The organism is Dyella mobilis (genome assembly GCF_016904945.1).
Lineage (GTDB): Bacteria > Pseudomonadota > Gammaproteobacteria > Xanthomonadales > Rhodanobacteraceae > Dyella_B > Dyella_B mobilis.
The window spans coordinates 115107-229127 of record NZ_JADIKF010000039.1; the positions used below are offsets into that span (position 1 = coordinate 115107).

Genomic DNA, 114021 nt, shown 5'->3' on the forward strand with positions numbered 1-114021 from the left:
CCCGCTGGCCGCCGTGAAAGTTGTTGCCGAGCATCCGCGTGAGGGCGGCATAAGGCGCACACGGTTCCGGTACTTCGGTGCGCTCCCCGCGCAGCGCCGCCTGTGAAAGCCGCCGCTGATGCACGCGATGCAGGGTGATGTAGCCCTGGAAATGGCTGCGCCCGAGGTAAAGGTAAGGGACGAGCGTGAGATAGGGCAGCAGCGCCAATCCGAACGCCCACGCAAACGCGCCTTGTGCCGTGCGCGCGTGCATCACGGCGTGCATCGCGGCCAGCATGCCCGCCAGGTGCAGCAGCATGACGAGCAAGGTGAGAGTCTGAGTGAGGCTCATGGAGCGTAGGCGATGGCGATTTGGGGCTTGAGTATCCGGAGCGGACGTGGAGACAGGTTAATCGAACCGCGTGCGGGATGAGGTCCCCCCGCAACGCTTTCTTCCTCGTCCTGGTTCTCTTTATGCCCCGGTGGCAGGTGCCGCTCAGCCGGCCAGCAATTGCTCGGCGAGTTGTCGCGCCTGCTGGCGGATTTCCGGCATGGCGGTGGACTCCCACAACGCACCACGCAACAGGCTGCCGATGGCGAACAGCCGTGGCCACGCTTTGCCGTCATGCAGCACGTGTCCCTTGGCGTTGGCATCGATCCCTAAGCCGAACGGGTCGGAGCGAACGTGGCTGTTGGTCATCATCTGTTGCAGCAGGGGATGCTGGGTGCGGCGCACGTCCGTTTCCAGGCCGACGCTTTGCACGACCAGGTCGGCATCGAGCGTCCGTTCGGCGGACTCTCCCTTGGGAAGAAAGGTCATGCTCAGGCCATGGCCGGTCAATGCCACGCCGTGTACGTGGCCGCGGATGCGTTTGAGTCGTCCATCCTTCTCCAGGCCGGCAACGAGCCTGGCCACTTGCGGGGGAAGGCGATGACGCGAGCGTTCCCACGCCCACCGTGCATGGCGCAGAAAGCGGGAGCGGTCCTGCTGCGGCAACAGCCCCCACAGCGATGCGGTGTGCGGCCGCAGGCTGTCGACCACGCGGCGCCAGTCGTCGGTATGTTCGACCGCCTCGCGCAACAAATGCACCCAGGTGCGGATGTCCGGTGCGTCGCGCATCGTTTCGATCAATTCGTCGCTGTCCTCATAGGGTAGCGATGCGCTGGTTTGATGCACTTCCGGCAATACGCCGTGGCGCGAGATGGCGGTGAACTGCGCGTTGGGCCACTTTGCGGCAAGCTCCACGATCACGTCGACGGCGGTGAGGCCCAGCCCGATCACCAGCACGTTGTGCGTCTGGTCGTCGGGCTTGGCATCGGCGAGCAATTGCCACGGCAGGGTTACATAGCGACCGCTGGCGAGCGCGTCGTCCTCGATGCCGGGCAAGGGGCGCGGTGTCAGCGCGCCCAACGCGAGCACGGCGGCATCCACGCGCGTGGTGGATTCGCCTTGCAGCAAGGTGACACCATCGTTTTCGGGCACGATGGCGTCGACGTCGTAGGGGACCACGCGCACGTCGTGCCCGTTGCTTTTGGCGCGGGCAAGCGCACTGGCGGTTTCGCCTTCCAGGTAGTCGCCATACCAGCAACGGGGCAGGAAATCGGTGCCTGCGACGCGCGCATCGCGTTTTTGTGCATATTCCAGGAAGCCGCCGGGGCGGCTGGCAAACATGCCCATCGAAGCTGCGCGCACGTTCAGCAGATGACGTTCCGAGCGAGTGCCGTACGCCACGCCGCGGCCGAGCGGGCCGCCGCCGGTGTACCAGTCCAAATGCAACGGCTGCGGCAGGGGGCGCTCCAACAACTCGCTGAGCAGCGTAGCCCCTGCGGCGCCGCCACCAACAATGGCGACCCGTCGAAACATGTCATTCCTTAATTGAAGGGTGAAGCAGATGTCAGACGCGCAACGGACCGGCGATCCGGGCGCGCTGCGGCTGGCTATGCCAGAGCGACCCAGACCGTGCTTGCTCATAGGTGGCGTAGTCGTCCAGATCGCCACCGTAGACGTGCAGGGTCAGCGCCGTTTCCTGTTTCGAAAGGTTGCGGCAGCGATGCATGTACGGCACATCCGCATCGAACCAGGTCGCGTCGCCGGGGCCGATCCAGTCGCGCCCCCGCAATTGCCACGCTTCGGCGGTGGATGCACGCGACCACGATTCCACTTCGAGTGCGCCGTACAAGCTCAATTCGATACCCCACAGGCCGGCATGATCGTGCGAGGGCGTGCTGTATCCCGGCGGCCATGCCATGACCAGTACACTGACACCCGGACGACCACGACGCCCCAGCAGCCATCGCTCGAAACCGCGACTGCGCCGACGCAACGAAGCCAGGCCATCGGCGAACACCTGCGCATCGCGATGCACGATGCTGCCGAGTTCGCGCGAAAGCGAAGCAAGGTCGGGATTTTTTTCTAGCGTGTGCGCCAGTGCGACATCGCGTAGTGCTTTGAGGCTGTGCCGGTAGCTGCGCATAAACTTGCGGGGGGTGAAGCGGAAACAGTCGGCAGTGGAGCATGCTGTCCGTTAAATGGTCGTAAGAGCCCGCCTGCGATCCGCGCGTGGCCTGCGTCCAGAGCCGTCGGTCCGGCCGACCATGACTTCCGCAGCATGGACGGCGGTTTGCATCGGCCTATGCTGGCGTCGTGCGTTAAACCTTTTCTGGTCGAGGCGCATCTGAATTTCCAGCTGACGTCGGAGAACGGACATGATCGAACTGATGCTGATTGTCATGGTTGTAGGGGCGCTGTGGGTCGCGGGGGCGCTGGTCGGCTTGGTCTTCAAGCTGATTTTTGGCGTGATCGGCGGCCTGTTCGGCGTGCTCGCCGGCGCTCTGGGCCTCTGCATCGCAGGCTTGGTGATGCTGCTGGTGTTGCCGTTGGTCGCCTTGTCGCTGTTGCCGGTATTCCTGCCAGCGTTGATGCTGTTCGGGTTGGTCTGGCTGGTCGTGCATCTGGTTCGCCGTCATCCGGCGGCACCGATCACGCACTGATGCCTTTCCTTGCCGCGGACGAGACCCGGTCCGGTCGTGACCGGGCCTCGGTGCCTGCGGTTACGGAGTCATAGCTGTTGCAATGCAAAATTGACCGGCACCCGTGCCCATGCCTTCACCGCGTGTCCGTCCATCTGTGCGGGCTGGAATGTCCAGCCTGCCATCACTTGTTCGCGGGCGCTTTTATCCAGCACGGGATAGCCGCTGCTGTGTTCGATTTTTACATCCAGCGGCTTGCCGTTTTCGTCCACCAGCACGAGCAATAGCACAGTGCCCTCCGCATGCTGCCGGATCGCCTGGGCGGGAAAACGCAACGGCGACGAGCGATAGGCAAGCGAGGCGACGCCCGGAGCCATGGTTACCGGGCCGGTGGTGGTGGGAGGGGCGATCACCGGCTTGCTGTTTTGCGAGGGTTCGGTCGTTGGTGCCGTGATGACCGGCGCGATCACCGGCTGTTGCACGTGCGTCACGGGCGGAGCCACCAGAGGTTTGACGGGCACCGGTTTAGGCAAGGCCTTGAGCACGATGTCCGGCGGTGGCGGGATCGGTTTGGGCGGCTCGATGAAGCGAACGGTTGCAACGCGCGCCGTCTCCACGGCTTGGACGATTTGCGGCGCCATCGGGCGCAAGGCAAACAGCAGTGCGGCAAGGTTGAAAGTGATGGCCGCACTCAGTGCGGTAATGCGCACCACATCCGGATGCGCACGACGAACGACAGCCAGGCTTGCGGACGGCATAAGCGACCTCCTGACGACGATGTGGTTTGTATGGCGTCCGCCGCGCCGTGTGGGGACACGGAGGGAATCGCGGCTGGCGCGCCTTCAGCCTATGCCTGCCGCCTGGGGATGTGCAATAGCCGTCTACGCCACGTGAAGCAGCCGTCCACGCCGGAACCTTTGAGTTAGCACTCCGGGGGCGTTTTTCGCCGGACAAAAAAAGAACCCCGCAAGGGGTGCGGGGCTGCAGGATTACGGATATCGGGGAGGCGATATCCGTGACAGGTATCCTCCCGCTTTCCGGCTTGACGCCGCGTGCAGCCTTCGTGAGGACGATCTTCACGCAGCAACACCGTTTCCTGCGACTCAAACGTTTCAATGAGTCCGATGGAGGCAGCGCCATAGGCAAACGAAGTGGAGCCGGCTATGGTGCGCGTTCGTCCGTTCAAGGACTGAACATCCAGAGGAGTGGCTCCATGTCGGCATCCGGCCACGCAGCACTACCGCGCTACGGCTTCGGCGATGAATTGGCCAGCAGCATCATCCACGGCATCGGCGTCGCGTTGAGCGTCGCGGGTTTGGCCGCGTTGGTGGTGCACACGGCGGGAGGCGGCTCCGCCAGCGACGTGCTGGCAAGCGCCGTCTACGGCCTGTCCTTGATCCTGCTGTACACGGCATCGACGCTGTATCACGCCGTCCGGGTCGAATCGGCCAGGCACTTGCTGCGCACGCTGGATCACATTGCGATCTTCCTGTTGATCGCCGGTACGTACACGCCCTTTACCTTGATCGCCTTGCGCGGCACCTGGGGTTGGACGCTGTTCGGCATCGTGTGGAGCCTGGCCTTGCTCGGCAGTGCTCTGGAACTGGGTGTGCTCAAGCGTTATCGCCGCTTCGCCGTGTTGCTCTACGTGGCGATGGGCTGGGTGGGTATCGTGGCCTTCCGGCCGTTGCTGGCGCATCTGCAAACCGGCGGCATGGTGTTGCTGCTGGCTGGCGGTGCGGCCTACACGCTCGGTGTGCCGTTCTATCTTTGGCGCAAGCTGCCTTACCACCATTCGGTGTGGCACTTCTTCGTGCTGGCCGGCAGCGTATTGCAGTTTCTGGCGGTGTTTTTCTACGTGGTGCCTTCCCGCTGATGCGGACGGAGCGTGCTCCGTCCGCCGTGGCAGATCAGTGCTTCTGCTGCGAAGGAACGAACTGCGTACGTACCGCTTCGGCCAGCTGTTCCGGCGGCAGCAGGCCCTGGTTGACGATGAAGTCGTTGAAAGCCTGGCGGTTGAAGTTCTTGCCCAGCGCAAGTTCGGTTTGCAGGCGCAGCTGCTGCAGGCGCATATAGCCGTAGAAATACGCCGTGGCCTGACCGGGGCTGTTGAAGGTGTAGCGATCGATTTCTTCGTTGGTCAACGCCTCGGAGAGCCCGACGTCGTAGCGCAATACGTCGTGCGCGCGCTGCTTGCTGATCAGGCCCAGATTGAGCATCGGATCAAGGAAGGCGCGTGCCGCGCGCATCAGGCGCGCCTGCAAAGAGGCAAACTGGCCGGCCGGCGGCTCATACGGCAGCATTTCCGATTCCGAATAAAGCGCCCAGCCTTCCACATTCACACTGTTGAAGGCGAAGATGCTGCGCGCCAGCGAGACGCCGCGCTCGACCATGGCGGAGAATTGCAGTTCGTGGCCGGGACGGCCTTCGTGCGCGGTAAGCGTCCAGGCGGCCGCCTTGAAGGTGAAATCGTCGTACGAATCGCTCGAGTCGCCGTTGCTGGTGGGGTTGCCCATGGTCAGCACGAAGGTGCCGCGCTCGCCGTGGTTGTTGATCAGCGGAGGCGGATCCATGTGCGGCGCCGGCGTGGCTGCCGTTTCCGCCTCGGACGCGACGCGCATCTGCATCTCGCGCTGGGGCAGGGTGATGATGTGTTCGCGGCGGATGATGTCTTCGATCTTGCCGATCACTTCGTGATACCACGGCTCCACTTCATTCTTGCCTAGCTGCTGCTTTTTCAGCGCTTTCAGCACGTCGCGGTAGTCGGTGGCCTGGATGCCTTCGTCCTTGGCCACGACAGGCGCGATCATCTGCATGGTCGAGCGCAGTTCCACGAACTCGAGCTGCGCTTCCTTGATCAGCTGTTCCGGCGGAATATCGACACCGGTCTGCTTGAGGTCGTAGGCGTAGAGCGGCTCCGGCAAGCGGAAGTCGTCGCGCTCGCGCGGCACGATGGTGCTGCGTACCCACGCGTCGTAATCCTTGAGCTGGGCATCCAGGGCATCCAGTGCTGCCTTGCCTTGATCGTCGTCCAGCTTGTACTTGGCGAACAATTGGCGGATGCCTTGCACGTAGCGCTGCGTGTTGGAAAGCTGCTGATCCACGTCGCCCTTGTAAGGGCCGAGCAGGTGCTTGTTCGACAGCTGTTCGGCGGTGAGTGCTTCGGCCAGCTTGGTGATCGGCGTGCAGCCGGGAGCCTTGCCTACGTAGCACTCCAGGCGCTTGACGGCGGAGGGGCGGCGCTTGGCATCCACGTCATCCTTCAACAGGGCGAATTCGCCGTTGAAGATCAACTGGCCGATGTCCTGGTAAGGCAGCAGGTATTTGTCGTTGAGATCGATGCCTTCGATCTGCAGGTCGGCGGCGTGGATCATGATCTGCAAATCCTGGCGGACGTTGACGTCCTTTTCCGTCGCCAGCATCTGTTCCAGCTTGGTTTTGGCTTCGACCGCAGCCGCGCGTTGGCGCGCGTCGGTATCGGGCTTGAGATCGGCCACCTTGTCGTCATAGCCGGGCAGCCCCAGCGCGGTTGCGCTCTCCGGACTGAAACGTGCCTGCATATCGAGCAGGACTTGCGCGTCGGCATTGCTGCGAGCAACCCATGCAGGCGGCTGGCTGGCGGTTTGGGCGTGGACGGATCCGGCGGCGGCGAGCGCGATCGCGGCGGCCAAGGCGAGGCGTTTGGTCATGAAGAGCTTCCCCAGGGTAAGTGGGGCGAGCTTAAGCGGGCGGGCGCGACCCCGTCACGTACCGAAGGTTACAGGTGCAGCAGCCAGACACCTGCCGCCAGGGCCACCATGATCAACGACAACACCAGCTTGACCAGTGCGCCGAACAACAGGCCGAGCCAGGTGCCGATGCCCACGTGGGCCGAGCGCAGCACGCTCTTGCTGGACAAAAGCTCGCCCAGCAGGGCACCGACAAAGGGGCCGAGGATCAGTCCGGGCAAGCCGAAGAACAGGCCGACGACGGTGCCGATCGATGCTCCCCAGATGGCCGTCGAACTGGCGCCGACGCGTTTGGCACCTATCGATGCCGCGATGAAATCCACCGCAATGCCGAATGCCGCCAGTACGCCTAGCACCACCACCCAGCCGACGCCAAGATGCTGGTAATTGTCCAGCTCGGCGGCCAGCCAGATACCGCCGAAGATCATCGGAATGCCCGGCAGGCTGGGCAGCACGGCACCGACCAGTCCGGCCACGATCAGCACGACGGCGAGTGCGTAGAGTGCGGTATCCAGCATGGCGCGAATGCATCCTCAGGCGGCATGGCCGCGAATCGGCCACAATAGTCCGTTGCCAATCGGCGGCCTGCAAGCTGCTTGCGTCCTTTTTATCGGTAGATCCGTGCCTAATAGCGATTCCATCCTGTTGAAGGCCGACGAACTCGGGCGTATCGAGATCGTCGAGCGCGACGGCGTGCGGGTGATCCGCCGCGATATCCGCGCAGCTCGCTGGTGGGCGCGTGCGTTTGCCCGACGTGCAGCGGCGCGCGAGGCACGAGCCCTGGCCAAGCTGGCCGGTATCGACGGGGTCCCGTCGTTGGTGGGTTGGGACGGTCGCGAGTTGCTGCGCGGCTACATAGCCGGTCTGCCGATGCAACAGGCGCAGCCGCGCGACCGTGCCTATTACCGTCAGGCGCTGCGTCTGCTTGCGCAACTGCATCGCCGCGGCATCGTGCACAACGACCTGGCCAAGGAGCCGAACTGGCTGGTGCGAGATGACGGGCGGCCGGCTTTGGTGGATTTCCAGATCGCCTGGACCCGCGGCCGGCGCGGTCGCCTGTTCCGCTTGCTGGCGCGCGAGGATCTGCGCCATCTGCTCAAGCACAAACGCACGTATTGCGACCATGCACTCAGCACGAGGCAACGGGCGATGCTTCAATCGCCAGCGCCGCATTCGCGATTGTGGCGTGCCACCGGCAAGCGCCTGTACAAGTTGATCGCGCGGCGCGTATTCGGCTATTGGGACAATGAAGGCAAGGGACGCGTGCGCGATTGACGCATGCGGCGACGTGACGAGGTGAGAGCCTGGAGGTCGTGATGCGAAGATGGATGGCCGTTCTGGGCATGGTATTGGCGCTGCCTGCGGCGGCGACGCCTTGTACAAGCATTGACCGTATCCTGACGCCGCAGCAAAAGCAGGCCTGGGCACCGGTTATCGCCCGCCAATTGCGGGTTGCACGGGTCGACGTGCTGCAGGTATTTCGGCTGGACCACTGGCGCATCGTCTATGTCGATACGCACCGCTCGGACAACGGCTTCCTGTTCTATCGCGAAGATCCGCTGGATAGCCGCTATATCGCGACGTGGGCCGGAGCAGCGCAGCCGGGTGAAGAGGCGTCCATCACGCAATGGACGCAAACGAACGCGCCAGGCATTCCCGAGGCGCTGGCGCAATGCTTCGGCTGGTACGTGACGCAGCATCGCGATAGCTAGCGCTAACAGGCCCTAGGCAATGCTGTGTTTGCGCGTTCACTTTTCGACGAAAGCGCGCTCGATCACGTAGTCGCCCGGTTCGCGCGTGCGCGGCGAAGCGTGGAAGCCGCGCGCATCGAGCAGGGCGCAGAGGTCGTCGAGCATGGCGGGGCTGCCGCACAGCATCAGGCGATCGGTTTCGGGGTTGAGCTGAGGCAGGCCGATGGCCTGGCTCATCGCACCGTCGACGATGTTGTCGGTGATGCGGCCGCGATTACGGAACGGCTCGCGCGTGACGGTGGGGTAGTAGATCAGCTTTTCGCGCACCAGCTCGCCCAAGTATTCGTGCTGCGGCAGTTCGTGCTGCAGGTAGTGCGAATAAGCCAGGTCGTTGATGTGGCGCACGCCGTGTGCCAGCACGATCTTGTCGTAGCGTTCGTAGCTTTCCGGATCGCGGATGATGCTCATGAACGGGGCCAGGCCGGTGCCGGTGCCCAGTAGATAAAGGTGTTTGCCGGGCTTGAGGTCGGCGAGCACCAGGGTGCCGGTGGGTTTGCGGCTGACGGTGAGCTGGTCGCCGGGCTTGAGGTGTTGCAGGCGCGAGGTAAGCGGGCCGTCGGGCACCTTGATGGAGAAGAACTCCAGGTGCTCCTCCCAGGCTGCGCTGGCGATGGAATACGCGCGCATCAACGGGCGGCCATCGACTTCCAGGCCGATCATCACGAACTGCCCGCTGTCGAAGCGAAAACCGGGATCGCGCGTGGTGCGAAAGCTGAAAAGGCTGTCGTTCCAGTGTTGTACGTCAATGACCTGTTCGGTCGCCAAAGCCACCATGATCGGAATCTTCTCGGGTTGTCGCGGTTGGGGAGGGCCTTCGCCGCATGGTGGACGAAGCTCGCGTGGGAGGCGGTATGCCGCTGGGCCTGGCGAGTGCCGCGGGCGGCGGCTGCCCGGTTATTTTACGTGATTCGTGGCGGGGCCGCTGGGGGTTCGGGCATGGCGTGTCGATGCGAGGCTGGTCGCGCGCAGCTTTGGGGGCACGGGATCGCCGATTCAAGCGGGAGCTGCGGTTTTTCATAGTGCCCTAAGTACCGGTATGACCCGATCGCTGAACAGGCCTATCATCCATTTTTACCGGTGGGTGCCCCCAACATCCGCCAGGAAAGCCACCACCCTTCCATTCCGTCAGGCACCCAGGTGCCCACCCGCGGAATCTTGCGTCTTCCCGCTCTGGAGTTTCCCATGTCTCGTGTTTCCGTTGCCGGTTCCCTGCATGCCACGCCCCACCTGCTTTCCCGTCTTGCGTTGGCGGTAGGGTTGGCACTTGTGGCCGGCACAGCCGGTGCGCAGCAAGTACGTGTAGACAGCGTGCCTGCGCCGCAGGATGTGCCTTATCCCGGGACGGTGACGCTGCACGTTGATGCCAACGACACGGCCCAGGGCATTTTCCGGGTGCATGAAACGATTCCGGTCAAGGCAGGTGCGTTGACGCTGCTGTATCCGCAGTGGATTCCCGGCGATCACTCGCCCACCGGCCCGATCAGCATGCTGGCCGGCCTGGACGTCAGCGCCAACGGCAAGTCGCTCAAATGGAAGCGCGACGAATACAACGTGTATGCCTTCCACGTGGATGTACCAGAAGGTGTTTCCAGCATCGAGGTGTCTTTCCAGTACCTGTCCGGTCGCACCGATAGCGAAGGCTTCGAGATGACTGATCGCATGATGGATATGGAATGGAGCAAAGTGTCGCTCTATCCGGCCGGCTATTTTTCGCGCGACATCACCTTTGCGCCGAGCGTGACGCTGCCCCAGGGATGGCAGTTGGGTACGGCGCTGGAAACGGCCTCGCAGTCGGGCGATACGACCACCTTCAAGCCGGTGACCTTCAACAACCTGGTCGACTCGCCGATCTACGCCGGCCGTTATTTCAAGCGCGTGGATCTCAATCCGGGCGGCGATGCGCCGGTGCATCTGGATGTCGTGGCCGACGAGCCGAAGTATCTGGAAATCACGCCCGAGCAGTTGAAGGCGCATCGCGCCTTGGTGACCCAGGCGGAAAAGCTGTTCGGCTCGCATCACTACGATCACTACGATTTCCTGTTCTCGCTTTCGGATCAGCTGAGCGGCAACGGCACCGAGCATCATCAGTCCAGCGAGAACGGCCTGGATGCCGACTATTTCACCGCCTGGGACGATGCGGCGCCGGGACGCGATCTGTTGCCGCATGAGTTCACGCATTCCTGGAACGGCAAGTTCCGTCGGCCTGCCGATTTGTGGACACCCAATTTCAACGTGCCGATGGGCGACTCCCTGCTATGGGTCTACGAAGGGCAAACCCAGTATTGGGGTTATGTGCTGTCTGCCCGCTCGGGTCTGTGGACGGCGGAGCAATTCCGCGATGCCCTGGCGATGGAGGCGGCCAACTACGACCGCAATCGCGTAGGTTTCCAGTGGCGCACGCTGGAAGACACCACCAACGATCCCACTGCCGCCCGCCGTTCCAGCCTGCCGTATCGCAGCTGGCAGATGAGCGAGGAGTACTACAGCGGCGGGCAGATGATGTGGCTCGAGGTGGATGCGAAGCTGCGCGAACTCACGCACGATCGTAAATCGCTGGACGATTTTGCACGTGCATTCTTCGGTGTCGACAACGGCAGCTACGTCACCAAGACCTACACCTTCGACGACGTCGTCGCAGCGCTGAACGGCGTGGCTCCGTACGATTGGGCGGCGTTCCTGCATGCTCACGTGGATGAACTCAATCCGCCGCTTGAAGACGGTATCGCGGGAACGGGCTGGAAGCTGGTCTATACCGACAAGGAGAGCCCGTACGAGAAGCAGTACAACGAACGTCCGCAATCGTCGCGCCATTTGTACAACTTCGCGTGGTCGATCGGCCTGACGATGACGGACAAGGGCGAAGTAAACGACGTACGCTGGAATGGACCGGCGTTCAAGGCGGGCGTGAGCACTGGCGCCACGCTGGTGGCGGTAAACGGCCAGAACTACTCCGCCGAGGTGCTGAAGAGTGCCATCGCTGCCGCGAAAACCAGCAAGGCGCCGATCCAGTTGTTGTTGAAATATCAGGGCGGCTTTCGCACCGTGCCGGTGGACTATCACGATGGCTTGCAGTACCCGCATCTGGTGCGCGTCCAAGGCGCGCCCGATTACTTGAGCGAGATCATTGCCCCGCGCAAATAAGTAGCTTCGGCACTCGATGCGGTACTTGCGTTCCGGCGCCCTTCTTCCTGTTTTTCGGGAATGGCGGCGCCGGTGCCAGATGTCGTTGCAGGCGGCAAAGGACTTGCGGGTGAAGTCGCATCACGGCACGCGTTATCGTGTCGTGAATTTGCCGATGCATCACAGATAAGGCTGATACAGGTTTGCCTGGCATGGGGGCCAGGCTGCGAAGGCTGAACCGACCCCGGTGCGCCGCTTACCACGTCCCAGTCGGCAGGGTGTATGGTCGATCGACCAACGACTCATCAGACGGGGTTTCAAGTGAACGATACGCCCAAGCCCATGACGGCTGCCCGCATTCATTCGATCTACGCTGGAGAGAGTGTTTCGACCGGCGTGGATCGGCCAAAGGGTTTTCAGTCCACCCAGCGTTTTTCGCGTGACCCTACCCATCCCGGCCACGCACCGGAGCATCCCAAGCCGGAAAAAAATTCAAAACATCGCTAGCGGAAAAATTTTTCGCGCGGCCGGAATGATGGCGAAAGCGAAGCTGGTTTTGGGTCTGACCGGAAAAATCTTGCAGGTCCACATCAGGAGTTCCTTCATCGTGTCGCATTATTCCGGCCCTCTGCTTACGCGCCCGATGGCCATCCGGTTGTTGCATGCCCGCGATGCCGGCGAGGCCGAGTGGACCGGTTCGCTGGATCTGTGTCGTTCGACCGGAACGGCGCTGCTGGAGACCGAAGGCTGGTGGTGGAAAGGGCTTCGCTATCCGTATCCGCACAAGCTGAAAGACCGCACGATCTACTATTGGGACGGCGAAGAATTCGCCCCGATATCGCGTTTTTCAGGATCGCTGATCAAACTGGTGCCGACCGAGTGGGGCGCGCCCACGTTTGAGATCGACGGCATCAAGATGCTGCCCACCTCGAAGGAGTCGCCGGTCGACGACGCGCAACGCAAAGTGGCCCTCGTCGAGCCCAAAGGCAAGGCCTTGCTCGATACCTGCGGCGGGTTGGGCTATTTCGCCGCCTGTTGTCTGGAGGCCGGGGCCGCGCGCATTCAGTCGTTCGAAAAGAATCTCGATGTCCTGTGGTTGCGCACGCTCAATCCGTGGTCGCCGGACCCGGGCGAGCCGGCCAGCAAGGGGCGCCTGCAACTCACCCACGATGACATATCCCAGGCCATTACCCACGTAGGCGATGCGTCAGTGGATGCCGTGCTGCATGATCCGCCGCGCTTCGGCATCGCCGGCGAACTCTATTCGCAGGTGTTCTACGGTCAGCTTGCGCGCGTGCTGCGGCGCGGTGGCCGCTTGTTCCACTACACGGGCAGCCCCAACAAACTCACCAGCGATCGCGACGTGCCGCGCGAGGTTGCCACGCGCCTCGAACGCGCCGGGTTCAAGACGGAGCTGGCGTTGGACGGCGTCCTGGCAAGCCGTCGATGAGTCAGCCTGTATCTTTCTGGCGGAGAAGCACCTCGGCGATCTGAATCGCGTTGAGAGCGGCGCCTTTGCGCAAGTTGTCTCCGCTGACGAACAGGGCCAATCCGTGCTCGACGGTCGGGTCCGGTCGAACCCGGCCGACGACGACCTCATCCCGGCCTGCCGCCATCAGCGGATGGGGTATTTCCGTGACGATCACGCCTGGCGCGCGGGAAAGCAGATCCAGTGCCGCCTGCGCCGGAATCGCCCGCTCGAATTCTGCGTTGATGGACAGCGAGTGCCCGGTGAATACGGGTACCCGCACGCACGTGCCGGACACTGGGAGTTGAGGAATATCCAGGATTTTCCGGCTTTCGTCGCGAAGCTTGAGTTCCTCGTCCGTGTAGCCATCCTGCGCGACGCGGTAGTTGAGCGGAACGACGTTGAAGGCAATGGGTACCGCCCATTTCTTCGGTGGCGGAAATGGCGCGCCATCGCCGTCGCGTACGAGCTTTGATGCGTCGGCGCCGATGCCGTGGATCTGTTCCTCCAGTTCCTGCACACCGGCGACGCCACCCCCCGATACGGCCTGGTAGGTACTGACGACCAGGCGCTTCAATCCAACCAATTCGTGTAGAGGCTTCAACACCGGCATGGCCGCCATCGTGGTGCAGTTGGGATTGGCGACGATGCCTTTGGGGATCGTTCGCAGCGCCTGCGGATTGACTTCCGCCACCACCAGCGGCACCTCGGGATCCATTCGCCACGCAGAGGAATTGTCGATGATGATGGCGCCTGCCGCCGCGACGACGGGGGCCAGAGTGCGGGAGCTATCGGCGCCCGCCGAGAAGAAGGCGATGTCGAGGCCGGAATAATCGGCGGTGGCCGCATCTTCGACAGAGATGCGGTGTTCCTTCCAAGTCAGTTGTCTACCGGCAGAGCGCGCGGAAGCAAACAGGCGCAGGGAGCGGACCGGAAAGTTGCGCTCGGCCAGGATGGATAGCATGAAGTCGCCCACCAATCCGGTGGCGCCGACGATGCCCACGTTCACGCCTTGCCGATACGTGCGCGGTTCTTGCGTCATCGTTCAAAGATTCCCGTTCCAATGAAATGCCCGACAGGAGCGATGCGCCGGCCGGCTAAAGGGTGATGCCAGGCTAAGTAACGCCGATGGCTTTTATCGGGAGCCGCGATGGCCGTCCGGCGTCAGCTTCCAACCTCCTACGCTACCCAATAGCGGTCTTCGATCCAAAGCAGGGTTGGTCATATCGACAGCACCAGCCATCCCCAGCGGAACGGGGAGAGCGGAGGCTACGGTACGCAGTATTCCTGGTACGCCTTTTCCATCTGCTGGTGCGTGAGGCCGCGTTTGATTAGCTCCTGATCGCTCATGCGGCGTTTGAAAATCGCATTCTTGCAATTGAGCAAGCGTACGGCGTCGCTCAGCCTGCTCTTGAGGCTGGGTGGCGGGGCGACCACGATGCCAGGGACGGTCGGTATGGCATTGGTGCCGGGCAACCTTGGCAATCCGGAAGATTGAGCATCGTCGAACGCACGGGTAAAGCGGGAGTTGCCATAGGGTGTGGCTTGAGATGGTGCGGACGGCAGCGCGACTTCGGGTTGCTCCGTCGCCGGCACGGCGGCGGTGGGCATGGCTGGCGCGCTGGGAGTTTCTCGGATTGCGCGCGCGTGCAACCAACGTGCAGATGAAACATGCATTCGAGGCGTTGATACCGGTGTGGGAACGATTACGTGCCTGGGTCGCGGCAACCATTCGACCCGCAGCTCGTGATCCATGGACGTGGTAGCGGCGCGACGGAAAAACCAGGGCACGGGCGGGCGCAACGCGATGAGCAGCAGCCCCAAATGCAACAACAGCACAAACGCCATGGCCAGGCTGCGCGCTGCAAATTCCATGCATTGATCGATACGCGGAAGCGGACCTGCGTTGACAGCTGGCACGTTAAGCATCCCCTGCTTTGGTTCCAGGGTCAGACTGTGGCTTGCGGGCAAGGTTCCCGTATCGCTTCGGCGTCGCCGGCTTTCAGCTGTCGATCGCCCTTGTGCAGGGATGCATCGACGGCAACCGGCGAGCGCTGACCCGGCCGGATAGAATATGCCCCATGCACAGACTTGCCCCTGCCGATTTTCGGCTTTCCGTCGCCCCCATGATGGACTGGACCGACCGCCACTGCCGCTACTTCCATCGGCTGCTGTCGCCGCATGCCCGGCTTTACACCGAGATGGTGACGAGTGCCGCCTTGGTGCGCGGCAAGCAACTGCGGTTGCTGGAGCACAGCCAGCAGGAACATCCCGTTGCCCTGCAATTGGGTGGCAGCGATCCGCTGGAGCTGGCGCAGGCGGCACGGCTGGGGGCGCAGGCGGGGTACGACGAGGTCAATCTCAACGTCGGGTGCCCGTCCGATCGCGTGCAGTCGGGGCGGTTCGGCGCCTGCCTGATGCGCGAGCCGGCCCTGGTGGCCGACTGCGTGAAGGCCATGCGCGATGCGGTTTCGGTGCCGGTGACGGTCAAATGCCGGATCGGGGTGGATGACCAGGACGAGTACGCCGATCTGCAGCATTTCACCGAAACCATGCTGGATGCCGGCGTCGAGATTCTGGTCGTGCACGCGCGCAAAGCCTGGCTGCAAGGTCTGTCGCCAAAAGAAAACCGCGAGATACCGCCGCTCGATTATGAGCGCGTGTATCGGTTGAAGCGGGAGTTTCCACAACTGCTGGTCATCATCAATGGCGGCATCACCACGGTGGAGGCCGTGCAGCAGCACCTGGCCCACCTGGACGGAGTGATGCTGGGGCGTGCCGCCTATCACGACCCTTACGTGCTGGCACGGGTGGAAGCTGCGCTTTACGGTTTGCCGCTGCCTCCGCGCGACGGCGTTTTGCAGCATATGCGGCCATATATCGAGGCGGAATTGGCGCGCGGAACGGCCTTGAAACACATTACGCGGCATCTGCTTGGCCTGTATCAGGGCGAGCCTGGCGCTCGCGGGTTCCGGCGGGTCTTGAGCGAGGGGGCTCACCAGGCCGGCGCAGATTGGTCACTGATTGAGCAAGCCACGTTGCCATCGCGGATTGCCGCCTGACCTGCAAGGCCTGCGCGCATCGTCCGTCCGGTCATTATTCAGCCCCAGTTCCGCAGTATGTCGCATCGGCCGGGAGCCCTTCCGGCCTTCATTTCACGGGACTATGGGTTCACATCACGGTCTAACATGGGTGTTGGCGGCCTTCGGGCTGCTGGTGACCGGCGTGGTCGCCGCCCAGTCGTCGCCCCAAAACGGCCTAAGCCTGGATCAGGCCGTGGTGCGGGTGCAACAACAGGTCGGTGGCAAAGTGTTGTCGGCCGAACCGCGCCAGATCGGGCGGCGTACCGAGTATCGGATCAAGGTGCTTACGCCGGAAGGGCACGTGCGTGTCATAAGCGTCCCCTCGGATGCCACCCGTGCGCCGGCTGCGGCACAATCCACCAAGAAGTCCCCTAATGGCGGAAGCAAGAAGGAGAAACATTGATGCGCATCCTCCTGGTTGAAGACGAAGCGCCGTTGCGCGAGACATTGGCCGCTCGCCTCAAGCGCGACGGGTTTGCCGTAGACACCGCACAGGATGGCGAAGAGGGCATCTACCTGGGTCGGGAAGTACCGTTCGATCTGGCCATTATCGACCTTGGCTTGCCCAAGATGTCGGGCATGGACCTGGTCAAGGCACTGCGTGAGGCCGGCCAGCGTTACCCCATCCTGATTCTCACCGCACGCGGCAGTTGGCAAGACAAGGTCGAGGGCCTCAAGCACGGCGCCGACGACTATCTGGTCAAGCCGTTCCACGTCGAGGAGTTGCTGGCGCGCATCAATGCGCTGGTGCGCCGCGCCAGCGGCTGGTCCAAGCCCGTGCTGGCCTGCGGGCCGATCAAGCTCGACACCACGGCGCAGACCGTAACGGTGGAAGGCAAGCCGGTGGACCTCACCAGCTACGAGTACAAGGTGCTCGAATACTTGATGCTGCATGCCGGCGAGCTGGTATCGAAAGCGGACCTCACCGAGCACATCTATCAACAGGACTTCGATCGCGATTCCAATGTGCTGGAGGTGTTCATCGGCCGCCTGCGCAGGAAGCTGGACCCGGAATCGACGATGAAACCGATCGAAACGGTGCGTGGACGCGGGTATCGCTTTGCCATCCCTCGCAGCGAAGACGAATGATGCAGCAACGCGCCGCCCGTTCTCGCTGGCGGCGCGTGCAGCGCTTACGACCGGCCTCGTGCTGGCTGCGTTCCTGGGCGCTATCGGGTGGACGCTGTCGCGTACTTATTCCGCCAGCGAATTGAACAAGCTGCAGGATCGCCTGCACGACAACGTCATTTCCTACATCACCGGTACCGACGTGCGCCGCGACGGCAAGCCGTTGATGCCGGACACACCGCCGGACCCGATGTTTTCGCGTCCAGGGTCCGGACTGTATGCGGTGGTGCTGGGCGACAATTTTCATTGGGAATCGCCTTCGGCGCTGCAGCGCGATTTCACCTTCCTGCACAAGCTGGAGCCGGGGCAATCGCAGTTCGTCGGTCCCGTCGATACGGAACTGGGGCGGCTTTATTACTACAGCTTTGGCGTTGCGCTGGATGTTCCCGCCTCCGGGCGCGATCAGCCGCCCATGGCGGTGCCTTTGACATTCACCGTGGCGCAAACCGAGGACGAACTGGAAGGCAATACGGCCGTCTATCGGCGCAGCCTGGTCGGCTGGCTGGCGACCCTGGGCGTGATGTTGATCGTGCTGCAGCTGATGTTGTTGTACTGGAGCCTTACGCCTTTGCGCAAAGTGGCCAGTGACATGAGCCGGGTGGAACGCGGCGATACCGATCACCTGGACAGCCAGTATCCGATCGAGCTGACCGGCCTGACCGAGCGCATCAATGCCTTCATCGACAGCGAGCGCGAGCAGCGTACGCGTTACCGCAACACGCTGGCCGATCTGGCACACAGCTTGAAAACGCCGCTGGCGGTGATCCGCTCGCAGTTGGAGGCGTCAGCCGACATCTCCACGACGGCTCGCCTGCCGGTGCTCGATCAGGTACGCCGCATGGACGAACTGGTGGCTTATCAGTTGGCGCGCGCTGCCACCAGCGGGGGGCAGACTTTCGCCAGTGCGGTGCCCATTGCAGGACGTGCCGAAGATCTGGTGCAGAGCCTGGAGAAGGTATACGCCGCGAAGAATGTACTGTGCGAATTCGATATCGAGGATGGCGCGGCGTTTTACGGCGAGCAGGGCGACTTGCTCGAACTGATGGGCAATCTGCTTGAAAACGCCTTCAAGTGGGCAGGGCACCACGTGCTGCTGGTGGTGAAAGTGCTGCCCCAAGGCGCACGCCAGCGTCCCGGGTTGTTGCTCAGCGTGGAAGACGACGGTCCCGGCATCGACGAAGACAAGGTAGAGAAAATCCTGCAGCGCGGCGTGCGTGGCGACGAGCGCGTCCAGGGCCACGGCATCGGTCTTTCCATCGTGCAGGATATCGTTCGCGCCTACCGGGGCGAATTGACGGTGGATCGCTCGGCGGAGTTTGGCGGTGCGCGCTTCAGTGTCACGTTGCCGCCGAACTGAAGCGGCTGGATGGGCGCTTTATTGGATCGAGCCCGGCAGCAACGACTGCCAGTTCAGGCCGGAATTGTGTGACGCGCTGCCGGATGGGGCGTCGTTGCCGCCGCCGCGAACCGGGTTCTCATCGGTCGAGCCGGTGCTGGAGGAGCGGCTGCTGCCGGACGAGCCCGTAGAATGACTTGTCCCGTGCGGAATATTGAAGGCGTCGCCGCTGCTCGAGGAGGTATCGTGGCTGGCGCTGTGGTCGGCGGAATGGTCCGTGCAGTTGTAGCTCGAACTGCCGTTGCCCATGCTGGTGCCAGCCGTCGTCCCGGCGGCCGTCGCGTTAGCGATGGCGCCTAAACCCAGCAAGCATCCGAGCAGCAGTGGTATGGCACGCATGGCGATCAGCCCCCGAGGCGTAAGCCTATCTTTTGGATAGTCCCAGAAACCTGCGGCGGGTGCCAGTGCCGCGCCCGGGAACGCTGCTGTGGGGCGTCCTGCCGGTACAATGGCCGGATGCGACGTTCTTCTTCCCCTGATTTCACCTGGCCGCGCCCGGTCTGCTGTCTCCTGGAAAGCTGAGACCATGCAGCCGCAACAAATCCTGGCCGCGCTGGCCGCGGGAGAGGCCCTTTCGGGCGCACGCCTGGCGACACAAGCGGGCCTGACCCGCGCTGCGATCTGGAAGCAGATCGAAACCCTGCGTCACCGTGGCGTACCGATCGAGTCCGCAGGCGCGGCCGGCTACCGCCTGCCGTGGCCGATCCAGATGCTGGATGAGCCTGGCATTCGCGCCGAACTGCCTCCTGCGATCGCCCGCAGGCTGGGGGCGTTGGAGGTTCACTGGGAGCTCGATTCCACCTCCAGCGAATTGCAGCGCCGTGGTGCCCATGCACCCGATTTCTCCATGGTGATGGCGGAAACGCAGACAGCTGGCCGTGGAAGGCGGGGACGCACGTGGTTGTCGCCGCCGGGGCTGAATCTCTACGTCTCCTGCCTGAAGCGATTCGAGGCGGGCTTCGCCTCGCTGTCGGGCCTGTCCCTGGCGACGGGAGTGATCGTGCTGCGCGCCCTGCACGCCCTGGGCCTGAGTGGCGCGCACCTGAAATGGCCCAATGACGTGCTCGCCGAGGGCGGCAAGCTGGCTGGAATCCTGGTCGAACTCAGCGGCGAATACCAGGGACCTTGCGCGGCCATAGTCGGCATTGGCCTCAACCTGCGGCTGACCCCGGCTTTGCGCGAGCAGGCCGGGCAGGCCACCTGCGATCTGGCGGCGCTGGCGCACGGCACGCCGCCCGATCGCAACCGCGTGGCAGCGGCCCTGATCGCAAGCCTCGTCGATGGCCTGGATCAGTTCGAGCGCGAAGGCTTTCCGGCTTTCGCCGATGAATACGCCGAACACGACGCGTTACGCGGCGTGGCCTTGCACATCAGCGGGGCCGCCGGCGAATTCGACGGCGTCGGGGCGGGCATCGATGCACGCGGCGCGTTGCAGATTCAGACCGCCGACGGCATGCGGCGGATCGATAGCGCCGACGTGACGGTGCGCCGCGCATGAAGCTCCTGCTGGATCTCGGCAATACTCGCCTGAAATGGGCCATGGCGGCATCGGACGGCTGGTCCGCGCGTGGAGCCGTGGCGTGGGGCGAAGATGTCGTCGCACAGCTCGCTCAGGCCTGGGAAACCCAGGGACGCCCGGACCGCGTACTCGGCGCATCGGTGGTCGACGCAGCGCGCGAGGCGCAATTGGAAGCCGTCGTCCAACGCATTTTTTCCAAGCCTGTCGCCTGGGTGCGTACGCCCGCCGAAGCCTGCGGCGTGCGCAACGCGTATGCCGAACCGCAGCGACTGGGTGTGGATCGCTTTCTTGCCATGGTGGCCGCCCGTGCCCACGGACATGCCCCCTGTGTGCTGGCGGGTATCGGTACCGCGCTTACGCTCGATGCGCTCACGGCGGAAGGGCAGCACCTGGGTGGTCTGATCGCACCCGGTCCGCTGCTCATGCAGCAATCCTTGCTCGGCGCCACAGTGCGCGTGCGCCCGGAGCACCCGGGCATGCTGCGCGAAGTGGCGGACAATACGGCCGACGCCGTGGTGTCGGGGTGCTGGCAGGCCGTGGCTGCGCTGATCGAGCGGTTTGCCGGCCACATCGCCCGCCAGGATCACGGTCGCGTGCAACGCTTGCTGCTCGACGGCGGCGATGCGGCAGCTTTGCTGCCTTTGCTGGAAGTACCGGCGGAAATCGCGGCGGATAGCGTACTGCGTGGTCTGCACGTGTGGGCCGGCGCACATCCGGTGGATGAGTGACTCTAAAATCGATCGACTTCAAGCGGTGGATGGCCAATGTTCTTGCGGCTGCTGTTCGTGTTGCTGATCGCCCTCAATATCGCCGTCGGAGCGTGGTTGCTGCTCGGCCAGAACGACACACACAAGCATTTCGCCACCGATCCCGGTGTGCCGAAACTGCGCATGTTGTCGGAGCTGCCACCGGCGACCAGCGTCGCACGCGCGGCGTCCGTTCCCGCGCCGCCGGAGCCAAGTACGTCTGCCGCGGCGCCCTCGTCCGCACCGGCAGCTTCAGTGCCCGGCAGCAAACCGGCGCCGAGCGAATCCAATGCGCTCAGCTATGCATGCATGGCCCTGGGGCCGTTCGCGACGCAAGAGGATTTGCGCATTGCCCGCAATGCGTTGACGCCCCAGGTGCAACGCATGCGTGCGCGGCAGGAGCAAATCACCCAGCCTAGAGGCTGGTGGATCCACCTCCCGCCGAGTGCGAGCCACGCGGCGGCGCTTGCCCAGGCGCGCCAACTCGGCGCGCACAATATCCAGGATTACTTCGTGGTCGGCTCCGGTGACAACCAGAACACCGTGTCGTTGGGCTTGTTCAAGGACCCGGCGAATGCGCGCAAACGCCGCGACGAAATCGTAGCAGCCGGCTTCCCGGCCCAGATGAGCGAGCGCACCGAAACCGTGCCGGAATACTGGCTGGACCTGGTCCCGGTGGACAGCGGCCACTTCGACTGGCGCAGCAAAATTCACGATCCGGCGATCGGTTCGCACAGCACGGGCTGTTTTTGAGCGAGTTCTTGCTAGAATCTGCGGTTCTGTGCCGGCATAGCTCAGTTGGTAGAGCAACCGCCTTGTAAGCGGTAGGTCGTCCGTTCAAGTCGGACTGTCGGCACCAAATATTCCCATCAGCCCGCAGCTTTGCGGGCTTTTTGTTGGGTCAGGACCGAGGTGCCGGTGGGGCGGCGACCAGCTAAACTTGCTGCTTCAAGTAGGAAAATCACGAGAAAAGCGGTATGAGCAAGCAGGTGATTGCACTGGTCGGCGTGCCGACCGATATCGGCGCCGGCCACCGCGGGGCCTCGATGGGTCCCGAGGCCCTGCGCGTAGCGCAGCTGGCCGAAAAGCTGCGGCGCCGTGGGTTGGAAGTGGTCGATCGCGGCAATCTGCATGGTCCTATGAATCCCTGGCAGCCGCCGGAAAACGGCTATCGCCACCTGCCTGAAGTGGTGGCCTGGAACACGGCGGTACACGGGGCGATCCACCACGAACTGCAAGCCGGCCGCCTGCCGATCATGCTCGGTGGCGATCATTGCCTGGCGATCGGTTCGATCAGCGCCGTGGCGCGGCATTGCCGCGAGCAGGGGCGCAACTTGCGCGTGTTGTGGCTGGACGCTCACGCCGATTTCAATACCTCGCAAGTCACGCCCTCGGGCAATATCCACGGCATGCCGGTGGCCTGCTTGTGCGGCAACGGGCCGCGCGAATTGGTGGAGATCGGCGAGAAGGTACCTGCTACGACGCCTGACGTGTTCCGCCAGATCGGCATTCGCTCCGTCGACGAGGGCGAAAAGCGCCTGGTGCGCGAAGCGAAGGTGGACATTTACGACATGCGCCACATCGACGAAGTGGGCATGAAGCGAACGATGGAGGAGGCGCTCGAAGGCCTCGATGCCAATACCCATCTGCACGTGAGCTTCGACGTCGATTTCCTCGATCCTTCGATCGCACCGGGAGTAGGCACCACCGTGCGCGGCGGCCCGGGTTATCGCGAGGCGCAGCTGTGCATGGAAATGATTGCCGACACCGGGTGCCTGGGCTCGTTGGACATCGTCGAACTGAACCCCGCTTACGACAAACGCAACCAGACAGCGAAACTGTCGGTCGAGCTGGTGGAGTCGCTGTTCGGCAAGTCCACGCTCATGCGCGGACCCGATTGATGCGACATCAGTTGGGTTCACGGTAGCACCGGGTTTACCCGTAAACTGCTCGAATCCGAGCCCGCGTTACCGGGTGCGGGCGTATCCACCTCTTCGGCAGGAGCCGGTTCCGCGCATGCAAACCCGTGTCCTTACAGGCATCACCACCACCGGCACGCCACATCTGGGTAATTACGTCGGTGCGATCCGGCCGGCCATTGCCGCCAGCCGCCGTGCGGACGTCGACGCTTTTTTCTTCATGGCCGATTACCACGCCTTGATCAAAAGCGACGATCCGGCGCGCATCGAGCGGTCGCGACTGGAGATCGCAGCGACGTGGCTGGCGGCCGGATTGGATCCGAACAAGGCCACGTTCTATCTGCAATCGGATATTCCAGAAATTCCTGAGCTGACCTGGTTCCTGACCTGCGTCACGGCGAAGGGGTTGCTCAATCGCGCGCATGCCTACAAGGCTGCGGTGGACAAGAACAACGAAGACGGTGAAGACGCAGATGCCGGCGTTACCGCCGGCCTGTACATGTATCCGGTGCTGATGGCCGCCGATATTCTTGCTTTCAACGCGCAGCAGGTGCCGGTGGGGCGCGATCAGATCCAGCACATCGAAATGGCGCGCGACATTGCGCAGCGCTTCAACCACATCTATGGCCGCGAATTTTTCGTCTTGCCGGAAGTGCTGATCGAAGAGCAGGTGGCCACCTTGCCCGGCCTGGATGGTCGCAAGATGTCCAAGAGCTACGACAACACCATCCCGCTGTTTGCCGGCAGTGCGAAGCAGCTGCGCGAAGCCATCATGCGCATCGTGACCGATTCGCGCATGCCGGGTGAGCCGAAAGATCCGGACAGCTCGTCGCTTTTCACGATTTTTCGCGCCTTCGCCAGCGAAGCGGAAAGCGCTGCATTCCGCCGCGCACTGGAAGAGGGCATCGGCTGGGGCGAGGCCAAGCAGGTGTTGTATGAGCGCATCGAGGCCGATGTCGCTCCCATGCGCGAACGCTATGAAAGCCTGATGGCGCGTCCGGCTGCGATAGAAGAGATTCTGCGCGAAGGAGCACGCAAGGCACGCGCCATTGCGGGGCCGAAGGTTGCCGAGTTGCGCGATGCCGTTGGCTTGCGGTCCATGTCAGCGGTGAATTTGCAGGCAGGCAAGGCGAAGATGCCGACGAGGGCCGGCAAGTCGCCGCGTTTCGCCAGTTTCCGCGACAACGACGGCAGCTTCCGCTTTCGTTTGTTCTCCTCCGATGGCGAAGAGCTGCTGCTGTCCAAATCCTTCAAGGATCCCAAGGCCGCCGGTCTCGCGCAGAAAAAGCTGAAAACAATGGGTGGCGAGGCCGCCACGCTGCACGTCTTGCCGCTCTCGCTGGTGTTGGAGCTGGATGGCGAGCCGGTTGCCAATACCCCCGATTACGTGGACGAACCGGCACGCGACGAGGCACTTCACTATTTGCGCGAAGCGCTCGACCTGCTTGCCGCACAGGAAAGCGAATAATCGCTACCCGCTCTGTGCCGGGCCGAACAAATCCGGCCCGGCTCCGCGTTGACCACTCGCTGGCCTGCGGTCGTTGTAATTAGCCGCCCGATGGCGGTGTTGGCGTAGGGGTTGCGCCGCCGCTGCTGCCCGTGTCCGTTGCCGAACCCACGGTCAGGCCGCTGCCGTCGACGCTTTTAACGCCTTTGATTTCTTTGGCTAGGTGTTCGGCACGCGTTTTTTCCTTGGCCGAAGTTGCCGTGCCTGTCAAGGTAACGACGCCATCGGACGTGCTGACGGTGATTTCCGATGCCTTCACGCCTTTGGCAGCTGCGAGTTTGGATTTCACTTTGGTAGTGATCCAGGCGTCATTCGCCTTGCCTGGTACCGTCTCGTTGCTCGTGCCCGACGGCGCGGAATTCATCGGCTGCTGTTCCGTCGTCGATGGCGGCTGCGTTTGCGCAGGCATGCCGCTCGCCGGCTGCTGTTGCTGCTGTTCGGGCATGCCGGAGGAAGGATTGGTTTGTGCCAACAGGGACAACGGCGCGGCGAAAGCTATCATCGTGCCGCCGACAATGATGGATTTGCGCAGAGTGGACACGTTACGCATGGTGATCTCCTTGGATGTATGAGCTGCGCGCGCCATCAATGCACGGCACGTGCAGGCGTATCACGATCGATCCGCTCGACCATGGCAACAACCGGCACGTGAAATGTTCTTTTGCGAAACGTTATGAAGGCTTGCTCGGGTTCACGGTTGTGTCCGCATTGCGAACACTTTGTTTCACAAATGTTGCCGCGGGCGCGGTGGGCCGGCGAGATCGAGAAATTTCGCCCGGCGTCACGAGGATGACATCGTGCTCTGCTTAATTAGCAGTCGCTGTCGCTCCATCCGCGGCGTGCCAACCCTCATCTCAGGAAGATCCACGGTCATGGACGACCTTTTTGGGGGGCTGCAAAGGCCGGGATGCGAAGATCCCGGCGGCATCCGCGCGTTGATTCAGAACACGTGCTTCAGCACGACGAACAGTGTGCCGGCCAGCACGATCGAAGCGGGAAGGGTCAGCACCCACGCCATCAGCAGGTTGCGCACGGTAGACCATTGCAGGCCCGAGCCGTTGGCAGCCATGGTACCGGCCACGCCTGAAGTCAGTACGTGCGTGGTACTGACGGGCAAGTGATACATGTCGGCCGCCTGGATAAGCCCCATCGCGATCAATTCGGCCGATGCGCCCTGCGCATAAGTGAGATGCTCCTTGCCGATCTTTTCACCTACCGTGACCACGATGCGTTTCCAGCCCACCATGGTGCCAAGGCCCAGCGCCAGGGCCACGGCCACTTTTACCCACAACGGAATGAACTGGGTGGCCTTTACGCCGAGCCCGCGCCAACTGGTGAGCACGCTGCGTTGGTCGGTGCTCAGGTCGGGCTCAGCGAGAATGAGCGGGATCGCGGCGTTGGCGAGATAGATATCGTTGCGCACGTTGCCCATTTGTTCCTGGGGGACCGCACGCAGCGAGGAGCGGTTGCCGACCTGCTGATCGATTTGCGCGATCAGTGCCGACAACGCAGGTACCGTATCGGTCTGCAGTTTGTGCTGTTGAACGGCCGTGGTGACGATGTCGCGGGCGTTACCGCTGAGCGTGACGCCGTGGTCCATGGTGGTCAGCACCTGCTGCACTTCTACCGACACTTGGTGAAAAGTCTTCACTTGTCCGCCGGAAACGGCGCCGTTCAAGGCGTAAGCGGTTGGAACGGTGCCGATCAGGATCAGCATGATCAGGCCCATGCCCTTTTGCCCGTCATTCGAGCCATGACTGAAACTCACGCCGGTGCAGGTGAGGATCAACAAGGCGCGGATCGGCCACGGCGGCGGCTTGTCGCCTTCGGGTGCGCGATACAGGGCGGGGATCTTCACTAGCGCCTTGGCCAGCACCATGAGCAGGCCGGCGAGAATGAAACCGGCGATCGGCGAGAACACCAGCCCTTTGAAAACGCCCATGGCGGCGCTCCAGTCCACGCCGCTGGTCCCGCTCTTTATCGCGGTCAATTGATTGGCCAGGCCCACGCCGATGATGGAGCCGATCAGTGTGTGGGACGAGGAATTGGGCAATCCGAAATACCAGGTGCCCAGGTTCCAAAGGATTGCCGCGAGCAGCAATGCGAACACCATGGCGAAACCCGCGCCGCTGCCGACTTGCAGAATCAATTCCACCGGCAACAGCGATACCACGGTGAATGCCACGGCACCGGTGGACGTCAGCACACCAAGAAAGTTGAAGCAGCCCGACCAGATCACCGCGAGATTCGCCGGCAAGGAATGCGTGTAGATCACCGTGGCTACCGCGTTGGCAGTGTCGTGAAAGCCGTTGACGAACTCGAAACCCAATGCGATCAGCAGGGCGACGCCAAGCAGGATGAAGGGTGTCGCCGAATGTGCGCGTACGATGGAAAGATCGTCCATCAGATGGACCGCGGCATATCCCACGCCGATGAACAGGATGATGCCGAAAACGATGCCAAAAATGTGCCCCGAGCCCTGGCCGGGCGATGCGGCTGATGCAACAGCGACTTCCGTCTGCATGGGATGCCCCTTAGTAGTCAGCCTGACCGAAGCTAAGCGTTGCCCAAGTCAAAGGCGTGACAAACCAACCGGCGATCGGCCGGAATAATGGGCAAGCGACGGTCGCCCATTCGGGTGCTGGAAACAAAAAAGCGATCGCCGATGCAGCGGCGATCGCTCAAGCGCATGGGTTAGAACGTCCGCTAAGTGCGACTAACCTGAGTGCTTCATCGTTATGGTTGGGTCGAGCCGCTGGTCGAGGACACCGGATGCTGTGCCTTGAACTGCTGCCACTGCGCCTTGCGAGCCTGGAAAGCGGCCTTCTGCGCGGTGTACTGGGTCTGCTGGGCGCTGGTCAGCACGGTGCTGTAGATCTGTGCGGTAACGGCCGCGCGGGCGGTGATGCGGGCGCTGGTGAGGTTCGCTTCGGCCTGGGCGAGGCTGGCGGCGGCGGCCTGGTAGCCGGAAGCATTCGGTGCCATGGCTTCAAATGCCTCGCGCTGCTGGCGGACTGCCTGGAACTGCGGCTTCAGCTGGGTGAAGCTTTGCTGCACGATCTGCTTGACGGAAGCCTTCTGGGTGTCGGTCAGGTTCAGGCCGTGCATCGCCATGAAGCCGCCGCCATGATGGCCGTGGAAGCCGCCAAAATCGCCGCCCTGTCCACCCGGGCCGGCGAGTGCCAGCGCGGAACAGCCCAGGGCCGCAGCCAGGATGATCGACAGAGTCATAGTCTTGCGCATATCAAGCTCCTGCTTGTTGGGGGGGTGTTGGTGATTATTTGAAAGCAGGGGCACGTTTAAGATCTTTGCGGCCGTGTAAAGAAGGGTAAAGTCAGCATGACGTAAGCGACGGGCAGCCAATCGCAGCGGGTAATGCGATAGTAGCGACGGGCTTTCCGACGATTCACCGCTGGCTATCCATGTCTCGAATACTGATTGGCGACGACGACCGCGAACTGTGCGCGCTGCTTTGCGAATACCTGCGCCGCGAGGGATTGCAGGTCGACGTGGTGCACGACGGCGAGGCCGTCCTGGTGCAACTGCGCGATCCGGCTACGCGTCCGGACCTGTTGATCCTGGATGTGATGCTGCCGGGCCGCAGCGGCCTCGATACCTTGCGCGAGTTGCGGGCCCAGCACCGCCTGCCGGTGATCATGCTGTCCGGGCGTGGCGAGCCGGTCGACCGCGTGGTCGGCCTGGAGCTCGGCGCGGACGACTACCTTTCCAAACCCTGCTTGCCGCGCGAATTGCTGGCGCGCGTGCGCGCCCAACTGCGCCGGCATACCGTGGAAAGTGTCGGCGTGCTCACGATGGGCGTGCTGCGGTTGCTGCCTGGCGAACGCCGTGCCTACGCGGGCGAGCAGGAGCTCAGTCTCACCGGTGCCGAATTTGCCCTGCTGCTGATGCTGGTGCAGCGCGCAGGCGAAGTGATCGACAAGACCTCGCTCACCCGTGTGGCGCTCGGGCGCGAGCTGGAGCGCTTCGATCGCAGCATTGACGTCCACGTCAGCCGGTTGCGCCACAAGTTGGCGGAGGCGTCGCCGCAGTCGCCGCGCATCGACTCCATTCGCGGGGCCGGCTACGTGCTTCTGCCTCCGGGCGGAGGCGCGGCATGAGCTCGTTCAAGAGTCCGTTTCGCAGTCCGCTGTTCTGGCGCCTGCTGATCTTCTTTTGCATTGCCAATCTGCTCGTGCTGGTACTGGGCAGTTGGTTGACCAGTCGCTTCATCGCTTTCTCCGCAGCGCAATCCATCGATTGGCCAACGCTGGCCCAGGCGGCCGAGGACGCCTACGATCACGGCGGTGTCGACGGTCTCGATGCGTGGGTGCAGCAGCGGCACGCGGAAGGCATCGAAGCGACGCTGTATGAAAATGGCGAACCGTTGCACGACATACGCATGCCACCTGCCATGCGCGATGAGTTGCCGACGTGGTTGGCTTCGGGCCACAACATTGAGTTGAATCCCTGGCCGGGCCTTTATATCGCAGTGGAACGCGTTGACGGCGATGATGGACACGCGCGGCAATTGGTCGCCATCAGCAGCTCGCGTGCACGCATACCCAGGCACGTGCGCGAAAAAATTTTGCTAGGCGTGCAGTTGGGGCTTTCACTGTTGTTGATTGGCGGTATCGGCTGGTGGGTGGCGCGCAGCGTATCCCGGCCGGTTGAAGCCATGCGCGACGCTACGCGAAAAATGGCTGCCGGAACCTTTGCCACGCGTGTCGACGAGCGTTGGAGCAGGGCGCGCGACGAACTCGGCCAACTGGCCAGGGACTTCAACGGCATGGCCGAGCGGATCGAAATCCTGGTGGCGCACGATCGAAGCGTCTTGCAAGACCTTTCGCACGAACTACGCTCGCCGCTTGCGCGTCTGCACCTGATTCTGGACCTGGCACAGCACAGCACCGATTCCAAGGAAGCGTCCGCCCACTTCCAGCATGCCGAGAGGGAAATTGCGCGCATGGACCGCATGACTGCGGAAATGCTCGCCCTGTCGCGCCTCGAAGGCGGCTTGCCCGGCATGGAGCGGGAGGCGGTGGATCTGGTCGAACTGATCAAGGAGCGTGTCGCTGCCGTACAAGTCGAGGCAGAAGCGCGATCCATTTCCATGAAAATTGTCGACGCGGGGCCGGTAATGGTGCGCGGCAGCGGCATTTTGCTGGAACGCGCCCTGGACAACGTGATCGCCAACGCCGTCAAGTTCAGTCCTGCCCAGGCCGTCGTCGAACTTTGGGTAGGCCATCACCTGGGATGGGCGGAAGTAAGGGTGCGCGACTATGGTCCGGGCGTGCCGACCGAAGAGCTGGACTTGCTGTTCCGGCCATTCTTCAGGGGGACGAATGCCGCTCACGCGGACGGTCATGGACTTGGCCTGGCCATCGTACAGCGCGTCATGCAGGTGCATGGTGGAGTCGTGCTCGCTGCGAACGGCAACGACAGCGGATTGGAAGTCACCATGCGACTTCCGGATGAGATAAGTCCTCGCGCAGGATGAGTGATATAGGACGCTGGTTGGCTTTCTCGCGTAAAGACAGGATCAATACGAAAGCGATTAAAGCCGTGTAGGGATTGCAGTACATCCAGCGCGGGCGTTTCCCCATACTCATATCAGGCTGTATCGATTCATTTGATTGCCACAAGAGCAGCAAAATCGAGACATCGATAGTTTGCTTGAGTGGCAGGAACGATGACTACATCCGAAAGCAAGACGCTCTACATCGGCGAAGGGTTCGAAGGCCCGGGCGTCAATCTCGCGCACATCAACGTGCTGGTCGGACCACGCAACGGGCCGGCCGGTCAGGCGTTCGCGACTGCGTTGGCCACGCCATCGGCGGGGCATGCTCCGTTCGTGGTCATTGCCAGGCCCGGCGTGCCCACCAAGCCGCTGACGCTGTATGTCAACAAGGCGCAGATCGCCGGCGATTTCCACGGCAACGCAACATGGGGAGCGTCGCAGGCGGGCATTGCCAAAGCCGTAGCCGAATCGCTGGAAGAAGGCGTGCTGCCGCCGGAGGCGGAAAACGACTGGGTGGTGGTGTCGGCCAACTGGGTCAATCCCGGCACCGACGATCTGGATGCGGTGTACGAAAACAACTATCGCGCGTGCAAGAACGCCATCCGCGCCGCGATGCTTGGCCTGCCGCATCGCCAAGAGGTATTTGCTGCTGCCAGCCAGGTCAGCAATCCCTTCTATACCCCGAAAGCCTGAGCAGCGAATCGTTGGAAAATACCAGGAGCCTTTCGTATGGAATACGTCCGTCTCGGCCAATCGGGCCTGAAAGTGTCGCGTTTGTGTCTGGGTACCATGAACATGGGTACGCCACGCTGGAAGCCATGGATTTTTGACGAGGCGCAAAGCGAACCCATCGTGCGTCACGCACTCGAGGCTGGCGTGAACTTCATCGATCTGGCGGACTTCTATTCCACCGGAGTAGGCGAAGAGGTCGTCGGCCGCATCGTCAATCGCCTCGTGCGGCGCGAAGAGATCGTCATCACCACCAAGGTCGGCTACGACATGGGTATGTATCCGAACGCGGGCGGTCATTCGCGCAAGCACATCATGGACGGTATCCACGGCTCGCTCAAACGTCTGGACATGGATTACGTCGACATCTACATGCTGCATTTCTTCGATACCAGTACGCCCGTCGAAGAAACCATGGGTGCGTTGAATGACATCGTACGTGCCGGCAAGGCGCGCTATGTCGGCGTTTCAACCATGTATACCTGGCAGCTGGCGAAGATCATGCAGGTTTGCGAGCGAAACGGCTGGCACAAGCCCATCAACATGCAGTTGCAGCTCAATCTTGCCTATCGCGAGGAAGAGCGCGAAATGGTCCCGTATTGTGCGGATCAGGGTGTTGGCGTATCGGTGTTCAGTCCGCTGGCTCGCGGATTGCTGACGAGCGATGGCAAATCCACGCGAAATCAAACCGATTTCTTCACCGCACAGATGTACGGCGACGAGGCGTCGCGGGCGATCGCTGCATCGGCAGCTCGCGTCGCGGCACGACGTGGCATATCCGCGGCGCAGGTGGCACAGGCCTGGGTGTTGTGTCGCCCGAACGTGGATTGCATGCTGGTGGGTGCCGATACTTCCGAGCAGTTCGATAGCGCGCTCGCCGCGCTTGATACGCGTCTGGACGAAGAAGAACTGCACGAACTGGACCGCAACTACACGCCCTGCGACCTGATCAACGACTACACCGCTGGGCGACGCATTCCGCGCGAGGCGCGCGCGGCAAGAGGAACGTATTTGGAAAAGGAAGGAAACGCGGCATGAGCAATCTCGTACGTGACGGGCACTACATCAATGGCCAGTGGGTTGTCGGCGAGAGCACCTATCCCGTCTTCAATCCCGCAACGGGCTCGCTTATTGTCAATGTCGCCAAGGGCGGCGCTGCTGAAACGGAGCGGGCCATCACGGCGGCGGCAGCTGCCTTTCCCGCCTGGCGCGCATTGACGGCCAAGGAGCGCAGCGTCAGGGTCCGTCGTTGGGGCAAACTGATGCTTGAGCATCGCGAAGCGCTCGCGGGATTGCTCACCATGGAACAAGGCAAGCCGTTGCCGGAAGCGCGTGGTGAGGTGGGTTACGCCGCCAGCTTCCTGGAGTGGTTCGCCGAAGAGGCCAAGCGCGCGTACGGCGATGTCATTCCGAGTCCGTTTCCGAATTCCAGGATCGTGGTAACGCGTGAACCGGTAGGTGTCGTGGCGGCGATTACGCCGTGGAATTTTCCACTGGCCATGATTACCCGCAAGGCCGCACCGGCATTGGCGGCCGGTTGCACCATGGTATTGAAACCCTCGGAGGAAACTCCTCTTTCGGCGCTGGCTTTGGCTGTGCTCGCCGAGGAGGCTGGCATTCCCGCAGGGGTGTTTAACATCGTTTCCGGCGACGCACTGGCCATCGGCAAGGTGCTGACAGAGTCGGATGTGGTGCGCAAGCTGTCCTTCACCGGCTCGACGCGGGTAGGCAAGTTGCTTGCCGCGCAATGCGCCGATACGCTGAAAAAGCTTTCGCTCGAATTGGGCGGCAATGCGCCCTTTATTGTCTTCGACGACGCCGACATCGAAGCGGCGGTGCGCGGCGCGATGGCATCGAAATTTCGCAATACGGGGCAGACTTGCGTTTGCGTCAATCGCTTCTACGTGCAGGACGGCATCTATGACGCATTTATCAAGGCGTTGGCGGATGCCGTTCGAAAATTGCGCGTGGGCGATGCCCTGGCCGGCGAGGTGGAGCAGGGACCGCTGATCAATCAGGCAGCCCTGCACAAAGTACAGACTCACGTTTCCGATGCCTTGGGCAAGGGAGCCAAAGTCGTGACCGGTGGCAAGCAGCACGTGCTTGGCGGCACTTTCTACGAACCCACCGTTCTGGCGGACACCACGCACGCCATGTTGTTGGCCCAGGAAGAGACCTTTGGTCCGGTTGCAGCGTGCTTCCGCTTCAAGACCGAGGCGGAAGCCATTACTGCTGCCAATGGCACGCCCTTCGGCCTGGCTGCTTACTTTTACACCCGCGACGTGGCGCGCACCTGGCGTGTTGCTGAGGCGCTGGAAAGCGGCATGGTCGGCATCAACGAGGGCATGTTGTCCACCGAGGTTGCGCCGTTTGGCGGCGTGAAGCAATCCGGTCTCGGGCGCGAAGGTTCCAGGTACGGCATCGATGAGTACCTGGAGTTGAAGTATTTGATGATGGGTGGCCTTGGCTAGCGAGCGGGCGAAGCCGTCGGGCTTCGCCAAGGCAACTGCATCACGTCAAACGAAAACGGCGCCCGCGTATCCCTCAAGGCGCGAATGATGCTCGCACGAGTGGCAAGGAGTCAGGATGGTCAGCGGCGATGGACAGTCGGTCCCGGTTCGAAACACAGGCGGCCAAGCAGAGCAACGCGCTCCGCGCAAATACACCTTTCTGGACGACGCGCCGCTTGGCCGCTTTCATTGCAAGATCGCCGGCCTGACCTTTGGCGCGCACTTTACCGAAGGTTATGCGCTCGGTACCGTCGGTTATGCCTTGCCATCGCTGAGCAAACAGATGGGATTGGATGCGGTCTGGAACGGCTTGCTCGGCAGTTCGGCATTGATCGGCATTTTCTTCGGCAGCCTGGTGTTTGGCTGGCTGTCGGATCGCATCGGCCGGCAAAAAATCTTCCTGCTGAGCTTTACGATCATCACCGTTGCTGCCTTCGCACAGTTCTACGCAAATTCGGCTTTGACACTTTGCCTGCTGCGGGTGTTGCTCGGCTTCGGCATGGGCGGCGATTTTGCGGTGGGACACGCCATTCTGGCGGAGTTCTCGCCACGCAAGCATCGGGGCATGCTGCTAGGTTCGTTCAGCGTCATTTGGACCATAGGCTATGTGGCAGCCAATGTCATTGGCATGCACTATGCCGAGGTGTTGCCTGATGCATGGCGATGGTTGCTGGCGTCGGCGGGTGTGCCTGCGCTGCTGGTATTGATTCTTCGCGTGGGAACCCCCGAGTCGCCGCGCTGGCTGCTTGGCATGGGCAGGCTTTCGGAAGCGCAGGCGATCGTGCGGCGATATTTCGGAGCCGGAGTGAGGCTGGATACCAGCAAGATGCCCGAGCGGCCGCACGTGGGGGGCTTCGCAAGGTTGTTTCATCGGGATCTGATCAGGCGCACGTTGTTCAACTGCATCTTCTTCGTTTGCCTGGTCATTCCTTATTTCGCGATCTATACCTTCCTGCCAAGCATTCTGAAATTGATCCATCTCAGTGAATCCGGCGGAGCGGATCTGCTTCTGAATGGATTCCTGATCGCGGGTGCCCTGCTGGGCATCTGGTTGACCCTGGTCTTGCCCAGACGTGTGTTTCTGATCAGCTCATTCTTCGTCACCTGGGTCTGCCTGGTGGTGCTGAGTTTGTTGCCGGAGTCGTCCACGACGGGAATGATCGTCGCCTTCGCACTTTTTACCTTGATCATGTCCGCGGTTTCCAACTTGGTCGGCGTATTTCCTCCCGAATGCTTTCCCACGGAAGTGCGGGCTTGCGGCGTCGGCTTGGCGGTTGCGTGCAGTCGCTTGGGTTCGGCCGTGGGTACCTTTCTTCTGCCGGTCGGCGTTGAGCAGTTCGGTTTTCCGGTAGCGATGATGGTTCTCGCGACCGTGCTGCTGGTGGGCATGCTGGTATCGGTGGCGTGGGCGCCCGAGACGCGTCACCTCCGCCTCAACGATGCCGCCAGGGTGTGAGGCGGAAGTTGGTTTGGTGGGTGTTTTGATCGCTTTCGCGTTCCAAGAAAAAAGCGCCCGGTCGGGCGCTTTTTTCTTTCCAGCTGTTGCCTGGCTCAGTTGGGTGCGGACAGGTCGTCCAGCAGGGCCTTCAGGAAGCGAGCCGCTTCGCCACCCGTTGCGGCGCGGTGATCGAAGGTGAGGCTGATCGGCATGCGGCGGTGCACTTCGATGCCACCCATCACCGCCACCACGTCGTGGCTGAGCTTGCCGGCACCGATGATCGCCACGCACGGCGGCACCACCACAGGCGTGGCGTAGCGACCGGCGAACATGCCGAAGTTCGACAGGCTGATGGTGTAGCCGGAAAGCTCCGACGACGGAATCGTGCGGTCTTCCACCTGCGCACGCAGGCGCTGGATACCGGCGCGGATGCCGGCGCCGTCGAGTACGTCCGCATTACGCAGCGCGGGCACGAACAGGCCATCCTCCGTATCGACCGCGATGCCGATGTCCACGTGCGGATGCAGGGTGCGGCTGAGGTTCTTGCCGTCGAACCAGGCGTTGAGCGCCGGCACTGCCTTGCAAGCGGCCACGATCGCGCGGATCAGGCGGGCGGTGATGTCCTGCTTGCCGATCCAGCCGTGCAGGTCGGCGTCGTCCACCAACGTGGTGGGCACCACATTGGCGTGTGCGTCGGCCATCACGCGTGCCATGTTGCGGCGAACGCCCTTGAGCTGTTCCGGCTGGCCGCTGGCTTTGACGCTCGGCGGCGCCGTACGCACCGGCTTGCCGGCCTGCGACATTGGAGTGCGTGCCGGTTCGGTCGGCGGCAGTTCGGGGGCGAGATGACGGCCGACGGACGACGGCACGGATGCGCGGGCCGGAGCCGAGCCAAGGGCTGCGGTGCCGTTGGCGGCAGCGTTCTTGACGTCCTGCAGGGTCACCACGCCATCGGCGCCGGTCGGCTTCACGCGGGCGATGTCCACCTTGAGCTTCTTGGCCAGCGCGCGCACAGCCGGCACGGCCTTCACGCCGCCGACGCTGGACGCCTGCTCGACGTGCACGTGGCTGCCGCTGATCATCGCACCGACCACCGTGCCTTCGTCTTCGCGGTCAGCGGTCTTGCTGTCACCGGCTTCGATCTCGCCGCCTTCATCGGAGGCGGTGACCTTCTTGGGCTCGGCGGCGGGTTTCTTCGGGCCATGATGGTGGCCGGTGGCTTCTGCCTCGGCACGCTGCTTGGCGTTCGGGTCCGGTTCGAATTCGGCCAGTGCTGCACCGGTTTCGATCACGTCGCCCGCGGCGCCGTGCAGCTTGGTGACCTTGCCGGTGTAGGGCGAGGGCACGTCCACGACGGCCTTGGCGGTTTCCATCGACACCAGCGGGGCGTCGAGCTTGATGGTGTCGCCTTCTTTCACGTGCCATTCGACGACAGTTGCGTCGGGCAGGCCTTCGCCGAGGTCCGGCAGGTAGAACGTCTTGATATCGGCCATGAGTCGGTTCCCGTAATCAGTCTTGATGTTCTTTATTTGCAGTCATCCCGGCAACGGCCGGGATGACGTGTCGTTATGCGTTCAGGAGTTGGCGAGCGTGCGCTTGGCGGCTTCGACTACCCGCTCCGTGCTGGGCAGATACTTCATTTCCAGACGGAACAGCGGGATGTGCGTGTCGTAGCCGGTGACGCGCTCGACCGGTGCGAGCAGCTCGTACAGGCATTCCTCGGCGACGCGCGCGGCGATCTCCGCACCGAAACCCGCAGTCTTGGGAGCTTCGTGCACGATCACGCAGCGGCCGGTCTTCTGCACCGATTCGGCGATGGTGTCGAAGTCCAGCGGAGTGAGCGTGGCAACGTCGATCACTTCGGCGCTGATACCCTCCTCGGCCAGCGCATCGGCGGCTTCCAGCGCTTCCTTCACCTGCGCGCCCCAGGTCACGATGGTGACGTCGGTGCCGTCGCGCAGCACGAAGCACACGTCGAGTGGCAGTGCCTCGCCGTCATCCGGCACTTCTTCCTTGTACTGGCGATAGATGCGCTTGGGCTCGAAGAACATTACCGGATCCGGATCGCGGATCGCAGCGAGCAGCAAGCCATAGGCTCGTGCCGGCGAAGACGGCATCACCACGCGCAGGCCCGGGATGTTGGTGAACAGGTGCTCGTTCGCTTCGGAGTGATGCTCCGGTGCACGGATACCGCCGCCCCACGGTGCGCGCCACACGGCCGGCACAGTGATGCGGCCGCGTGTGCGGTTGCGCAGGCGCGCGGCGTGGCAGGCGATCTGTTCCATCATCGGGTAGATGAAGCCTTCGAACTGCGCTTCGGCCACCGGCTTCATGCCTTGCGCAGCCATGCCGACGGTGACGCCGGCGATGGTGGTTTCGTCCAGCGGCGTGTCGAGCACGCGCAGTTCGCCGAACTTTTCCTGCAGGCCCTGGGTGGCGCGGAACACACCACCGTTCACGCCCACGTCTTCGCCCAGCACCACGACGCTTTCGTCGTGCGCCATTTCATAAGCAAGAGCCTGGGTGACGGCTTCGATAAGAGTGATCTGTGCCATGGCTTAGTGCGCCTTCTTGTCGAGCGAGAGCGCGAGATCGCGCTGTTTGGCGAGGTCCGCGGGAACTTCGGCGAAGGTGTAGTCGAACATCGCGGTGACGGGCTGGGTCTTGGTTTCGAGGTAAGCGTTGACCTCGTTATCCATCCACTCGTCGCACTCGTTCTTCCAGGCTTCTTCCTTCTGGTCGTCCCACACGCCCTTGGCGACCAGCCAGTTGCGCAGGCGCTTCATCGGCTCCTTGGCCCAGGCGTCCTTCACTTCCTGTTCGCCGCGGTAGCGGCGGGCGTCGTCGGCGGTGGTGTGGTCGCTCAGGCGATAGGTGACCAGTTCCAGCACGCTGCCGCCCTGGCCGTTGCGGGCGCGCTCGAGCGCGTCTTCCATCGCCTTGCGCACGGCGATGATGTCGTTGCCGTCGACCTGCATGCAGAACAGGCCGGCAGCGATACCCTTCTGGGCCAGCGTCGGCGCGCCGGACTGGATCTTGCGCGGCACCGAGATCGCCCACTGGTTGTTGACGATCACCGCAACCATCGGCAGGTTCTGGGCGCCTGCGATGTTGATGGCACCGTAGAAGTCGCCCTTGGACGAGCCGCCGTCGCCGATGGTGCACACGGCCACGCGCTTTTCATTGCGGATCTTGAACGCCAGCGCCGAACCCGCGGCATGCAGGCATTGCGTGGCGATCGGCACCGACCAGGCGAAGTCGTGGCGCGCGGGTTCTTTCTGGTAATCGTTGCCGCGCTCGTCGCCGCCCCAGTACATGTACACCTCGCGCGGCTGCACGCCGCGGTACAACTGTGCACCGTACTCACGGTAGCTCGGAGCCAGTACGTCTTCGGGCTTCATGGCGCTGCCGACGCCGACGTGGGCGGCTTCGTGGCCCAGGCAGCTTGCATAAGTGCCGAGCTTGCCGGTACGTTGCAGTGCTACCGACTTCGCGTCGAAGACGCGGGTCGACATCATCAGCTTGTACAGCTCGACCATTTGGTTGAGGTCTTTGGCGAACTCAGGCAGATCGTCACGGACCTGCTTGCCTTCGGCGTCGAGATATTGCAGATATTCGATTTCAAACTTGGCGGCGATGGACACGACTCGCTCCCGGGTGGGGTAAGGAAAAGATCTCTGCGGGGGAGGCGACGCCCATCCAGTGGGGCCGTACGCACAGGGAAAGTCCCGGACAAGACCACATTTTTTAGCAGGCAGCGATGTTGCGCTGCAAGGCACACCGCAGCATGCGATGCCGTACGTGGCCTCTTGCACGACCGGTTAACATGTGTCTTTTTGCGGGTTTGCGGGCGCCATGACGGATAACCAGAGGGACCTCGAGGCGGGCATCCAGCTCGACCTGAACGGCCGGATGACCTATGGCGGCTACCTGCGGCTGGACCAGCTCTTGACCGCCCAGCAACCCGTCAGCCAGCCCCCGCATCACGATGAAATGCTGTTTATCGTCCAGCATCAGGTGTCCGAGCTGTGGATGAAGCTGATTATTCACGAGCTCAAGCTGGCCATCGTGCATCTGCGCAACGACGACCTGAATGCCTGCCTGAAAGTTCTTGCGCGGGTGAAACACGTGCAGCGGCAGCTGTTCGAGCAATGGGCGGTGCTGGAAACGCTCACGCCGTCGGAATACCTGGAATTCCGCGATGCGCTCGGTTCCTCGTCCGGGTTCCAGTCGCTGCAATACCGCATGATCGAATTCATGCTCGGCAACAAGAACGCGCAGATGCTCAAGGTGTTCGACTGCGACCCGGCGGCGCAGGCGCTGTTGCGCGAAGTGCTGGATGCGCCGGGCCTGTACGACGAGTTCCTGCGCTATCTGGCGCGCCGCGGCCACGCGGTGCCGGCGGCGCGCGTGGAGCGCGATTGGAGCGAGCCGTATCAACGCCACGACGATTTGCTGCCGGTGTTCAAGCGCATATACGAAGAGCGGGGGAAGTTTTGGCCGGAATACCACATGTGCGAGCAGCTGGTGGACGTGGAGGAAAGTTTCCAGCTTTGGCGTTTCCGCCACATGAAAACCGTGGAACGGATCATCGGACATCGCCGCGGCACGGGCGGTTCCTCGGGCGTGGCCTTTCTGAAGAAGGCGTTGGAGCTGGAGTTTTTCCCGGAGCTGCTGGACGTACGCACCGTTTTGGGCAGCTGACGTTCGCAGCATCCCCGCTCCGGCGGAGGACCGTTGTTGCGATGCATTTGACGAAAACGTGTCGCGCCCGTTACATCTTTTGAATCCACAGCCCAGGGGTATCTCCGTGAGTCAGAGTTCCGAAGCCGGTACGGTCGCCGCAAACGACTTTCCGCAATTGTTCGGCCACCCGCGTCCGCTGTGGATGCTGTTCATGACCGAATTCTGGGAGCGTTTCGCGTTCTACAGCGTGAGCTGGGCGCTGGCCTTGTACATCGTGGCGCAGTTCTACCACGGCGATGCTTCGGGTCAGGGCTGGGCCAGCGGCATCTTCGGCTCGTACACCGCTCTGGTCTATGCCTCGGGCATTTTTGGAGGCTACGTCGCCGACAAGCTGATCGGCTATCAACGCTCGATCCTGCTCGGCGCGCTGGTCATGGCAGCCGGCCTGTTCGCCATCATGTTGCCGAGCAAAGAGGCCATGCTGCTGGGCCTGGCGATGGTGGTGGTCGGCAACGGCCTGTTCAAACCGAATATTTCGTCGATGGTCGGCAAGCTGTACGCGCCGGGTGACGAGCGCCGCGATGCAGGCTTCACGTTGTTCTACATGGGCATCAATGCCGGCGCCTTCATCGCGCCGCTGGTGACCGGCTGGCTGGCCAGCTATTTCACCGATACCCCGATGGAGCAGAACTATCGCATCGTGTTTGGGGCGGCCGGTGCCGGCATGCTGCTGAGCCTGCTGTGGTTCTGGTTCGGCCGGCGCAGCTTGCGCGACGTGGGGCGCCCGGCGCCGGAAGCATCAAGCCGCATGCGCGTGCTGTGGGTGGCCGCGGGCGTGGTCGTGGCGATTCCGCTGGTGTATCTGCTGTTTTCCCGGATCGGTGCGGTCGGCTTGCAGTGGCTGCTCGGCCTGCTCTTCATCGGTGTCGCGGCGATGCTCATTATCGAGGCGATTCGCCACGACCGGATCCAGGTCGAGCGCGTCATCGCCATGATGATCATTTTCGTATTCAGCCTGCTGTTCTGGATGTTCTATTACCAGTTCGGCACGTCGTTCAATTTCCTGGCGGAAAACATCGTCGATCGCAAGATATTCGGCGGCTGGATGTTTCCGGTCGGCTGGTTTCAATCGATGACGCCGCTGGGCATCATCGTGCTGGCGCCGGTCATGGCGTTCGTGTGGTCGTTGCTGGCCAAGCGGCGTCTGGAGCCCTCGATTCCGCGCAAGTTCGGCCTGGGCCTGATCTTCAACGGCTTGGGGTTCCTGGTGCTGATCTATGCGCTGTCACACCTGGTGGATGGCCGCGGGATGATTCCGTTCTGGCCGTTGACCACCTGCTACATGCTGCAGACCGTAGGTGAGCTGAGTCTGTCGCCGATCGGCCTGTCGATGGTGACCAAGCTGGCACCGCCGCGCCTGGTAGGGCTGGCGATGGGGGGCTGGTTCCTGTCGATTGCCGTGGGCGGCAACCTCTCGGGCCTGGTGGCAGCACGCATCAGCGGCGAGACCGGCATGACCGCCGCCTCGGCGTTGAGCGGCTTCACGTTCTGCTTCTGGGTGCTGGGCGCTGCCGGTGTGCTGCTGCTGCTGATTTCGCCGCTGGTCAATCGGCTGATGCACGGCGTGAAGTAGTGGCCGGGCACGGCGAGAGGCGAGTGGCGAAGTCCGCCTGCTTCTCGCCGCGACGAATTTATTTCTGCTCGACCGGCTGCAGTTTGTCCAGAATTTTGGTCAGCCACTGCTGTTCTTCCTGATCCAGCTTCTCCAGCACCTCGCGCTCACGCGCACGCGCCATCGGCGCGACGTCGTCGTGGATCAACCACCCGGCCTCGGTAAGGCTCAGCACTGAGCGACGCTTGTCGCCATCATCCGTGTCGCGATGCACGCGCCTGGCCGCCACCAGGCGGGCCAATGCGCGGCTGACCGCCACCTTGTCCATCGCGGTGCGCTCGGCCACCTGGCGAGCGGAGAGCCCATGAAAACGGGCCAGCACCGCCATGACGCGCCATTCGGTCACGCTCAGGTCGTAGCGGCGCTGGTAATCGTCCGCGATCGCCTGACTCACCGTATTGGAGAGGATCGATAGCCGATAAGGCAGGAAGTGCTCCAATTCCAGGGGGGCGTGTTCGGCCCCGGCGGGAGCGGGCTTGCGCGGGTGGGACATTGCGGCAGTGTTCCTTGCAATTAGTTTCACATGTAACTATAACGTTGATCTTATCCCGATGGTGGCACGCTCCCGTGGCCGCCGTCGCGCATCGACTTTAGTCAGGAGAGCGCCATGAACGCCCAGCCCAATCTCGGCATGCAGGTCACCACCTTCGAAAACCCCATGGGTATCGATGGGTTCGAATTCGTCGAGTTTGCCGCACCGGCCGGCCGCAGTGGCGAATTGCACGCTCTCTTCAAGAGCATGGGCTTCACCGCCGTACTCAAGCACAAAAGCCGGGCGATCACGGTTTATCGCCAGGGCGGCGTGAATTTCCTGGTCAATGAAGAGCCGAACTCCTTCGCCGCCGATTTCGCCGCCAAGCATGGCCCTTGCGCGTGCGGCTTCGCGATCCGCTTCAAGAAGCCCGCTGGCGAAGTGCTGAAGGTGGTGCTGGGCAATGGCGGCGAGGCATCGACCGACAAGGCCGAAACCAAGGCCGTGAACGCGCCGGTGGTGAAGGGCATCGGCGATTGCATGCTTTACCTGGTGGATCGCTACGGCAGCGCGGGCAACGTCTACGACGGCGACTACGCGCCGATACCGGGCGCCGATCAGGACCCGGCCGGATTCGGCCTGACCTTTATCGATCACCTCACGCACAATCTCTATTTCGGCAACATGCAGAAGTGGTCCGACTACTACGAGCGCCTGTTCAATTTCCGCGAGATCCGCTACTTCGACATCAAGGGCGCCAAGACCGGCCTGGTGTCCAAGGCGATGACCGCTCCGGACGGCATCGTGCGCATTCCGCTCAACGAATCGAGCGACCCCAAGAGCCAGATCAACGAATACCTCGATGCCTACCATGGCGAAGGCATCCAGCACATCGCCTGCTTCACTGACAACATCTACGACACGGTGGAAGCGATGCGCGCAAAGGGGGTGGAATTCCTCGATACGCCGGAAACCTATTTCGACGTGATCGACATGCGCATTCCCAACCATGGCGAAGACGTGCCGCGCCTGGCCAAGAACAAGATCCTGATCGATGCCGATCAGGAAACCAAGCAACGCAAGCTGCTGCAGATTTTCACCCAGAACAACATCGGCCCGATCTTCTTCGAAATCATCCAGCGCAAGGGCAACGAAGGTTTCGGCGAGGGCAATTTCCAGGCCTTGTTCGAATCGATCGAGCGCGATCAGATGAAGCGCGGCGTGCTGTAAGCACGGCATCGATCTTTCCCGGGGCGGATGGGATGCCCGTCGTTCTAAAGTAGATCCTCACCGCACCTCTGCTCCGCTGGAACAGAGGTGTTCTGACAAAGAGTGACGCGTGTAATGGAATCGAAGGGTTACCAATCCGGCTTCGGCAACGAGTTCGCCAGCGAAGCGATCGAAGGTGTCTTGCCCAAGGGCCAGAATTCGCCGCAGCGCGTCGCGCACGGACTGTATGCAGAACAGTTGTCGGGCAGTGCTTTCACCGCACCCCGGCACAGCAATCGCCGCAGCTGGTTGTATCGCATTCGGCCGGCGGCGATGCATCAACCTTTCCAACCGCATCCGCACGCCACCTTCCACAACCGGTTTGACGAGGCGCCGGCCACGCCCAACCAGCTGCGTTGGGATCCGTGGCCGATGCCGAACAAGCCCACGGATTTCGTCGACGGTCTGGTAACGCTGGCCGGCAACGGCGGCCCCGCCGAGCAGGCAGGTTGCGGTATCCACGTGTATGTGGCCAACAGCCCGATGAAAGGGCGTTTCTTTTACGACGCCGACGGCGAGCTGCTGATCGTGCCGCAGCAGGGAAGGCTGCGCATCGCTACCGAAATGGGCGTGCTCGAGGTCAAGCCGCTCGAAGTGGCGGTCATTCCCCGTGGCGTGCGCTTCCGCGTCGAGCTGCCAGACGGCGAGGCTCGCGGCTACGTTGCCGAAAACTTCGGTGCCTTGCTGCGCTTGCCGGACCTGGGTCCCATCGGTGCCAATTCGATGGCCTTGCCTCGCGATTTCCTCACCCCGCACGCGGCCTACGAGGACGTGGAAGGGGATTTCGAACTCATCAACAAGTTCCAGGGTTCCTTGTGGAGCGCACGCATCGGCCATTCGCCGCTGGACGTGGTGGCGTGGCATGGCAACTACGCGCCCTACAAATACGATCTGACTCATTTCAACACAGTCGGCTCGATCAGCGTGGATCATCCCGATCCGTCGATTTTCACCGTGCTGACCTCGCCTAGCGATACGCCCGGGACGGCGAACGCAGACTTCGTGATTTTTCCGCCGCGCTGGCTGGTGGCCGAGCACACCTTCCGCCCCCCGTATTTCCACCGCAACGTGGCCAGCGAATTCATGGGGCTGATTGAAGGTGTCTACGACGCCAAGGCCGGCGGCTTCGCCCCGGGCGGCGCGAGCTTGCACAATTGCATGAGCGGTCACGGCCCGGATGCGGCCAGTTTCGAAAAAGCCAGTGTCGCCGACGTGAGCAGGCCGGACCATCTCACTGGAACGATGGCTTTCATGTTCGAAACGCGCAAGGTGATCCATCCGACCCGCCAGGCGCTCGATGCCCCGCAATTGCAGCACGACTACTACCAGTGCTGGCAGGGCATCGCCAAGCACTTCGATCCGAACCGCGCGTAAAATAGCCGGTCAGTTGCGCGCCGTCGTCGAACCGCAGCCACCGTCAATCAACGATGTAATGGGCTGCCTATCCAGGCAGCCGATGGAGCAAACGCATGAAACTGGGCAGTCTGAAAGAAGGTGGCCGCGACGGCACGCTGATCGTGGTCAGCCGCGATCTGAAGCATGCGGTGAAAGCGGCCGGCATTGCGGCAACCTTGCAGGCTGCGCTGGATGACTGGTCCAACGCGGCACCGCGTTTGAACGCCTTGTCCGATCAGCTCAACGAAGACAAGGCAGCCGGTGCGTTTGTGCTTGACCCCGCTGCACTGGCCTCGCCGCTGCCGCGCGCCTATGAATTCGTCGATGGCAGCGCCTACCTGCCGCACGTCGCGCGCGTCCGTCGCGCGCGCGGTGCAGAAGTGCCCGAGTCCTTCTACGTCGATCCGCTGATGTATCAGGCCACCAGTGCCGGCTTCCTCGGTCCGCGCGACCCGGTGGTGGTGCCCAGCGAAGACTACGGCATCGACCTGGAAGCCGAGGTCGTGGTGGTGACCGACGACGTGCCCATGGCGGCGACGCCGGAGCAGGCCGCCAGCCACATTCAATTGGTGGGCCTGGTCAACGATGTCAGTCTGCGCGGCCTGATTCCGGGTGAACTTGCCAAGGGGTTCGGCTTCCTGCAGTCGAAGCCGCGCTCGGCGCTGTCGCCGGTGCTGGTGACGCCGGACGAGCTGGGCGATGCCTGGCAGGGAGAGAAGTTGCATCTGCCGATGCGCACGTGGCTCAACGGCCAATGGTTTGGCGAGGCCGAGTGCGGCGTGGACATGCAGTTCAATTTTGCGCAGTTGGTGGCGCATGCTGCCAAGACGCGCCCGCTTACCGCCGGCACCATCGTCGGTTCCGGCACGATCGCCAACGAAGACACCAGCAAGGGCGCTTCCTGCCTGGCCGAGCAGCGGACGGTGGAAACCCTGCGCGACGGCAAGCCGAGCACGCCGTTCCTGAAATTCGGCGACACGTTGCGCATCGAGGTGACCGATAAGCATGGCGCTTCCATCTTCGGCGCGATCGAGCAGGTGGTCGCACCGCTGAAATGAGGTTTGCCGTCCCGGTCCGGATGGCAACGTCCCGACCGGAGCAGGTGACGCGCCGCCGCGGCGGCGCTATCTTCGGGTGATCGCTTCCTCACAGACACCAGGAGTTCCCCATGTCGCAAGTCACTCTCAAGGGCAATCCGATCCAGGTCGATGGCCAGCTCCCGGCGGTCGGTGCGAACGCTCCCGCTTTCAGCCTCGTTGCGAAAGATCTGTCCGACGCGACGCTCGCCAGCTTCAGCGGCAAGCGCAAGGTGCTGAATATTTTTCCGAGCGTAGATACGCCGACTTGCGCCACTTCCGTGCGCCAGTTCAATGAAAAGGCCAGCCAGTTGAACAACGCCGTGGTGTTGTGCATCTCGGCCGATCTGCCGTTTGCGCAGGCGCGCTTCTGTGGTGCCGAAGGCCTGAGCAACGTCGTCACGCTGTCGACCATGCGCGGCCACGATTTTCTCAAGCATTACGGCGTGTCGATCAGCTCGGGCCCGCTCGCCGGTTTGGCGGCGCGCGCCGTAGTGGTGCTGGACGAACACGACAAGGTGCTGCATACCGAGCTGGTTGGCGAGATCGCGCACGAACCCAATTACGACGCGGCGCTGAAAGTGCTCGGCTGAGTTTTGATCGGCTCTTCCTGCCAGTAGGCAGGAGAGCCGATTACTGGCTGCCGACGATGGGAATGCCAAGCGTGCGCGTACCCAATTGCTCCGGCAAGCCAAGCCCCAGCCGTAGGCTGCGGCCAATGCGGTCGGCATGTTCGATCATCAACTTGGCGTCGGCTTCGTTCAACAGCTCGCGCGTAGTGGCTTGCCACAGTGTCAGCCATCGTTCGAAATGCTCGGCCCGGATCGGTTGCGTGCGGTGCACCGCCATCGGGTTGCCGCGATAGCTGTTGGCGCGCAGGGCTACGGAGCACCAGAACGATGTCAGCGTGCGCTTGTGTTCGTCCCAGTCGTCCACTGCGGCGTTGAAAACGGGGCCAATCAACGGATCGGCGCCGACTTTGTCGTAAAAGCGGTCGACCAGCAGGGCAATCTTTGAAGCATCGAGCGTGGGGGCGTCTTGCATGTCCCCATGATAATACTGGTGAGGCAGCGATGCCTCGTGGCAAGGCGCCGCTGCTTCAAGCAAGAAAAAAGCCGGGCAGAGCCCGGCTTTTTTAGACACCGCGCGACCGCTTACTTGGCCGAAACCAGCGCCTTGGTCATGTCCAACATGCGGTTGGAGAAGCCCCACTCGTTGTCATACCAGCTCAGCACCTTTACCAGCGTGCCGCCCATGACGCGAGTCTGGGTGGCGTCATAGATGGACGAGTGCGCATTGTGGTTGAAGTCGATGGACACCAGCGGCTTGGTGTTCACCGCCAGGATGCCCTTCAGCGCGCCGTTGGCGGCTTCGTTGATCACAGCGTCGATTTCTTCCTTGGTGGTGTTGCGGGCGGCCACGAAGGAGAGATCCACCACCGACACGTTGATGGTCGGCACGCGCATGGCAAAGCCGTCCAGCTTGCCGTTGAGGTCCGGCAGCACCAGGCCCACCGCAGCGGCGGCGCCGGTCTTGGTCGGGATCTGCGAATGCGTGGCCGAACGGGCGCGACGCAGGTCGGAGTGATAGACGTCCGTCAGCACCTGGTCGTTGGTGTAGGCGTGAATGGTGGTCATCAGGCCGTGCACGATGCCGATCTTGTCGTGCAGCACCTTGGCCAACGGCGCCAGGCAGTTGGTGGTGCAGGAGGCGTTGGAGATCACCTGGTGCGCGGCAGTGATCTTGTCGTGGTTGACGCCGAACACGAAGGTGCCGTCGACATCTTTGTCGCCCGGGGCGGAGATGATCACCTTCTTGGCGCCTGCGGTGAGGTGCGCGCCGGCCTTGGCCTTGGAGGTGAACAGGCCGGTGCACTCCAGTACCACGTCCACGCCCAGCTCGCCCCAGGGCAGCTTGGACGGATCGCGCTCGGCGCAGACCTTGATGCGGTCGCCGTTGACGATCAGATCGCCGCCATCCACCGAGACTTCGCCCGGGAATTTGCCGTGGGCGGTGTCGTACTGGGTGAGGTGCGCGTTGGTCTCGGCATTGCCGAGATCGTTGATCGCGACGATCTGGAACTCGTTCGTGCGACCTCCTTCATACAGCGCGCGCAGAATATTGCGGCCGATGCGACCGTAACCGTTGATGGCGACCTTGATGGCCATGGGACAGCGTCCTCCGAAGTGATGGCGGGCAGCAAAGCGGCGGTCCTGACGGCCCGCCGAAACACGCAGTTTAGCTCGGATTGGGGGTCTCCCTCACCCCGGGGCTGGTTCAGGCCGGCCGGGCGAGGCACGATCGGCCAGGCAAACCCAATCCCCAAGCCGGAGCGTCTTCCCATGAGTGATGAGCAATTTGTCGAGTTGAGCCTGGAGCAGGTCGAAGATTACGAGTTCAGGGTGCGGTTCGATGGCACCGCCATCCCCGACCTGATCACCGACGAAACCGCCCCTCTGGGTGGGGAGGCAGGGCCCAACCCCTCGCGGCTGCTGGCCGCCGGGGTAGCCAACTGTCTCGCCGCAAGCCTGTTGTTCGCTTTGCGCAAGTTCAAGAATTCGCCTGGCAAGCTGACTGCCAAGACGCGCGCTACGCTTGCGCGCAATGAGCATGGGCGCTTGCGTATCACGCACGTCGCCGTGGAACTGCAATTGGCCGATGCCGTCGCGGCGCTCGAGCACGTCGACCGGGCGCTGGCTCAGTTCGAGGATTTCTGCATCGTCACCGAAAGTGTCCGGCAGGGCATCGCCGTGGAGGTCAGTGTGCGCGATGCGACCGGTAACGTGGTGCACGCCAGTACGGTCTGAACGTCACGTGGTCTATGGCAAGATGCCGGGTCATCACCCAGGGGGTTCTCCGTCATGCTTTCTGTTCGCCGCCTTTCCCTTGTCTTGATCGCTGCCTTGGCCGTGGCTCCGGCAGCACGAGCATGGGGACCCCTAGGCCACAGCGTGGTGGCTGAATTGGCGCAGCGCCATCTGAGCCCGGTTGCGGAAGCTGAGGTGGAGCACCTGCTGGCCTTGGACCACACGCAGTCGCTGGCCGACATCGCCAGCTGGCCGGACGAGATCCGCAACGATCCGAAGCAACAGACCTTGTGGAAGCAGACCCGCGGGCTGCATTACATCGATTTCGACGGCGATTGCACGTACACGCCGCCGCGCGACTGCAAGGACGGGCAATGCGTGGTGGAAGCCATCTCCCATTACATAGACATCCTGGGCGATCGCAGCCAGTCGGATCAGGCCCGGTTGCAGGCGCTGAAGTTCGTGGTGCATTTCATCGGCGATATCCACCAGCCCTTGCACGCGAATTACCAGCAGGACGCCGGTGGCAACAAATATCAGGTGCAGTTCCAGGGGCAGGGCACCAATCTGCATCGCGTATGGGATTCGGGCATGCTCAGTACGCGCAAACTGGATTGGAAGGGCTACGCGGCCTTGCTCGATTCCGAAGGTTTCGCCCCGCTACCGCCGCCGATTGCGCCGCTCGCCAATGCGCCCGCCCAGTGGGCCGAAGAATCCTGCCAGATTACCCGCAACATCTATCCGGCCAGCCACAAGATCGACCAGGCGTATGTCGATGCCGAACTGCCGGTTGCCGATACGCGGCTGCGCGAAGCCGGGCGGCGTCTTGCCGAGGTGCTGAACCTCACCTTGCAGAACGGCTGAAGTGCCGATCAGGGGCTGCTGGTTCGCGCCTGTTTGATGGAGGCAGGCCCATCGGTGCCGATGTGGCTGTCGAGGAAATCGACGATCTTTGCGTAAGCTTCCTGCCGATGTTCGGGCAGGAAGAAACCGTGTCCTTCGTTGGGCTCGAGCAGCGTCTGGACGTGCTTGCCATTTTGCTTGAGCGCCTTGGCAAGTTCCTCGAAGTTCTGTACAGGCGCGCGCTGGTCTTCTCCGCCATGGATCAGCAGGATGTCCGCCTTGATGCGGCCGACGCCACTCAAGGGCGAGCGACGTAGCAGGTCGCCCGGATCGGAGCCCAGGGCGAGCTTGAGGTAGGCGTCGCCGCGATCCGTTTGCTCGGTGTCGCTATGGGCCAGCTGCACGCGCAAGTCGTAGACTCCGTCGTAGCCGATGGCGCATTTGTAGAGATCGGGTTCGCGTACGGCGCCTTCCAGTGCGGCGTAGCCGCCATAGCTGGCGCCGTAGATGCAGATGCGTTGCGCGTCGGCATAGCCCTGGCGGATCGCCCACTTGGTTGCATCGGTGAGATCGTCCTGCATGCTCAGGCCCCATTGCCGGAAACCGCGTGCGATGAAGTTCACGCCATAGCCGCCGGAGCCGCGATAGTTCACTTGCAGCACGGCATAGCCGCGATTGGCGAACAACTGGACTTCTCCGTCGAACCCCCATTGGTCGGAGATGCCGTGCGGCCCGCCGTGCGGCAGCACGATCAGCGCAAAGGGTTCCTTGCCCGCCGGCAAGGTGAGGAAACCATGCAGCAGCAACCCGTCGCGGGTGGTCAACGAGATCGCCTGCATGGGGCGCATCTGGCGCGGATCGATCCAGGGCATCGCATTGAAAAGATGCGCTGCTTGGTGCGTATCGAGGTCGAACAGGTAATAGTCGCCCGGGTTGCGGTCGCTGACGACGCGCACCAAGGCATGCTTGCCGTCGCGCGTGAAGCTGGAGAAATAAGCCAGCTGGCCGGGGAAGTTCGCGGCCAGCGCCTTGCTCAGTCTGGTCTCGACACTGTTTTCGTCGATATAAAAAAGCTTCTTCTCGCCGTCCTGGGTAATCACGGCGTAGTAGTCCAGGCCGTCGGCGGTGGACAGCAGCTCGCCTGGGTCGGCGAATGGGCCCTGGTAGACCATGGTGAAGGTGTGGCTGGCAAGATCGAGCCGTTCGATCGCATCCGGGCGATCACCGTGCGCCATGCGCACATAAAGCTGGCTGTTGTCGCGGTTGAAGCCGATGGGAACGAACTCGATTCCCGATTTGTCCGGGTCGTTGAGCACGGTCCAGGCATCGCTCGGCGTGGCGCGCAGCCAGACCTCGTCGCCGTCGTAATGATTGTCCGCATAGGCCACCCGCACCCGTCCCGCGTGGTCGGCCAGCAGCTTGGCGTTGCGAACGGGCGAGGTGCCTTGACTGATCGTGAGGCCATTGCGCACGTCCAGCACTTCAGCGGACGTGTAGCTTCCCTCCCGCTCGTTGGTGAAATCGTTGGCGGCGATGAGAATCTTGTTCTCGCCGACGGGACGGCGGCTGATCGGGGTGGCAAAGGCATCGCGCTTTTGTGCCAGGTGAATCAGGGTGCCGGTCTGCATGCCGCCTGCGCGGTAGCCGAACAGGTCGGCCCGATCGCTGCCATCGATGTTGATGGCGAACAGTTCGCCGGTGGGCATGGGCGTGTCGAAACCGCCGCGCTGAATCGCCACGGTCGCCACGATGCGGCTGTCGCTGGCCCAGAAGTAATCGGCAATCAGCATGGAAGGGCCGGAGCTCAGCAGGTGCGATACCTTGCTTGTCTTGGCATCGATGATGGCGATCAGGTTGCCGTAGGGATTGTCCGGTTGCGGCATCAGGGCAGCGAAGTAGCGGCCATCCGGCGAAAGGGTGACTTTGTCAAAATCCGGGTGACGGATGAAAGCGCTCGTGGGGATGGGAACGTGCGCTTGCGTATCTGATGCGGCAGCAGCGGCCGGAGCGCTGCGCAAGATCAGCATGCTGGACGCCAGCGCGAGCGTTGAGCCCCATTTACGTCTATCCATCCATTTCTCCTTTCGGACTTTTGCGGCAATGCGTCACGTCATGCATTCGAATGCACGCGCTTGGCCTTGCAGGATGCGAGTGTAGTTCTGTTAGTCTCTGAGGACGAATCCGAATATTGAAACGATGACTACCGACACTCATTCCCGCCGCACCAAGATCGTTGCAACCCTGGGCCCAGCCACCGACGCGCCGGGCATGCTCGAAAAGATCATCACCGAAGGCGTAGACGTCGTTCGCCTCAATCTCTCTCATGGGCAATCCGACGATCATCGCGCCAGAGCCGCAGCAGTGCGCAAGGCGGCGGAGAAGGTAGGGCGCGAAGTGGGTGTCCTTGCGGATTTGCAGGGGCCGAAGATCCGCGTGGAGCGTTTCGCCAATGGTCCGGTCGAATTGCGCGAAGGGGATCCGTTCGTGCTCGATTGCCGCGTCGACGCTCCCGCGGGCGACGCAACCCGCGTGGGTGTGAGCTATCTGGGGCTGCCCGGCGACGTGAAGGCCGATGACGTGCTTCTGCTGGACGATGGCCTGGTGGCCATGAAAGTCGAAGAGGTCGTCGGTACGGAAGTGCGTTGCCGGGTGGTGATCGGCGGTCGTCTTTCCGATCGCAAGGGTTTGAATCGCCAGGGCGGCGGTTTGTCCGTGTCCGCCCTGTCGGAGAAGGACAAGGCGGATATCAAACTGGCCGCCGAAATCGGTGCGGATTTCCTGGCCGTGTCCTTCGTGCGCTCCGGTGCGGATATGGAGCAGGCGCGCCGCCTGTTGCACGAGGCCGGTGGCAAGGCATCGCTGGTGGCCAAGATCGAGCGCGCCGACGCCATTCCCGTATTGGGCGAAATCATCGACGCCTCCGACGTGGTGATGGTGGCGCGCGGCGACCTGGGCGTGGAAATCGGCGACGCCGAGCTGCCGGGCCTGCAAAAGAAAATCATCCGCGAGGCGGTGCAGCGTAACCGTGCCGTCATCACTGCCACGCAGATGTTGCAGTCGATGGTGCGCTCGCCGATTCCTACCCGCGCCGAGGTGCTCGACGTGGCCAATGCGGTGATCGACGGCACGGATGCGGTGATGCTGTCCGAAGAGTCCGCCGCAGGTGCGCATCCGGACAAGGCGGTCGCAGCATTGCGCCGCATCTGTCTTGGTGCCGAGCGCCAGTTCGAGCCCAAGGAAGACCTGACCACAACTGCCGGGCATCGCCTCGACCGCACCGATCAGGCGATCGCGCTCGCGGCCATGCTGCTGGCCAGTGAGGTCGGCGTGCGCGCCATTGTGGCCTTGACCGAATCGGGCGCCACCGCGCAGTGGCTTTCCCGCTACCGGAGCGCCGTGCCGATTTATGCCTTGTCGCCCTTCGACGATGCGCGTCGCCGAATGCTGGTATTTCGCGATGTGCAGCCGGTGAAGTTCACCCACGACACCTTGAACACCTCGGTTTCGGCTCGCGAGGCGGTGCGCCAATTGTTTGCGGCAGGCAAGCTGTCGGAGGGCGATCGCGTGGTGGTCACGCATGGCGACCACATCGGCCGCGGTGGCGGTACCAATACCCTGAGACTGCTTTCCGTCGGTGCGGACGGCATGGTCGAGAGCCTGCGCGATCTGTAAAGAGGGCGGGCGCCCCGTAGTGCCGATGCGCTACGGGTTCGCTAGGGCCTGTTAGCACTATTTTCGTAGCCCGCGTTGTCGTTGAGCGGCCGTCAGGTGGTAGTGCTTGGCTGACGCGCAAACAATTCCCAGCGCGGGCCACGAAAATAGTGCTAACAGGCCCTAGACTAGAGCGCGTCCCCAACTCGAATCGATACAGCGGAGGTATGTCATGCGCGCTTTGACTCTTTTCGGCCAATCTTTGGTAGTGGCCGCTGTCCTGGCCGCCGGCATGCCTGCGGTCGCTCAGGAAATGCGCAAGGTTGCCCCGGAGCAGCTCGACCACGACTGGATTCTGATCAACAACCGCCAGCAAGGTCTCTCGGTCGATGTGCCCAATAGCGGTGTGAACATCGACAAGCCCGGTTGCGTGGCAGTGGCCTACGAAATCGGAGAAGACGGCAAGCCGATGAATCTCAAGGTCGCCAAGATGAATCCCCCTAGCGATCTCGGCAAGGCGGCCATCAGTGCGGTTTCCCAGTTCCGCTATGGCCCGTCGCTGACCAACAAGAGCGAAAACCCGGTCGCCACGTACTACATCGTTCCCTTCAACGGACCGGACGACAAAGCCCAGCAGGCCGCCTTGATGGCCCCCTGCAAACTCCCGGGCTACGGGCAGGGCTAAGCAGGCTCCGCCGAGGCGTTCCGCCGGCCTCGGGCACCGTCCCGGCCGGTTAGGGCTATAATCGCGCCTTTTCTACCTGACCGCCCGCACGGGTGGCGTCCCTCCCTTGCGGCCGCGAGCCGCCAAAGTTTCACGGAGTCGTCCAATGAGCATTGAAGATCTCGAGAGCATCGCCCTGGCGATGGTCGCGCCCGGCAAGGGCATCATCGCCATCGATGAATCGACCAACACCATCAAGAAGCGCTTCGAGGCGGTCGGGATTGAAAACACCGAAGAAAACCGCCGCGCCTACCGTGAGCTGCTGCTCACCGCGCCGAGCCTCTCCGATCACATCTCCGGCGCGATCCTGTACGACGAAACCATCCGCCAGTCGACCAAGGACGGCGTGCCCTTCACCCAGGTGATGAAGAAGAACGGCATCATCCCGGGCATCAAGGTGGACAAGGGTCCCGTGCCGCTGGCCGGTTTCCCGGGCGACGTGGTCACCGAAGGCCTCGACGGCCTGCGCGAGCGCCTGGCTGAATACGTCAAGCTTGGCGCCCAGTTCGCCAAGTGGCGCGCCGTCATCAATATCAGCGAAGACAATCCCAGCTCCACCGCCATCGAAGCCAACTGCCATGCGCTGGCCCGCTACGCTGCCCTGTGCCAGGAAGCCGGCCTGGTGCCGATGGTCGAGCCGGAAGTGATCATGGACGGCGACCACAGCATCGAAGTCAGCTACGAAGTGCACGAAGCCGTGCTGCGCAGCCTGTTCAACGCGCTGTACGAGCAGAATGTGCTGCTGGAAGGCACCATCCTGAAGGTCAGCATGGTCATTCCGGGCAAGGATGCAGAAGACCAGGCCAGCGTCGAGGAAGTGGCCGAAGCGACCGTCCGCGTGCTGAAGACCACCGTGCCGGCCACCCTGCCGGGCATCGTGTTCCTGTCCGGCGGCCAGACCGACGAGCAGTCCACCGCGCACCTCAATGCGATGAATCGCATGGGCCCGCATCCGTGGCCGCTTTCCTTCTCTTACGGTCGCGCCATGCAGCAGGCTGCATTGAAGCTGTGGTCGAAGGACATGAAGGCCAACTACGCCGAGGCCCAGAAGACCGTGGCCGCTCGCGCCAAGGACAATGGCCTTGCCGCGCTGGGCCAGTGGAAGGGCTGATCGCCTTTCCTGTTCGAATATTTCCGGTTCGGATAGAAGAAAGGGCGCCATCGGCGCCCTTTCTTTTTTGCTTCGAGCAACGAGCGATCAGAAGCGGTATTCGCCCGCGACCGTCACGGCATTGGTCTGCAATTGCACACCCTGGTTGCCGCCCTTGCTGGTGGCGTCGTAGTAGTTGTAGTTCACGCCGACGCTGAAGTGCTGGTTGACGTTGTAGCCCACGCCCACGCCGGCGTAAGGACGCACTTGATTGAAACGCTCGGTCGGGGTGTTGAACGCATAAGCGTTGTTGGTCAGGCCCACGCCCTGTGCATAGAAAGCACCGGCACGAACTTCAGCGTACCAGTCGGGGTTGAAGTTCCAGCGCAGGTTCGCGCCCAGGGTCGGCGCATGGAAACGGCCGCGCAGCGAGGAGTCATTGCCAAAACCGTTCTTCGCGTTGACGAAGCCCAGGTACTGGTAACCGGCTTCCACACCCACCGAGGTTTCCGGATTGATGGCAAAGCGGTAGCCGCCCTTCACGCCACCGATGTAGTTGCCCTTGTTGTCGTAGGCACCCTGGTTGACCAGGCCGTAACCGGCTTCGGCACCCACGTACCAGCCCTGCTGGGCGGTCTGGGTGGGGGCGCTCTGCGCGAACGCGGCAGGCACGGCGGCAAGGCTGAGGGTGGCGAGAGCAGCAGCAAACAGCGTCTTTTTCATGGGGAATTCCTTATTTAACTTTTGGTATCCAGGCTCCGGCGCCTTGGGGAGAGGTGATGCCGGGCTGGGCATCCGTTCGCTGACGGTGCCGAACCATTAGATGGGGAAGCCGCTGAAGGGTTTCAATACCAGTCGGTACAATATTAAGTCGTCGTTAAGGTCAAGGGCTCGTCCGAAAGAAATTTCCTATGCAGATTGGGAGTCGTGGGCGACAGAACGGACCTGATCGGGGACAATGAGCGCTTTACGCTTTCATTCCCGGAGATTTCTTTCGATGACCACGCGCCGCGAACTCGCCAACGCCGTCCGTGCCCTTGCCATGGACGCCGTGCAAGCCGCCAACTCCGGCCATCCCGGCATGCCCATGGGCATGGCCGACATAGCCGAAGTGCTGTGGAACGACTTCCTGAATTTCAATCCCGGCAACCCGAAGTGGCCCAATCGCGACCGTTTCGTGCTCTCCAACGGCCACGGCTCGATGCTCCAGTACGCACTGCTGCATCTGACCGGGTTCGACCTGCCGATGTCCGAACTCAAGCGCTTCCGCCAGTGGCACTCGAAGACGCCGGGGCACCCGGAGGCGGCCGATACCGCCGGTGTGGAAACGACCACCGGCCCGCTGGGGCAGGGCCTGGCCAATTCGGTGGGCTTTGCGCTTGCCGAGAAGGTGCTGGCCCAGCATTTCAACCGCCCCGATCACGAGATCGTCGATCACCACACCTTCGTGTTCGTGGGTGACGGTTGCCTGATGGAAGGCATCTCGCACGAAGCCGCCTCGTTGGCAGGTACCTGGAAGCTGGGCAAGCTGGTTGCGATCTACGACGACAACAACATCTCGATCGACGGCGAAGTGGAAGGCTGGTTCACCGACGACACCGCCAAGCGTTTCGAAGCCTATGGCTGGAACGTGATCGGCGTGGTCGATGGCCACGATGCCGAAGCGGTAAAGAAGGCGCTGGCCCAGGCGACCTCGCAGAGCGAAAAGCCGACCCTGGTGATCTGCAAGACCATCATCGGTTTCGGCGCTCCCCACAAGGAGGGCAAGGAAGAATCGCACGGCGCGCCGCTGGGCAAGGACGAAGTCGCCGCCGCGCGCGACGTGCTCGACTGGCGTTCCCCTCCGTTCGAGATTCCCGCCGAGATCTACGCCGGTTGGGATGCGAAGAAGAAGGGCGCCGAGCGCGAGCAGGCGTGGAACGATGCCTTCGCCAAATACGAAGCGGCCTATCCGGAGCTCGCTGCCGAATTCCGTCGCCGCATCGTCGGCGAATTGCCCAAGGACTGGGCCAGCAAATCGCAGGCTTACGTCGAAAAGATGCAGGCGGAAGGTCCGGATGTGGCCTCGCGCAAGGCCTCGCAGATGGCGCTCGACGCCTTCGGTCCGCTGCTGCCGGAAATGGTCGGCGGTTCGGCCGACCTGGCCGGTTCCAACCTCACCATGTGGAAGGGCAGCAAGAACATCACCGGCCAGGACGGCAATTACGTGCATTACGGCGTGCGCGAATTCGGCATGAGCGCGATCGCCAACGGCATGGCGCTGCACGGCGGCTTCCTGCCTTACGACGGCACCTTCCTGGTGTTCTCCGATTACGCACGCAATGCGGTGCGCATGAGCTGCCTGATTCCCGCGCACGTCGTGCACGTCTACACGCATGACTCGATCGGCCTGGGCGAGGACGGCCCCACCCATCAGCCGATCGAGCACGTCGGTTCGTTGCGCCTGATTCCGAACAATCGCGTGTGGCGTCCTTGCGATGCGGTGGAGTCAGCCGTGTCCTGGAAGGTGGCGATCGAGCGCAAGGGCAAGCCCTCGTGCCTGATTTTCTCGCGCCAGACGCTCAAGCACCAACAGCGCACGCCGCAACAGGTGGCCGATATCACGCGCGGCGCATACGTGCTTTCCGATCCGGCGGACACCAAGTTCAAGGCCATCCTGATCGCCACCGGCTCGGAAGTGGAGCTGGCGATGGAAGCGGCCCGTACGCTGGCCCAGCAGAACGTGCCGGTGCGCGTGGTGTCGATGCCTTGCACGGAAGAGTTCGACGCGCAGCCGCAGGAATACCGTGAAGCGATCCTGCCGGGCTGGTGCCGTGCGCGTGTTGCGGTGGAAGCGGCCAGCGCGGACTTCTGGGGCAAGTATGTCGGCCTGGACGGTGAAGTGGTCGGCATGACCACCTTTGGCGCCTCCGCGCCGGCACCGGTGCTGTTCGAGAACTTCGGATTCACCGTCGCCCACGTCGTGGACGCCGTGAAGCGGGTAATCGGCTAAGCGCAGCGATGCAACGGCGTCATCCCGGAGTTTCGGGGTGACGCCGATCGCGGGATCAGGTGCTGGCGAGTGTCGTGGCGACGCCGAAGCCGACCACCATGATCACGGCCATCGCCATGCACGCACTGCCAAAGCGAATGCGCCGTGCGTCGGTGCGCGGAATCAGGCGCCACAGTGCCAGCACGCCCACGACCATTGAAAGCGCCTGGCTGATGCGGAAGGCGTCGTTGTTGAGCAGCATGCCAAGCGGCGCGTGCTGCACACCCAGATGGATGGCTATGGCGCCACCGAGCAGCAGTACGAACAGGCTCCAGATCAGGCAGGCCAGATAGGTGCGATTGAAAACCACGGCGGTTCCCTCGCTCCAGCGCAGCACGACCCAGGCGATCAGGCTGGGCAGCACGGCGCCCACGCTGCTGCCGAGTACCCACCAAATGGCGCTGCTGAGCAAGGCGAGCAGATTGGTCACGTGTTTTCCCTGAAGCCGAGGCGACGAAGCAGTTTATCCATCAACCAGGCCGGGCCGATCAAGAGGTAGGCAAGGTCGGTAAGAAAGCTCGGGCGGCGTCCTTCGATCAGCTGCCCGATGAACTGGCCGATCCACGCAACGACGAATACGGCAACGCCGGCCCGCAACAGCCACGCCATTCCCCATTGCTGGGCGATCCAGGCGCAACTGGCGGCAAACAGCGCGAACACGATCAATAGCGCCGCCGCCAGCCGGTGCGAATGTTTCCAATACCAGGTGAAAGCCAGCACGATCGCCAGCACCGCCCACGAACCCGGGCGAAACCAGGCTTGCGGTACCGGGATCGTCCACATCATCGCGAGGGCGCTCCAAACGATGGGTGGCACACAGAACCAGTGCAACAGCCGATTGGTGGGATGTTGGTGATCTCGACCGTAGCTGTCGAACCAATCGCCCATGCTGCGAACGTCCAGTCCCGGCGCCATCAGTGCGCGCTGCTCTTGGACAGCAAGTTGAGCACCAGTACGCCGGCGACAATCAGGCCGATGCCGGCGATGGCAGGCAGATCCAGCTTTTGCTGGTAGAGCACCACGCCGATCAAAGCCACGAGGGCGGTTCCAGCGCCCGACCACACGGCGTAGGCAACGCCCAGCGGCATTTGGCGCAGCGTCATGCTGAGGCAGAAAAAGGCCACGCCATAGCCGACGATCACCACGATGCTGGGCACCAGATTGCTGAAGCCGTTCGAGGCCTTCAGCGCGCTGGTGGCGATGACCTCGGCAACGATGGCGAGGCCCAGGGTCAGCCAGGAATTCACGGTGGTTCAGTCCAGGGTGATGCCGGCCAGACGCTGCAGCGCCTCCGCGTATTTCGCCGCCGTCCCGGCAATCACGCTGGTCGGGACATTCGGGCCGGGAGCCTTCTTGTTCCAGTCGAGCGTTTCCAGGTAGTCGCGCACGAACTGCTTGTCGTAGCTGGGCGGGCTGATACCGACCCGGTATTGATCGGCCGGCCAGAAGCGCGAGGAATCGGGCGTGAGCATTTCGTCCATCACGTATAGCTTGCCGTCTTCATCGGTGCCGAATTCGAACTTGGTGTCGGCAATGATGATGCCGCGCTCGGCGGCGTACGCCGCGGCCCACTTGTAGATGGCCAGCGTGGCATCGCGCACCTGCTCGGCCAGATCCTTTCCCACCGCCGTCACCACGGCATCGAAGCTGACGTTCTCGTCGTGATCGCCTACGGCGGCCTTGGTGGACGGCGTGAAGATGGGTTCCGGCAATTGCTCGGCCTGGCGCAGCCCCGTCGGCAGCTTGATGCCGCAGAGCGAGCCGGTGGCCTGGTAATCCTTCCAACCGGAGCCGATCAGGTAGCCGCGTGCGATGGCTTCCACCGGTACCGGCTTCAGTCGCTTGGTGACCACGGCGCGTTTGCCGTACAGCGCCAGGTCGACTCCTTGCGGCAGCACTTCGTCCAGCGGCGTATGCAGCAAATGGTTGGGCATGATGTGAGCGGTCTTGCCGAACCAGAAATTGGAAATCTGGGTAAGCATTTCGCCCTTGCCGGGAATCGGGTCCGGCAGCACCACGTCGAAGGCGGACAGGCGGTCGGTGGCGACGATCAGCAAGCGATTGCCGGACAGGGCGTGGACGTCGCGCACCTTGCCGCGATGGATCAGCTCGAGGCCGGGCAGGTTCGATTGCAGCAGGGTGGTGGGCACGGTGCGCTCCGATAGATCGACGAGCTGGCTATTGTAGCGGCCCGGGCGGCATAGACCCAGGCGGAATGGATCAGAACACCCCTACACGCTGCTAGAATCGCTGCCTTTATATCCTTGCGTTGCCGATGCGTACCCCATTGATCGCGGCACTCGGTCTGATCTGTGCCTTGCCAGCGTTTGCCGCCGATATGCCGCCCAAGCCGGTGCGACTGGGCTTGTGTGCAGCGTGCCATGGCGAAAAGGGCATGGCGCAAATTCCGGGTGCGCCAAATCTGGCCGGTCAACGGGCGGATTACCTACGCAAAGCATTGAAGGACTACCGCGACGGCAGTCGCAATGTCCCACTCATGCGCGCGGCCATTGGCCCGGTCAGCGACGCCGACCTGGATCAGCTGGTGCGTTGGTATAGCGCACAAACCCCGCAACCACAGGCTGCTGCGCAACCATGAGCTACGTCTATACCTTCTGGTTCGCCATGGCGGGCCTGCTGCTGGGCCATGGGCTGGTAGGCGCGGGAGTCGGTGCGATTGTCGGTTTCGTGCTCGACAATTTGCGTTTCAGCCAGCGCCGCAGCGCCACGCCTGAAGCGGGCGGTTATGTCTCGCCGCTGTTTGCCTTGTTGGGGGCGATTGCGAAATCCGACGGCCGGGTCTCCGAGGCGGAAATCGCGATCGTCGAGCGCGTGATGACGCGCATGGGGCTGGATGCCGATGCGCGCCAGCAAGCGATCAGGAGTTTCAACGAAGGCAAGCAACCGGAGTTCGACGTCACCCGGCCAATCAATGAGCTGCGCCAATGGGTGGGTCTGCGTCGCGATCACGCCTTTCCGGTGCTCGACGTGGTCATCGAGACGGTGCTGGCCGAAGGCAATCCGCCGCCAGAGAAGATGGCCATCCTGCGCCAGCTGGCCTTTGCCTTGCGCATCAGCGACATGGAATTGATGGCACTGATGGCGATGAAGGGCTATGTGTGGCAGGGAGCGGCTGGACGGAGCGGTTATGGCGGCTACGGCGGCGGCTATGTACCTCCGCAGCGCAATACGCAGGGGCCCGATCCTTATGCGGTGCTCGGCATTCCCCGTGACGCGGATGATCGCGCCATCAAGCGCGCCTACCGCAAGCTGATTTCCGAACACCACCCCGATCGCCTGGGCGACCTGCCCGAAGACATGCGCAAGCGGGCCGAGGCCCGGGCCAGCGAGATCAATGCCGCTTACGAGCGAATCAAGGCGGAGCGCGGTTTCAAGTAGGGCCAGGCGCGCCGGTCCCTGTAAAATGTCGGCCTTCGCGCCGAGATATCAGCGCTCCGCCATTCTTCTGCCTTACCGTTTTATAGGTCACCCATGAGCAAGCAATCTGCCGTCATCGCCCCTTCCATTCTTTCCGCCGACTTCGCGCGGTTGGGGGAGGACACCGCCAAGGTACTGGCTGCCGGAGGCGATTGGGTGCACTACGACGTGATGGACAACCATTACGTGCCCAACCTCACCATGGGTCCGATGGTGCTCAAGGCGCTGCGCGACTACGGCATCACGGCACCCATCGACGTGCACCTGATGGTGAAGCCGGTGGATCGCATCGTGCCGGACTTCGCCAAGGCTGGCGCCACCCGCATCAGCTTCCATCCGGAAGCCACCGAACACGTCGATCGCACCATTGGCCTGATCAAGGATTCCGGCTGCGAAGCCGGCCTGGTCTTCAATCCGGCCACGCCGTTGAATTGGCTCGACCACGTGCTCGACAAGCTCGACCTGGTGCTGATCATGTCGGTGAACCCCGGTTTCGGCGGGCAGAAATTCATTCCCGAAGCGCTGCACAAGCTGCGCGAGGTGCGTCGCCGCATCGACGAGAGCGGCAGGCCGGTCCGGCTCGAAGTGGATGGCGGCGTGACCGCCGACAACATCGGCGAGATTGCCGCGGCCGGGGCCGATACCTTCGTGGCCGGTTCGGCCATTTTCGGTGCGCCCGACTACCAGGCAGTGATCCGCAAGATGCGCGCCGCGATCGCTTGATCGCCAAAGAAAAACCCGGCACAGGGGGAAATCCGTGCCGGGCAGGAGGGGCGTCGGAAAGACGCTAGAGGAGACACCATCGACAGGGGCTTACTGCGCCTGGCTGAAGGACGGGAGGCTCGGCCGTCGTATCAGTTTGGCGAGTTCCACGGCATGGATGAAGCGCCTGCCAAGTAATCGGACATGGGCTTTCCCCGGATGGTTCCCGTCCGAGCGCAAATAATTTCAAAAAACTGAAAAAAATCCCCTCCTGAATGAGGAGGGGAGGAACGCCGGGACAGGAATGACCGGGAAAATGGCTTGGTAGTGCGGTTTGTGGGCGAATTCGCGAGTGGATGCCTGGCTCGCTGCGCGACCGGCTGGCGTCCCTGCGAACCGGTCGCGCCTGATGCCTCCACGGCAAATTCACGTCGCCGGCACGCCGATTAAAGGCTCAGCAGCAGGGCAAGCAATACGGAGCCCAGGGCCAGCACCACGCGCAGCGGTTCGAAACCGCGCAATTCGGCATTGGGATCGATGGAAGGGTCGGCACGCATGGGGAAACTCGCTTTGGATTAGGGGCTATCAAACACCCCGCCGAGGCGCCGACCCCGGCGCCGCAAGGGCGATCGGCCGATGGATTCTGGCAGAACGCGGGCAAACGACGCGCGCGGCTTGCGCTGGCGCAAGGCCCATAGCAACCTGCGCGGCATCATCCTCGCAAGGAGTCCCCGTGGGACGCAGCATCGCCATCGTCGAAGACGAACCGTTGATCCGCGCCAACTACGTTGAGGCGCTGAACCGCTTCGGCTACGACACGCGCGGCTACGGCTCGCGCCAGGAAGCCTCCAGCGCTTTCGCGGCCCGCTTGCCGGAGCTGGTCATCATCGATATCGGGCTGGGCGACGAGCCGGAAGGGGGGTTCGATCTTTGCCGCGAGTTGCGCGCAAGATCGGCGACCTTGCCGATCATTTTCCTGACGGCGCGCGATTCGGATTTCGACGTGATCTCCGGCCTGCGCCTGGGCGCCGACGATTACCTCAGCAAAGACACCAGCCTGCACCAGCTGGCCGCGCGCATTGCCGCGCTGTTTCGTCGCATCGAATCGCTGAAGGCGCCGGCGTCCAGCGAGACGGTGATCGGGCATGGCCCGCTCAAGCTCGAATCCGAGCGCATGCGCATCACCTGGAACGACGTGGAGGTGCCGCTCACCGTCACCGAATTCTGGATGGTGCACACGCTCGTGCGTTTCCCGGGGCACGTGAAGAATCGCGACCAGCTGATGCGTGAAGCCGAACTGGTGGTGGATGACGCCACCATCACGTCGCACATCAAGCGCATCCGCAAGAAATTCATTGCGGTGGCGCCGGAGTTCGATGCGATCGAAACGGTGCACGGCGTGGGATACAGGTGGCGTCCGTGATGTCGTTGCGCTGGATGTTTGCCGCGCTGGCGCTTAGCACTGGCGTCGCCATGGCTGCACAGCCGGACACGACAGTGCGAGCGCAGGGGCCGGCCGACGGCGCAGCGCCGGCATGGAGCATCGACACGATCGCGCCGCCGGGCTGGACCAAGGATTGCTGCACTTACGCTCGCGCCATCGGCGTGAACTACGTGCTGTATCAGGGCGAATGGACCGGCAAGCCCGATCGCGTGATGGTACTCAACGTATGGCCGTCCAAACTGGATTCCCTGGACGCCGAATTGCAGGATGACCAAAAACACTATTTGCAGGCCGACCCCGCCGGCAAGGTGAGTCCGTTTCCGCTGCGGAACGGCCATCAGCCATGCCTCGGGGTGATGTATTCCGGTAGCGATCACCTCGACGATGTCGTCGTGTTTTGCGATCCCGGAAAGACTGCCGGCGTGCGTTTCAGCTGGTCCATGACCGTTGGCGCCTCCGATCCGCTACGCCAGTCTTTATTGGATGCCTTCAAGCACGTAGTGGAACAATCCCGCTACTCGAAAGATGTTCCCGCAGCTGGTGCGACTGGCAAGCCGCACTAGCTTGCGCGCAACGGGAAGACTTGAAGCATGAGCCTGCGCCAAAAACTGCTGCTGGTAGCGCTATGCACGCTCGCCTTGCCGGTGGCTGGCTGGCTGTACGTGCGCCAGATGGAAACCCTCTTGCGTCAGGGGCAGGAGCAAGCGCTGACGGCGACGGCGACGGCGGTGGCGCGCAGCCTCGCCGTCACCGACGTGCCGCTGCCCCAGCCGGGCAGCGGCTGGTATGTGCAGCAGGCGGTGAACCCCATCACCATCGATGGCTACGGCGACGACTGGGCGCCGATGACGCCCTGGAGCCAGGCGATCGGCAAGAACGGCAAATTGCTGCTGGCCGAGGATGACAACGGTTTCTATATCTACGTCGACGTGCGGGCAGCCCGGCGTACGCGCGCCGATGCCGGCGATCCCAATGCGCTGGCTTCCGATCATTTGATCCTGGATCTGGTGCAAGGCACGCAGCATCGGCGCTACTTGCTTGCTAGTGCGGCACCCGGTGCCTTTACGGCGCTGACGCTGGATCCGGCGGCGGGTGATCTCCCCGACCGGATCGTTGGCCAGTGGCAGGAAGATGGCAGCGGCTATCGCGCCGAGTTGCGTCTGCCGCGTGGACTCGGGCTCAGTGCGTTGGGCGTGGGCATCTACACGGCTGTCGACGGCGGCGATCCGCTCGCCACCGAGATGCGCCCGCTGTGGCGTTATTCCGGGGACCTCGCGCAGGAGCTGTCGCGCATGGCGCCCGACGATACGCGTGCGCGCCTGGTGACGCCGACGGGTTGGTTGTTGGCGCAAAGCGGCCATCTCACCACCACAGGTCCGCAGCCGGGCTGGTTCTCTTCGGTCATTTACCGCTCGCTGCTGGCCAACCCGCTGGAGGATGCCGAGCTGTGGACCTCCGACGTGCCGCGCCTGGATTTGCCGGAAATACAAAGCGCGCGCAACGGCCAACCCAACACCGTGTGGCGGCAGGGCGAGGAGCGCGACAGCGTCGTGCTGGCCACTGCCGTGCCGGTGGAGCGTGATCGCACTGTCGTCGGCGTGCTGTTGCTGGAACAGGCGAGCCGGGCGGTGCCGTTGTTGGCCAATCGTGCCTTCTTCAGCCTGCTGATGACCAGTTTCGGCGTGTTGCTGGTGGCTGGCGCCATTTTGCTGTTCTTCGCCACGCGCCTGAGCCTTCGCCTGGGCCGGCTGCGCGATGCGGTCGAGCGCGCCCAGGTGAATGATGGACGTCTGGACGGCCAAATGATCCAGGGCCATTTCCCGATGGCCGAAGCGAACGATGAAATCGGCGACCTGGCGCGCAGCTTCCAGAAGCTGTTCGAGGCCGTTGGCGGCTATACGGATTATCTGCGCACGCTGGCGTCGAAGTTGTCGCACGAGCTCAACACGCCATTGGCGATCGTCAAGTCGTCGCTGGACAATCTCGAGCACGCCGAACTCTCCGCCGAAGCGCAGCCCTATCTGGCACGTGCCCGCGATGGCGTGGCGCGCCTGGGTACCCTGGTGCGTGCGATGAGCGAGGCGAGCCGGATGGAGCGGGCCATTGCCGCTGCGGAACCGGAAGACGTCGACCTGGTCGAGGTGGTGCGCGGTTGTGCCGATGCGTACCGGCCGCTGGCTGGCGCACGCCGCCTGGATTGCGTGCTGCCCGAACAGGCGCTGCATCTGCATGGCGCACCGGAATTGATCGCGCAGGCGCTGGACAAGCTGTTCGACAACGCCTTGTCGTTCACCCCGGCCGACGGCTGGTTGCGGCTGACGCTACGGCCGTCGGATGGCGGCGCCGAGATCGAACTGGCCAACCAGGGACCGCCGTTGCCCGCCGCGATGCAGGGGCGCCTGTTCGATTCGCTGGTCAGCCTGCGCGACAAGGCCACGCCGGGTGACGCCCCGCATCTGGGATTGGGTTTGTACGTGGTGCGCCTGGTGGCTGAGCGCCATGGTGGCGTGGCCTCTGCCCGCAATCTCGAGGACGGCAGCGGCGTCGCCTTCAGTCTGAGTCTGCAGGGCATGCCGCGGCAGCGGCTAGCCGGGTAGGCACAATCCCCTACAATGGGCGTTCCCCGTCGGCCACCGGAACCCCTACGTGATCTCTCGCGATGACTTCGAGGCGCTGGCAGCGCAAGGACACACCCGCATCCCGCTGGTGCGCGAAGTGTTCTCCGATCTGGATACGCCGCTATCGGTCTACCTGAAGCTGGCTGACGGCCCTTACACCTTCCTGTTCGAATCGGTGGAAGGCGGCGCCACCTGGGGTCGCTATTCGATCATCGGCCTGCCGGCCAAGCGCGTGTACCGCCTGCGCGGCCACGAGCTTGAAGTGGAAGATGCCGGCGAAGTGGTCGAGCGCCGTCAGCTGCAAGATCCGCTCGCCGAAATCGAAAACCTGCGCAAGCAGTACGACGTGCCACGTCTGCCGCAGCTCCCTGCTTTCAGCGGCGGGCTGGTCGGCTATTTCGGATTCGAAACCATCGGCTACATCGAGCCGCGCCTGGCCCGGTGGGATCGCACCGACGAGCTGGGCACGCCCGATGTCCTGTTGATGCTTGCCGAAGAAGTGGCGGTGTTCGACAACCTCAAGGGAAGGCTTTACCTGATCGTGCATGCCGATCCCGCGCAGCCGCAGGCCTATGCGCATGCGCAGCGCCGGCTCGACGCGCTGACGCATCGCCTGCGCCAGGGCGGCGCTTCGTACCCGCAGCTCACGCAATCGACCGCGCTGGACGAGAGCGATTTCAAGTCGTCGTTCACGCGCGAAGAATTCGAGGCGGTGGTACGGCGCGCGAAGGAATACATCCGCGCCGGCGACGTCTTCCAGGTGGTGCCCTCGCAACGCCTCAGCGTGGGTTTCAACGCGCGGCCGGTCGACGTATACCGCGCGTTGCGCGCGATGAATCCCTCGCCTTACATGTATTTCGTGGACCTGGGCGATACGCAGATCGTCGGTTCCTCGCCGGAAATCCTGGCGCGCCTGAAGGACGGCAAGGTGGTCGTGCGTCCGATCGCCGGCACGCGCAAGCGCGGCGCCACCGAGGAAGAAGACCGGGCTCTCGAAGCCGACCTGCTGGCCGACCCCAAGGAACGTGCCGAGCACGTGATGCTGATCGACCTGGGGCGCAACGATATCGGCCGCATCAGCGAGACGGGCAGCGTCGAAGTCAGCGAATCCTTCGTGATCGAGCGCTACTCGCACGTCATGCACATCGTTTCGCAAGTGCAGGGCGATGCCATGCCCGGCTTGAGTTACGTGGATGTGCTCAAAGCTACTTTCCCGGCGGGCACCGTCAGCGGCGCGCCGAAAATCCGGGCGCTGGAAATCATCCAGGAGCTGGAGCCCTTCAAGCGCAACATCTACGCCGGTGCGATCGGCTGGATCGGCTGGTGGGGCGATGCGGACACTGCCATCGCCATTCGCACGGCGGTCATCCAGGGCGGACGCCTGCACGTGCAGGCCGGCGCCGGCATCGTCTACGACTCCGACCCCGCTTCCGAGTGGGAAGAGACCATGAACAAGGGCCGCGCGTTGTTCCGGGCGGTCGCGCAGGCTGCGAAGGGGCTCTGATCGACGCGCCGCGCGTCGCACTGGCCGGGTTGTCCACGTCATGCCTGGAGCCGGATCGATCGGCTTCAGAAGATTTCACGTAGTGAGGGGCTGAATGTTAGACAAAGTGCGGGGGGGGGCGCCGTATTACCGCAAGGACGTCGATGGCCTGCGCGCCGTGGCGGTGCTGCTGGTCATTTTCTTTCACGCCGGATTCTCCGTGTTCAAGGGAGGCTTCATCGGCGTCGACGTGTTCTTCGTGATCTCCGGCTTCGTGGTATCGCGGGCGATCCAGCGCGGGCTGACCGAAGGCCATTTCTCGTTCATCGGTTTTTACACCGCCAGAGCCAAGCGCCTGGCGCCGGCGCTGTACCTGACGATGGGTTGCGTGTTCGTCTTCGCATTGCTTTACCTGATGCCCGACGACGCCATGCGTACGCTGAAAACCATCGGCTACGCCAGCTTGCTGTCGGCAAATATCTATCTGGCGCACAAGACCGACTATTTCGCGTCGCAGACCAGCGATCAGCCCTTGCTGCACATCTGGTCGTTGTCGGTCGAAGAGCAGTTTTACCTCGTATTGCCTGCGCTGCTGGTGTTGAGCTGGCGTTGGTCCAGCGGGCGCCGTATCGCCGCCTTCGCATTTCTTGCAATCGTTTCCTTGGGTGCCTCGCAGTGGGCGGCCTCGCATGCGACGCAGGGGGCCTATTTTCTAACGCCTTATCGCGGTTTTGAATTTATCACTGGCGTGCTTCTGTCTTTTCGCGACGAGAGGAAAACGGGGCATGCGCTGGCCGATACCGCTGTGGCGGCAGGACTGGCCATAACGGTGGCTTCGGGCATGCTGTTGAGTTCCAGCACGCCCTATCCGGGATGGATGGCGCTGTTCCCTTGCGTAGGTGCCGGTCTGGTCGTGGGTTTTGGAAGCACCTCGCGCCTGGCTAGCGTGCTGCTGGGCAATCCAGCGACGCTCTTCATCGGCCGGATTTCCTACAGCCTGTATCTCTGGCATTGGCCGGTGCTGTTTGCTTTTCAGCGCTTCGGTGTCGATACGACGGTATGGAAGCTGGTAGCCATCGTGCTTTCCATCGGCATCGGCTATTTGTCTTATCGCTACGTGGAAACCCCTTTGCGCTATGCGCGGATGGCCAAGTTTCGCGTCGTTCTTACTTATGTCGCCACCCCCATTCTCTGCACGTTGGTGCTATTCGTCATCGGCCAGCGCACGGACCAGTTTGCGCGGCTGTATCCGGCTGCGTTCCAGCGTATTTACACCAGTGCCAGGCAAAGCACCTGGCAAAACCCGCGCGGACGCCAATGCTGGGCCCAGGTGCAACTCACCGACGCGGCCAAGTGCAGCCTCGGCGATGTCTCTCTGCCTGTGAATGCGGCGATCTGGGGCGATTCCCACGCTTATCACCTGATCAATTTCATGGATGGCCTGGGCAAGGAATATCGCCTTTCCATTCACGACGTGGCCATGCCGGACTGCGCTCCCGTTGCCCGGGTACCCAAGGTGGGGGACCCTTCGCTGAAGGCTTCGCAAGGCAAGTGCGCCGCACACAACCAGGCGGTTTTCAACTATCTGCTGTCGGACAAGAGCGTCGATACGGTCTTTCTCTCGGCCGTCTGGGAGATTTATGCCAATGCGCCGGCGGCCCCTGCCGTCAATGATTTCGGTTTTGCGCAGGGGGCCTTTCTGGACGATCTGGATGACACGATCTCCACGCTGTTGCGTGCCGGCAAACACGTGGTCCTTTTTGACGACATCCCTGGCGAGCCCAAGGATCTGGTGAACTGCCAGTTGTACAACCATCAATGGCTATCGTTGGGCAAGCGCGATTGCACTTACCCAAGCAGCGAAGCCGCTGCCGCCCATCGAGGCACCGTGCAGATCCTGGCCTCGATCGCCAAGAAATACCCGCAGGTCGGATTGATCACCCTCTACGACGTGCCATGCGATGCCGACCGCTGCCGCACTTCTCTGGACGGCGTTGCCCTTTATGTAGCCAACGACTTCGGGCACCTCAATTTGGCCAGCAGTGCGGCGTACTACGATGCGTACAAGGCCAGGCATCCAGGACAGCTGCAGCAAGTGATGCAAGCAATCGGGCGTCGGCAGGCAGGGGCTGCTGCCGCCAGCGCCGGCACTCATACATCGCCAAAGCCCGCATCGGGCTCCTGACCTGGAACGACTTGCCATGAAGCGAATATTTCCCGTCCGCTACGCCCTGGTCCTGTCACTGCTCGCCTGCACGTTTACTGCAGCGGCACAGAACGCCGCGCAGCCCTGGCCCGATACGGTGCTCAGCCGCACCCAGGCGTTGGCCGAGTTGCAAACGTTGAATGCGGATCTGCTGAGTCATCCGAGCGCAACGCTGACCCTGGAGAGCTGGTGCAGCGCGCATCACCTGGCCGCCGATGCGCACGTCGTCGCGCATCGCGTGCATGGCGCGGACAAGCCCTTGCCGGCCGGTGCGCGCACCTTGCTGGGAATCGGGCCGGACGAGCCCGTGCGTTATCGCCGCGTGGCACTGAGCTGCGGCAATGTCGTGCTGTCCGATGCGGATAACTGGTACGTGCCTGCGCGTTTGACGACGGCCATGAACCAGCAGTTGGACCATTCCGACGTGCCATTCGGCAAAGTCGTGCAACCTCTGCACTTCCGCCGCCAGACACTTTCGGCAGAGCTGCTGTGGTCGCCCTTGCCGCAGGGCTGGGATGCGGGCGCTCCGTTGCCTCCGGCAGGTCGTGATCCGCTGGCCGTGCCGGATCACGTTTTGCAGCACCGTGCGGTTCTTTACACCGCGGACAATCAGCCCTTCAGTCTGGTGGTGGAAAGCTATACGCGGAGCGTACTGGCTCGTCCTTAAATTTCATCCATTTGATTTTTATGGATTTATGTGGATGTAACGGCATTTTCGGCTCCGTTTCGTAAGCTTTGGCCGTCCGGCGTTTGGAGCAGTTGTCCTATGCCCACGGGATGACGGCGGCAAAGCCTATCGCGCACAATGGACGCCATGCCGCACCGCGGCATAACGCGATGGGCGATCCCCCGGGCGCCCAGCCGAAAGCCCTCCACAGGATTTTCTCCGCCATGTTGTTGATGATCGACAATTACGACAGCTTCACCTTCAACCTCGTGCAGTACCTGGGCGAGCTGGGACAAGAGGTGAGGGTGGTGCGCAACGATGCGCTGGACGTCGCCGGCATTCGCGCGCTGAAGCCATCGCACATCATGATTTCTCCCGGCCCGGGTACGCCGGACGATGCGGGCGTGTCGCTGGATGTGCTGCGCCAACTCGGCGGCGAGATTCCCGTGTTCGGCGTCTGCCTCGGCCACCAGGCCATCGGCCAGGCCTTTGGCGGCAAGGTGATTCGCGCCAAGCAGATCATGCACGGCAAGACCTCGCCGGTGCGCCATCTCAACAAGGGTGTATTCGCCGGCTTGCCCGATCCGTTCGAGGCCACGCGCTATCACTCGCTGGTGGTGGAGCAATCCTCGTTGCCCGATTGCCTGGAAGTGACCGCCTGGACGGAAAATCCCGACGGCTCCATCGACGAGATCATGGGTCTGCGCCACAAGACGCTGGCCGTGGAAGGCGTGCAGTTCCACCCCGAGTCGATCCTTACCCAGCACGGCCACGACCTGCTGCGTAACTTTCTCGGACAGCCGCTGCAAAAGCTCGCGGCATGACCGGGCGCGCCATCACCATCACGCCGCAAGAAGCGCTACAGCGCACGATCGAGCATCGCGAGATATTTCACGATGAAATGATCGCGCTGATGCGCCAGATCATGGCCGGCGAAGTCAGCCCGCTGATGACCGCGGCGATCATCACCGGGTTGCGCGTGAAGAAGGAAACCGTCGGCGAGATCACCGGCGCGGCACGCGTGATGCGCGAGCTGTCGGCCAAGGTCGATGCGCCGCCGCACCCTCATTTTCTCGATATCGTCGGCACCGGCGGGGACGGCGCCTCGAGCTTCAACATCTCCACCGCTTCCATGTTCGTCGCGGCGGCGGCCGGTGCCTGCATTGCCAAGCACGGCGGGCGCAGCGTGTCGTCCAAGTCCGGCAGTGCCGACGTGCTGGAGGCGCTGGGAGCGAGGATCGAGCTGTCGCCGGCCCAGGTCACCGAGTGCATGCTCGAGACCGGCATCGGTTTCATGTATGCGCCGAACCATCATCCGGCGATGAAAGTGGTAGCGCCCGTGCGCAAGGAAATGGGCGTACGCACCCTGTTCAACATCCTGGGGCCGCTGACCAATCCGGCCGGCGCCCCGAACATCCTGATGGGGGTTTTTCACCCGGACCTGGTCGGTATCCAGGTCCGCGTGCTGCAGGCCCTGGGTGCGAAACAAGCCATGGTGGTGTGGGGGCGGGATGGCATGGACGAGATTTCGCTCGGCGCCTCCACCCTGGTCGGCGAGCTGCGCAATGGCGAGGTTCACGAGTACGAAATCGAGCCGGAGGACTTCGGCCTGGCCATGGCATCCAGCCGCAACCTGCGGGTGGAGAACGTGGCGGAATCGAAGGCGATGCTGCTTGACGCGCTGGAAGATCGCCATGGCGTGCCGCACGACATCGTCTGCCTGAATGCCGGCGCCGCGCTCTACACCTGCGGCCTGGTCAATTCGATCGGCAGCGGCATCGAACTGGCGCGGGCGACCATCGCCAGCGGCGCGGCTCGTGCCAAAATGGACGCATTCGTGGCAACCACCCAGCGACTCGCCGATACTGGCGGCCGCTGAGCCTCGCCCTCCGTTTCCGTTCTCATGCCGATCGCAAGCACATGACCGACATCCTTCAACGCATCCTTGCCCGTAAGGCCGAAGAGCTCGCCGAGCGCAGCGCCAAGCTGCCGCTGAAAGAGCTCTCAGCGCGCGTCAAGGACCTGCCCGACACGCGCGGTTTCGCCGCCGCCGTCGAAGCGAAGATCGCCGAAGGCTTGCCGGCGGTGATCGCTGAGGTGAAAAAGGCCAGTCCGAGCAAAGGCGTGATCCGCGCCGAGTTCGATCCGGCTGCCATCGCGCGCAGCTACGAGGCCGGCGGGGCCGCCTGTCTTTCGGTGCTTACTGACAAGGATTTTTTCCAGGGCAGCGAGGATTTCCTGCAGCAGGCGCGTGCGGCGTGTTCGCTGCCGGTGCTGCGCAAGGATTTCATCATCGACCCTTACCAGGTCTATGAGGCGCGCGCGATCGGCGCAGACTGCATCCTGCTGATCGTGGCCGCGTTGGGTGATGCGGATCTGCTGGAGCTGTCGCTGCTGGCGGCCGACCTGGACCTGGACGTGCTGTGCGAAGTGCACGACGCCGAGGAACTGGAGCGCGCGCAGGCCGTGCCGGTGCCGCTGATCGGCGTCAACAATCGCAATCTGCGCACCTTCCACACATCGCTGGATACCTCGCTCGAACTGCAGGACCTGATGGATTACGACCGCATCCTGGTGGCCGAATCGGGCATCCACACCCCCGAGGACGTCACGCGCCTGCGCGAGGCCGGCATCCATGCCTTCCTGGTTGGCGAGGCTTTCATGCGTGCCCCCGATCCTGGTGCGGAATTGAAGCGGCTGTTCGACGCGCGTTGATCATGACGTCAGGGGACATGACCACCGCGCCGGCTGAAACCGGCGTTGACGAGAGCGCGTCGCGCATCGTGCTTTTCGATTTTGACGGCGTGCTGTTTTGCGGCGATTCGTTCGCTACGTTCATGCGCCATCGCTACCGGCATTCGCTGTGGCGCAAGGTGCTGGTGCTCCTGACCCTGCCTTGGTGGCTGCCGTGCCTGCTCGTTTCGCGCTGGTGGGCGGCCCGCACCCTGGTGCACGTGGCGTTGTTCGGCGTGGGGCAGAAGCGCTACGAGCAGGCAGTCGAAGCCTTTGCCGATCAGCTGGTGCGCCGCCCGCGTCAGTTCTATCGGGACGGCCTGCAGGCCTTGCGCAAGCATCTGGCGGAAGGCGACCAGGTATTCGTGGTGACCGGATGCGAACAACGGCTGGCAGCGCGCCTGCTGTCGCAGCTGGGACTGCCCGAGGTGGGCGTGATCGGCTCCCAGCTCAAGCCTGGCTGGTTCGGCATGCGCGTAAAAATGCACAACGTAGGACGCCGCAAGGTGCAAAGCCTGGCGGCCCATGGCATCAAGCGTTGGCGGACTGCCTACGGCGATTCCATGCTCGACGTGGCCATGCTCAAGCAAGCGGACGAGGCGGTGCTGGTCAACGGCACGCCCAAGCTGTGCAAGCGGGTGGAGAAGGCGATCGGCCGCACGGTGGCTAGGGTGGCCTGGTACTGACGTTCCGGCGGTGTGCTGATGTGCGGCGGCCGGCAGGCCCCCGGTTCATGCCGGGGGCGCCGTAAGCGGGGTTCAGCGGGTACCGCGAACCACGATGGTCTTGCCGGAGACCTCGATCATGCCCTGTTCTTCCAGCTGCTTGAGCACGCGGCCCACCATTTCGCGCGAGCAGCCCACGATGCGGCTGACTTCCTGGCGGGAAATGCGGATCTGGGTGCCGTCCGGGTGGCTCATCGCGTCCGGCTCCTGGCACAGGTCCAGCAGGGTGCGCGAGATGCGGTTGGTGACATCCATGAAGGCCATGCGGCTCACCTGGCGCGAGGTGCGCAGCAGGCGGTGGGTGAGCTGGGCGCCGATGGCGAACAGGATCTTCGGGCATTCGTCGCGCAGCGGGCCTTCCATCAGCTGGAACAGCCGTTCGTAACTGATTTCGGCCATTTCACAGGGGCTGCGGGTACGCACCATCGATTCGCGCTGGGCCTGCTCCACGAACAGTCCCATCTCGCCGATGAACTGGCCGCGGCTGATATAGGCCAGGATCAGCTCCCGCCCCTGCTCGTCCTCGGTGCAGACGGCCAGCGAGCCTTCCATCACGTAGTAAAGCGTGTTGGCGGGGTCGCCCGGGCGGATGATGGCGGTCTTGCCGGGGTAGCGGCGGCGGTGGCAGAGACCTAGAAACCGCTCCATCGCGGCGGGGTCTGGTGCAAAACCGAGTGGCGCCTGTGACTTTTCGAACGCTTGTTGTAATTGATATTTCAGCTGCACCACAGAAGTTTTCCCCAAGCTAAGTGGTCTCAAGGGCCGCCCCTACCGACGGCCGGACTGCGCATCCCTTGCGACTTTCGCATTATGGCAAAGTCAGTGCGAGTCCCGCAGGTTCTGTTTTTCACCGATTTGCCGCATACTTCGCAGTCTTCCCGGATGGTGGCAGTTGCCATCATCCGTACACAAGGGGCGTGCAGGATAAGGGTCCAGCATGCCTTTTTAATCCAGCGGGGACCCTTGTAGCTAACCCGCCTCACCTGTCGGCCGTGACCCGGCCATGGAGTGTCGCCGTGGTGAAACCCCTCCCGCGCCTGCGCCTGCAGGGCTTCAACAACCTTACCAAAGCCCTGAGCTTCAACATCTACGACATCTGCTATGCGGTGTCCGAAGACCAGCGCCAGCGCTATATCGAGTACATCGACGAGCAGTACGACGCCGATCGACTCACCCAGATCCTCACCGACGTGGCCGAGATCATCGGCGCGAACATCCTGAACGTGGCCCGCCAGGACTACGACCCGCAGGGTGCCTCGGTGACCATCCTCATCTCCGAGGAGCCGGTGGTCGAGAAGCTGGGCCGCGACACCATCTCCGATGCGGTGGTGGCCCACATGGACAAGAGCCACATCACCGTCCACACGTACCCGGAAACCCATCCGCACAACGGCATCGCGACCTTCCGTGCGGATATCGACGTTGCCACCTGCGGTGTGATCTCGCCGTTGAAGGCCCTGAACTACCTGATCGACAGCTTCGAGTCAGACATCGTGGTGTGCGACTACCGCGTACGCGGCTTCACCCGCGACGTGAAGGGCAAGAAGCACTTCATCGATCACAAGATCAACTCGGTGCAGGACTACCTGGCGCGCCACATCCGCCAGAAGTACGAGATGTTCGACGTGAACGTGTATCAGGAAAACATCTTCCACACCAAGATGCACATCAAGGACTTCGACCTCGATACCTATCTGTTCGAAGCCCATGCGGACGATCTTTCGTTCAAGGAGCGACAGAAGATCGAGCAACTGCTGCGCCGTGAAATCGAAGAGCTGTTCCACGGACGCAACCTGATGTGATCAAGAAAAACCCGCCGAAAGGCGGGTTTTTTTCTTCCTCTCCCACGTGGCGAGTGGATTGGGGCGTCGCGCGATCCCCGTTCGCTCAAAGTCGATACGCCACTGTCTTCATCACCATCGAGCTGACGTGCATCAGCTGCGGAATCGGAAACGGCAGCGCGATACCGCCGTGCTCGCGTGCGGCCTGCGCGTGTTGCACTTCATCGGCCTGCATCTGCTTGAGCACCGCACGCGAGCGCTCGTCCTGGGTGGGCAGTCGGTCCAGGTGGTCGGCCAGATGGGCTTCCACCTGTTTTTCCGTCTCCACCACGAAGCCGAGGCTGATCCTGTCGCCGGCCAGCGCCGCCGCTGCGCCGATCGCATAGCTGCCGGCGTACCAAAGCGGATTGAGCAGGCTCGGGCGGCTTTCCAGCTCGCGCAGGCGTTCGGAACACCACGCCAGGTGATCGGTTTCTTCGGCGGCGGCGTGCTGCAGATGCGCGCGGTTTTCCTCCTTGCGCGCCAAGGCGGCCTGTCCGTCGTAGAGCGCCTGGGCGCAGACTTCGCCCGTGTGGTTGATGCGCATCAATCCTGCGGCGTGGCGGCGTTCGGCATCGTCCAGCTCGGCATCGGCCAGGCCGTGCGAAGGCGAGGCGCGATGGGCCTCGGGAGAGCCGGCCACGGTTTCCAGGGCGCGCTCGATGCCGGCGAGCAGGCGGTCCAGCGGGGTCAATGTGCGTACATTCATTGGATGGCCATAACTCTTCAGGTTTCCTGTTGCTGCGCCAGCAAGGTCAGCGGATGCATGGTCGGCAAGGTCGACGCCTGTGCGGCCAGTCCCGCCGCCAGATGCAAGCGGCAACCGATATTGGACGACAGAAGCATCTGCACATCCAGTGTGTGGATGTGGGACAGCACGTCATCGCGCAAACGCTCCGCCCGCTCCGGGAATTGCAGGACGTGGCTGCCGGCAGCGCCGCAGCAATAGGGAGGCGTGGAAAGTCGCTGCAAAGCGAGTCCCGGAATGCGTTCGAGTAGCTTGATAAGAGCCGTCTCGCTACGCGCCACGTTGGATTGTGTGCAGGGTATGTGCAAGCCGGCACGCAGATTCAGAGGGCGAAAACGCAGCTTTTCAGCCCGCTCGGCCAGCAAGCGATAAGGGTCTTCCACTTGTACCGTGGTGAGCGCGCGGCGCAGCGTGCTCAAGCAACCCGGGGTAACGCTGACCAGATAGTCGGCATGCGTTCCATCCCAGGCATCGCGCAGGCGTTTTGCCGATACTTCGGCACCGGCAGCGTCACCGTCATGCAGATCCAATGCGCCGCAACACGTGGCGGGCAAGCGAACCACGCGATATCCAGCGGCGTCCAGCAACTGCTCCGCCGCCCGTTCTGCTGCGGCGTCCTGGACGCTGGCTGCGCAACCGGGAAAGAGGGCGACGATGCCGGCATCCCGCGTCCCAGGCTGTTTGGCCAGCTGAGTTCTGGCTAGGGGCGTGGGGCTTTTCAGCAGGGATATGGCTGCTCGCCAGGCGGCAAACTGTTTGCCGGGAAGCAAGGCTGGCAGCCAGATAGCGGCGCCGGTCCAGCGGGCCCATCGTTGCAGCCATCGGTTCAGCTTCGGGCGTTTGGCGATATCCAGCAACAGCCCCGGACGCTGCGGCGACGGCCCAAGCAGGGCGCGGGTCTCCACCAGCAGCTCCTCGTACTGAACCCCGGCAGGGCAGACCCGCTGGCAGCTCAGGCAGCCCAGGCAGTGATCCAGGGGCTCCCGCAGTTCGGGAGAGGGCGCGATTTGCCCCCGCGCCAGCGCAGCGGCAATGGCGATGCGACCCCGTGGGGATTCGGCTTCATTGCCGTCCAGGGCGTAGGTGGGGCAGACCGGCAGGCACAGGCCGCATTGCACACACTGGTCGGCCAGCACGGCAATGTGGTGTTGGGGCTTCTCAAGAGGCATATCGTTCATGCTATCATTTGCGACTCGCAGCCCATCGAGGGCTTGCGCGATAGATGAAAGCTTCGCTATTATCTCGCGCCTTTGTTCCACCGATTCCGCTTACCGCCCCTGTGGCGGCAGACAGGTATTCCGAAATGAAAACGTTCAGCGCCAAGCCGGAAAGCGTCAAGCGCGACTGGTACGTGGTTGACGCCACGGACAAGACGCTCGGTCGTCTCTCGACCGAAATCGCGCGTCGCCTTCGCGGCAAGCACAAGCCCGAGTTCACCCCCCACGTCGACACCGGCGACTACATCGTCGTGATCAACGCGGAGAAGGTGGCTGTCACCGGCGCCAAGCTGGACGACAAGATGTACCACCGCTTCACCGGCTACGTCGGCAACCTCAAGACCACCAGCTTGAGAGACTTGCTGGCCACCCATCCCGAGCGCGTCATCGAGATCGCCGTGAAGGGCATGTTGCCGAAGAACCCGCTGGGCCGCGACATGTACCGCAAGCTCAAGGTTTACGGCGGCGCCGAACATCCGCACACCGCTCAGCAGCCGCAGGCGCTGGAAATCTAAGGAAGCATCATGGCGATTCAGCAGAATTACGGCACCGGCCGCCGCAAGACCTCCGCCGCTCGCGTGTTCCTGCGCAAGGGCACCGGCGCGATCGAAGTGAACGGCAAGACCCTGGACCAGTTCTTTGGTCGTGAGACCTCGCGCATGATCGTGCGCCAGCCGCTCGAACTGACCCAGAGCGCTGACAAGTTCGACATCAAGGTCACGGTCGCCGGCGGCGGCATCACCGGCCAGGCCGGCGCCATCCGCCTCGGCATTGCCCGCGCTTTGATCGAGTACGACGAAAGCCTGAAGACCCAGCTGCGCAAGGCTGGCTTCGTGACCCGTGACGCCCGTGAAGTCGAGCGTAAGAAGGTCGGTCTGCACAAGGCACGTCGCGCTACCCAGTTCTCGAAGCGCTAATCCTCTTAGGAGGTTTCGCTTCGACCGTCCGGTGCATCAAGTCAGAGCGCGCCGCTCGGCCCGGTATTGGGAGATCGTCTAACGGTAGGACAACGGACTCTGACTCCGTTTATCTAGGTTCGAATCCTAGTCTCCCAGCCAAAAAACAAAAAGCCCGCCTTTACGGCGGGCTTTTTGTTTTTCGTTGGGAGGGTTCAGGAGGTGCGTCTCGTTCGACTTGTCGCCAGGAGCGAATTTGGACAGCACCCTATCAAGCGGTCGCCGGTTCATCGAGCCGCAGTCGGTGCGCCAACGCGGCATAGGTTTCGGTGGAGCGAAACTCGGCCATGTTGAGCGTGGCATCTTCGACCACGGAGTAGTCGCGTGAGCCTGCTGCCAGAAACGAGGCCATCATGCGCATCACCCCGATGTCCGGAATCATGTCTTCCAGAAACAGGAATTGCCCGGCCTGATTGACTTCCAGAAACTGATACTCGCCATCGGCATCGACCACGAAGTCGAGGCAACCGAAAACCAGTCCTAGCGACGCCATCAAGGCCTGGATGCGCTGTTCCAGCGCAGCGGGCAGTGTTATCTGCTCGGCGAAGAAATCCTCATCGAGCACGTGGATTCGCCAATCGACGTAAGCTTCTTTCGAGCGCCGCCGCATGCGCACTGCCAGCATTCGGTTGCCGGCGACGGTGACGCGAATATCGGAGGTCTTCTCTACGTAGCGCTGATAGATGCCCGGACAAAACTCGATGACTTGCGCGTCGGGCAAGTGGTCGTTGTCCAGTATGGTGGTCGTCGTGCTGAGGCCGCCTTCTTCCTGCCATGCGTGCGCACGAAATGTCTTGAATACAACGCGGCCGCCTTGCGCCAATCGCCGTACCGCTGCCGCATCGTTGCCCATCGCGGTCTCGGGAAACGCCAATCCGATCTCGCGCGCTGCTACCAATTGCACCAGCTTGTTCTCGGTACGCCACGCTGCGGCTGGTGTATTGATCCAGAACGAAGGCAGCAGCTGCGCTGCAGCTTCGACCAGATTGTCGTAAAAAGTACGCCACTCACCGGCGATAAAAGCCTGATCTTCAGGCAAACTGGGCTTGGGCTTTCGCGCTTTCGGGCGGCGATTCCAGACCGAGATAGGCGCGTCTGTCGCGCTGCTTAGCCCCGCGTGTCCGAGCCCTATTTCGACGGCGACTTCATCGCCCCGCCATTGCGCCAGGCCAGGGCTGTGCACGACCGGCACGCCCATCCGCTCAAGCGCCCAGCGCAATGCCGCGGCGTGCGGATCGTCTTCCCAGGAAAGTACGTGAACTGCGTGTGTCACGAAAGAGGTCTCCTGATACGACAATGCGCCTTGTTGCCAAGGCGCATTGAATCAACGGGAAGAAATCATGCAACGTCGTAGTCTAGACCGCCATCCATGGGGGAGTGGATGCTCCCATGGAAGGTTATCACCGTCATAAAGTGGCCCCTTGCCGGATCTGCCCACTGCGCGCCAAGTGAGGCTGCGCTAAGCCGTGCCAGGGGGCGAATCGTTGGTGCCATTTCCGTTTCGACGTTGAGCTGACTCATTAGCATCTACTCCATCATTGGCCGCACATTGCGGCTCAGCGAGAATAGATTCATTTTCGGATGCGGACCAGACCCTGCGTCAACGTGGCGTGACTTTACGGATCATGCCGCGGCCCGTGCGCGATTGCGGCTTCGAAAATGCATTCACATTTTATTGACGCAAAGAGTATTAGCGCATGCGGTTAATGAGGAGTTGTCACAGACGTGACCGGCAAAGGCGAAACGGACGTCGGATACTGTGTCGCCGCGGATGTCATCGAAGGAATCACTCGCGCTCTCAAAAAAAGACCAGCGAAGTGATCCTTCGCTGGTTTCACCAAAAAAGGGTGACACCGGGGTTTTGGTAACTCGACTCAGTCGTCAGTGCGCTGAGTCGAAGTCAGATACACGCCCTCGATGCGCTTCAAATCAAGGATTGCTCAACGCATACGACAGCACGGCCACGTTGCGATTGTTCGGCAAAGTGAGGCTTTTCACTGTCTTGGTGCCGTTGATCGAGAACGAATAACCATAGAGATAGAACGTGCGGTTATCCGTAGTGCCGCTGCTGGTGTCGCGGTAAGCCATCGTGATGGCCTTGGATTCATTCGGATAATTTTGCGGCGTGAACCAGTCGCTCAAGCTTTGGGTGAAAGTGGTGCTGGTGCCGTCGGTGTAGTTGACGGTGAACGTTTGCGAAGCCTGGTTGCCATTGAAGCCGGACGCCAGAATGCTGAGCTCGCTGTATTGCCCCTGCGTAAGGCTGATGGTGCCGCCGCTCATGGCATTGGTGGTATTGGCGGCACCCAAGGTAAACGTATTGCCGTTCCAGGTTTGCGAGGTACCTAGCAGGTTCGCGGAGTAGGCGTAGCCGTTGCCGTCCAATCCGCCCGTGCTGAATGACGTTCCATCGCTGTAGATTCCATAGATTTCAGTGGTCGTCGTGCTGCCGCCAAGGCCGGCATTGATGGCATTGCCGTAGGCGGCGGTTTCGTCTTCGCCGTTGTAGGTCTTGCCGGCAATATCGTCGTACAGCCACAGGAAGCCGCCGGTAATGCCGCACTGCGAATGCCAGCCGCTCATCGCGCTTTGCGCCGCGGGAGGCGTGTCATCGGCATCCCAAACACCGGGAAAAACCGGCACCGATCCAAAATCCCAACCCGAGCAGGGGCTGTTGCCGTCGCCGCCGGAGTAGGTTTGCAGATGCACGCCGTCGACCGTGCCGGGGCTCTGGCTGTTGATGGAGGAGACCAGTGAAGTCCAATACGAAGCATTGGTGTACGGATCCACTTCTACCTTGTACCCAAGCCCACCGAGCATCACGGCGAACGCGGTGGTGGACGCGGCGTCGTAGCTGTTCTCGTCATCGAAATCGATGGCGTCGACTTCCGGCAGGGCCGCTTTGATGGCCTGGAAATCCTTGTAGAGAATGCTGCTCGTGCCGGTTCCTTGGGCGTTCACCAGTGCCTTGATGTCTTGCCAGTCGCCCACGTTCGATGAGCCGATGCTCAGGGTGATGCGCTTGGGCGTCCCTTGCTTCATGGTGGCGAGGTCCGAGGCGAACGACGGCCAGGTATTGTTGCCCACGTATGAGCCGCCGGAGGTCAGCGGAAATTCGCCGTTGAGATTCAAATCGCCGGTCGAGCTGACCTCGACACTCCACACGACCACTTCGGTGAAACCGGAGTTTTCGATTTCCGAGATATTGCTCGCCACGTGCTTGTACAGCGGGCCGCCGCCAAAGATACCGGTGTAGCCCGTGCTCTGTGCACTCGCGCTGCCACATGCGAATCCAAGGCTCGAAATAAAAAACAACAGCGCCGCCTTGCGGCGTAGTCCCGACGACTGCATTGCGATGCGTTTCATGGTCACGCTCTCCCAGAGGGTTGATAAAGACGCGCCGACTGCCACACATACCCAGCCCATCACGACACGAAGCGGCCAAGCGTTCGGCGCTGCTGAAGGGGGAAGCTGCGAATGACGTTGCGACATGTACCGATGTCGCTACGCATTCGGGTTGTAACTTGAACCACGTGCCTGCGACGCAGAAATTTCCGTGCGTGCATTTGTTGCCGATCAAACAACGAGCGAATCGTCGGAAGCGCAGCGAGCGGCGTTCAATGAAATCGATGGCGAAAAGCATTCGTCCATCGGCACGAGGGAACGCAGTCGATTCAACGGCGCGCTTTCGTCCGTTGTTTCACCGAACGTTTCCTCAGGCAAAAAGCCGCCCTGAGTCGTGGCTATTGCCGCGGCTCTCGCTCATCACGCTTCAGAGATAAAACAGCACCCGTCCTGGATACGTGCCGCAGGCGAATTCATTGCTACGCCACGCTGCTCAAAAGATCCCTTGGAAGACAACTTTCAATCGATCCAAGTCTCGCGACGACGACATGTCCGTGCGCCGCGAGCGCAGCCATGAATAGGCCAACGAAAAGTCGCTGTCAATAAGAATTTATATCGATTCAAATTTAGAATTTTTAAAAGCAATGTGGCAATGACGCCCTTTGCGTTCGGGCTCAATGCTGCATGGCGGAATTATTTTTTGATCGATTCAATTTTTACGTGATTAATGAGTGTTGCATGCGCAACATGGCACGCATTCCCGCGTGTGCACCCGGGCGTTGCCATCCGCCGTGAATGATGCTGCGGGTATTCGATTCATTCGCTCGCTCCATCTCGCACATCGATGTGCAAATGTCATAACGGCGTGAAAGTCTGGAAAACGAAGACTCTCTGCAAGGTTTGCTCTTCGCAACGCAAGGTGGGTCGGCCGGCAGTTGCGCTGGCACTCACTTCGAAGTCGTTGAAGGATCGACTTGTAGATGGCCGTCTGTTTCTTCATCCAACCCGCCATTAGCGGAATGCCCGATTGTTTCTTTATTTGTCCGACTAATGGGATGGGAATATAGGGCTTTTGCTGCAATGCAAGTTGCAAACTCTTTGCGAAGAGCACAAAGTGAATTTAGAACGATCTAAATCGGGGTTAAACGATCTAAATCGTGATGCGCGAGGCGCCGCGCAGGCGTCTGGTGCCGCAAGAGGGGATTAAGCAGGTGTACCCGTTGTAACCGCAGGGGGGCCTTTGCGCTCGCCTCAAGACGGCGATTGACCGTTTTGCTCCAGTCCAAAAAGAAGAGGCGGGTGTTGGTTGGTTCCATCAGATCAGATGTGGCTAATTTTTTATCTTCCTGGGAGACGAAGGTGAACAAATATCCGTTCCGTTTGGGCAGCAGCTTGCGCGCCAGCATACGCATTGGTCTATTGGCCGCCGCCATGACCAGCGGTTCACTGTTTGCACAAGATATTACCGGTGGTGTCTATGGCAATTTGCCTCAAGGCAATGGCATCACTGCGGAAGTAAGCAATCCGGCGACGGGCTACGACAGCACCGTGCGTGCCGACGCCAGTGGCCGCTACTCGGTCAATGGTTTGATGCCTGGCCGTTATGTCGTCAAGTTGCTACGCGACGGCAAGGTGGTCGATCAGCGCGAGGTGGTCGTTCAAGCCGGCTCCAATAGTGCCGCCGTTTTCGGAGCAGCAGCGGGCCAGAATGTGACGCAACTGAACGCGGTAACGGTCAACGCCATACCGCCGGCAGTCAACGCGATCGACGTCACCACTAGCCAGCAGGTCCAGACCTGGAACGCCACCGACGTCGATCGGCTGCCGCTGCTCAACGCGGATCTGCTCAATGTCGCCTCCATGCAGTCGAACGTCACGAGTCTCACCAGTTCTCACGGGCAGTCCCCGCAGTTCAATGGCGCGTCGGGTACCGAGAACCGGTACTTCATCAACGAATTCAACATGACCGACATGCAGCAGGGTGCAGTGCCGGACAAGATCCCGAACGAAGCGTTTGCCAACGTATCCACCATCAACGGAGGCATGGACGCCAAATACGGCAGCGCCATGGGCGGCATTGTTTCGGGCACAATCAAGCAAGGTTCAAATCTGCTCGAGGCAGGTGTCGACCTGCAGTTCACCCCGGCCACGGGGACGCTGAACGAAAACGGCAAGAACATCTACAACTACAACGGCAGCCTGGTTACCGCCAATCAGCTGAATCACTGGTCGCCGAGCCTGTTGCAGGACTATTGGGTGTCAGGCCCGATTGTGCCGGACAAGGCGTTCTTTTACTTCCTGGTTGAAACTCAGCCCAACAACTATGGTCAGGGCGTGCAGGGCGATACGCCCACTGAAACTTATAACGGTCAGTACAAGACGCTCAACAAACAAGGTAATCAGCAGGTCCTGGGCAATTTCACCTGGAATATTGCTACGGGCCACACGCTCAATATCTTCTTCGACCACCAGTACAACTACGGTGCGGACTCTCAATATGCGCTGGCGACGCCTTACGATCCCAGCAGCGCGTCCCCCGTGTTGCAGAACTGGAGTGGAGATGTCTGGCGCGACCTGATGGCGGTGGCCAACTATCACGGCCAGATCACCGACAATTTTTCCGTCGCGGCCATGGTCGGCACCTCTCAGCAGTATTTCACGTCCTATCCGCAGTTCGGTATCAACATCCCGTACGTACAGCAGGCGAATCCGGATAACCCGAACGACACCAAGACGCTCTCCAACGGCGCTGGCAGCCTGTACTACATGAATTACCGCATGATGGGGTCGCGCATCGACTTTACCTGGGATGTGACTGACAACCACGAAGTCACCTTTGGCGGCGAGCAATACAGCCCCACCATGGCGCAAGCCAACATTCCCAACCCGAACAGCTGGACGTACACCGGCTGCAGCACGGCGCTTGGGCCGAACCAGCCTTGCCAGGTCAATGGACAGAGCATCAACCCGCTGACCAATCAGCCCTTTGCCCCAGGAACCAAGTACGTCACCTTGGCGTACGCTCCGCGCGTCTATTACAACAGTTCGCCCACCTACGGCTTCTATCTGGCCGATACCTGGCATTTCGCAGATAACTGGACGGCCTATATCGGCGGGCGTTACGACAATTACGCCATGACCGACAACATCAACGTCAAGATGTACAGCAAGGGCAACGCGACGCCCCGCGTTGGCGTGGCGTGGGACGTGCATGGCGATTCCAGCCTGAAAATCGGCGCGTCCGCTGGCGAATACACCGAGGGCATACCGCTCTATTTCAATGCGTACGGCGGCACGCCCGGCCAGGGCTACATCCATACGACCACCACGTACCTCTATTCCGGAATGGGGCCCAATTACGTTCCGACCGGGCTGACCCCAGTGGGTGCCGTTCAAGGCAGTTCCGGCAGCGGGTTGCACTACCTGACGCCCGGGCAGTTCATCGCGACGTCGGCACAAAATGCCAAGCTGAAGCAATTCCAGGTCTACGCACAGCAAAAACTCGGCAACAACTGGGTGGCCGGTGCAACGCTGTTCACTAGCGAACTTACCGGGCTGCCTAATCTGGACAGCAATACCGACCAGATGTATGCCTATCTCAAGAGCAAGGGCTATCCGAACGCCTTGCTGCTCGGTCAATACCTGATTACGCCGGGCAAGGACATCACCATCCCGGTGCAGTTGAACGGCGCAAACAGCCCGCTCAGCATGTTCACCTTCCCGAACAGCTATATCGGGTATCCATCGGTACGTCGCAGGATCTATCAGCTGAGCCTGAATATGGATCATGCCTACTCCGAGGATGAGCCTTACTACTTGAGCGCGTCCTACACGTGGCGTCACGAGTTCGGCAACACCGACGGTACGACGAGCTATGCATCCAGCAACCAGGGCAGCGGCGTTGCCAACACCGGTGCAACGGCTTACGACAGCGGGCTGTCGGCACCGGGCTTCCTGCAAGGCTCCAGTGGCAACCTCGCTGACGACATTCCCTCCTCGTTGAAGGTGTTCGGCTATTACAAGTTCGCGCACCAGGACAACTTTTTGAAAGGACTGCGTGTAGGCGGCGCGTTTACGTACTACGCCGGCGGACCGGTCAATTGCCTTTCCACCTATCCGCAAACCGGAAACCTGGCGGTGGGCAGCAACCAGGTCACCAGCGCCAACGCCTACTACTGCAATACAGTGCAGAATGCCGTGAACGGCACACCGGTATCGTCCACGATCCTTTATCCGCGAGGCAGTTACACGCGGCTTCCGTCTTACCGGCAGGTGGATCTGGATATCGGCTACGACTGGCAGCTCGGCCAGAACGCGTTCTCGTTGGATCTGAAGGTGCTCAATCTGTTCAATCAGCAGAGCATCACTTCGTATGTCGACCAGATAACCAATGGTCAGCAGGCCAATGGCAGCACGCAGTTCAACCCCAACTTCATGCAGCCAAGCACGTTCCAGTTGGGCCGTGAGGGACAGTTGGTGTTCCGCTGGAAGTTCAATTAGTTTGTCGTATCATCGAAAGTAGTACCGACGCCGCCATGGTCTTGAGTGACGTGGCGGCGTTTTTCGTGGTTCCCGATCCACGGCGTGCCGTTGATCGGCAGGGTTTTGGAGGCGAGATTGAATTCGCTACTGCATGGTTTGGATGTTGCTGCGGCAAATCAGGTCATCGCCGCCGCGCGGGCCCTCGAAATGGGGCAGCCTGCTCAAGCGGCGAATCTATTGAGTCCGCTACTCGCCAATTACCCGGATCACCCCGAAGTTCTGCGCCTTCACGCGAACGTATTGAACGCGCGCCGCGAGCACAAATTGGCTTTGCGCGACATGCGACGCGCGCTGGAGCAGCGGCCGCAGGATGCCACCTATAACAACAGTTATGCCGTCATCCTCGCGGAAGCCGGCGAACTCGATCTGGCCATCGAGTTTCTGCGCCGCGCCTGCGAGCTTCAGCCGAGCCTCGTCGTGGGCTGGTACAACCTTGGCCTGTTCCTGATTCGCAGCGCACGTTTCGAGGAAGCGCGGGATGCGCTTCGGCGCGCCGTCGCGTTGGCGCCTGACTATGCCGCAGCACGCGCGCAATATGCGGATCTGTTGCGCATGGACAATCTCCGGGACGAAGCCATCGCCGAATATCGCAAGCTGCTCGCCGGGCAACCATGGGCAGGCATGGCGTGGTGGGGCTTGGCCGAGATCAAGACCCTGCGCCTGGAAGCGGACGACAGCAACGCCATCCGCCGTGCGATGGCCCACCCGCGCGCCAGCGACGGCGATCGCATTGCCCTGGGTTTTGCCTTGGCCAAGGCAGAAGACGATCAAGGCCGCTACGCCGATGCCATGCAAGCGCTCGCGGAGGCGAACGCCACTGCGCAACGCTACCGGACGTGGGATGCGGCGGGTTTTGTGCGAACCATGGAATCGATCAGAGCCGCCACGTGCACCGCCGATGCTGGACAGGAGCTCGGTTCGGAAGTCATTTTCATCGTCGGCATGCCGCGCTCGGGTTCGACCTTGATCGAGCAGATCCTCGCGTCGCATTCGCAGGTGGAAGGCGCTGCGGAGTTGCCGGACCTGCCCATGGTCATCGGCGAGGAGTCCACCCGGCGCAAGAAGGCTTATCCCGCGTGGCTGTCGGATGCATCGGCAGAAGATTGGCGACGGCTGGGTCAGCGCTATCTGGAGCGCACGGCGCGTTGGCGCAAGAACCGTCCCGCGTTCACCGACAAATTGCCGAATAACTGGATGCACGTAGGCATGATCCGGGCGATGCTGCCCGGCGCGCGCATCGTGATCAGTCGTCGCGATGCACTGGAAACCTGTTTCTCGTGCTATCGGCAGTATTTCCCCGGCAACGATTACACGCGCGGGTTTTCCGATCTGGCCGGGTATTGGCGCAGCTTCGATGTCGCAGCGACGCATTGGGCGCAGAAAGAGCCGGCACACGTTTACGAACACGTATACGAGGATCTGCTGAAAGACCCGGAAGGCCGGATTCGCCAGCTGCTCGCGTTCTGCCAGTTGCCATTCGAGGAAGCGTGCCTGCATTTCAACGAAACGCAGCGTGCCGTCGGCACGCCAAGTGCGATGCAAGTGCGGCAGCCGCTACGCAGCGATACCGCTCGATCGCCTCGTTACGGTGCTTTGCTGAACCCTTTGCGCGAAGCGCTTGGCCTGCCCTTGGTTTGATGGCGCCAAGGCGGGCTTGCTCCGCCGGCTGCTACGCATGGGCGGCAAGAAGAACTACCATTCGCCAATGCGGATCATCCACGAGGCGGTCCGCGGCTTCGCGTTTTGCTGCGTATGAATGGCTCTCAGGGTTCCCAAGGCATCATGGTCAAATCGCTCCGCTCGATCCGCTCCGAGCAGAAAATCAGCCAGGGAGAGCTGGCGGAGGCCGCTTGCGTGCCCGTTGCCCAGTTGCGTCGCTGGGAGCGATTGCTGGAGCCGGTGCCGTCCAGAAACCTAACATCGCTGGCGAAGGCCTTGGGCGTTCGTCGCGTGGATCTGAAATCCGCACTTTCGGCCAACGCGGATCTGCCGGAAATCGGCGAGGGCTACGTCACCGCCGTGGCCGAGGATCAGCTCATCTTGCCGCGGCGCGAAGATCACGGCCAGGGTATCCGGGTGCTCGATCTGTTCTGCGGAACGGGCGGTTTCTCGCACGGTTTCGAAAGCACAGGGCACTTCAAGGTCACCGCGGGACTGGATTTGCTGCACGATCGCGTAACCAGCTTTCATCGCAATCATCGCTTTGCCACGGCGGTGGCGGCGGACATTCGGAAATTTTCGACGGCGGAACTGGGCGATCTTGCGCTCAATCCGGACGTGATTATCGGTGGTCCGCCGTGCCAGGGTTTTTCTTCGATTCGTCCGTTTCGCACATTGACCGAAACCGATCCGCGCAATTCGCTGCCCGAATATTTCATGCTCACACTGCGCGAGCTGAAGCCGAAGTGGTTTGTATTCGAAAACGTGGTGGGCATGCTCACGCACCAAAGCAGCAGGAATTTCTTTCACGAGCTGCTGCGCAGTTTTGAGGGACTTGGATATAAAACCGATTGGCGCGTCATCAATGCGGCGTCTTTCGGTTTGCCCCAGAACCGCGAGAGAGTCATCGTGGTGGGCAATGCGTTGGGTCGAACCTTCGAATGGCCGCAACCGACTCACCAGGTGGCCTACCGGAGCATGGCGGGAAATTTTGCGGGGCAGTTGGTGCCCACAGCATCGCGTGCGGCAAAGCTTGTGCCGGCAATGACGGTCATGGATGCCATCGGCGATCTCCCCGTCGTCCAGTCCGGCGAGAAGGCCGTTGCTTACGGCAAATCCAAAAAGCGCAATGACTATCAGCGCCGCATGCGCAACGGCGCTTCACAGCTGACACTGCACGAATCGACGGCGCATTCGGAAAAAATGCTGGCCATCATCCGCGCAGCGGGCCGCAATCGTGCCGCCTTGCCCGAAGGCATGACCCGCAGTGGTTTCAGCTCCTGCTATAGCCGTCTGGCTGCCGATGAGCCGAGCACGACCATTACTGTGAATTTCGTGCATCCCTCATCCAATCGCTGCATCCACCCGTATCAGGACCGTGCGTTGACCCCGCGGGAGGGCGCGCGTATCCAGAGTTTTCCCGATACCTTCGAATTCGCCGGAACGCGGGCGCAGATCGTCAAGCAGATTGGCAACGCCGTACCGCCGCTGCTAGGTGAAGTGCTGGCCGGGGCGATTGCGGCGCAGTATTGAGCCCTCGCGCGTGGGATGAGCCGCATGCCCGGACGAGCCAGAGCGAAGAACGAAATACCGTTCAAGCGGCCCGTCGAGCGCTTTGGTCGTGCCTCGTCGCCGGTGCTGTATACGACGCGGGAAACGTCCTCTCGCATGGCGCGTGTCCGCCAGAGCGGTTCGGCGCTGGAGCTTGCCGTGCGTCAGGCCTGTTGGGCGACCGGTATGCGTTTTACCTTGAGCAATCGCGATCTGCCGGGTGCGCCTGATCTCGCCAATCGTTCCCGGCGCTGGGCGATCTTCGTGCATGGATGCTTCTGGCATCGGCACGACTGCGCGTTGGCGACGACGCCGAAGTCCAACCGGGCGTACTGGGCTGAAAAGTTTGCCCGCAACGTAGCGCGCGACAAAGCCGCCAGGTTGGCGTTGTCGAGATTGGGGTTTCGCGTGTTGACCCTGTGGGGTTGTGAAGTGCAGCGCGAGGATGTGTTGCGCAAACGTATCCGGCAGTTTGCGCGGCACATTCAATCGCCCGGCTGAGGCAGGTGCGTTCGGCGTAGCGAACGCGTCTGCACTCGTCGATTTACATCAGCTTGTCGCCGATCAGCACCACGTCCGCCGGGCGCTTGGCAAACAGGCCAACGGTGACGATGCCGGGAATCTGATTGAGATCGCTTTCCAGCGCTACCGGATCGGCGATCTGCCAGCCGTGCACGTCGATGACCCAGTTGCCGTTGTCGGTGACTACGCCATCGCGCCACACCGGGTTGCCGCCGCGCCGAACGATCTCGCGGCCGACCAGGCTGCGCGCCATCGGAATCACTTCGATCGGCAGCGGAAATTTGCCGAGCAGGTCCACGCGCTTGCCCGAATCGATAATGCAAATGAATTTCTGTGCAGCCTGGGCGATGATTTTTTCGCGCGTCAGCGCCGCGCCGCCGCCCTTGATCAGGCGCTTGTGCGGATCGCATTCGTCCGCGCCGTCGACATACAGCGTCAACGTGCCGGTGGCGTTGAGGTCGAACACGGGAATGCCGTGCTTCTTCAATTGCGCGGTGGATTGCTCCGAGCTGGATACGGCGCCCTGGATGCGGTCCTTGATGCCGGCCAGTGCATCGATAAAGAACGCGACGGTGGAGCCGGTGCCGACGCCGACAATGGCGCCGTCTTCCACGTATTTGATGGCGGCTTCGCCGGCTAGGCGTTTCTCTTCACTGCTCATGGCATCACCCGGAAAATTCAAAGGTGCAATGATCCCCGATTTGGCGCCCAGCCGCATCTTCCGGCCGGACTTTAGTCCTGCGGGGGCTTGCCAGGGCGGGGATTCCGGGGAGACTGTAGCGACGACAGCGCGGAGGCCTCGTGGCTTTGGAATCTCTATGGCAACGCTTGCGCGAGGCCCGGCAGCGATGGGCGGGCGTCCTGCGCGCGCATGGCTGGTTTCCGCACGTCCCTTTGGCCCTGTTGCTTGCCGGCGGCGGGTTGAAGATGCTGCACGCCGACCTGGGCCAGGACTGGCAGCGTTACCTGGCGCTGGTGATGGAAGGGCAGTTCGACCAGCACCCCGCGCTGCTGCCGCCGCTGTTGATCGGGCTGGGGCAGCTGACGATGTCGGTGGGCTTGCTGATGCGGTCGCGGCTGGCCTGGACCATGGCCAGCTTGCTGTCCATTGCGGCGCTGGCCAGCCTGCTGTTCGGCGTACATCGCAATGTGCCGATGGCGATCTATTCCGCGCTGGTGCTGTTGGCCTTGCTGGCCAGTTGGCAAACCTTCGACCGTTCCAGCCTCGCCGCCAGTACGCTGTTTGCCTTTACTTCGGTGGTGATGTTGATGATGTATGCCACCCTGGGCAGCTATTACCTTGGTGCGCAATTTTCGCCGCCGATCACCGACCTGGTGACGGCGTTCTATTACGCGACGATCACCATGACCACGGTGGGTTATGGCGATATCGTGCCGCATACGCCCGAATCACGCTTGTTTGCGGTATCGGTTGTGGTGCTGGGCGTCGCCGTGTTCGCCACCTCGCTGACCGCGGTGGTGTCGCCGATGATCAAGCGCAGCCTGCAACGCATCGTCAACCAGAAGGGCCGCACCATGAAGCGCAAGGATCATTACGTCGTGATCGGCAATACCTCCTTGGCGATCAATACCTGGCGTGAGCTGGCCAAGCGCGGGCAGTCCGTTACGCGCCTGCTGCGCGATGCGCCGGCGGAAGGCGAGCTGAGCGACGTCGACATCGTGGTAGGCGACTCCAGCGATATCGACGTGCTGCGCCAGGCCGGCGCCCACGAGGCCAAGGCCGTGCTGGCCATGCGCGACGACGATGCGGAAAACGCCTTTACCGTGCTCGCCGCCAAGGAACTGGGCGGCACAGCGCGCACGGTGGCGGCAGTGAACGATGCGCGGCATCTCAGCCGCATCAAACTGGTGCAGCCGGATGTAATCATCGCGCCGCAAGTGCTGGGTGGCGAATTGACCGCCATGCTGCTGACCGGCGAGAAGGTCACTGCCGATTTCGTGCTCCAGCGCGTGTTTCAGTAGGTTGGGTTACCCCGGACTTGGTCCGGGGGTAACCCAACAATTCCAAGCGATATTTGTTGGGATACCCCCAAGGATCAAGTCAGGGACAACCCAGTCCGCGGCGCTGCGAAAGCCTCATTCCAGCCCGAGGATGTACTTCCAGTCGCCCGCTTCCACCGGCATCACCGACAGGCGATTGCCTTTGCGCAACAGGGTCATGCCTGCCACGGCCGAGTGATTTTTCAGTTCGTCCAGCGTGATCGTGCGCTTGAGCTTTTTCACGAACTTCACGTCGACCAGCATCCAGCGCGGATTGTCGCGCGAACTGCCCGGATCGAAGTATTGGCTCTTGGGATCGAACTGGCTGGGGTCGGGATAGGCGTCGCTGGCGACCTCGGCGAGGCCGGCGATGCCTGGTTCGGCGCAGTTGGAGTGATAGAACAGCACGCCGTCGCCCACGCGCATGCCGTCGCGCATGAAGTTGCGCGCCTGGTAGTTGCGCACGCCGTCCCAGGCTTCGCGTTTCTTGCGCTTCAGGTCGTCGATCGAAAACGTGTCGGGCTCGGATTTCATCAACCAGTAATTCACGTGCTGGCTTCTCCCGTGGCGTCGGCGCGGCAATCGATCAATTCGTGGTCCGTGGCGATGAAGTCCAGCGTCACGTCCCAACTTTCCGGCTCGATCTGCGGCAATTCCTGAAATTCGTAGGCGATGCCTACCAAAAGGGGTTCGGTGGGGCGCAACTGATCGCGCAGAAACGCGAAGCTGCGATCGTAGTAGCCGCCGCCATAGCCGATGCGGTTGCCGCGGCGGTCGAAGCCGAGCAGGGGCACCAGCACCAGATCCAGCTGGAACGGCGCAAACCATTCGTACGGAGCCACCGGTTCGGGAATGCCGAAGCGGTTGGGCTGCACCGCATCCCCGGCCGCCCAGGGCGCAAAGCGCAGCAGGTTGTCCTGGCCGATCAGGGGCAGCAGAAATTGTTGGCCGCGCGTGGCCAGGGGCGGAATCACCAGATTCAGCGGCAGCTCCCCATCGCAGGCCCAATAGCCGGCAATGCGCTGATCCGTATGGTATTCAGGGAGGTGTTCCAGGCTGCGGCGCAGGCCTTGGGCGGCGCCCATACGCTGGGGCGGGGTAAGCGCGCGGCGGCGTTCAGCCAGGCGCTGGCGCAGTTCACGGCGTCGTGCGGCGGTATCCACGTCGCGCGTCTCCCATCTCCTGATGACTGTGACGCCCGCGGACTCCCGGACCGGCGATCCGCCCCCGGAAGCCTCTCTTGAGCGGCTTCCGGGATGGGAATGAGGTGGCGTTAACCGCGATGCCGCTGCCCACCAAACGACCTTGATCCGAAAGGGATCAGGTGGGAGGGATATTAAGGCCTCAAGGCTTTCCGCTCGCGGCGGACATGCACAACAGCCTTAAGTAACCGTCCCGGGCCGTAAATAGGAACAAGGCAATATGTAAGAGTGTGCTGGCGCACACCGCAGAAAACGCCGACCGCTATTTTAGTTGCGCGTCGAGTGCCGCTTCAAGCTTGCGTCGCAAAGAAGCCAATCCTTCGGCGATGCCTGGTTCAGACATGCCGTCGTTTGCGCTGGCGACGGGGTGCTTCTGCAACTGCAGATACTCGTGCGTGATGCTGATGGCGGCCAGCACCGCCAGGCGGTCAAATCCCGGCGTCTTGGCGTGCGCACGCAGCTCGCGCATCTTGCGGTCCAGGAAGCTTGCCGCTTCGAGCAGGCCGGCGCGTTCGTCCGGCGGACAGGCGATCAGGAATTCGCGATCGATCAGCCGCAGTGCAACCGGCTCGTTGGTAGGTGTGCTGATGACGTCAGCCATTGCTCTCAAGCGCCTTGAGTCGTTGGATCATGGCTTCAACCCGGCTGCGCGCCTGTTCGTTGCGTGCCAACAGGCCTGCGCGTTCGCTTGCCAACTGTTCCTGGCTGTGGCGCAGGCTGCGATTTTCTTCGGTCAACCGATGCACGTGCTCAAGCAATCGATCGAGCTGCTGGCTAAGAGCGGCAAGCTCGTGATGGGCGGCGTCGGGTGTGTTCATGGCCGGAACTATATCAGGACGCCGGCCGAAATCTGCTGCCCTCATGGCAGTGCATTAAACTTGCCCTTTGACCGTTTGAGGACCGCCCCGATGACCGCCCCCGAGCTGATTGGCTACGACGAACTGGACGACATCGTGGTGCACTTGCGCCTGGGCGCCACGGCCAGCGAAGTGCATGGTTCCCTGTGCGGTTTCCTGGCCGGAAACGGTCAGTTGGGCCGGCGTTCCTTGTTGGAAGTGCTGCATCTGGACGCGGGCGAGGTAAAGGTTTCCCAGGCCGATCAAGCGGTTCTGGAGCAACTCGTGCGCCAGAGCGAGGGCGAGCTGGCCGACCCCGAACTGGGTTTCGAACCCTTGCTGCCGGCCGACGACCGCCCCTTGCCGGAACGCGCCGATGCCCTGGTCGACTGGTGCCGCGGTTTCCTGGGCGGCTTAGGCCTGAACGGCCCCGCGGCGCGCGACAAGTTGTCCGAAGAAGGCAAGGAAATTCTGGGCGATCTGGCCAATATCGCGTCGGCCCAGCTCGACTTCGGCAATGAAGACGAAGACGAGGATGCTCTGATCGAAGTGCACGAATTCGTGCGTATGGGCGCCATGTTGCTGTTTACCGAATGCCACATCCCGACCCAGCCTTCCAACGGCACCGTGCATTGAATATTCCCCTGGATGAGTTTGCCCGCCGCCGCCGCCAGTTGATGAAAATGGCGGGCGAAGAGGCGGTGGTGCTGATCGCCACGGCGCCCGAGCGCATGCGCAATGCCGACGCGGCCTGGCCTTACCGTCAGGATTCGGATTTCCATTACCTCAGCGGTTTTCCCGAGCCCGATGCGGTGCTGGCCTTGCTGCCGGGCCGCACGCACGGCGAAGCGGTGTTGTTCTGCCGCGAGCGCGACCCCGAACGCGAACGTTGGCACGGCCCTTCCATCGGCACCGAAAGAGCGGTGGCCAGCTACGGCATGGACGACGCCTTTCCCATCGACGACATCGACGACATCCTGCCCGGCATGATCGAGGGCAGGGGGCGCGTGTATTGCCATTTCGGCCGCGAACCGCAATTCGACGCCCAACTGCTCGGCTGGGTGCGCCGGCTGCGCCAGTTGCGCGGCGGCGGCGTGGTGCCCAAGGAATTCGTGTCGCTGGGGCATCTGCTGCACGACCTGCGCCTGTACAAATCGCGCGCCGAACTCAAGCTGATGCGCGCATCGGCCGTCATCGCCGCCGATGCGCATCTGGCCGCCATGGCCATGGCGCGCGCCGGCTGCCACGAATACGAAGTGGAAGCCGAACTGCTGCGCGTCATGCGCAGCCGCGGCGCCGTGGCCGCTTTCCCGCCGATCGTCGCCGGTGGCGTGAACGCGTGCACCATGCACTACACCGCCAATCGCGCGCCGTTGAAGAACGGCGATTTGCTGCTGATCGACGCCGGTGCGGAGCTGGATTGCTATGCCTCCGACATCAGCCGCACCTTTCCCGTCAACGGTCGCTTCAGCCGCGAACAGCGTGCTTTGTATGAAGTGGTGTATACCGCGCAGCAGGCGGCGATCGACGAAGTGCAGCCTGGCCGTTCCTACAGTGCGGCGCATGACATCGCCGTGCACGTCATTGTCGAAGGCCTGTGCGCACTGGGCCTGCTCAAGGGCGACCCGGCCGAAGTGGTGGCGCAAGGCAGCTACAAGCGGTTCTATCCAGCCAAGACCAGCCATTGGCTGGGCCTGGACGTACACGATGTCGGCGATTATCGCGTCGACGGCGAGCCGCGCATGCTCGAACCCGGCATGGTGCTTACCGTGGAACCGGGCATCTACATTCCGCCGGATGATTTATCCGTGCCCGAAGCCTGGCGTGGTATCGGCATACGCATCGAAGACGATGTCGCCGTGACGCGCGATGGGCACGAAGTGCTGACCGAGGGCGTGCCCAAGGCACCGGAACTGCTCGAGACGTTGCTGATGCAGCGATAAGAGCGTGCTCCGTCACCTCCATATCGTGAAGGATTCGTCTTCATGAACACATCTCGAGTGTGATCAAGCGCAAAGCTTCAGCATTGCTTCACCGGATGACGCATGATTGAAACGTTCGCGCACCAGCATCGCGCGACGTATTCGAACTTCTGGGAGCCCCGAACCATGACGACCTCGATGAATCGCCGCCGCTTCTTGCAACTGATGGGAAGCACGGCGCTGGCGTCGGCACTTCCTGCGAGCATCGCGCGCGCCATGGAAATTCCCGCCAACCGGCGCACCGGTTCGATTGAAGACATCGAGCACATCGTCATCCTGATGCAGGAAAACCGTTCCTTCGACCATTACTTCGGTTCGCTCAAGGGCGTGCGCGGGTTTGGCGATCCGCGCCCGGTGAATCTGTCGACCGGACAATCGGTGTGGTACCAGCCCGATGGCGCCAGCTACGTGCTGCCGTTCCATCCCACTGCGCCGGACATGGGCCTGCAGTTCCTGGAAGACCTCGCGCACGACTGGGCCAGCACGCACGCTGCGTGGAACCAGGGCCAATACGACCAGTGGGTGCCCAACAAAGGCACCAGCACCATGGCCTACCTCACGCGCGACGACATCCCCTTCCATTACGCGCTGGCCGATGCCTTCACCGTATGCGATGCCTACCATTGCTCGGTGATGGGGCCGACCGATCCGAATCGCTACTACATGTGGACCGGCTGGGTCGGCAACGATGGCGCGGGCGGCGGCCCGGTGGTCGACAACGCCGAGGCGGGCTACTCCTGGTCCACCTATCCGGAAGTGCTGCAGAAGGCCGGCGTTTCCTGGAAGCTTTACCAGGATGTCGGCACCGGCCTGGATGCCAACGGCTATTGGGGTTGGACCGACGATGCCTACATCGGTAACTACGGCGACAACTCGCTGCTGTACTTCCTGCAATACCGCAACGCGCAGCCGGACAGCCCGCTGTACCAGGGCGCGCGCACCGGTACCGATATTTCGGTAAGCGGCGGCTTGTTCGACATCCTGCGCGCCGACGTGATGGGCAACACCTTGCCGCAGGTGTCGTGGATCGTGGCGCCCGAAGCCTATACCGAACACCCGAACTGGCCGGCCAACTACGGCGCCTGGTATGTCTCGCAAGTGTTGGACGCGTTGACCAGCAATCCGGACGTATTCAGCAAGACTGCGCTGTTCATCACCTTCGACGAGAACGACGGCTTCTTCGATCACGCCGTGCCGCCGTGCGTGCCGCCTTCCAGTGCGCAAGGGCAATCGACGGTCTCGATCGCCAACGAAATCTTCGCCGGTGACAGCAACTATCAAAGCGGACCTTACGGCATGGGCCCGCGCGTGCCGATGATCGTGGTGTCGCCGTGGAGCAAGGGCGGCTGGGTTTGCTCCGAAGTGTTTGATCACACTTCGTTGATCCGCTTTATCCAGCGCCGCTTCGAACGCCAATATCCCGATTTGCAGGAATCCAACATCACCGCATGGCGCCGCAGCGTCGCCGGCGATCTGGTTTCCGCCTTCGATTTCGCCAAGCCGGACCACAGCCAACCCTCGCTGCCCAGCACCAGTGCCTACGAGCCGCCGAACGACCAGCGCTATCCCGATTACGTACCCTCGGTGCCTACCGATCAGAGCCTGCCCGTGCAGGAACCCGGCATGAAACCGGCGCGCGCCTTGCCGTACGAACTGCAAGCCACCGCGATGGGCGGTCACCCAGGCAACTTCGGCATCCGCTTCGAAAACACCGGACGCGCAGGCGCGTGCTTCCACGTACGTACCGCCAGCGGCGCAGAAGGTCCGTGGTACTACACGGTCGAGCCCGGCAAATCGCTTTCCCCTACGTGGCCAACGCAAGGTGCCTACGACTTCAGCGTCTACGGTCCGAACGGATTCATGCGCCACTTCAAGGGCGATCTCGCATCACCCAAAACCAACGTGCAGATCACCGCGCACTACGATGCTTCCGACCGCAGCATCGTGCTCGTGCTGGCCAACACCGGGCAGGATTTCTGCAACGCCACCGTAGAAAACCTCTACAACGGCGAATCCATCACCTACGCCCTGCACCCAGGCGAATACCAGAAAAGAAAATGGCATCTCGGCGACAGCTACGGCTGGTACGACCTGATCGTGCGCGCCGATGCCGAAAGCGGTTTCGTACAACGCTTCGCCGGACACGTGGAAAGCGGCGAGCCAAGCGTCACCGACCCCGCCATGGCACAAGCACGCTGGCAAAACCTGCAAAACGTCTAAAAACCCCTCACGCAACCAAGCTTTCCCCTCTCCCCTCTGGGGAGAGGGCAGGGTGAGGGGCCACTCTTGCGCGACTTTGCGGAAGGAAAATTGCTCTCCTTTCCACGTTTCAATACCCATCGCATCAGCGCAAACCTCACCACCCCAGGCGAACCCCGATTCGCCCAGCGCCCACACGCACAAAACCTGCCATCGATCCCCTACACGGGTTCCGCGCGCTCATTTGATAAATTGGCACCGTCATCGACGCCATCTCTAACCAGGCAACGTCGATGACCCATGCAGCAATGTGTGGAAGGCGCGGACCGTGAGAGCTGGAACTCCCACGATCCGCTAACCAAAACCAACTCATAGGAAGTTGATCATGGCTACCCAAGATCATACGGCAGACGCACGCCCATCGGTTCGCAACGAACCTGTTTCAGAATCCTTCCCGTTCGCCAACTACCAGCTCTATCCACTGAGCCGCACGCAGCAAAAGCGGCTGACCAACAGTGCGCGCATCGCTGGCGTCGCCCACGCCACCGGCACCATCGAAGCCTTGCTGGAATACAGCGAAGCCTACAAACGCGCACGCATCGGTCGCACCCGCGACCCGATCAGCCCCTGGCCTTTGATCCCGTCAGAAGCCAGCGGCCTGCACGCCGCGCTCTACTACCTGCGCCAGTACGCCGGCACGCTCCCGCCTGAGCCGGGTGGATAACCCGTACTGCCGCATGATCGCTACCGCGGCACGCCGCGTGAGGAAGGGCGTGCCGCAACTTGGCTCGGCTCGTGCTACGGTCTTACTTGTCTGAGGTAACGTTTCCATCTCAAGCAAGGAGCGGAGGCATGCCAGGATGGTTATACGTGGTTATTTGGCGTTTTATGGCAAAAACATCTTTCATTTTAAGGATGGATGCATTTGCTTGTACCTGTTTTCAACGAAAAGGATGTCAGCGCATGAATAACCTTCGCTGGTTTACGATCCCGTCGCGCAAAATTTTTTTTGCGTTTGCGTATGTGTTTCTGCTGAGTGCGATATCGGTATCTGCCTACGCAAGTACGCCCTCAGCATCCTCTGTTCCTCAATATGTATGCTTAGGTGGCATTTGCGGCCTTCCTTGCCCACAAGATCCAAATACCGGATCGCTTGGCGAATTTGAAAGTTGTAGTGAAGTAAAATATTACAATGGGGCCGCGGGAGGGAATATTACCTTCCTTTATGCAACCTCGACTCAAGTTGGGGTCAATCTTGTATGGCAGTCTCAATACAACGGGACTTATATTTCCATGCTTTATCAAAAGAATTCGGGTCAGGATGTTCCTTCGGTTGATCGCAATCTGGGGTTCAAGGGATGCCCGCGTTGTGGCGGAACGATGCTCGGGAATCCGGTAAATATTGCTAACGGCAATAAATATCAGGAAGAATCTGATTACGAAGGATTTGGCGCATTTCCGCTGACTTTTAATCGCTATTACAACAGCGAAGGTTCCGGTAGCGGAGACGCCGGGGTTCGTTGGACGCACACCTTCAGTCGCATGGTTGTGATGCAGACTGCCGCTGAGGTAAAGCTATTTCGAGATGATGGCGAGATTCGTTATTTCCAGCAGTGCGGGACGCAGTGGTGTGCAACAGCTGACGAAACGGGCGCGCTCTCGGAGACAGTTGATGGGAGCGGCAATATCACTGGCTGGATCTATGTTGATGAAAATGTTGTTACGGAGTATTACGATGCCGCGGGAAGATTTTTATCTGAAATCAATGGGGCAGGTTTTTCCCACGCATTGACTTATGACCATAGCGGTAGGCTCGGCGCCGTAGCGGATTCCTTTGGGCGTACGTTGACCTTTAGCTACAACACATCGAATCAGTTGCAAGGGCTAACGGAGCCAGACGGAGCTGCCATTTCATATGCCTATGATGCGGCCGGAAATCTGAGTTCGGTCACCTATCCCGGAGGCAATTCTCGTACGTATTTTTACAACGAGCCTGCAAACGTTGCGTCCGGTGCGGGCGCTAATCTGCTAACTGGCGTGCAGGATGAGGCGGGTTCGAGGTATGCGACGTATCAGTATGATGGCCAATCCCGTGCGATTGATGGCGAGCATGCAGTGGGCGCGGGACGTATTCAGATTACCTACAATCCCGACGGCAGTGCGACAGTGCTCGATGGATTGGGTTCTACGCGGACCTATAAATTTCAAACGACGCTCAACGTCAATCACATTGCTAGTGTAGAGGGGCTTCCTTGTCAGGCCTGTGGGTTATTTTCCACGTATACCTATAACGCATCGGGTGATTTATCCAGCACCGTTGATTTTAATGGCAATGCGACCACGCACCTTATTGATGCAGCTCATCTCGAAGAGCAACGCATCGATGCTTCTGGTAATGCTGCGCAACGTACTACGAGCCTGAGCTGGAATGGCGCACTGCGCGTCCCGCTGACCCGCACCGTGCAAGATGCCAACGGCAACCTCGTCAGCAACACCCAATGGGTCTACAACGCCAATGGCCAAACCCTGGCCCGCTGCGCCGTTGATCCCAGCAACAGTGCCGCATCGGGTTACAGTTGCAGTGCTACAGGCACCGTCCCCGCCGGCGTACGCCGCACCACCGACACCTACTGCACCGCCGTCGACACCGTGCAATGCCCCCTCGTCGGCCTGCTGCTGACGACGACCGGTCCGCGCACCGACCTCACCCAAACCACCGCCTACAGCTACTACATGGCGAGTAGCGCCGTGAATTGCGGCACCCCGGGCGCCGCCTGCTACCAACCCGGCGACCTGCACACCGTCACCGACGCCCTGGGCCACGTCACCACCATCGCCTCCTACGACGCCGATGGCCGCATCACGCGCCTCACCGACGCCAACGGCATCAACACCGATCTCACCTATTACCCGCGCGGCTGGCTCAAGACCCGCACCGTCGGCGGTGCCCAGACCAGCTTCACCTACACCGCCTACGGCGCCGTGCAAACCCTCACCGATCCCGATGGCGTCACCACCACCTACGGCTACGACGCCGCCCATCGGTTGACCAAGATCACCGATGCGCTCGGCAACACCATTACCTACACGCTGGATGCCGCCGGCGATAAAACCGGTGAGAGTGTCTACGACGCCAGCGGGACCCTGCACAAAAGCCTCACCCGCACCTTCAACACCCTGGGCCAGCTCACCAGCGTGGTCGACGGCCTCAACCACACCGTCTTCAACGCCACCGCCAGCACCAGCTACGACGCCAACGGCAACCTGGTGCAAAGCAGCGATGCCCTGGGCATCCAGCGCCAACTCGGCTACGACGCCCTGAACCGCCTGGTGCAAACCCTGGACAACTACAACGGCACCGATACCGCCACTCAAAACACCAAAACCGCTTATCAATACGACAGCCTGGACCGCCTCACCCAGGTCACCGATCCGAGCAGCCTCAATACCACCTATAGCTACGACGGATTGAGTGATGCGACAGGGCAGCAAAGTCCGGATACCGGCACGACCAGCCGGACGTTTGATGCGGCCGGCAACGTGCTCACTCGCACCGATGCCAAAGGCATCGTGGCAACGAACACCTACGATGCGCTGGATCGCCTGACCAGCACCAGCTATCCCGACAGCACCCAGACCATCACCTACACCTACGACGAGGCCAACAGCGTCACCGGGTGCAGCAGTTCGAATCCCGTCGGCCGCCTGACTCGCATCATCGAAAACACCGTCACCACGGCGTACTGCTTCGACGCCTGGGGCCGCGTGATCCAGAAACAGATCATCACCGGCGCCACCACCCACACCGTGGGCTACAGCTACACCGCCGCCGGACGGCTCAGCGGCCTCGTCTCGCCGGATGGCTCCTTGGTCAGCTACGCACGCGATGGCGACGGCCGCATCCAAAGCCTCAGCACCACCCCGCCCAACGGCACCGCCACCACCGTCGTCAGCGGCGTGACCTACCAGCCCTTCGGACCGGTCAGCGGCTACACCCTGGGCAATGGCCAAGCCATTACGCGCACGGTCGACGCCAACTACCGCCTCACCGACCTCACCAGTCCCGCGTTTAGCTTGCACGTCGCCAGAGATGCGATGGGCGACATCACCGCCATCGGCAATGCCTCCGGCGCCAATCCAGCGACAGAGACCTACAGCTACGACCCGCTGTATCGCCTCACCGCCGTCACCGAAGCCAACGGCAGCGTGTTGGAAAGCGTCACCTACAATCAAACCGGCGACCGGCTCAGCAAAACGGGCAGTGGCCTGGATACCGGTGCCTACGGCTACACCCCGAACACGCATCAGCTGGTCACCATCGGGAACTCAACGCTGACGGTCGATGCCAACGGCAACACCACGGCCATGACGCAGGCCGGCAGCGCGTATGGCTTTGGCTACAACGACCGTAACCGCATGGCGGTCGCGCAGCTCGGTGGCAGCACCCTGGCGAACTACACCTACGATGCGCTGGGGCAGCGGATACAGAAGGTGGCGAACGGCCAGACGGAGAGCTACGTCTACAACGAGGCGGGGCAGTTGTTGGCCGAATACGGGGCGACGAATCGGGACTACCTCTGGATGGACGGTATTCCGGTGGCCAATATCGATACGGCCAATGGCAGCAGCACGATCACGTATGTGACGGCGGATCAGTTGGGGACGCCGAGGGCTATTGCTGATGCCAGCGGCAATACGGTGTGGCAGCTGCCGTATCAGGGGAATCCGTGGGCGGAGCAGCAGCCAACGAGTAACGGATACACTTACAACTTGCGGTTCCCGGGGCAATACTTCGACTCCGAGACGGGGCTTAGCTACAACGTTAATCGGGATTACGATTCGAGCACGGGGCGATATATCGAAAGCGATCCAACGGGCTTAGTCGGCGGCATCAATTCCTATGCAGCAGTCAGTAGTAGCCCTTTAAATCGAATCGATCCTGATGGCCTTCGCGACATTTTTGTGGGCGGTTTCGGTGATGGAACATCGGGAATTGTTCAGAGTTATTACAATAACTATCACCAGAACAACCCAGACTCAGCGTATTACTCGTGGACAGATCTCAATGGGATTCTGCAAGACATTGCCAACACTCCTGCGGGTGACCCAATAAATCTGATTGGTCACAGTTATGGCGGCGACACAGCAGCGACAGCTGCTCAGGAATCGTGTCGGAAAGTCAATCTTCTCATCACGATTGACCCTGTCAGTCGCTTCCACAACTTTAATATGCAAGCCATCGAAAACGCGGTGGGAACTTGGGTGGATGTCGATGCTGAAGGCAACAATCCCTTTCAGCCGTCCAACTTCATTGCTGGCATAGGAGATGCCTGGGATGGCGCGCCGAACGGCATCGCGGATTCCTACATCCAGGACAACGGTGTGAATCACGAAGATTTTCAGTCAATGATGAATGCTTCCGGACCTGGCGTAAACAGCCCCGCGCAAGTCCTCGCGGGATCGCCTACGGTCAGCGCCCCTTTCTTGTTTGGACGTTGAGGCATGACGATGCGTCGAATACTGATCGCTGCAATTACCATGGCCTCTTGCTTGGCATCAATGACCGCTGGCGCGGTGTGGCCGTTTAGCAGTGGCCCGCAGGACATTCAGGTGACGTCCGTCACCGACGTCGACCTCAAGGATCAGCCGCAGCTCGAATGGGTGAGCCTGAAGCCGCGTCCGTCGAAAATCATCTATCGAATCGAATTCACGACTAACATGGATCTATTGGCGCTTGCCAAGAAGAATGACTACAACATTTCGTTTGCTCTCGGTCCATGCGGCGCCGGAGGAGTGAAGGATATAGGGTTGGGTTATGGCTACGTCTATTGGAACAAGCTGCGCATCTACTCAGATGCAAAGGTAACGCCAGATTATTCGGCAGAGGTCGCCAAGGGACCGCCGTTTACTTATCAAGTGTTCGCAACTAAGTGGCGGCCAAGTTCAATAAAAGGCTCAATGTGCTTCACCCTGGCGGGTGGCAGCATGCTTGGGGAAAGGCTGCGATCGAATGTTGCAGTTATTCCCAATGACCAACAAACACACTAAACATCATGTAGCCCTGCCACTAAACCAGGGCAATCGGGGCCGCCCATCAATTAATCCATCGCTGACAAGGTGCCGTGACAGCCGCGGATGACACTTCCCTTGGCTCCGGCACAAAGTGGCGATCAAATAGTGGATGTTCCTGTTCTGCCTTGATCGTCAAGTCAATGTCGCGACTTCTCGCGGCGAGCGTTTGGAGCAGGATTATGAAAATAAATGGCTGGAAGTTGGCTACGGTAGTGCTCACCCTATGCTGTCTCGGTCTGGTATGTCGCGCATTTGATCAAGACATAACTCGGACATACATCGATGCCAGCTCAGAACAGTCAGCTCGACACAGTGAGTTATTGGCGAATATTGTTCAGTTCGAATGGAAAGGGCTATCCGAAGAGCAGTTAATGTCCAAGCTCGAAACATATGTCTCCACTCAGCCAAAAGATGCAGTCATATTGAAGCGCGATCCGGATACAAATGCGATTTACCTCGATGGAGTTCGTTTCGAATTTAAAGATGGAAAACTAACAAAAGTGCTTTGATCACTGCGAATCGCCATTAACGGTTCCGAGTTCAGGAACCAAAGGCGAGGCGGCGACTTGAGTCTTCAGAACACTTTTCTAGACTTGCCTTGTGGTCAGACTGTCGCCGCACGAACGAGTTCTTCCTCAATGACAGTCTGGAGGCGGTTGGTTCGTGTGCGCTGTTTTGAAGGTGTGCGCGGATACGTCGTCACGAGCGGCGACATCCACATCGTGCTCCACGTTGGGGGATAAGGTCACCAACTGGCTTCTCCTCTATGATCAACCCGCATCCAAATCGTCCCGAGCCAGCTTCCTGCAAAACTCAGCCGTAGCCTCATCCATCGGAAACGTCGATTCGATGTGCAAATCATCGAGCGTCACGTCGCGTGGCGTACCGAAGGTGGTGATGGTGGAGAAGAAATTGATCTGCTGGCCGTCCACACGAAAAATCGTGGTGAGCAATGGAGAAGGTGCGATGCCCGGGTCGCGGACGCGCCATTGCATGGGCACGCCGGGATAGGCAAGCGCTTCGTCCAGCAGTGCGCGCGCCACGCTGTCGGAAGGCGTGTTGGCTACGGCATCGTGAAGATGGCGGATCAGGTCGCCGGCGACGTCTTCCCAGTTGACGATGGCGGAGCGCAGGTCGTTGGGGTCGAAGATGCTGCGGATCATGTTGCGGTGGGGGCTGGTGGCGCCGCGCAGCACGAAGTTGGCGATGCGCTCTGCGGCGCGATTGGCTTGCAAGATGTCCCAGTGACGGTTGAGCAGGAAGGCCGGGTAGGGTTCCTGCTGCTTGAGCATGTATTCGATGGCACGGTTCACTTGCGCCAGTGCAGGTGTGTCGAGCGCGGTTTCGGGATACTTCGGCGCATAGCCCGCGGCCACCATCAAGGCGTTGCGTTCGCGCAACGGCATGTCCAGTGCATCGGCCAAGCGCAACACCATGTCACGGCTGGGGTGGGACTTGCCGGTTTCCACGCAACTGAGGTGACGCGGCGATATGTTGGCTGCCAGGGCAAGGTCGAGCTGGCTCAGCCGCCGCGTGGTTCGCCATTCGCGCAACAAGGTGCCGAAGCGGGCGGCCGGCGATGACGGTGACAACTTGCGCGCAACGGTATCCATCCAGTAGTGCAACCTTTGAGAGACCGTCGCGGATACTAAGGTGGCGCCCAGGAGAAAGCCATGACCTCGCTGGTCAAGACGATATGACCTCGGAGGTCATTGATTGCCTGTGCCGCAAAGGGAATCATGCTCACCATCCACAACGGGGGAAACTTCATGCAGCGCAGGGCTTTTTTGCAGTTGGCGGCGGGTGTGCTCGCTTCGGGCGGTTTGGCCGGCCTTGCGCCGCGCGTCCTGGCCGATGCCATTGAACATCGGGGGATGGATGCGAAGAGCTTCCACGCCAGTCGGCGGTTTATGCAGACGTCGTTCGGCCGCATCGCCTATGTGGAGCGTGGGACGGGGCCGGCGGCGTTGTTCCTGCACGGGTTTCCTTTGAACAGCTTCCAATGGTGCGGTGCGCTGGACCGTCTGTCACCTTACCGCCGCTGCATCGCGCCGGATTTTCTTGCCCTGGGCTATACGGAAGTGGCGGAAGGCCAGAGCGTGGCACCGGATGCACAAGTGGCCATGCTCATCGCTTTGCTGGATGCGCTGCACGTATCGACCGTCGATGTGGTCGCCAACGATAGCGGCGGCGCGGTGGCTCAGCTTTTCATGACGCGCCATCCCGAGCGCGTGCGCACCTTGCTGTTGACCAATTGTGATACGGAGCACGAAAGCCCGCCGGCAGCGATGAAGCCGGTGATCGAGATGGCGCACCAAGGTACCTATGTGGATCGGTGGCTGGTGCCGTGGCTGGCGAACAAGACGCTGGCACGTTCGCCGCAGGGTTTTGGCGGGATGTGCTTTGCCGACCCGACCGATCCCACTGACGAGGCGATCGAGTGCTATTTCACGCCGCTGACGAGTACGCCGCGGCGCAAGGCGCTGGTGAATGCCTATGCGATTGCGCTGGAACACAATCCGCTGGCCGGTATCGGCGATGCGTTGCGGCGTTGCAAGGTGCCTACGCGGATCGTGTGGGGTAAGGACGACACGATCTTTTCGGTGGCCGGCGCGCGTTATCTGGATGAAACGCTCGGGCATTCGCTCGGCGTGCGCTATCTCGATCACGCCAAGCTGTTCTATCCGGAAGAGCGGCCGGACGTCATTGCGTCGGAAGCCCGTCGGTTGTGGAGCTTGGTCGGCGAGGCTTGAGCCGATCGGCACGCGTCGGTGCTGAGGCGAAGTTGTCCTGGTTCTTTCAACCCTCCCCTGCCGAGGCAGGGGAGGATGTCGTGCCACGCTGATTACACCGATGCAAACGCATCGCGTGTGAGGTTTTCCGGCTCGCCGCGCGTGCACACCACATCGTCTTCGATGCGGATGCCGCCATAGGAGCGGAACGCATCGACCTTGGCCCAGTCGATGTCCTTGGCGGCAGGTTTGTCGCGCAGTTCGTCCAGCAGCATGTCGATGAAGTACAGGCCGGGTTCGATGGTGACCACCATGCCCGGTTCCAGCGCACGCGTCATGCGCAGATACGGATGCCCTTCGGGGCGGGGAATGCTGCCGCCGCTTTCGCTGGCCTGGAAACCCGCGACGTCGTGCACCTGCAGGCCGATCGGGTGGCCCAGTCCGTGCGGGAAGAATGCGGCGGTAATGCCCGACTGCACGGCGCTTTCGGCGCTTGCGTGGATGATGCCGTGTTCGCGCAGCACGTCGGCCAGGGTATGGTGTGCGTAGACGTGCAGCGCTGCATAGCTCTGGCCGTCCGTCACCTTGGAAACAAAATCCAGCTGGGCTTTTTCCACGCTGTCGATCAGTGCCTGGAATTCGCCGTGGCCGGCTGCCGCATAGGTGCGGGTGATGTCGCTGGCGTAACCGGACGCGCTACCGCCGGCATCAATCAGGAAGGAACGGCTTTGCGACGGCGGCGTGCGGTCGAAGTGGGTGTAATGCAGGATCGCGCCGTGCTCGTTCAGGCCGACGATGCTGGGGTAGGGCAGTTCGGCGTCGATCTGCCTGGCGGCGGCAAGATAAGCGAGGTGGATGCCGAACTCGCTCTCGCCCGCGCGGAAAGCTTTCTCGGCGGCGCGATGGGCGCGCGCACCAATGCGGCTGGCTTCGCGCATCAGCTCCAGCTCGTAAGGGGTCTTGTAGCTGCGATGCCAATGCAGGTAATCGACCACGGCCGGAGGATTGTTGATCTCCACGCCGTCGATTTGCGGGCAGTTCGGCGCGATGACGGCGCAGTTGTCTTTCGGCAGCAAAGCTACGGCTTCGGCGCTGGTGCGTACGATGGTGATATCGAACTGGTCGACCCAGTAGCCGCTCGGTGCAGCCGGCACTACGTGCCAGTAATCGCGTGGCTGCACGAAGATCAGCTTCGGTTTGTGGCCGGGGGTGTAGACCACCCAGCTGCCTGGCGTGTCGGTCAGCGGCAGCCAGTGCCGAAAATGCGGGTTGGCGACAAAGGAGTAATCCTGATCGTCGAGGAATTTGCGCAGCGGCGTGCTTGCAGCAACCAGCAGATGATCGAAACCACCCAGCGACAATGCCTTATCGGCGCGCGCGCGCAGGGTGGCGATGTGTTGGGCGTACGGGAGTTCCAGGCTCATGCGGCATTCCGGCGGGGGCTTCAGCCTGCCAGTGTAGCCCCGGAGCGCCGGTGAGGGAGCGTGCTGCGCCACGGGGCGCGCCGCTCCCGCATCAGGCTTGCTGCAACCATTGATCCAGTTGCGTCGCGTCCGCACTGCCGATGGCGATGATCCGGTAGCCGGCCCAGATCTGGCCTGGCGTGGCGGCCGGTTCGTGCCACTGTTCCTGGATGCCGATTTCGATCGTCTGCGCGGTGCCGTCATTGCGCAGCAGCGGCAGGCTCACCTGGTACACCGCGTCGCTGCGCGGTGCGCGCTGGCCGATCAGCAGCATGCCGTTGTTGGACAGGTTGCCCAGGTGGCCCAGCACGTGGCCGCTGATCGAGTCGGTGACGGTGACGCTGTAATCCGGGCGCTTGCGTGGCGCGCGGCGTTGGTCGGGGCTGTTCACGTACGCGCCTCCGCTGGGGCTGATGCAGGCCGGAGCAGGCTGGTGGTCAATGCGTGCCAGGCGCGGTCGAGCAGGTTTTCTTCTTGCGCAGCTATTTCGCGCACGCGGCCGTTGGCGATTGCGCGCGCCAGCTCTTGCAGGTTCATCACGTCGCTGCGCTGGCCGCGGCGGTTGACGAACAAGCTGTTGCCGGTGACCGGTGAAAACCAGGCCAGCTTGCGTTGCGCGGTTTCACCCGTGTCCGGGTCGGTGAACTCGAACCAGGTGCCGAAGGGCAATTGCCGCAGATGATTGTGGATGCGCGCTTCACGTATGCCCAACGGCGGCACGACCGCGGCCTCTGTGACGGGCACGGTGGCTTCCTGGCCGCGTTGTTCGCCAAGGCGCTGACGCTGCTTGAGGCGTATCGCCAGGTCGGTGGCGCTGGGTACGTCCGCGGTGCGTGGCGGCACGACCGGTTTGGGCTTGGCTGGCGGAGGCGTGGGAACGGTTTGTGCCGGCGGTTGGATCGAGGCGGGCTCTTCTTCGAGCAAGGACGCAAACGTGCTGGCTTTGACCGGCGCCGCCTCGGGTTCCCGCTGCGGCATCGCTGGCGGAAGAGGTACTTCGGCAGCGGGAGATGTTTCGATGCCGATGAGTCGTTGTGCGACTTGTTCTGCTTCCTCGCTGTTCATGCCGATCTGCTGCAGGCCGGTTTCCACTTCGTGCCGCAGTTGCACCGGATCGGTCACCGGGAACTGGTTCAGCAGTTGGTCGGTGACGCGCAGTTGCTGCCGGAATCCATCGCTGTGCTCGCCGTGACGCAGCAGGTTCAGGGCCAGCACATCGGTCCACGCGCGTTCCAGCAAGGTGCGCAGCAGGCCGCGTGGCGAGGCGAGCTTGAAGCGTTCCGCCATCAACTCGTCGGCACGCTGGCGCGCCTGCTCCAGGCGTTCGCGGCCCTGCATGGCTTCGACGTGGCGGCGTTCGGAGGCCTGTGCCTTGCGGGTCAGTTGCGACAGGTTGTAGTCGATGTCGGCGAGCAGGCTGGTGTAGAGGCCGGCACTCGGCGGCTCCTCCTGCGCGCGCTCCACCAACTGGCCGAGCTTGGCCAGCAATTGGTGGTCGGTTTCGCCATTGGGACCGGCAAGCCAATGATTGACCGTCTCGGCGAGTTTGCCGAGCACCTGGCGTGCGGGGTGCTCGCGCTGATCGAAGAAGTCGCGATCCTGGATGGCCAGGCGCAGCAGCGGCAGTTGCAGATTGCCGAGCAGCTGCCGCGCATCGGGGCCGTGTTGCAGCTGGGTGGCGAGCTGTTCGAACAGCATGGCGACAAGCTCCACCGTGTCGCCTTGTTCGTCGCTGAGCTGCATGCGAGCCGCGCCGGAAGGAAGGCCGGTGTTGAGCTGCAGCAGCAGTTCTTCGTGCAGGCGTTGGGCGCTGCGCAGTTCGCGGCTGGTGTGGTCGGTAACCTGCACCACGTGTTGCTGCAGGGCGCTCAATGCAAGCTGCAACTCTTCCGGCGTAGCGGTGCGCGCGCCTGCGTTGGGGGCGGGCGCCGCAGCGCTGGCATGTTGCCGCGCCAGCAGGTCTCGCAGCGTTTCCAGCACGGCGATGGGTTCGCTGCGCTCGCCGGGGTTTGCCGCTGCGGCTGGCGCGGCTCCCGGCGCAACAGCCGCGTTGCCGCTTTGCGTCGGGCCGTGGCTCGGCCGTACCGCGGCAAAGGCGCGAAATTGCGGCAGGATGCTGTCGGCGAGCAGCTTGGCGTTGATTCCGTCGTAGAGCGAGACCAGTGCGCCACCGACGCTGTTTTCGAACACCTGCAACAGCATCAGTCGATGTTCGATCGGCAAGTTCAGCGGATCACTGGCCGCGCGCAGGATGCGGGCAATGTTTTGCGGTCCCGGCGGCAGGTCCATGCCTTCCAGCGGGGGCGCACCCACCAAGACTGCAAGGCGATAGGACAGCTCGGACAACAAGGCACCGTTGTGTGCTTCGGTGCGCGCGGCGAGTTTGTCGAGCGCTGCGGTCAATTCGTGTTCGGTGCGGTCGAGCAGGGTCAGCGATTGCAGGCTCAGCGGTTGTGGCGCTTCGTCATCGTCGATGCGGCCCATTTGCTCGAAGCTGTCGCGCAGACGCGCCGCGAACGATTGAATGAAGCCGTCGCGACCTTGCTGCACGAGATTGCGGCTGTCGAAACAGCGCTGCTGTTCGAGATGGTTGCGCGATTTTTCAGCCTGTTCGTAGAGACGTTTGTCGAAGCGATCCAGGCACAGGCGCAGCGTCGGTTCGATCCAGTGATCGCACAGCGTGCAGGCAGCGTCGATCAGTTTGCGCGCACGCGCGGGCATCTCCTCGCCATAGGCGCGGCGAGCGTGATCGCGAACGGCAGAAGGATGCGCCTTCGATTCCACATCCATGACCCAGGTCCCAATCTTTCCCCAGTGGAAAGTGTAAGGGGTAACTGGCCTGCCGTCATGCGACGCAGAGATTCAGTCCAGGAAGCTGGCGATGACGTCGTTGAGGAAGCGCTGGCCCAGGGGGGTGGTGGTGAGGCGCTCGGGATCGGCGACCAGCCAGCCACGCCGATAACCTTCGGTCAGGCGGTGCGCGATCTGCTGTACCGGCAGCCCGGTGCGTGCGCTGAAGTCTTCGATGGAAACGCCCTCGATCAGGCGCAGTGCGTTGAGTGCGTACTCGAACGGCAGCTCCGCCGCGGCGACCTCGGCATGCCCGCCTATACGAGTCTTGCCGCCGGCCGCTTCCAGGTAGGCGTTGGGGTGGCGGGTTTTCCAGCGTCGCAAGACCTTGCCGGCGACGGCGTCGGTCACTTTGCCGTGCGCGCCGGCGCCCAGCCCCAGGTAGTCGCCAAAGCGCCAGTAATTGAGGTTGTGTTCGCAGCGCCGCCCAGGCTGGGCGTAGGCGGAAATTTCGTATTGCGCGTAGCCGGCTTCGGCCAGCCGCGCTTCGCAGGCTTCCTGCATGGCCCAGGCCGCGTCGTCGTCCGGCAGCGGCGGGGGGTGCGCGGCGAATACTGTGTTGGGTTCCAGGGTGAGCTGGTAGTGCGAGATGTGGGTGGGCCGCAGGGCGAGTGCGCCCTCCACGTCGGCCAGCGCCCCCTCCAGCGATTGCTCGGGCAAGGCGTACATCAGGTCGAGGTTGATGTTGCCGATGCCGGCGTCCTGCGCCGATTTCACCGCGGCTTGCGCTTCCCCGGCCGAATGGATGCGGCCCAGGCGCTTGAGCTTGTCGTCGTCGAAACTCTGGATGCCGAATGAAATGCGATTGACGCCGGCCGCCAGGTAGCCGTCAAAACGACCATGCTCGACCGTGCCTGGGTTGGTCTCCAGGGTTATTTCGCAATGTTCCGCAAACGGCAGGCGCTCGCGGACGCCATCCAGGAAGCGGGCGACCAGATCCGGCTGCAGCAGGCTGGGGGTGCCGCCGCCGAAAAAGACGCTGACGATCGGACGGCCGTTCAGCGCTTCGCCAAAATCGGCACGGTCTGCGTCCAGGTCGGCTAATAGCGTGTCGACGTAAGCGGCATACGGCGGCTCGCCGCGCATCCCGTGCGAGTTGAAGTCGCAGTAGGGGCACTTCTTTACGCACCACGGCACGTGCACGTACAAGGCCAGCGGTGGAGCGATCAGCGGCATGGCTCAGGCGCGCAGTTCGGCGATGCGGGCATGCAGTTGGGCCATGGCCTGCGCGCGATGACTGAGGCGATTTTTCACGACCGGTTCCAGCTCGGCGGCGCTGAGCAGCTGTTCGTGCGGCAGGAACAGCGGGTCGTAGCCGAAGCCGTGCGTGCCGCGCGGCGCTTCCAGCACGCGGCCATGCCAGCGACCTTCGGCGACGATCGGGGCAGGGTCGTCGGCATGCATGAGCAAGGCCAGCACGCTGATGAAGAACGCACCGCGTCCTTCAGCCGGTATGCCGTCGAGTTCGTGCAGCAGCTTGGCGTTATTGGCGGCGTTGTCGCCATGGCCGCCGCTGTAGCGCGCGGAGTACAGGCCGGGCGCGCCGCGCAGATGGGCGACGCAGAGCCCGGAGTCGTCGGCCAGCGCCGGCAGCCCGGTGATACGAGATGCGTGACGCGCCTTGAGCAGCGCGTTTTCGACGAAGGTGAGGCCGGTCTCCTCGGCATCTTCGACGCCCAGTTCGCTCTGCGGAATCACCTCAAAATGGCTGTCGGCAAGCAGGGCGTTGAATTCGGCAAGCTTGCCGCGGTTGCTGCTGGCGAGAACGATGCGTTGCATGGGTCAGTTCGATTCCAGTGCTTCGCGCTGCAAACGCACCAGTTCGCCGATGCCTTTTTCGGCGAGATTGAGCATGGCGTCCATTTCGTCGCGGCGGAAGGCGTGGCCTTCGGCGGTACCTTGCACTTCGATCAAGCCGCCGCCGTCGTTCATCACCACGTTCATGTCGGTGTCGCAGTTGGAATCTTCGGCGTAGTCGAGATCCAGCACCGGCATGCCCTGATACACGCCGACGGAAATGGCCGCCACGGCGCCGACGATCGGATTGCGCCGCAGGTTCTCGCGCTTCATCAAGACGCTGACGGCATCGACCAGCGCCACGTAGGCGCCGGTGATCGCCGCCGTGCGGGTGCCGCCATCGGCTTGCAGCACGTCGCAATCCAGGGTGATGACGCGCTCACCCAGCGCCTGGCGATCGACGCATGCGCGCAGGCTGCGGCCGATCAGGCGCTGGATTTCCATGGTGCGCCCGCCCTGGCTGCCGCGGGTGGCCTCGCGCTGCGTGCGGGAGGAGGTGGCGCGCGGCAACATGCCGTATTCGGCGGTGACCCAGCCCTCGCCTTTGCCGCGCAGCCAAGGCGGCAGGCGGTCTTCGACGCTTGCGGTGCACAGCACACGGGTGTCGCCGAAGGCGATCAGCACGGAGCCTTCGGCATGGCGGGTGTAGTGGCGCTCGATCGAGATGGAACGCAATTGATCGTTGGCGCGACCGCTAGGGCGGGACACTGTCATAGGAGCTTGGTTGGGCAAGTCAGGGCGGGACAGTTTACCATTGCCCCCTTTCAGCATCGCCCAAGGCCGTTTCCCGATGATCCGCAGCATGACTGCCTACGCCTCCGCCGAGGCCGCTACCCCCGCCGGGGTGCTGACGTGCGAGCTGCGTACGGTCAACCACCGTTATCTGGAGATCAGCCCGCGCCTGCCCGAAGACCTGCGCAATTTCGAGCCGGCCTTGCGCGAGCGCATTGCCACGCGCCTCTCGCGCGGCAAGGTGGACGTGATCGTGCGCCGTGGCGAGTCGCGCGGCGAATCGCTGCAGGTCGACCACGTGCTGGTCGCCCGCCTGGGCGAACTGGCCCTGGATATGGAGAGCCGTTTTCCGCGCCTGCGCGTCGAATTCACCGAATTGCTGCGTTTCCCCGGCGTGCTGCAGCATGCCGAAGTGGATCAGGACGCCCAGCAGGCCGCTTTGCTCGGCGTGCTGGATCGCGCTCTGGATGCCCTCACGGCAACCCGCGAGCGGGAAGGCTCCAAGCTGGGCGAGATTTTGCGGGAGCGCCTGGACGGCATCGAGCGCATCGTCG

Annotated in this window: 108 protein-coding genes, 2 tRNA genes and 1 other RNA gene (2 of these 111 running past the window's edge); 66 read left to right on the forward strand and 45 right to left on the reverse strand. The window is 62.2% G+C overall.

Features of this window, described 5'->3' with window-relative positions; translation table 11 throughout:
* The 3 genes from cls to ISS99_RS11305 form a co-directional block, all read right to left on the reverse strand.
* On the reverse strand, positions 1-331 hold the 5' portion of the coding sequence (gene cls / locus ISS99_RS11295) for a cardiolipin synthase (protein ID WP_204631731.1). It extends 1070 nt beyond the left edge of the window; 331 of the gene's 1401 nt are visible here — the first part of the coding sequence; it begins with the start codon at positions 329-331; the stop codon falls past the left edge of the window.
* A gap of 144 nt (positions 332-475) precedes the next feature.
* Positions 476-1843, reverse strand: coding sequence for an FAD/NAD(P)-binding protein (locus ISS99_RS11300; RefSeq protein ID WP_204631732.1), 1368 nt, complete (start codon positions 1841-1843; stop codon positions 476-478).
* 31 nt (positions 1844-1874) lie between these two features.
* Positions 1875-2453: a cysteine dioxygenase gene (locus ISS99_RS11305; RefSeq protein ID WP_204631733.1), complete on the reverse strand. Its 579-nt coding sequence runs from the start codon at positions 2451-2453 to the stop codon at positions 1875-1877.
* A 232-nt stretch (positions 2454-2685) separates the two neighbouring features.
* On the opposite strand from ISS99_RS11305, the gene ISS99_RS11310 reads away from it, so the two are divergent.
* A complete protein-coding gene (locus ISS99_RS11310; RefSeq protein ID WP_204631734.1) occupies positions 2686-2970 on the forward strand; it encodes a hypothetical protein in 285 nt (94 codons plus the stop codon).
* Positions 2971-3038: 68 nt separating this feature from the next.
* On the opposite strand, the gene ISS99_RS11315 is transcribed toward ISS99_RS11310, so the two are convergent.
* Positions 3039-3707 carry an energy transducer TonB gene (locus ISS99_RS11315; RefSeq protein WP_204631735.1) on the reverse strand — a complete coding sequence of 223 codons (669 nt, stop codon included), beginning with the start codon at positions 3705-3707 and terminating at the stop codon, positions 3039-3041.
* Between the two features lie 455 nt (positions 3708-4162).
* Between ISS99_RS11315 and trhA the strand changes: the two genes are divergently transcribed.
* Positions 4163-4825 carry a PAQR family membrane homeostasis protein TrhA gene (gene trhA, locus ISS99_RS11320; RefSeq protein ID WP_204631736.1) on the forward strand — a complete coding sequence of 221 codons (663 nt, stop codon included), beginning with the start codon at positions 4163-4165 and terminating at the stop codon, positions 4823-4825.
* A gap of 34 nt (positions 4826-4859) precedes the next feature.
* On the opposite strand, the gene ISS99_RS11325 is transcribed toward trhA, so the two are convergent.
* Complete coding sequence (locus ISS99_RS11325) at positions 4860-6638, reverse strand: DUF885 domain-containing protein (RefSeq protein ID WP_204631737.1); 1779 nt, start codon at positions 6636-6638, stop codon at positions 4860-4862.
* Between the two features lie 68 nt (positions 6639-6706).
* The gene (locus ISS99_RS11330; RefSeq protein WP_425490455.1) at positions 6707-7195 is read right to left on the reverse strand and encodes a DUF456 domain-containing protein; all 489 of its coding nucleotides are present in this window, start codon (positions 7193-7195) and stop codon (positions 6707-6709) included.
* A gap of 103 nt (positions 7196-7298) precedes the next feature.
* Between ISS99_RS11330 and ISS99_RS11335 the strand changes: the two genes are divergently transcribed.
* Both ISS99_RS11335 and ISS99_RS11340 read left to right on the forward strand, forming a co-directional pair.
* Entirely contained in the window at positions 7299-7952 is a 654-nt protein-coding gene (locus ISS99_RS11335; RefSeq protein WP_284343713.1) for an RIO1 family regulatory kinase/ATPase domain-containing protein, read from the forward strand.
* Between the two features lie 41 nt (positions 7953-7993).
* A complete protein-coding gene (locus tag ISS99_RS11340) occupies positions 7994-8389 on the forward strand; it encodes a hypothetical protein (RefSeq protein WP_204631738.1) in 396 nt (131 codons plus the stop codon).
* 36 nt (positions 8390-8425) lie between these two features.
* Here the strand turns inward: ISS99_RS11340 and ISS99_RS11345 are convergent, their stop codons facing one another.
* Complete coding sequence (locus tag ISS99_RS11345; RefSeq protein ID WP_204631739.1) at positions 8426-9202, reverse strand: ferredoxin--NADP reductase; 777 nt, start codon at positions 9200-9202, stop codon at positions 8426-8428.
* Between the two features lie 408 nt (positions 9203-9610).
* Between ISS99_RS11345 and ISS99_RS11350 the strand changes: the two genes are divergently transcribed.
* A complete protein-coding gene (locus ISS99_RS11350) occupies positions 9611-11569 on the forward strand; it encodes a M61 family metallopeptidase (protein WP_204631740.1) in 1959 nt (652 codons plus the stop codon).
* 424 nt (positions 11570-11993) lie between these two features.
* Here ISS99_RS11350 and ISS99_RS11355 read toward each other — a convergent pair whose 3' ends face one another.
* On the reverse strand, positions 11994-12137 hold the full coding sequence (locus tag ISS99_RS11355) for a hypothetical protein (protein ID WP_204631741.1): 144 nt from the start codon (positions 12135-12137) through the stop codon (positions 11994-11996).
* Positions 12138-12155: 18 nt separating this feature from the next.
* Between ISS99_RS11355 and ISS99_RS11360 the strand changes: the two genes are divergently transcribed.
* Positions 12156-12998 (forward strand): class I SAM-dependent methyltransferase, encoded by an 843-nt coding sequence (locus ISS99_RS11360; protein WP_204631742.1) that lies wholly within the window; start codon positions 12156-12158, stop codon positions 12996-12998.
* A 1-nt stretch (position 12999) separates the two neighbouring features.
* Here ISS99_RS11360 and ISS99_RS11365 read toward each other — a convergent pair whose 3' ends face one another.
* Both ISS99_RS11365 and ISS99_RS11370 read right to left on the reverse strand, forming a co-directional pair.
* The gene (locus tag ISS99_RS11365) at positions 13000-14058 is read right to left on the reverse strand and encodes an aspartate-semialdehyde dehydrogenase (RefSeq protein ID WP_239537910.1); all 1059 of its coding nucleotides are present in this window, start codon (positions 14056-14058) and stop codon (positions 13000-13002) included.
* 227 nt (positions 14059-14285) lie between these two features.
* Positions 14286-14864 (reverse strand): hypothetical protein, encoded by a 579-nt coding sequence (locus tag ISS99_RS11370; RefSeq protein WP_204631743.1) that lies wholly within the window; start codon positions 14862-14864, stop codon positions 14286-14288.
* A 233-nt stretch (positions 14865-15097) separates the two neighbouring features.
* On the opposite strand from ISS99_RS11370, the gene dusA reads away from it, so the two are divergent.
* The 4 genes from dusA (at position 15098) to ISS99_RS11390 (ending at position 18584) form a co-directional block, all read left to right on the forward strand.
* Positions 15098-16078: a tRNA dihydrouridine(20/20a) synthase DusA gene (gene dusA, locus ISS99_RS11375; RefSeq protein ID WP_204631744.1), complete on the forward strand. Its 981-nt coding sequence runs from the start codon at positions 15098-15100 to the stop codon at positions 16076-16078.
* A 130-nt stretch (positions 16079-16208) separates the two neighbouring features.
* On the forward strand, positions 16209-16502 hold the full coding sequence (locus tag ISS99_RS11380) for a hypothetical protein (protein ID WP_284343715.1): 294 nt from the start codon (positions 16209-16211) through the stop codon (positions 16500-16502).
* Positions 16502-17188, forward strand: coding sequence for a response regulator transcription factor (locus tag ISS99_RS11385; RefSeq protein ID WP_204631746.1), 687 nt, complete (start codon positions 16502-16504; stop codon positions 17186-17188). Before ISS99_RS11380 ends, ISS99_RS11385 begins: the two co-directional genes overlap by 1 nt.
* Entirely contained in the window at positions 17142-18584 is a 1443-nt protein-coding gene (locus ISS99_RS11390; RefSeq protein ID WP_284343716.1) for an ATP-binding protein, read from the forward strand. Before ISS99_RS11385 ends, ISS99_RS11390 begins: the two co-directional genes overlap by 47 nt.
* An 18-nt stretch (positions 18585-18602) precedes the next feature.
* Here the strand turns inward: ISS99_RS11390 and ISS99_RS11395 are convergent, their stop codons facing one another.
* Positions 18603-18962, reverse strand: coding sequence for a hypothetical protein (locus ISS99_RS11395; RefSeq protein ID WP_204631747.1), 360 nt, complete (start codon positions 18960-18962; stop codon positions 18603-18605).
* Positions 18963-19149: 187 nt separating this feature from the next.
* Between ISS99_RS11395 and ISS99_RS11400 the strand changes: the two genes are divergently transcribed.
* The 6 genes from ISS99_RS11400 (at position 19150) to ISS99_RS11425 (ending at position 24275) form a co-directional block, all read left to right on the forward strand.
* Positions 19150-20121: a biotin--[acetyl-CoA-carboxylase] ligase gene (locus ISS99_RS11400; protein WP_204631748.1), complete on the forward strand. Its 972-nt coding sequence runs from the start codon at positions 19150-19152 to the stop codon at positions 20119-20121.
* Complete coding sequence (locus tag ISS99_RS11405) at positions 20118-20870, forward strand: type III pantothenate kinase (protein ID WP_204631749.1); 753 nt, start codon at positions 20118-20120, stop codon at positions 20868-20870. The genes ISS99_RS11400 and ISS99_RS11405 overlap by 4 nt, the downstream gene beginning before the upstream one ends.
* Before the next feature lie 36 nt (positions 20871-20906).
* The gene (locus ISS99_RS11410) at positions 20907-21641 is read left to right on the forward strand and encodes an SPOR domain-containing protein (RefSeq protein WP_204631750.1); all 735 of its coding nucleotides are present in this window, start codon (positions 20907-20909) and stop codon (positions 21639-21641) included.
* 30 nt (positions 21642-21671) lie between these two features.
* Positions 21672-21747 (forward strand) — tRNA-Thr (locus ISS99_RS11415).
* A gap of 118 nt (positions 21748-21865) precedes the next feature.
* Positions 21866-22789, forward strand: coding sequence for an arginase (rocF, locus tag ISS99_RS11420; protein WP_204631751.1), 924 nt, complete (start codon positions 21866-21868; stop codon positions 22787-22789).
* Positions 22790-22904: 115 nt separating this feature from the next.
* Positions 22905-24275, forward strand: a complete 1371-nt coding sequence (locus tag ISS99_RS11425; protein ID WP_204631752.1) for a tryptophan--tRNA ligase — start codon at positions 22905-22907, stop codon at positions 24273-24275.
* A 79-nt stretch (positions 24276-24354) separates the two neighbouring features.
* On the opposite strand, the gene ISS99_RS11430 is transcribed toward ISS99_RS11425, so the two are convergent.
* The 3 genes from ISS99_RS11430 to ISS99_RS11440 all read right to left on the reverse strand — a co-directional run bounded on the left by ISS99_RS11430 (position 24355) and on the right by ISS99_RS11440 (position 27557).
* Positions 24355-24864 carry a BON domain-containing protein gene (locus ISS99_RS11430; RefSeq protein WP_239537911.1) on the reverse strand — a complete coding sequence of 170 codons (510 nt, stop codon included), beginning with the start codon at positions 24862-24864 and terminating at the stop codon, positions 24355-24357.
* Between the two features lie 390 nt (positions 24865-25254).
* A complete protein-coding gene (locus ISS99_RS11435; RefSeq protein WP_204631753.1) occupies positions 25255-26838 on the reverse strand; it encodes an inorganic phosphate transporter in 1584 nt (527 codons plus the stop codon).
* Positions 26839-27050: 212 nt separating this feature from the next.
* Positions 27051-27557: a Spy/CpxP family protein refolding chaperone gene (locus ISS99_RS11440; RefSeq protein WP_204631754.1), complete on the reverse strand. Its 507-nt coding sequence runs from the start codon at positions 27555-27557 to the stop codon at positions 27051-27053.
* A 179-nt stretch (positions 27558-27736) separates the two neighbouring features.
* On the opposite strand from ISS99_RS11440, the gene ISS99_RS11445 reads away from it, so the two are divergent.
* The 6 genes from ISS99_RS11445 to ISS99_RS11470 all read left to right on the forward strand — a co-directional run bounded on the left by ISS99_RS11445 (position 27737) and on the right by ISS99_RS11470 (position 34527).
* Positions 27737-28432: a response regulator transcription factor gene (locus tag ISS99_RS11445; RefSeq protein WP_204631755.1), complete on the forward strand. Its 696-nt coding sequence runs from the start codon at positions 27737-27739 to the stop codon at positions 28430-28432.
* On the forward strand, positions 28429-29811 hold the full coding sequence (locus ISS99_RS11450; RefSeq protein ID WP_204631756.1) for a sensor histidine kinase: 1383 nt from the start codon (positions 28429-28431) through the stop codon (positions 29809-29811). The genes ISS99_RS11445 and ISS99_RS11450 overlap by 4 nt, the downstream gene beginning before the upstream one ends.
* Before the next feature lie 192 nt (positions 29812-30003).
* Positions 30004-30525: a formaldehyde-activating enzyme gene (gene fae, locus ISS99_RS11455; RefSeq protein WP_204631757.1), complete on the forward strand. Its 522-nt coding sequence runs from the start codon at positions 30004-30006 to the stop codon at positions 30523-30525.
* A 36-nt stretch (positions 30526-30561) separates the two neighbouring features.
* Positions 30562-31599 carry an aldo/keto reductase gene (locus ISS99_RS11460; RefSeq protein WP_204631758.1) on the forward strand — a complete coding sequence of 346 codons (1038 nt, stop codon included), beginning with the start codon at positions 30562-30564 and terminating at the stop codon, positions 31597-31599.
* Positions 31596-33032, forward strand: coding sequence for an NAD-dependent succinate-semialdehyde dehydrogenase (locus ISS99_RS11465; RefSeq protein ID WP_204631759.1), 1437 nt, complete (start codon positions 31596-31598; stop codon positions 33030-33032). Before ISS99_RS11460 ends, ISS99_RS11465 begins: the two co-directional genes overlap by 4 nt.
* A 115-nt stretch (positions 33033-33147) precedes the next feature.
* Positions 33148-34527 carry an MFS transporter gene (locus ISS99_RS11470; RefSeq protein WP_204631760.1) on the forward strand — a complete coding sequence of 460 codons (1380 nt, stop codon included), beginning with the start codon at positions 33148-33150 and terminating at the stop codon, positions 34525-34527.
* A gap of 95 nt (positions 34528-34622) precedes the next feature.
* Here the strand turns inward: ISS99_RS11470 and ISS99_RS11475 are convergent, their stop codons facing one another.
* From ISS99_RS11475 to pdhA, 3 genes are all read right to left on the reverse strand, one after another.
* Complete coding sequence (locus ISS99_RS11475) at positions 34623-36002, reverse strand: dihydrolipoamide acetyltransferase family protein (protein WP_204631761.1); 1380 nt, start codon at positions 36000-36002, stop codon at positions 34623-34625.
* An 81-nt stretch (positions 36003-36083) separates the two neighbouring features.
* Positions 36084-37064 (reverse strand): alpha-ketoacid dehydrogenase subunit beta, encoded by a 981-nt coding sequence (locus ISS99_RS11480; RefSeq protein WP_204631762.1) that lies wholly within the window; start codon positions 37062-37064, stop codon positions 36084-36086.
* Positions 37065-37067: 3 nt separating this feature from the next.
* Complete coding sequence (pdhA, locus tag ISS99_RS11485) at positions 37068-38153, reverse strand: pyruvate dehydrogenase (acetyl-transferring) E1 component subunit alpha (RefSeq protein WP_204631763.1); 1086 nt, start codon at positions 38151-38153, stop codon at positions 37068-37070.
* 211 nt (positions 38154-38364) lie between these two features.
* Between pdhA and ISS99_RS11490 the strand changes: the two genes are divergently transcribed.
* Positions 38365-39213, forward strand: a complete 849-nt coding sequence (locus ISS99_RS11490; RefSeq protein WP_204631764.1) for a tryptophan 2,3-dioxygenase — start codon at positions 38365-38367, stop codon at positions 39211-39213.
* A gap of 106 nt (positions 39214-39319) precedes the next feature.
* Positions 39320-40828 (forward strand): peptide MFS transporter, encoded by a 1509-nt coding sequence (locus ISS99_RS11495; RefSeq protein ID WP_204631765.1) that lies wholly within the window; start codon positions 39320-39322, stop codon positions 40826-40828.
* 58 nt (positions 40829-40886) lie between these two features.
* Here the strand turns inward: ISS99_RS11495 and ISS99_RS11500 are convergent, their stop codons facing one another.
* Positions 40887-41360 carry a MarR family winged helix-turn-helix transcriptional regulator gene (locus ISS99_RS11500; RefSeq protein WP_204631766.1) on the reverse strand — a complete coding sequence of 158 codons (474 nt, stop codon included), beginning with the start codon at positions 41358-41360 and terminating at the stop codon, positions 40887-40889.
* A gap of 114 nt (positions 41361-41474) precedes the next feature.
* Here ISS99_RS11500 and hppD point away from each other — a divergent pair, with 114 nt between their 5' ends.
* The 4 genes from hppD to tpx all read left to right on the forward strand — a co-directional run bounded on the left by hppD (position 41475) and on the right by tpx (position 45672).
* A complete protein-coding gene (hppD, locus tag ISS99_RS11505) occupies positions 41475-42569 on the forward strand; it encodes a 4-hydroxyphenylpyruvate dioxygenase (protein ID WP_204631767.1) in 1095 nt (364 codons plus the stop codon).
* 114 nt (positions 42570-42683) lie between these two features.
* A complete protein-coding gene (hmgA, locus tag ISS99_RS11510; RefSeq protein ID WP_204631768.1) occupies positions 42684-43982 on the forward strand; it encodes a homogentisate 1,2-dioxygenase in 1299 nt (432 codons plus the stop codon).
* Between the two features lie 95 nt (positions 43983-44077).
* Positions 44078-45061 carry a fumarylacetoacetate hydrolase family protein gene (locus ISS99_RS11515; protein WP_204631769.1) on the forward strand — a complete coding sequence of 328 codons (984 nt, stop codon included), beginning with the start codon at positions 44078-44080 and terminating at the stop codon, positions 45059-45061.
* A 110-nt stretch (positions 45062-45171) separates the two neighbouring features.
* Positions 45172-45672 carry a thiol peroxidase gene (gene tpx, locus ISS99_RS11520; RefSeq protein ID WP_204631770.1) on the forward strand — a complete coding sequence of 167 codons (501 nt, stop codon included), beginning with the start codon at positions 45172-45174 and terminating at the stop codon, positions 45670-45672.
* A 40-nt stretch (positions 45673-45712) separates the two neighbouring features.
* Here tpx and ISS99_RS11525 read toward each other — a convergent pair whose 3' ends face one another.
* Together ISS99_RS11525 and gap are read right to left on the reverse strand one after the other, a co-directional pair.
* Complete coding sequence (locus ISS99_RS11525) at positions 45713-46123, reverse strand: group III truncated hemoglobin (RefSeq protein ID WP_204631771.1); 411 nt, start codon at positions 46121-46123, stop codon at positions 45713-45715.
* A gap of 110 nt (positions 46124-46233) precedes the next feature.
* Positions 46234-47247, reverse strand: coding sequence for a type I glyceraldehyde-3-phosphate dehydrogenase (gene gap / locus ISS99_RS11530; RefSeq protein WP_204631772.1), 1014 nt, complete (start codon positions 47245-47247; stop codon positions 46234-46236).
* Between the two features lie 174 nt (positions 47248-47421).
* On the opposite strand from gap, the gene ISS99_RS11535 reads away from it, so the two are divergent.
* Both ISS99_RS11535 and ISS99_RS11540 read left to right on the forward strand, forming a co-directional pair.
* The gene (locus tag ISS99_RS11535; RefSeq protein WP_204631773.1) at positions 47422-47886 is read left to right on the forward strand and encodes an OsmC family protein; all 465 of its coding nucleotides are present in this window, start codon (positions 47422-47424) and stop codon (positions 47884-47886) included.
* A gap of 54 nt (positions 47887-47940) precedes the next feature.
* Positions 47941-48750: a S1/P1 nuclease gene (locus ISS99_RS11540; protein ID WP_204631774.1), complete on the forward strand. Its 810-nt coding sequence runs from the start codon at positions 47941-47943 to the stop codon at positions 48748-48750.
* A gap of 8 nt (positions 48751-48758) precedes the next feature.
* Here the strand turns inward: ISS99_RS11540 and ISS99_RS11545 are convergent, their stop codons facing one another.
* Positions 48759-50801: an alpha/beta hydrolase family protein gene (locus tag ISS99_RS11545; RefSeq protein WP_204631775.1), complete on the reverse strand. Its 2043-nt coding sequence runs from the start codon at positions 50799-50801 to the stop codon at positions 48759-48761.
* Positions 50802-50925: 124 nt separating this feature from the next.
* On the opposite strand from ISS99_RS11545, the gene pyk reads away from it, so the two are divergent.
* The 3 genes from pyk (at position 50926) to ISS99_RS11560 (ending at position 54215) form a co-directional block, all read left to right on the forward strand.
* Complete coding sequence (gene pyk / locus ISS99_RS11550; RefSeq protein WP_204631776.1) at positions 50926-52401, forward strand: pyruvate kinase; 1476 nt, start codon at positions 50926-50928, stop codon at positions 52399-52401.
* Between the two features lie 211 nt (positions 52402-52612).
* The gene (locus ISS99_RS11555) at positions 52613-53065 is read left to right on the forward strand and encodes an energy transducer TonB (RefSeq protein ID WP_204631777.1); all 453 of its coding nucleotides are present in this window, start codon (positions 52613-52615) and stop codon (positions 53063-53065) included.
* A gap of 145 nt (positions 53066-53210) precedes the next feature.
* Complete coding sequence (locus ISS99_RS11560; protein ID WP_204631778.1) at positions 53211-54215, forward strand: class I fructose-bisphosphate aldolase; 1005 nt, start codon at positions 53211-53213, stop codon at positions 54213-54215.
* An 87-nt stretch (positions 54216-54302) separates the two neighbouring features.
* On the opposite strand, the gene ISS99_RS11565 is transcribed toward ISS99_RS11560, so the two are convergent.
* Positions 54303-54917 (reverse strand): outer membrane protein, encoded by a 615-nt coding sequence (locus ISS99_RS11565; RefSeq protein WP_204631779.1) that lies wholly within the window; start codon positions 54915-54917, stop codon positions 54303-54305.
* Positions 54918-55191: 274 nt separating this feature from the next.
* On the opposite strand from ISS99_RS11565, the gene tkt reads away from it, so the two are divergent.
* Positions 55192-57186: a transketolase gene (gene tkt / locus ISS99_RS11570; RefSeq protein ID WP_204631780.1), complete on the forward strand. Its 1995-nt coding sequence runs from the start codon at positions 55192-55194 to the stop codon at positions 57184-57186.
* Positions 57187-57241: 55 nt separating this feature from the next.
* Here the strand turns inward: tkt and ISS99_RS11575 are convergent, their stop codons facing one another.
* Genes ISS99_RS11575 through ISS99_RS11590 form a run of 4 tightly spaced genes read right to left on the reverse strand, consistent with a single transcriptional unit; the run spans position 57242 to position 59375 of the window.
* Entirely contained in the window at positions 57242-57655 is a 414-nt protein-coding gene (locus tag ISS99_RS11575) for a hypothetical protein (RefSeq protein WP_204631781.1), read from the reverse strand.
* Complete coding sequence (locus tag ISS99_RS11580) at positions 57652-58140, reverse strand: Mpo1 family 2-hydroxy fatty acid dioxygenase (RefSeq protein ID WP_239537912.1); 489 nt, start codon at positions 58138-58140, stop codon at positions 57652-57654. Before ISS99_RS11580 ends, ISS99_RS11575 begins: the two co-directional genes overlap by 4 nt.
* Positions 58140-58472, reverse strand: a complete 333-nt coding sequence (locus ISS99_RS11585; protein ID WP_204631782.1) for a DMT family transporter — start codon at positions 58470-58472, stop codon at positions 58140-58142. Before ISS99_RS11585 ends, ISS99_RS11580 begins: the two co-directional genes overlap by 1 nt.
* 6 nt (positions 58473-58478) lie before the next feature.
* Entirely contained in the window at positions 58479-59375 is an 897-nt protein-coding gene (locus tag ISS99_RS11590; protein WP_204631783.1) for a phosphoribosylaminoimidazolesuccinocarboxamide synthase, read from the reverse strand.
* Between the two features lie 125 nt (positions 59376-59500).
* Between ISS99_RS11590 and ISS99_RS11595 the strand changes: the two genes are divergently transcribed.
* From ISS99_RS11595 to ISS99_RS11655, 13 genes are all read left to right on the forward strand, one after another.
* Positions 59501-59824 (forward strand): c-type cytochrome, encoded by a 324-nt coding sequence (locus tag ISS99_RS11595; protein WP_204631784.1) that lies wholly within the window; start codon positions 59501-59503, stop codon positions 59822-59824.
* Positions 59821-60624: a co-chaperone DjlA gene (gene djlA, locus ISS99_RS11600; RefSeq protein ID WP_204631785.1), complete on the forward strand. Its 804-nt coding sequence runs from the start codon at positions 59821-59823 to the stop codon at positions 60622-60624. The genes ISS99_RS11595 and djlA overlap by 4 nt, the downstream gene beginning before the upstream one ends.
* 93 nt (positions 60625-60717) lie before the next feature.
* A complete protein-coding gene (gene rpe, locus ISS99_RS11605; protein ID WP_204631786.1) occupies positions 60718-61386 on the forward strand; it encodes a ribulose-phosphate 3-epimerase in 669 nt (222 codons plus the stop codon).
* Between the two features lie 712 nt (positions 61387-62098).
* Complete coding sequence (pdsR, locus tag ISS99_RS11610) at positions 62099-62788, forward strand: proteobacterial dedicated sortase system response regulator (RefSeq protein WP_204631787.1); 690 nt, start codon at positions 62099-62101, stop codon at positions 62786-62788.
* Positions 62788-63372 carry a hypothetical protein gene (locus ISS99_RS11615; RefSeq protein WP_204632650.1) on the forward strand — a complete coding sequence of 195 codons (585 nt, stop codon included), beginning with the start codon at positions 62788-62790 and terminating at the stop codon, positions 63370-63372. The genes pdsR and ISS99_RS11615 overlap by 1 nt, the downstream gene beginning before the upstream one ends.
* 27 nt (positions 63373-63399) lie before the next feature.
* The gene (locus ISS99_RS11620; protein ID WP_204631788.1) at positions 63400-65406 is read left to right on the forward strand and encodes an ATP-binding protein; all 2007 of its coding nucleotides are present in this window, start codon (positions 63400-63402) and stop codon (positions 65404-65406) included.
* Between the two features lie 49 nt (positions 65407-65455).
* A complete protein-coding gene (gene trpE, locus ISS99_RS11625; protein WP_204631789.1) occupies positions 65456-66931 on the forward strand; it encodes an anthranilate synthase component I in 1476 nt (491 codons plus the stop codon).
* A 94-nt stretch (positions 66932-67025) separates the two neighbouring features.
* Positions 67026-69095 (forward strand): acyltransferase family protein, encoded by a 2070-nt coding sequence (locus tag ISS99_RS11630; protein ID WP_204631790.1) that lies wholly within the window; start codon positions 67026-67028, stop codon positions 69093-69095.
* 16 nt (positions 69096-69111) lie between these two features.
* Positions 69112-69783 carry a DUF4148 domain-containing protein gene (locus ISS99_RS11635; protein ID WP_204631791.1) on the forward strand — a complete coding sequence of 224 codons (672 nt, stop codon included), beginning with the start codon at positions 69112-69114 and terminating at the stop codon, positions 69781-69783.
* A gap of 224 nt (positions 69784-70007) precedes the next feature.
* Positions 70008-70607, forward strand: a complete 600-nt coding sequence (locus tag ISS99_RS11640; protein ID WP_204631792.1) for an anthranilate synthase component II — start codon at positions 70008-70010, stop codon at positions 70605-70607.
* Positions 70604-71662, forward strand: a complete 1059-nt coding sequence (gene trpD, locus ISS99_RS11645; protein ID WP_204631793.1) for an anthranilate phosphoribosyltransferase — start codon at positions 70604-70606, stop codon at positions 71660-71662. Before ISS99_RS11640 ends, trpD begins: the two co-directional genes overlap by 4 nt.
* A 41-nt stretch (positions 71663-71703) precedes the next feature.
* Positions 71704-72498 carry an indole-3-glycerol phosphate synthase TrpC gene (trpC, locus tag ISS99_RS11650; protein ID WP_204631794.1) on the forward strand — a complete coding sequence of 265 codons (795 nt, stop codon included), beginning with the start codon at positions 71704-71706 and terminating at the stop codon, positions 72496-72498.
* 2 nt (positions 72499-72500) lie between these two features.
* Positions 72501-73202, forward strand: a complete 702-nt coding sequence (locus ISS99_RS11655) for an HAD family hydrolase (protein WP_204631795.1) — start codon at positions 72501-72503, stop codon at positions 73200-73202.
* A gap of 72 nt (positions 73203-73274) precedes the next feature.
* Here ISS99_RS11655 and crp read toward each other — a convergent pair whose 3' ends face one another.
* Positions 73275-73970 carry a cAMP-activated global transcriptional regulator CRP gene (gene crp, locus ISS99_RS11660; protein ID WP_204631796.1) on the reverse strand — a complete coding sequence of 232 codons (696 nt, stop codon included), beginning with the start codon at positions 73968-73970 and terminating at the stop codon, positions 73275-73277.
* A 287-nt stretch (positions 73971-74257) separates the two neighbouring features.
* Here crp and speD point away from each other — a divergent pair, with 287 nt between their 5' ends.
* Entirely contained in the window at positions 74258-75043 is a 786-nt protein-coding gene (gene speD, locus ISS99_RS11665; protein WP_126685269.1) for an adenosylmethionine decarboxylase, read from the forward strand.
* Positions 75044-75128: 85 nt separating this feature from the next.
* On the opposite strand, the gene coq7 is transcribed toward speD, so the two are convergent.
* Entirely contained in the window at positions 75129-75770 is a 642-nt protein-coding gene (gene coq7 / locus ISS99_RS11670) for a 2-polyprenyl-3-methyl-6-methoxy-1,4-benzoquinone monooxygenase (RefSeq protein WP_204631797.1), read from the reverse strand.
* A 17-nt stretch (positions 75771-75787) separates the two neighbouring features.
* Positions 75788-76987 (reverse strand): (Fe-S)-binding protein, encoded by a 1200-nt coding sequence (locus tag ISS99_RS11675; protein ID WP_204631798.1) that lies wholly within the window; start codon positions 76985-76987, stop codon positions 75788-75790.
* A 125-nt stretch (positions 76988-77112) separates the two neighbouring features.
* On the opposite strand from ISS99_RS11675, the gene rplM reads away from it, so the two are divergent.
* The 3 genes from rplM (at position 77113) to ISS99_RS11690 (ending at position 78084) form a co-directional block, all read left to right on the forward strand.
* Positions 77113-77541 carry a 50S ribosomal protein L13 gene (gene rplM, locus ISS99_RS11680; RefSeq protein ID WP_204631799.1) on the forward strand — a complete coding sequence of 143 codons (429 nt, stop codon included), beginning with the start codon at positions 77113-77115 and terminating at the stop codon, positions 77539-77541.
* A gap of 9 nt (positions 77542-77550) precedes the next feature.
* Positions 77551-77943, forward strand: coding sequence for a 30S ribosomal protein S9 (gene rpsI, locus ISS99_RS11685; protein WP_192553845.1), 393 nt, complete (start codon positions 77551-77553; stop codon positions 77941-77943).
* A 67-nt stretch (positions 77944-78010) separates the two neighbouring features.
* Positions 78011-78084: transfer RNA gene (locus tag ISS99_RS11690), tRNA-Gln, on the forward strand.
* A 109-nt stretch (positions 78085-78193) separates the two neighbouring features.
* Here the strand turns inward: ISS99_RS11690 and ISS99_RS11695 are convergent.
* Both ISS99_RS11695 and ISS99_RS11700 read right to left on the reverse strand, forming a co-directional pair.
* Entirely contained in the window at positions 78194-79255 is a 1062-nt protein-coding gene (locus tag ISS99_RS11695) for an MvdC/MvdD family ATP grasp protein (RefSeq protein WP_204631800.1), read from the reverse strand.
* A 656-nt stretch (positions 79256-79911) separates the two neighbouring features.
* Positions 79912-81348, reverse strand: coding sequence for a hypothetical protein (locus ISS99_RS11700; protein ID WP_204631801.1), 1437 nt, complete (start codon positions 81346-81348; stop codon positions 79912-79914).
* A gap of 190 nt (positions 81349-81538) precedes the next feature.
* Here ISS99_RS11700 and ISS99_RS11705 point away from each other — a divergent pair, with 190 nt between their 5' ends.
* Positions 81539-81718: a hypothetical protein gene (locus ISS99_RS11705; RefSeq protein ID WP_204631802.1), complete on the forward strand. Its 180-nt coding sequence runs from the start codon at positions 81539-81541 to the stop codon at positions 81716-81718.
* Positions 81719-82457: 739 nt separating this feature from the next.
* Here the strand turns inward: ISS99_RS11705 and ISS99_RS11710 are convergent.
* On the reverse strand, positions 82458-82760 hold the full coding sequence (locus ISS99_RS11710) for a hypothetical protein (protein ID WP_204631803.1): 303 nt from the start codon (positions 82758-82760) through the stop codon (positions 82458-82460).
* On the opposite strand from ISS99_RS11710, the gene ISS99_RS11715 reads away from it, so the two are divergent.
* The 4 genes from ISS99_RS11715 to ISS99_RS11730 all read left to right on the forward strand — a co-directional run bounded on the left by ISS99_RS11715 (position 82759) and on the right by ISS99_RS11730 (position 89580).
* Positions 82759-85827: a TonB-dependent receptor gene (locus ISS99_RS11715; RefSeq protein WP_204631804.1), complete on the forward strand. Its 3069-nt coding sequence runs from the start codon at positions 82759-82761 to the stop codon at positions 85825-85827. The genes ISS99_RS11710 and ISS99_RS11715 overlap by 2 nt on opposite strands.
* A gap of 117 nt (positions 85828-85944) precedes the next feature.
* Complete coding sequence (locus ISS99_RS11720; RefSeq protein ID WP_306482329.1) at positions 85945-87507, forward strand: sulfotransferase; 1563 nt, start codon at positions 85945-85947, stop codon at positions 87505-87507.
* Between the two features lie 144 nt (positions 87508-87651).
* Positions 87652-89061: a DNA (cytosine-5-)-methyltransferase gene (gene dcm / locus ISS99_RS11725; RefSeq protein ID WP_204631805.1), complete on the forward strand. Its 1410-nt coding sequence runs from the start codon at positions 87652-87654 to the stop codon at positions 89059-89061.
* A 24-nt stretch (positions 89062-89085) separates the two neighbouring features.
* Positions 89086-89580 carry a very short patch repair endonuclease gene (locus ISS99_RS11730; RefSeq protein WP_204631806.1) on the forward strand — a complete coding sequence of 165 codons (495 nt, stop codon included), beginning with the start codon at positions 89086-89088 and terminating at the stop codon, positions 89578-89580.
* 43 nt (positions 89581-89623) lie between these two features.
* Here the strand turns inward: ISS99_RS11730 and rpiA are convergent, their stop codons facing one another.
* Positions 89624-90262, reverse strand: coding sequence for a ribose-5-phosphate isomerase RpiA (gene rpiA / locus ISS99_RS11735; protein ID WP_204631807.1), 639 nt, complete (start codon positions 90260-90262; stop codon positions 89624-89626).
* A 140-nt stretch (positions 90263-90402) separates the two neighbouring features.
* Here rpiA and kch point away from each other — a divergent pair, with 140 nt between their 5' ends.
* Positions 90403-91584, forward strand: a complete 1182-nt coding sequence (gene kch / locus ISS99_RS11740; protein WP_284343717.1) for a voltage-gated potassium channel protein — start codon at positions 90403-90405, stop codon at positions 91582-91584.
* 114 nt (positions 91585-91698) lie between these two features.
* Here the strand turns inward: kch and ISS99_RS11745 are convergent, their stop codons facing one another.
* The 5 genes from ISS99_RS11745 to ISS99_RS11765 form a co-directional block, all read right to left on the reverse strand.
* Entirely contained in the window at positions 91699-92136 is a 438-nt protein-coding gene (locus ISS99_RS11745) for an EVE domain-containing protein (RefSeq protein ID WP_239537980.1), read from the reverse strand.
* A gap of 11 nt (positions 92137-92147) precedes the next feature.
* A complete protein-coding gene (locus tag ISS99_RS11750) occupies positions 92148-92765 on the reverse strand; it encodes a 5-formyltetrahydrofolate cyclo-ligase (protein ID WP_204631809.1) in 618 nt (205 codons plus the stop codon).
* Between the two features lie 107 nt (positions 92766-92872).
* Positions 92873-93059, reverse strand: a non-coding RNA gene (gene ssrS, locus ISS99_RS11755) — 6S RNA.
* Positions 93060-93066: 7 nt separating this feature from the next.
* Complete coding sequence (locus ISS99_RS11760; RefSeq protein WP_204631810.1) at positions 93067-93405, reverse strand: cell division protein ZapA; 339 nt, start codon at positions 93403-93405, stop codon at positions 93067-93069.
* Positions 93398-93622, reverse strand: coding sequence for a TIGR02449 family protein (locus tag ISS99_RS11765; protein ID WP_204631811.1), 225 nt, complete (start codon positions 93620-93622; stop codon positions 93398-93400). Before ISS99_RS11765 ends, ISS99_RS11760 begins: the two co-directional genes overlap by 8 nt.
* A gap of 90 nt (positions 93623-93712) precedes the next feature.
* Between ISS99_RS11765 and ISS99_RS11770 the strand changes: the two genes are divergently transcribed.
* The 7 genes from ISS99_RS11770 (at position 93713) to ISS99_RS11800 (ending at position 104402) form a co-directional block, all read left to right on the forward strand.
* Complete coding sequence (locus ISS99_RS11770; protein ID WP_204631812.1) at positions 93713-94276, forward strand: UPF0149 family protein; 564 nt, start codon at positions 93713-93715, stop codon at positions 94274-94276.
* Positions 94234-95583, forward strand: coding sequence for an aminopeptidase P N-terminal domain-containing protein (locus ISS99_RS11775; protein WP_204631813.1), 1350 nt, complete (start codon positions 94234-94236; stop codon positions 95581-95583). The genes ISS99_RS11770 and ISS99_RS11775 overlap by 43 nt, the downstream gene beginning before the upstream one ends.
* 165 nt (positions 95584-95748) lie before the next feature.
* Positions 95749-97842 carry a phosphocholine-specific phospholipase C gene (locus tag ISS99_RS11780; RefSeq protein ID WP_204631814.1) on the forward strand — a complete coding sequence of 698 codons (2094 nt, stop codon included), beginning with the start codon at positions 95749-95751 and terminating at the stop codon, positions 97840-97842.
* A 364-nt stretch (positions 97843-98206) separates the two neighbouring features.
* Positions 98207-98545 (forward strand): hypothetical protein, encoded by a 339-nt coding sequence (locus ISS99_RS11785; RefSeq protein WP_204631815.1) that lies wholly within the window; start codon positions 98207-98209, stop codon positions 98543-98545.
* A gap of 239 nt (positions 98546-98784) precedes the next feature.
* Entirely contained in the window at positions 98785-103320 is a 4536-nt protein-coding gene (locus ISS99_RS11790) for an RHS repeat-associated core domain-containing protein (RefSeq protein WP_204631816.1), read from the forward strand.
* Positions 103321-103323: 3 nt separating this feature from the next.
* Positions 103324-103869, forward strand: coding sequence for a hypothetical protein (locus ISS99_RS11795; RefSeq protein ID WP_204631817.1), 546 nt, complete (start codon positions 103324-103326; stop codon positions 103867-103869).
* Positions 103870-104072: 203 nt separating this feature from the next.
* The gene (locus ISS99_RS11800) at positions 104073-104402 is read left to right on the forward strand and encodes an Imm58 family immunity protein (protein WP_204631818.1); all 330 of its coding nucleotides are present in this window, start codon (positions 104073-104075) and stop codon (positions 104400-104402) included.
* A 261-nt stretch (positions 104403-104663) separates the two neighbouring features.
* On the opposite strand, the gene ISS99_RS11805 is transcribed toward ISS99_RS11800, so the two are convergent.
* The gene (locus tag ISS99_RS11805) at positions 104664-105506 is read right to left on the reverse strand and encodes a helix-turn-helix domain-containing protein (RefSeq protein WP_204631819.1); all 843 of its coding nucleotides are present in this window, start codon (positions 105504-105506) and stop codon (positions 104664-104666) included.
* 126 nt (positions 105507-105632) lie between these two features.
* Here ISS99_RS11805 and ISS99_RS11810 point away from each other — a divergent pair, with 126 nt between their 5' ends.
* Complete coding sequence (locus ISS99_RS11810) at positions 105633-106646, forward strand: alpha/beta fold hydrolase (protein ID WP_239537913.1); 1014 nt, start codon at positions 105633-105635, stop codon at positions 106644-106646.
* A gap of 92 nt (positions 106647-106738) precedes the next feature.
* On the opposite strand, the gene pepQ is transcribed toward ISS99_RS11810, so the two are convergent.
* From pepQ to rph, 6 genes are all read right to left on the reverse strand, one after another.
* A complete protein-coding gene (gene pepQ / locus ISS99_RS11815; RefSeq protein WP_204631820.1) occupies positions 106739-108049 on the reverse strand; it encodes a Xaa-Pro dipeptidase in 1311 nt (436 codons plus the stop codon).
* 91 nt (positions 108050-108140) lie between these two features.
* Positions 108141-108479: a PilZ domain-containing protein gene (locus ISS99_RS11820; RefSeq protein WP_204631821.1), complete on the reverse strand. Its 339-nt coding sequence runs from the start codon at positions 108477-108479 to the stop codon at positions 108141-108143.
* Positions 108476-110878, reverse strand: a complete 2403-nt coding sequence (locus ISS99_RS11825; protein ID WP_239537914.1) for a DUF1631 family protein — start codon at positions 110876-110878, stop codon at positions 108476-108478. The genes ISS99_RS11820 and ISS99_RS11825 overlap by 4 nt, the downstream gene beginning before the upstream one ends.
* A 72-nt stretch (positions 110879-110950) precedes the next feature.
* Positions 110951-112114 (reverse strand): radical SAM family heme chaperone HemW, encoded by a 1164-nt coding sequence (gene hemW, locus ISS99_RS11830; protein WP_204631822.1) that lies wholly within the window; start codon positions 112112-112114, stop codon positions 110951-110953.
* 3 nt (positions 112115-112117) lie between these two features.
* Positions 112118-112717 carry an RdgB/HAM1 family non-canonical purine NTP pyrophosphatase gene (rdgB, locus tag ISS99_RS11835; RefSeq protein ID WP_204631823.1) on the reverse strand — a complete coding sequence of 200 codons (600 nt, stop codon included), beginning with the start codon at positions 112715-112717 and terminating at the stop codon, positions 112118-112120.
* 3 nt (positions 112718-112720) lie between these two features.
* Complete coding sequence (gene rph / locus ISS99_RS11840; RefSeq protein ID WP_204631824.1) at positions 112721-113449, reverse strand: ribonuclease PH; 729 nt, start codon at positions 113447-113449, stop codon at positions 112721-112723.
* Between the two features lie 76 nt (positions 113450-113525).
* Between rph and ISS99_RS11845 the strand changes: the two genes are divergently transcribed.
* On the forward strand, positions 113526-114021 hold the 5' portion of the coding sequence (locus tag ISS99_RS11845) for a YicC/YloC family endoribonuclease (RefSeq protein ID WP_204632655.1). 362 nt of this gene lie beyond the right edge of the window; 496 of the gene's 858 nt are visible here — the first part of the coding sequence; its start codon is at positions 113526-113528; its stop codon lies beyond the right edge, outside the window.

Coding starts and splice junctions, on each gene's coding strand:
- ISS99_RS11300 (WP_204631732.1), bottom strand. CDS start 1,843: ATGTTTCGACGGGTCGCCATTGTTGGTGGCGGCGCCGCAGGGGCTACG.
- ISS99_RS11305 (WP_204631733.1), bottom strand. CDS start 2,453: ATGCGCAGCTACCGGCACAGCCTCAAAGCACTACGCGATGTCGCACTG.
- ISS99_RS11310 (WP_204631734.1), top strand. CDS start 2,686: ATGATCGAACTGATGCTGATTGTCATGGTTGTAGGGGCGCTGTGGGTC.
- ISS99_RS11315 (WP_204631735.1), bottom strand. CDS start 3,707: ATGCCGTCCGCAAGCCTGGCTGTCGTTCGTCGTGCGCATCCGGATGTG.
- trhA (WP_204631736.1), top strand. CDS start 4,163: ATGTCGGCATCCGGCCACGCAGCACTACCGCGCTACGGCTTCGGCGAT.
- ISS99_RS11325 (WP_204631737.1), bottom strand. CDS start 6,638: ATGACCAAACGCCTCGCCTTGGCCGCCGCGATCGCGCTCGCCGCCGCC.
- ISS99_RS11330 (WP_425490455.1), bottom strand. CDS start 7,195: ATGCTGGATACCGCACTCTACGCACTCGCCGTCGTGCTGATCGTGGCC.
- ISS99_RS11340 (WP_204631738.1), top strand. CDS start 7,994: ATGCGAAGATGGATGGCCGTTCTGGGCATGGTATTGGCGCTGCCTGCG.
- ISS99_RS11345 (WP_204631739.1), bottom strand. CDS start 9,202: ATGGTGGCTTTGGCGACCGAACAGGTCATTGACGTACAACACTGGAAC.
- ISS99_RS11350 (WP_204631740.1), top strand. CDS start 9,611: ATGTCTCGTGTTTCCGTTGCCGGTTCCCTGCATGCCACGCCCCACCTG.
- ISS99_RS11365 (WP_239537910.1), bottom strand. CDS start 14,058: ATGACGCAAGAACCGCGCACGTATCGGCAAGGCGTGAACGTGGGCATC.
- ISS99_RS11370 (WP_204631743.1), bottom strand. CDS start 14,864: ATGGCGTTTGTGCTGTTGTTGCATTTGGGGCTGCTGCTCATCGCGTTG.
- dusA (WP_204631744.1), top strand. CDS start 15,098: ATGCACAGACTTGCCCCTGCCGATTTTCGGCTTTCCGTCGCCCCCATG.
- ISS99_RS11385 (WP_204631746.1), top strand. CDS start 16,502: ATGCGCATCCTCCTGGTTGAAGACGAAGCGCCGTTGCGCGAGACATTG.
- ISS99_RS11395 (WP_204631747.1), bottom strand. CDS start 18,962: ATGCGTGCCATACCACTGCTGCTCGGATGCTTGCTGGGTTTAGGCGCC.
- ISS99_RS11400 (WP_204631748.1), top strand. CDS start 19,150: ATGCAGCCGCAACAAATCCTGGCCGCGCTGGCCGCGGGAGAGGCCCTT.
- ISS99_RS11405 (WP_204631749.1), top strand. CDS start 20,118: ATGAAGCTCCTGCTGGATCTCGGCAATACTCGCCTGAAATGGGCCATG.
- ISS99_RS11410 (WP_204631750.1), top strand. CDS start 20,907: ATGTTCTTGCGGCTGCTGTTCGTGTTGCTGATCGCCCTCAATATCGCC.
- rocF (WP_204631751.1), top strand. CDS start 21,866: ATGAGCAAGCAGGTGATTGCACTGGTCGGCGTGCCGACCGATATCGGC.
- ISS99_RS11425 (WP_204631752.1), top strand. CDS start 22,905: ATGCAAACCCGTGTCCTTACAGGCATCACCACCACCGGCACGCCACAT.
- ISS99_RS11430 (WP_239537911.1), bottom strand. CDS start 24,864: ATGCGTAACGTGTCCACTCTGCGCAAATCCATCATTGTCGGCGGCACG.
- ISS99_RS11435 (WP_204631753.1), bottom strand. CDS start 26,838: ATGCAGACGGAAGTCGCTGTTGCATCAGCCGCATCGCCCGGCCAGGGC.
- ISS99_RS11440 (WP_204631754.1), bottom strand. CDS start 27,557: ATGCGCAAGACTATGACTCTGTCGATCATCCTGGCTGCGGCCCTGGGC.
- ISS99_RS11445 (WP_204631755.1), top strand. CDS start 27,737: ATGTCTCGAATACTGATTGGCGACGACGACCGCGAACTGTGCGCGCTG.
- ISS99_RS11450 (WP_204631756.1), top strand. CDS start 28,429: ATGAGCTCGTTCAAGAGTCCGTTTCGCAGTCCGCTGTTCTGGCGCCTG.
- fae (WP_204631757.1), top strand. CDS start 30,004: ATGACTACATCCGAAAGCAAGACGCTCTACATCGGCGAAGGGTTCGAA.
- ISS99_RS11460 (WP_204631758.1), top strand. CDS start 30,562: ATGGAATACGTCCGTCTCGGCCAATCGGGCCTGAAAGTGTCGCGTTTG.
- ISS99_RS11465 (WP_204631759.1), top strand. CDS start 31,596: ATGAGCAATCTCGTACGTGACGGGCACTACATCAATGGCCAGTGGGTT.
- ISS99_RS11470 (WP_204631760.1), top strand. CDS start 33,148: ATGGTCAGCGGCGATGGACAGTCGGTCCCGGTTCGAAACACAGGCGGC.
- ISS99_RS11475 (WP_204631761.1), bottom strand. CDS start 36,002: ATGGCCGATATCAAGACGTTCTACCTGCCGGACCTCGGCGAAGGCCTG.
- ISS99_RS11480 (WP_204631762.1), bottom strand. CDS start 37,064: ATGGCACAGATCACTCTTATCGAAGCCGTCACCCAGGCTCTTGCTTAT.
- ISS99_RS11490 (WP_204631764.1), top strand. CDS start 38,365: ATGACGGATAACCAGAGGGACCTCGAGGCGGGCATCCAGCTCGACCTG.
- ISS99_RS11500 (WP_204631766.1), bottom strand. CDS start 41,360: ATGTCCCACCCGCGCAAGCCCGCTCCCGCCGGGGCCGAACACGCCCCC.
- hppD (WP_204631767.1), top strand. CDS start 41,475: ATGAACGCCCAGCCCAATCTCGGCATGCAGGTCACCACCTTCGAAAAC.
- hmgA (WP_204631768.1), top strand. CDS start 42,684: ATGGAATCGAAGGGTTACCAATCCGGCTTCGGCAACGAGTTCGCCAGC.
- ISS99_RS11515 (WP_204631769.1), top strand. CDS start 44,078: ATGAAACTGGGCAGTCTGAAAGAAGGTGGCCGCGACGGCACGCTGATC.
- tpx (WP_204631770.1), top strand. CDS start 45,172: ATGTCGCAAGTCACTCTCAAGGGCAATCCGATCCAGGTCGATGGCCAG.
- ISS99_RS11525 (WP_204631771.1), bottom strand. CDS start 46,123: ATGCAAGACGCCCCCACGCTCGATGCTTCAAAGATTGCCCTGCTGGTC.
- gap (WP_204631772.1), bottom strand. CDS start 47,247: ATGGCCATCAAGGTCGCCATCAACGGTTACGGTCGCATCGGCCGCAAT.
- ISS99_RS11535 (WP_204631773.1), top strand. CDS start 47,422: ATGAGTGATGAGCAATTTGTCGAGTTGAGCCTGGAGCAGGTCGAAGAT.
- ISS99_RS11540 (WP_204631774.1), top strand. CDS start 47,941: ATGCTTTCTGTTCGCCGCCTTTCCCTTGTCTTGATCGCTGCCTTGGCC.
- ISS99_RS11545 (WP_204631775.1), bottom strand. CDS start 50,801: ATGGATAGACGTAAATGGGGCTCAACGCTCGCGCTGGCGTCCAGCATG.
- pyk (WP_204631776.1), top strand. CDS start 50,926: ATGACTACCGACACTCATTCCCGCCGCACCAAGATCGTTGCAACCCTG.
- ISS99_RS11555 (WP_204631777.1), top strand. CDS start 52,613: ATGCGCGCTTTGACTCTTTTCGGCCAATCTTTGGTAGTGGCCGCTGTC.
- ISS99_RS11560 (WP_204631778.1), top strand. CDS start 53,211: ATGAGCATTGAAGATCTCGAGAGCATCGCCCTGGCGATGGTCGCGCCC.
- ISS99_RS11565 (WP_204631779.1), bottom strand. CDS start 54,917: ATGAAAAAGACGCTGTTTGCTGCTGCTCTCGCCACCCTCAGCCTTGCC.
- tkt (WP_204631780.1), top strand. CDS start 55,192: ATGACCACGCGCCGCGAACTCGCCAACGCCGTCCGTGCCCTTGCCATG.
- ISS99_RS11580 (WP_239537912.1), bottom strand. CDS start 58,140: ATGGCGCCGGGACTGGACGTTCGCAGCATGGGCGATTGGTTCGACAGC.
- ISS99_RS11595 (WP_204631784.1), top strand. CDS start 59,501: ATGCGTACCCCATTGATCGCGGCACTCGGTCTGATCTGTGCCTTGCCA.
- djlA (WP_204631785.1), top strand. CDS start 59,821: ATGAGCTACGTCTATACCTTCTGGTTCGCCATGGCGGGCCTGCTGCTG.
- rpe (WP_204631786.1), top strand. CDS start 60,718: ATGAGCAAGCAATCTGCCGTCATCGCCCCTTCCATTCTTTCCGCCGAC.
- ISS99_RS11615 (WP_204632650.1), top strand. CDS start 62,788: ATGTCGTTGCGCTGGATGTTTGCCGCGCTGGCGCTTAGCACTGGCGTC.
- ISS99_RS11620 (WP_204631788.1), top strand. CDS start 63,400: ATGAGCCTGCGCCAAAAACTGCTGCTGGTAGCGCTATGCACGCTCGCC.
- ISS99_RS11630 (WP_204631790.1), top strand. CDS start 67,026: ATGTTAGACAAAGTGCGGGGGGGGGCGCCGTATTACCGCAAGGACGTC.
- ISS99_RS11635 (WP_204631791.1), top strand. CDS start 69,112: ATGAAGCGAATATTTCCCGTCCGCTACGCCCTGGTCCTGTCACTGCTC.
- ISS99_RS11640 (WP_204631792.1), top strand. CDS start 70,008: ATGTTGTTGATGATCGACAATTACGACAGCTTCACCTTCAACCTCGTG.
- trpD (WP_204631793.1), top strand. CDS start 70,604: ATGACCGGGCGCGCCATCACCATCACGCCGCAAGAAGCGCTACAGCGC.
- trpC (WP_204631794.1), top strand. CDS start 71,704: ATGACCGACATCCTTCAACGCATCCTTGCCCGTAAGGCCGAAGAGCTC.
- ISS99_RS11655 (WP_204631795.1), top strand. CDS start 72,501: ATGACGTCAGGGGACATGACCACCGCGCCGGCTGAAACCGGCGTTGAC.
- coq7 (WP_204631797.1), bottom strand. CDS start 75,770: ATGAATGTACGCACATTGACCCCGCTGGACCGCCTGCTCGCCGGCATC.
- ISS99_RS11675 (WP_204631798.1), bottom strand. CDS start 76,987: ATGAACGATATGCCTCTTGAGAAGCCCCAACACCACATTGCCGTGCTG.
- rplM (WP_204631799.1), top strand. CDS start 77,113: ATGAAAACGTTCAGCGCCAAGCCGGAAAGCGTCAAGCGCGACTGGTAC.
- rpsI (WP_192553845.1), top strand. CDS start 77,551: ATGGCGATTCAGCAGAATTACGGCACCGGCCGCCGCAAGACCTCCGCC.
- ISS99_RS11700 (WP_204631801.1), bottom strand. CDS start 81,348: ATGAAACGCATCGCAATGCAGTCGTCGGGACTACGCCGCAAGGCGGCG.
- ISS99_RS11715 (WP_204631804.1), top strand. CDS start 82,759: ATGACCAGCGGTTCACTGTTTGCACAAGATATTACCGGTGGTGTCTAT.
- ISS99_RS11710 (WP_204631803.1), bottom strand. CDS start 82,760: ATGGCGGCGGCCAATAGACCAATGCGTATGCTGGCGCGCAAGCTGCTG.
- dcm (WP_204631805.1), top strand. CDS start 87,652: ATGGTCAAATCGCTCCGCTCGATCCGCTCCGAGCAGAAAATCAGCCAG.
- ISS99_RS11730 (WP_204631806.1), top strand. CDS start 89,086: ATGCCCGGACGAGCCAGAGCGAAGAACGAAATACCGTTCAAGCGGCCC.
- rpiA (WP_204631807.1), bottom strand. CDS start 90,262: ATGAGCAGTGAAGAGAAACGCCTAGCCGGCGAAGCCGCCATCAAATAC.
- ISS99_RS11745 (WP_239537980.1), bottom strand. CDS start 92,136: ATGAAATCCGAGCCCGACACGTTTTCGATCGACGACCTGAAGCGCAAG.
- ISS99_RS11760 (WP_204631810.1), bottom strand. CDS start 93,405: ATGGCTGACGTCATCAGCACACCTACCAACGAGCCGGTTGCACTGCGG.
- ISS99_RS11765 (WP_204631811.1), bottom strand. CDS start 93,622: ATGAACACACCCGACGCCGCCCATCACGAGCTTGCCGCTCTTAGCCAG.
- ISS99_RS11770 (WP_204631812.1), top strand. CDS start 93,713: ATGACCGCCCCCGAGCTGATTGGCTACGACGAACTGGACGACATCGTG.
- ISS99_RS11775 (WP_204631813.1), top strand. CDS start 94,234: ATGCCACATCCCGACCCAGCCTTCCAACGGCACCGTGCATTGAATATT.
- ISS99_RS11780 (WP_204631814.1), top strand. CDS start 95,749: ATGACGACCTCGATGAATCGCCGCCGCTTCTTGCAACTGATGGGAAGC.
- ISS99_RS11785 (WP_204631815.1), top strand. CDS start 98,207: ATGGCTACCCAAGATCATACGGCAGACGCACGCCCATCGGTTCGCAAC.
- ISS99_RS11790 (WP_204631816.1), top strand. CDS start 98,785: ATGAATAACCTTCGCTGGTTTACGATCCCGTCGCGCAAAATTTTTTTT.
- ISS99_RS11795 (WP_204631817.1), top strand. CDS start 103,324: ATGACGATGCGTCGAATACTGATCGCTGCAATTACCATGGCCTCTTGC.
- ISS99_RS11800 (WP_204631818.1), top strand. CDS start 104,073: ATGAAAATAAATGGCTGGAAGTTGGCTACGGTAGTGCTCACCCTATGC.
- ISS99_RS11805 (WP_204631819.1), bottom strand. CDS start 105,506: ATGGATACCGTTGCGCGCAAGTTGTCACCGTCATCGCCGGCCGCCCGC.
- ISS99_RS11810 (WP_239537913.1), top strand. CDS start 105,633: ATGCTCACCATCCACAACGGGGGAAACTTCATGCAGCGCAGGGCTTTT.
- pepQ (WP_204631820.1), bottom strand. CDS start 108,049: ATGAGCCTGGAACTCCCGTACGCCCAACACATCGCCACCCTGCGCGCG.
- ISS99_RS11825 (WP_239537914.1), bottom strand. CDS start 110,878: ATGGATGTGGAATCGAAGGCGCATCCTTCTGCCGTTCGCGATCACGCT.
- hemW (WP_204631822.1), bottom strand. CDS start 112,114: ATGCCGCTGATCGCTCCACCGCTGGCCTTGTACGTGCACGTGCCGTGG.
- rdgB (WP_204631823.1), bottom strand. CDS start 112,717: ATGCAACGCATCGTTCTCGCCAGCAGCAACCGCGGCAAGCTTGCCGAA.
- rph (WP_204631824.1), bottom strand. CDS start 113,449: ATGACAGTGTCCCGCCCTAGCGGTCGCGCCAACGATCAATTGCGTTCC.